Here is a 115,343-nt window from a genome sequence, read left to right as displayed (position 1 = left end):
TAGGTACCAGTTCTAAATGGAATAAATATTAAACGGTATAGTACCAAATTTGAATTAGGTTTCAAAAACAATTAGTCAACTTAAAAAAACAAAAAGATGAAAAAATTAGTATATACATTTTTATTATTAGCTACTGTTGGAACTATTTTTACAAGCTGTAGAGAGAAAAAAACAGCTGGAGAAAAAATTGAAGATGGTATTGAAGAAGTAGGGGATGGTATTGAAGATGCTGCTGATGAAATTGAAGATGCTGTAAACTAATATTTAAATCTTTAAAATAAAAAAGACTGCTTTAAGCAGTCTTTTTTATTACATATATTTAAAACGTTTTTAGCTTACAGCAGCTTTAATACGTTTAATAGCTTCAATAATTTGCTCTTGTGAAGCAGCATAAGAAATTCTTATACAATCTGGATTTCCAAACGATTCACCATCAACAGTAGCTACTAAAGCTTCTTCTAATAAATACAAAGAAAAATCGGAAGCATTGTTTATTGTTTTTCCGCGAAGCGTTTTTCCAAAGAAATAAGAGATGTTTGGAAACACATAAAAAGCACCTTCAGGAACGTTTGTGACAAAACCTTCAATCTCGTTCAATAATCCTAAAATTAAATCACGACGTACTTTAAACTCGTCAATCATGTACTGAACACGACTTGGCGATTCGTTAAGCGCTGTAATAGTCGCACGTTGCGCAATACAGTTAGCACCACTTGTAATTTGCCCTTGCATTTTGTTGCATGCACGCGCAATTTTTTCAGGAGCACCAATGTATCCAATACGCCATCCAGTCATCGCAAATGCTTTCGATACACCATTTACAGTAATGGTACGATCGTACATATCTTCAAATTGAGCCATACTCGCATGACCACCAACGTAGTTGATGTGTTCGTAAATTTCATCAGAAACCACATAAATATTTGGGTATTTCACCAATACATCTGCCAATCCCCTAAGTTCCTCTTTACTATAAATAGAACCACTTGGGTTACAAGGCGAACTAAACCAAATCATTTTAGTTTTTGGTGTAATGGCAGCTTCTAGCTGTGCGGGTGTCATTTTAAAATCGGTAGCAATCGTTGTTTTAACTTCAACAGGAATACCATCGTTTAATTTTACTAAATCGGCATAACTAACCCAGTAAGGACAAGGTATAATGACTTCGTCACCTTTGTTGGTCATAACCGCAGCAATGTTAGCCAACGATTGTTTTGCACCTGTAGAAACTACTATTTGGTTTGGAGTATATGTTAAGTTATTATCACGTTTAAATTTAGTGATGATGGCTTGTTTTAAATCGCCGTACCCATCAACAGGTGAGTACGAATTGTAATTGTCATTAATTGCTTGAATAGCGGCATCTTTAATAAAATCGGGTGTGTTAAAATCTGGCTCACCCAAACTTAACCCAATAATGTCTTTGCCTTCTTCTTTTAACTCTCGTGCTTTTGCAGCCATAGCTAACGTAGCAGACTGAGCCATGTTTAAAATTCTATCGGATAGTAATTGCATTTAAAAATAAATAATAGTTGTTAGACGTGTAAAGCTGGTTTCGTGCCCATCTCCTTTAAGTGCTTAAAATGTGCGATAATGGCTTTACGGGTAGTTTTATATTCGTTGTATGGTAAGTTGAATTCCTTAGCAGTTTCCTTAACTATTTTTGAAATTTTAGTGTAGTGAACATGGCTAATATGAGGAAAAATATGGTGTTCTACTTGATGGTTTAAACCACCAGTAAACCAGTTTATAATTTTGTTTTTTGCACCAAAGTTAACAGTTGTTTTTAGTTGATGGACTGCCCAAGTGTTTTTCATGGAGCCATCTTTTTCAGGGAGAGGCATTTCGGCATCTTCCATAACGTGAGCCAATTGAAATACGACGCTTAAAATTAAACCAGCTGTATAATGCATTAGAAAAAATCCTATTAAAATTTTCCACCAAGCAATATCTAAAATTAGCATGGGAAGCACAATCCAAACAGCAACATAAATAATTTTGGAAATCACCAATTTACTCCAATTCCAAACTGGATTTGGGAATTTACCGTATGATAATTTACGTTTCATGTAGCGGCTCATTTGCTGAAAATCGGTAGTAATTGCCCAATTGATAGTTAGCAATCCGTAAAGCAAAACAGAATAATATTGTTGGAATTTATGATACCATTTCCATTCAGAGTGTTCTGTGAAACGCAAAATGCGGCCTGCTTCTAAATCTTCATCATGACCATGAATATTTGTGTAGGTATGGTGCAATACATTGTGCTGTACTTTCCAATTGTAAACATTTCCGGCAAGAATATAGATACTGCTCCCCATTAAGCGGTTAATCCATTCTTTGTTAGAAAATGAGCCATGGTTGCCATCGTGCATCACATTCATACCAACACCAGCCATACCTATGCCCATAACTATGGTTAGCAGTAATTGTGCCCATCCAGGGATGCTTAATGTTAAAAGTAAAAAATAAGGCGTTAAAAAAAGAGAGAACATCACAATGGTTTTTGCCCATAATTTCCAGTTGCCTGTTCTTTTTATGTTATTATCTTTAAAGTAATCGTTGACACGTTTGTTAAGTGTTCTGAAAAACTTTGCAGAGTCTGTTCTTGAGAATGAAAGGGTTTGTTTTGACATGCTATTAATTTTAATATGATTCATAATAAAAAATTGTTGATCATACCTGTGGCAAAGATAGGTATAAACCAACTTAAGTTATAACGTTTTTTTGTAAAAATATGTACTTAAAAAGTATATTTTTGTTGAAAATTTAACAAGAATGGACCTGATATTAAAATACTTTACGAATCTTACGGACGATCAAATAAGTAAATTCAAACAATTGGAAGCTCTTTATCAAGATTGGAATTTGAAAATAAACGTCGTATCCCGTAAAGATATTGATGAGCTTTATTTAAGACATGTTTTACATTCGCTAGGTATAGCTAAGGTTGTTAAATTTAAAGATGGTAGCAAGATTTTGGATGTTGGTACAGGTGGCGGATTTCCAGGTATTCCGTTAGCTATTTTGTTTCCAAATTGTTCGTTTCATTTGGTTGATAGTATCGCTAAGAAGTTAAAAGTGGTTGATGAAGTGGTAGAAGGCTTAGGGTTAACCAATGTGAAAACAACCCACAGTCGTGTTGAAGAAATTGACGATACTTACGATTTTATTGTAAGTCGCGCCGTAGCGGTTATGCCAACATTTGTGCATTGGGTAAAAGGTAAAATAGCCAAACAGCAAAATCACGAACTCAAAAACGGAATACTGTATTTAAAAGGAGGTGATTTGGCAGAAGAGCTTCAAGATTATAAAACAGTTACTATATACAATTTAAGCGATTTTTACACTGAAGATTTCTACGAAACCAAAAAGTTAGTCCATTTGCCTTTAAAGTATAGAGGCTGATTTTTTTATAAAGAACTCGTTTAAATTATAACTCAGATACTTCTTTGAAATTTTCATTAAAAAAGAAATATTGGTTTTGATACCAATACGTGTTTTTAAATTGGTCAATTGTTTTTGCATCACCTTCGGGTGATACAATAGCCTTTGCTTTTTGAAAATATAGCTTAGCCTTATTTGCATCTTTCATTTTGTAATAGGTTAATGCCAGTCCAATAAGAGCATCAAAATCTAAAGAATCATAGCGTAAAGCGGTATCGAAATCGGTAACAGCATCCATGTATTTTCCTAAAAACAGATTTGAAGTGCCTCTGTAAAAATAAGCGTAACTATTGTTTTCGTTTAGCTTTAAAGCAATTGAAAGATCTAAATTTGCTTTTTCATAGTAATTGATGCCTAAATAAAACACACCTCTATTGTAGTATGAATTTGAACTCGGATCTGCCAAAATAGCGAGACCATAATCATTCAAAGCCAGCGGGTATTTTTCTAAGGCACTATATGCAGATGCTCTTAAAAAATAGGTTTTAGCTTGTGAAGGCGCAACCTTTATTACCGAAGTAAAATCTTTTATGGCACCTTCATAATCACCTAAATCATACTTTACGCACCCTAGGCTATAAAGAGCATCAATAAAGTTTGGGTCAAGTTTAAAAGCGTTTTGGTAATCTTCCTGCGCCCCAACAAAATCTTTTAAACTATATCTAGAATTTCCTCTGTTATAATAAGTATCGGCATCTGGTTGCAAAACGATTATTTTGGAATAATCTACTATAGCCCCAGAATAATCACCTAAATCATTTTTAGCAATACCTCTATAAAAGTAGGCGTCAAGGTTTTTAGGTTCAAGTTCTATTACTTTGGTGTATAACTCTATTTTTTCATTCAAATCAGTGGCTTTGTTAGCTTGCCTAAAAAATTTGTTTGCTTGTCCATAGGAGAACCCATGGCACATTATTAATAGTATAACAATAAATGTTCTTTTCATTTTATAATAATGAAATTTAAGATTTGAGTTTTGAAAAATTAAAGTTACAATATTTTTATGCATTTTGGATAAGGTCATTATTTTTTCTAAGTCTATTTTATTGAAGGATACTCATATTGAGATGTAGTATGTAACTTATATATAAAATTTAATTAACATAAAAGATTGTTAAAACATTAAAATAAATACATTTTATCGGATTAATATGCTTTTAATCGATATTTTTGTTTATGTTTGCTTTTTTTAAATAAAAAATTAACATATAAGTCTCTCACATGAAAATCAAGTCTCTCAAAGAATTGTTTGTTTTAAGGATAATTCTATTTTTTTTTCTAATTAGTTTTATTGGTAATGCACAAGATATCCAAGTTGAAATCTTAGGAGGATCAACAGTTTCAGAAGGCGCTTCTGTCGCTATTTTTGTGGGCAATACAATTTCATTCAGAATTACAAATATAAGAACGGATTGCGATAAAGTTAAAATTGAAGATATAAGTTTGTCAAATACAACTGACTTTTCAATTTCCACCGACAAAACCCCAATAAATATAGATACCCAAGACTGTAATGGTAAAGTCAAGTATTTTGATTTTACCATTACAAATACAAGTGGTAATTGTGACGCTTTTACAGATGTCATTATAGAAGTTAAGCAAGACCCAGACTTTTCCTTTACGTTTTCTATAACTGGAGACCCTGAAATTAATGTGCTAGGAGGGAGTCCTTCTGCCGATATAGTTAATGGTTCAACAATTACAACTTCAATTAATGGAACTTATTTTGGAGTCGTAGACGAAGGTGCAAGTGTCACACGTTATTATATTTTATCAAATACGGGGAGTTGTCCTATGGATATTTCTGCAATCTCTAGTTCGGTAGCTGACTTTTCGGTACCGGGATATGTTTTATTGCCAAATTATACACTAACTGGTATTCCTGTAACTGTTATTCAAGGGGCTTATGTTATCTTGCCTGTTACTTTTACGGGACCGGTAGCTGGTACAGGAACACAAACAGCAACCATAAGTATTACTAATACTGCCAATACGACGTTTACTTTCGATGTAAGTGCAGAAATGTTTAATTATAGTATTCCTGGTCCAGGTGGTGTTACTGCCGATTTTAGGTTATGGCTAAAATCTACCAGAGGAATCACTACATCAGGTGCTAGTCTCACTAACTGGACCGATGTAGGGACTAATGGGAAAAATGCCAATACAGTTTCTGGTAAGGAACCAACATATTTAGATATACCAACCGATAATATAAATTTTAATCCGGTAGTGAAGTTCGTAAATGATGGTGGAACTACAGAACAATATATGTATAACAGCGATTCGCCTTTAAGTGGATTTTATAGTGCTGATATATTTATTGTAATGATTCCAGATACAAACATAACCAATGCTTCTGCAAGAAATACTATTTTTGCTGGAGTAGATTCCGAAACCGCTGGCGATGTTACCGGATTAGGCTTTGGTGACTATTCATCGGGTTTTACTAATGAAACCTTATCTTATAATCAAGACGTTGCCGGAACTGGAAGTTTTAATGGTGTTGCAGAAATCGGTTCAACTTATTCTAATGTTGGTATTATAAATATTAGAAATAATACAACAACATCTCCAACGGGTCAAGAAATTTTATATAATTCTAACCTTTTAACAGCATCTACGGTTACTAATTCTTTTGCTAATATAAATGGAAGCAAATACTGGATTGGTAGAAATTATGATCTTGTTGGCAGTCTGAATGGGAGAATTGCTGAAATTTTCACCTTTGCTACCAGGGTAGATGCCGCTGCAAGACAAAAAATAGAATCATACTTGGCTATTAAATATGGTATTACTCTAGGGGATTCGACTGAAGCTCAAAAAGATTACGTTAATTCTTTTAATACGACTATTTGGGATATAACAGCAAATGCAGGCTTTAATTACCATATTGCAGGAATTGGTAGAGATGACGATTCAGATTTAAATCAAAAACAATCAAAAACAATCAATACGACTAATGAAGTAACCATTGGGCTAAATGGTATTTTTAATACAAATAGTGCAAATACCAATGAATTTAATGAAAATGGTGACTTTTTGGTTTGGGGATGTAATAATGCAAGTTATACAGGGTCAAATACCAATACAATTACTGTAGCATCAGGAATTACCACTTCATTGACGCGGATTGACCGCAAGTGGAAAATTGTAGAATCTATTGAATCTGGCTCAGGAGGAGATGTTGAAAATGTATATGTCTCCATACCAAGTGATGCTTTTAGTGGTTTTACATTGGGTACAGATGAAGAATATGTGCTAATTGTTGCTGATAATTCTAATTTTTCTAATACAGACATTATAGATGTTATTCCTTTAAAGTCTGATGGTGCTGGAAATCTGAAGACTTGGTATGATTTTGATGGTGCTAAATATTTCACATTTGGTAAGGCAGCTCGATTTTCTGAAAATCATTCAGTTAGCATTGATTCTGGAGATTATTTGGTGGGCGAATATGCCCTTAATTTAAATATTAACGACTTTACTATTTCTGCTTGGGTTAAAAACAATACTGCAAGTGCAAACCCAAGAACAATAATGTCTAAGGGAAGTAAGCTACAACTAAGGTTAAATTCAAGTGACCAAATTGAAGTGATGGTAGATAATGATATAACGCCAAGATTTACATCTACAATGCAGTTGAATGATGGTAAATGGCATCAAATAACATTTGTTTACATCAGTGGAACAATATATTTATATGTAGATGGTGTTTTAGACAAGTCGGAACAAAACGTTACCGCACCTTCTCCAAATTTCAATCGCTTTGCTGTTGGCGCATTGTATGTTGACAAAAATAACATTTTAAACCCGTTTTTTGGTGAAATAGATGAGGTGTATGTATGGGATCAAGGACTCAATGAAGATCAAGTACGTTATCTTATGAATCAAGAAATAGAAAAGGTTACAGGAGATTTTGTAAGTGGTAAAATAATCCCTTCGGCGAGTTCCAGTAACGAAGTGTCAACAATTGCTTGGAGTAAGTTAAAGGCCTATTATGATTTTAATTCTTTTTATGGTTCAACTGTAGAAGGCTTAACAGACGATAGAAACTTTTTGCGATTAAAATATTTAGTAAAAGACAAAGCACTTGTTGATGCACAAACAGCTCCTTTACCTTACATTTCTGCAGCAGATGGTGACTGGGATACAAGTGCTGTCTGGAGTAATAATGCCGATCAAGTCATACCAAACTCAATAAGTTTAGATGGTACTACTAAAGTAGATTGGAACATTGTTCAAATGGCGCATAATATAAGCTCAGGCGATAGGGATATTTCACTTTTAGGTTTAATACAAACCGATGGAACTTTAACAATTGCAGATCCAGTAGCTACAACGCCCGAAGAAAACAATGCAGGTCAAGAATTAACAATTACCCATTATTTAGAGTTAGATGGTGTCATAGATTTAGTAGGTGAATCGCAATTAATCCAAACCGAAGGCAGTATTGTTGATGCCGATAGTGGCGGTTATATTGAAAGAGACCAACAAGGTACAGCTAATGGGTTTAATTATAATTATTGGTCGTCTTCAGTAGGTCCCACCTCTGGAAATAGTGCCACAAGAGGTACAGGTGTTTCAAGTACAAATGCTAACTATACCATAAAAGATGTTTTAAAAGATGGAACCATGTCGTCATCATATCAAGATCTTTTATTTAGCACATCCTATAATGGGAGCGGTTCTATTCCATCAGCGGGCTCCCCAAGAACGATTAGTACGGCGTGGTTATATAAATTTTATGGTACGGCAAATAATTATAACGCTTGGGGAAAAATAAATGAAACATCTTCTTTGCTTGCCGGCGAAGGTTTTACAATGAAAGGAACAGGGGGTTCGGCAGCAATACCAATAGCAACACTTCAAAATTATGTGTTTAAAGGCCTGCCAAATAATGGTGATATTACTTTGTCTTTAGATAAATCGTCTGGCGATGTTGAAAGGTTAATTGGGAATCCATATCCTTCTGCCATAGATGCAACAGAGTTTATATTGGATAATATAAGTGTAGCGGAAGGTGGTAACAATACAAACACCGTTATTAATGGCGCTCTGTATTTTTGGGATCATTTTGGTCAAGCAAACTCACATATGTTAAAAGACTATATTGGCGGTTATGCCACGTATAATTTAATTGGAGGAGCAGCCGCCATTTCAAATGATGCAAGAATTAACAATACATCCAATGCAGGTAGTGCTGCTGTAGGAACCAAAGTGCCAGGGCAATATATTCCAGCAAACCAAGGCTTTTTTGTGTCTACAGTATTAGAAGGAAACCCTAATGATAATAGCGGAACAATTTCTAGTGTAGATGGAGGAACCATTATATTTAAAAACAGTCAACGCGTGTATGCAACCGAAGATGGTTCAACGTCGCTGTTTATGAAATCTTCAAAAGATAAAACATCAAGTAAGATTGCAAATAATAAAACAAAAAAGAACACACCAACCATTCGTTTGGTTTACGATTCTCCTTTAGGATACCATAGACAAATTGTTGTTGGAGCTAATAGTAAAGCCTCAAGTGGTTTCGATTTAGGCTACGATGCCTTTATGGTTGATGTGAATGTGGAAGATATGTATTGGACTATTGATAACAACAAGTTAGTAATTCAAGGTGTCGATGCATTTGATGCGTTTAAAGAGCTTTCCTTAGGAATAATTGTTAAGAAGAGTGGTGTCGTAAAAATAAAGCTCGATGCTATAGAATATTTAGAATCGAAAATGCCTATTTATATCAAAGATGAATTAACAGGTGAAACAAATGAAATTACTAAGAATCCTTTTGAAGTGTATTTGGAAAAAGGTATTTATAATAATAGGTTCAAATTAGTGTTTCAATCCAACCAAGCGAAATTTTTAACAGCCAATGAGGTTGAAATGACCGATCTATTTATTCATTTTGATGCAAGTACTTCTTCTGTGAAAATACTTAACAAGAATAAGATAGATCTATTAGAGGTGTCGCTGTACAACCTTTTAGGACAAGAAGTTAAATCGTTAAGATTAAACACAACTTCAGATGCTTTAATGCCTGTATCTGTTGATACAGGCACCTATATTGTAAATCTAAGAACGGCTAAAGGATTGGTTCGTAGAAAGATAGTTATGGATAGGTAATAATAGAGTAGTTATTGTCAAATTTTAAATTAAAAACCCACCAGATTTTGGTGGGTTTTTGCTATGATATATATTAATATTATTCTCCTAAAAACGGGTAACGATAATCGGTTGGCGTCACAAAGGTTTCTTTTATTAATCTTGGAGAGACCCAACGCAATAAGTTTTGAGCACTTCCGGCTTTATCGTTCGTTCCCGATGCACGTGCACCACCAAAAGGCTGTTGACCAACAACAGCACCCGTTGGTTTGTCGTTGATATAAAAGTTTCCTGCGCTGTTTTGTAAAGCTGTAGTAGCCTCGGTAATGGCATATCTATCAGTTGCCAAAATAGCACCTGTTAATGCGTAGTCGCTGGTTCCGTCAACCAATTTTAAGGTGTCTGCGTAAGCGTCATCTTCATATACATAAATAGTAATTACAGGTCCAAATAACTCGGTACACATGGTGGTGTATTTAGGATTTGTAGTTACAATTACCGTAGGTTCTATAAAATAACCTTTGCTTTTATCGTGGTTACCACCGGCAATAATTTCAGCATCCTTGTCTGTTTTAGCTTGATCAATATACTTTGCTAATTTATCAAAAGAGCCTTCATGAATAACAGCAGTAATAAAGTTATTCATATCGACAGGAGAGCCCATTTTAAAAGATTTTATATCCTCAATAACCAGTTTTTTAACCTCAGGCCATAAACTTTTTGGTATGTAAGCTCTGGAAGCGGCACTACATTTTTGACCTTGAAACTCAAAAGCACCACGAATAATGGCAGTTGCTACTTGTTTTGGAACGGCACTTTTGTGCGCTATGATGAAATCTTTTCCACCAGTTTCCCCAACAATTCTTGGGTAAGACTTATAGTTGTGAATATTGTTCCCTATCTGTTTCCAAAGTTCTTTAAATATAAATGTAGAACCCGTAAAGTGGAGTCCGGAAAAATCTGGACTTGCTAAAATAGTATTGGTAATCATAACAGGGTCGCCAAAAACCACATTAATAACGCCCGCGGGCACACCTGCTTCTTTGAAAACATCCATAATGACTTTAGCCGAATATATTTGGCTATCGCTTGGTTTCCATATAACGACATTCCCCATTAAAGCCATGCATGATGGCAAATTACCAGCAATAGCAGTAAAATTAAAAGGTGTAACCGCATAAGTAAACCCTTCGAGTGGACGGTATTCAATACGGTTCCAAACATCACTGGTGCTTTCAGGTTGTTCTGCGTAAATATCTGTCATGTACTGCACATTGTATCGCAAAAAATCGACAAGCTCACAAGCTGCATCAATTTCAGCTTGGTGTATGGTTTTAGATTGCGCTATCATAGTAGCAGCATTTATTTTTGCTCTATAAGGGCCTGCAACCAATTCGGCAGCTTTTAAAAAGATGGCAGCCCGTTGTTCCCAAGGTATTTGAGACCAGGTTTTTCTGGCTTCTAAAGCAGTTACAATGGCTTTGTCTATATGTCTTTTTTCTGCTAAATGATAGGTTCCAACAACATGTTTATGGTCATGTGGAGGCGACATGGTTCTGGTGTTTCCTGTTATTACATCTTCTCCATTTATATACAAAGGCACATCTATAGTACTAGTATACATCTCTTTGTAAGCCTTTAAAACAGCGTCGCGTTCAGGGGTTCCTGGAGCATAACTTTTTACAGGCTCGTTAACTGCAATTGGTACATTAAAAAAACCTTTTCCCATAATTTGTTTATTTTTGTTGTTGAATTATCAGTAAATAGGTTACAAATTTAAGAATTTTTAAACGATTTTTAGGTTTGACACCTTCTTAAATGCACGTTAAAGTTTATTTAATTTTTGTAAGTTGCCAATCTGTTTTTAGACTATATTTTCATGTGTACAGTAACTATTATTCCAAAAGGAGACAACGATTTTGTGTTAACCTCAAATAGAGACGAGGCTCCAAACAGAGTTTCGCTTCCGCCAGATTTTTATATAAATAAGGACACCAGGCTTTTATATCCTATGGATAAACTCTCAGGTGGTACTTGGATTGGTTTAAGCGAAAAGAACAGAGTGGTTTGTGTGTTGAATGGTGCATTTAATACTCATGAACGTCAAGAGGATTACCTAAAAAGTAGAGGCGTCATTGCTTTGGATTTTTTGACTTCTGAAAGCATTTTAACTACCGCTGAAGCCTACGATTTAATTAACATCGAACCCTTTACGATGGTATTAGTAGATTGGAATACTACTTTGAAGTTCTATGAATTGGTTTGGGATGGCACAGAAAAACACTTTAAGGAATTGCCATTGGAACCTAAAATTTGGTCATCCTCTACACTCTATACTGCAGCAATGAAACAAGAGCGCCTACAATGGTTTGAAGATTTTAAAGCTGAAAATGATTTGAATGCACAAACCTTATTGAGGTTTCATAAAACAGCAGGAGCCGATAATAAAGAGTTTGGTGTTGTCATGAATAGAGGTTTTGTAAAAACGACCAGTATTACACAAATTGAAAAATTTAGAGAATCGCTTGAAATGTATCATGAGAACTTACAAAACAAAACCATTTCAAGTAAAACCTTTAAACTTTCTGAAACAGTAAATGACTAACACAGGTATTATTTTAACATTAGCCTATCCAGAAACTATTGTGATGGTGTCAAAAGAATGGTTTTCGCCATTTTTAAGGTTTTTGGGTGTTGGGAAAAAGAACTATTTGCGTGCAGGTCATGCTGCTTTGGTACTTATAAATAAAGAAAACGGTGTTTTAGAATACCATGATTTTGGTCGTTACATTACGCCCGAACCAACAGGGCGCGTTCGAGGAAGTGATACCGATAACGAACTGCATTTTCCGTTAGTGGCACAAATTGAAAATGATAAAATCACCAATTTAAACGCTATTTTAGAGTTTTTAGCAACCCATCCTAAACTAACACATGGCGACGGTAAAATGTTGGCATCGGTTTGTAACGCCATTGATTATAAAAAGGCACGGGCACATATTACCAACATGCAGGAAAAACATTTTATTTGTTACGCCGCTTTTATAAAAGATGCCTGTAATTGTGCGCGTTTTGTAACCGATACCTTGATTGCTTCGGTAACCGATAATAGTATTAAAAAGAATTTGGAAAACTCCAAATGGTTTACACCCAGTACAGTCGGCAATGTGGTGTTGGCAAATACCGAAACACATGCTTTTGAAGTGAGTGAAACGGGTGTGATTTCAAAATTTGAAGGCTCTCAAAAAAGTGAAAATGTGCGTTGTTTTTTAGATAAACTTAAAAACCACAGGCCAAATTTTGTGGGTACTTTAGAGCCTAAACTTGTTGATGGTTTACATGAAAAAGCACAATGGTTGCCAGGTATTGCAGCAGGCGCATGGTTTGAATTACATAAAACGGAATCCGACTTGGAATATCTTTTTAGAAGAATCTCACCTGTTGGGCATGTTGATGTTGAAGCTGTCTTTATGGCTGACAGTGACACTTTTAATTACCACGAAGCTTTTGAATTTGTACATTATTCAAACTGTAAATTCTTTCACGTGAGGCAAAATGGGACTGTTTTTAGGTTTGTGAAACGGAATTGATATCCATGAAGTGATTTAAACTTCTATATTTCAGTTTTTTGTTAATAGAAATAAGGGTGGAATAATTTTTGATTAACTTTATAAATAAAATTAGTGTTATGAAATTCCTTAAAGCTACCATTTTACTTCTTTTAATAGCATCTTGCGCGCCCATTCATGTTAATTATGATTTCGAAAAAGGAACTGATTTTTCAAAATACAAAACATATAGTTATTATGCCGATATGAAAACTGGTATGGGTGAATTGGATACCAAACGGTTTTTAGATGCTTTTGATGCGCAAATGGCAGCCAAAGGGTTTATGTTTTCCGAAACCCCCGATTTTTTTGTAGACATTAAAAGTAGCGAGTACCAAGAAGCACAACGTAACAACGTAGGTGTTGGTTTAGGAGGTGGCGGAGGTCATGTTGGCGGAGGTATTTCCATAGGATTGCCTATTGGTCAAGCGCATGTTAACCGCCAAATTACTATCGATTTTGTTGATGAAAATAAAAAACACCTCTTTTGGCAAGCCGTAACCGAATCGAGTTTTAACCCAAACGCCACACCAGAAAAACGTGAACAACTTTTTAATGCTCTTGCTGAAAAAGTATTGGCAGCATATCCCCCAAAGCAATAAGTTTAGATGAGGCTGTATAAAAAGTCTAGTCCTATGTCATATTGAGCACTTCGACAAGCTCAGCACAGGCTTTGTTGAAATATTTTAACTTGCTAGTAATCAATATCGGTTTCGACAAGCAACCTGACAAATTAAATTTAAAGGTCTTTTTAGACAGTCTCTAATTTTTAACTAGTTTTTTGCTGGCAATACGTATGTTTTTTGAGTAGAAGTTAGTTAAATAAATGCCCGTACTGAAATCACTTATATCAACTTGGTTTGTTTGATAGTTGCTTACTGTAATTGTTTTAATTCTTTTTCCGTCTAAACCAATGATATCAACCTTTAAAGTGTCATCTGTATCACTTTCAAATTTAAAATTTACAAAAGTGTTTGTAGGGTTTGGATACATGGTAATATTATAATTAGCAATGTTGCTGGTGATGTCTTCAATCCCTAAAGCCGAATTGTCAATGTCCCAAGTTATGGTGTAAACATGAAACGCATCGTGATTATCAACTTTTAATAATGTGGCAGCATCGGTAACGGCAACGGTCAGTGTGTTTGTTCCAGTATTCAAATCACTTTCTGTAAGGCTTACATTATCAACATCATTTGCAAAATTGGAAGCATTAAGAGTCCAAGTGCTTTTTAAAGTATTCGGAATGGGTTTTATTAAATCTAATTGAAAATCAACGGGAAATGCTGGACTCATTATAGAGGTTGAAATTGGTGTGTAAGAACCAATTGGTGAAACCAAACTGTGTATTTTTTCAACCATACCTTCTTTACAAACCGAACAAAAGAATTTATCAATGCTTTCCATGATACAGTTTTGGTGCGGTTTATACCAGTCAGCACAATTACCTGTCGAACAGGTGTATTGATAAATGCCAACGCCATTAGTGCCTAGCCAATTTTTCCATTTAATGGAAATGGGATCAGTTTCTTGAGTCATATTTATGGCTTCGGCAGCTAGAATATCTCCAGGATAATATTCATCTTTTAAATTAAATAAGGAATGTCCCAATTCGTGCATAATAACTTTGCTGCCCCAAAAACCTCTATAAGCCATAGGGAACATACCGCCACTACCACCATATTCAGAGGAATTAACTAAAATTAAAGTTTGGTCGTATGTTGGAAAATTAGTGGCCAAGACATTCATTATTTTTGCTTGCGTGTTATTGGAACTAAAACCATCAATTTCATAGTAAAGTAATCTGTGATTACCATAGGAATCGTAAGTAGCATTGAAATAAGTGTCCACATTCAGTATCGGGGAAGCTGGTTCTGTAACATCTGTAGCAGTTCCAGGATGATCTGCACCACTTTCATTGGAAGGCACTTTTATAATATGCACATTAAAATAATTGGCATATTCTTTAAAAGGAGATTGGTTGAACATAGCATTGGTGAAGTTAATAGCATCGGTTTTAAACTGAGCCAATTCACTAGCTTGATAACCTTCACTTAAAATAACCAGATTGATACGTTTATCATTATCTCCAGAATTTTTAATGGTTTCCACATCAAAAACCTGGGCAGAAAGCCATTGGAAACTAAAAAATAAAACGATGGGTAGAATATGCTTCATTTTTAATCCAGTTTTGTGGTAATTAAAGGGAGACTATTTTGTAATGAATCTATAATGTTACTAATGGTTATGTACTTTGTTTTGTCATGTAATGGTAACCTTAATGACAATGGCGCACTTTTTAACTCTACTTTTTTGCTTTCAAAGATAAGAGAATCATTGACGTATTCAATTATTTTCGATAACGGGTTTTTTATAATAACCGTTTTAATTTCCAGGGAATCTTTATCTAATTGACTGCATTTTAAATCGCCTACAGCACCCGTTTTGAGATATGCTTCGGTATTATTTTTTAGTTTCCCATCTGTAATAATCTTGTTTATAAACTGAACATGTTTGTTACCATGGTCATCTTTAGAGATGGTGTAATTTAAAAAAATAAGTTTAGGAGGGAGTTCCTCAATGACAGTTTCATTTACAGTTACGTTTCTTTTAGAAGCGCAAGAAATTTGTAACGCTAATAGTGCTATTAACAAAAAGATATGGATGTGGTTTTTGTGCAATGTTTTCTTTAATTAAGGTAAGGAGATGTTTTTGTATTAGCAATTAATACTATACGGTTTGTTGTGTAGGCTTTTTATTCAGTTTGTTTTTTAATTCAGATTTAATATTTTCATTCCACTCATTTTTAAGAATGCTTAATAAAATCCCGTCAGTTCTTCCAATTCCGTTAGTTGCTGGAAAAATTCCACGTAAGATTCCTTCTTTTTGACATCCGACACTTTGCATTGCAGCAATACTTATTTCGTTTTCGATATAGGCTCCAAGTCCAATTCTTTCAGCTCCCATTTTTTCAAATGCGAATTCGAATAGCAAGTATTTACAATGTTTATTTAGTCCAGTGCCCCTAAATTCTTTTCCGTACCAAGTATATCCTAACCGGATTGCTTTTAGACTAGGAACGATTTCACAATATCGAGTACTTCCAGCATATTGATTTTTAATTTTGTCATAAACCACAAAAGGATACTCCTTTTCTTCTTTTCTGTTGTCAATAGTTGATTGAATATATTTAGTCAGATTTTCAACGCCGTCTCCTTTTACGAAAGAGTATTTCCAAATATCAATTTCGTTTGCTATTTCGAGTAAATTTTCAACATGCTCAATTTTTAGAGGACTTAGTTTTACAAAATCGTCTTCTAAAATATAATTTTTCTTAAAGTTAAAATTTAGCATTTAGTTGGTCTTTTCAGTTTACACATATCTCAGTTTCTTCTTGTTTTCTCAAAGTAAAGCTAATCATAAAAAAAGAGGCTTTTAAGCCTCTTTAAGAAAAATTTATCCAGCGAGTAAATCTTTATATTTGTCTTTATAACCGTATAGTACGACGATATTTAAAATTAAAACAGCCAATGCAGGACCTATGCTTTCAGGATCTAAATTGATGTGGAAAAGAACAGCGTTTACAGAAACGCTCATTAAAATAAGAGCCATTAAAGCACCGTATTTATTCAAAATTAAAGCTAAACCGGCTAAAACTTCAACAATCCCAACCAAATGAGGGATTACTTTAGCTGACATTAAAGCGCCAAAATAAGCACCGGCCGCTTCAGACATTCCTTCTGGTGCGGGTAAAAAATTTAAAAACTTGTTAAGCCCAAAAACAAGGAGCAAAAGACCTAGAATAATTCTAATTACCATAAAAACTTTTGAATTCATAATGACACATTTTTAGTTAGTAAGTTGAAATATAATAAATTAAAATTAATTTTTTATTCATTTCATCGAAATTTACTTAATCAACTAATAAGCGAACACCTTCACTATGGCTACTAAATTCTGGCGCATACATGCTTTGAATCGTGGTGATACCATTACTCATATTACCGGCATTATTGACCCTTAAATCGTATTCAAATACAAAAATACCTTTGGGTAAATAATCGAAAAAGAAGTTTGTCGATGCATCTTTGGTACTTTCATAATACCCCAAGCCGTCTTGCCATTTGTATTGGGAAAGCACATTTACAGGTTCTAATCCAGCGGCGCGCATGTCTTTCATATGGACAAATTCCATAGGTCTATCACTTTGTAATTCAATACGAACTCTTACTAAATCACCAACTTTTAAATTTGTTTTTTCTGAGATTTCCGAAATTTGCTCGCCAGTATCCGTATTCTTTTTAAGGAATAATTTTTTCTTTAATTTAAGTGGTGTTTCAGCCGAAGTTATTTTATCTAAATCTTCAAAATATTGCCAGTATAAACTGCCCCAAGCGATACCTTCTCCTTTTTTGGTGAGGGTCACTTCAGCCATTTCCGGTTTAATTTCTGAAGCGTTCCAAGCCGTTTTATAATACCCGGTTCCAGCTTCAACTTTTACATTTTCAAGTTTAGAAGGCTCTATTTTTTGACCGCCTAAAACCACGTCGACTGCATCGGTCACCGATAACCAATCACTTCCTTGTAGCAACAAAGCATAAACAGCTTCGGTAGTTGCTTTGGTGGTTTTCCACTGATTGGTTTGTTTGTTTTTAAGTAACCAGATTTTTAAATTATCGATGGTTTTGGTGTCATTTTCAATTTCAGAAAATGCTTCAATTAATAAGGACTGTGTTTCAACGGGTGCTTGGTACCAATACCAAGAAGGGGTGTTTTCTTTCCAATACATGCCTAATTCTTCATTGGTAATGCTGGTTTCCTTTAATGATTTTAAAATTTTGGCAGACGTTGATTTGTCATTCAATCGTTCTGAAACCAATGCCATGAGTCCTTTTGAATACAGCGAACGACTTAACCAGTATTTTTGAATTTGTGTTTGGTAATATTTAATGATGTCTTCTACTTCTTTTGATTTTTTAATATCTGGAAAGAAGCTACGCATGTATAAATAATGCAATTGGGTGTAACTTAAATGGTCTTTGCTTAAATCGACTTTAGCATCATATTTTCTAATGTCTTTATATTCTTTTACAAATTCAGCATCTAAATAGTTGATGGCTTTTTCGATCATTTGATTATGCGATTTCTCATCACTCGTACCTCGTTCTGTCGAAATGACACCAAGTTTGTCCAAATGTCCAAAACCAATGATGATGTGTTGGGTGATGTAACGGTTTTCACGCCCGCCATTGAACCATGCCCAAGCGCCATTTGATAGTTGGTTGTTTTTAAGTTTACGAATGGCCGATTGCAATTCGTTATTCATTTTGTTTAAGTCGAATAACAAGGCAATACGTTTTTTCTGTTCCGTTTCGCTTTGAGCATCGCGTAGCCAAGGTGTTTCTTGAATAAGAATGGATTTTAATTCTTCATTCTTTTCAAGATTGCTTATAAGTGCGTCTTGAGATGCCCATTGATTAAAAACTTCCTGAATTCTTGGATTACTATTCGCAATATGACTTGCCAATGCATTAGCATAATAACGCGAGAATGTTTGTTCGTTGCATTCATACGGATATTCCATTAAATAAGGCAAGGCTTGAACGGCATACCAGGCAGGGTTGGAAGTGATTTCCAAGGTTAACTTATGGTTTTTAAGGGTTGTTGAGGTATTAGTTTTAAGCTTATCTAACGTGAATGTTCTGGTTTCGTTACTGCGAATCCACATAGGTAATGTTTCGGTAACTAACATGCGGTTACTTAAAACGGGAAGCGTATTTTGTTCGCCATCGCTAAAGGTTTCAGATTTCGCTATGATTTTGTATTGAACGGCATCAACATCATCAGGAATGGTTAAACTCCAAGAAACTTGTGTGTTGCCTTTGGCATTAACAGCAAATGATTTATTGTTTTCTGAATTACCAAGTTTGGAATCAATTTCTTTTCCTGTGATAGCATCTGTTAACATAAAAATAGCTTGACCGGAAAGTTGCTTATCCGTTAGATTGGCAATTTTTGTACTGATGCTTATTTGATCGCCTTGACGTAAAAAACGAGGGGTGTTTGGAATGACCATCAATTCCTTTTGTGTAACGGTTGTTAAGGTTTTGGTAGCATTTTCCAAGGTTTTCGTATGTGCCAATAATTGCAATTTCCATTGGGTTAATGCTTCTGGCGTGGTGAAACTAAAACTCACATGACCTTCTGCATCGGTTTGTAACTGCGGAAAGAAGAACGCTGTTTCTTGAAGGTTTTTACGAATTTGAACGGTGTCGAAGTTTTGGTTTTTATTTTCTTCAGGAACATCATAAAGCATTAAATTAGCCATTCCATTAACTACTTTTTTACCTGACTTAATCGTGACTTTTCCTTGAAGTGCCTGGTCGAATGAAACGGGTTGTGTTTCAAGAAGTTCATCACCCGATATAGATGATATAGCCCCCGTAAGGTCCTTCCTTTTTGTGCTACCATAACCCATAACAACGACTTCACTTAACTGGGCGCTGTCCTCAGCCAAAGAAATGCTTAAACTATTATTGCTGCCAATATTAATTTCTCGAGTTATAAAACCAATATAACTAAATTGTAATTTATCATTTTTATCAGCTTTAATTGAGAAGTTTCCATCAAAATCTGTAGTTGTTCCTGTTGAAGTTCCTTTTACCATAACATTTACTCCCGGTAAAGGCGTTCCACTTTCATCATAAACAGTTCCAGACACAAAACCTTTTTTTATGGAATCATCATGTTTTGATTCACTTTTTAACCTTAAAGATTTAATGTAATTATCATATTGCCACTTATTAAAATTAAAACTAAACCCGAACCAATTTAGTTCATCATAATATTGCTGAGGATAGCTTAAATTTGGACTCGGTTTATTATAAACCCTAAAGTTTTTAGTTCCAAAATTTTGGTATGCATTCCTACGGTTATAAGAGTTGTAAATAGGTTTGTCAATAGGATTAAATCTCCAAGCATGTGGTTTAAACTGGTCTAAAGACGCATCATACATACTTGCTAATAATTCCGCAGATACTTTATCGCCTTGAGGCCCTTTGATTTTAAAACTCCAAGTCTCATCGGTTCCCGGTTGTAATTTGTCTCTAAAAGTGGTGGTTTCAATATCTAAATCGGTTTTAGGATAAGGTACCAATATATCTAAACCGCCTGATTGAAAATTATTAAAAGCGGCGTAACTATAATTAACAACAAACCCACCAACATCTTCTTTTGTAACAGGAATTGAAATGGTTTGTTTGTTATTATTTAGTTGAATGATTTGGGTTTGAACAATTTTATGGTCTTTTTCAATATATACGGTGATTTTTAAATCTTCAGCAGCTGAAGCAAATGTTACCATAGCAGTTTCTCCGACTTTATAGGTTGGTATATTGCTTGTGATGCTAAATAGTTGATTGTCGGCTACGGTTTTATCATGATCACTATACAGCATGGTTTTTATTTCATCTTTAACCAATTGACCAAACTTGTCTTTGCTTTCCAAAGTAATGATGTATTGCCCTGAGTCCCATTTCTTAATGTTTCCTAAAGGAAGTTCTTTGGATGTTTTAGTATCAAAGGATTTTTTAAAAACCAAATCGCCTTTTTTCCAATTGCTGCTATTAGCTTCATTGGTATAGGCATCATGTGGGAATAGATTTTTAAAGGCTTCTTCTGAAAACTCTTGGTAGTCGGGTGCTGCCCAAGGCCTGGTTCTTAAAACAGACTTCGGTGCTTGTAATTTATATATTTTAATAGTACCCGTTGCTGGCACGAATTCGCCATTAAGGTTTTTGGTGTCTATATCTATTTTTTGGTCTTTTTGGTTTTTATCCAGTTTGTCAGCAATAGTCATAGTTGCCAACAATGCGTGATATCCCACATTGACAATCGTCGTAGCACTTCGGGTTTCACCATTTAAATCGGTCACATCTGCCGTAATTTCATAATTGAAAATGGGTAAACTGCTTTTGTCAACACTTTGGTCGGGGATGGCTTTAAAAATGATCTCAAATTCGCCTTTCTCATTGGTGGTGCTTTTGCCATGGGTGATTTCTTGTGGTTCGCTGTTAAACCAAGGACGACTCCAAAAATACCAACGCGGATATTCCACTTTTCGATGTACCCGATATACGACTTTAGCATCGGTAATATTGCTTCCTGCATACGCCAAAGCCGTGCCTTTAACGGTTATGGAATCGTTGACTTTAAAGGTTTCGGTAACGGGAGTGAATTTGGTTTCGAACTTCGGACGTTTGTATTCTTCAACAGAGAAATAATGTTCTAAATAAAAATCTTCTTCATCACCATCAAATTCAATATGGTATTCACCTGTTAATCCAGAGCTTGGTAAAATGAATTCCCCTGAAACAGAACCGAATTCATTGGTTTTAAACTCAAGTTCTTTTATTTCATCATCATTGACATCATATAGGGTAGCATAAACAGGTTCGTTTGCGACGACTTCAGACTTCCGATTTTTGGTTTTCATAGCAATGGCTTTAAAATAAACGGTTTGTCCTGGGCGGTAAATGCTTCTGTCGGTAAATAAAAAGGCTTTGTATTCGGTTTCTTCTTTTTCGGTTTTATATTTAGGGGTAACATAATAATCGCCAAAATAAGCGATGTCATTGCCGTATTTAACTTTTACTGAGAGGTTTCTGTAGCGGTCTTTGGTTTTCTCAATGTTGATTTCGCCCAAATTATTTGTAGACAGGTTTTCATATTGAATGTTTCGGTTATTGTTTTCTGTATAACTTAATTCAACGGATGCATTATTTATAGGCTTTCCATTGTTTCTATCAATAACTTGAAAGGTTTTATGAGCTTGGGTTTCTGTTTCAACCAAAGCTAAATTGGTGACTTGAATGGTGCTAAACGCCAAGGTTTCATCATCATTTTTTGTTGAAGCAAAAATTAAATACGTACCATTATTAAGTTTGGGTACAGCAACTTCGGTGGTATGATTTTGATAGTCATTCTCGTTTCGAAGTTTAGTTTCCCATTGGTTGTTAACATCCAGTTTTTTTATAAAAGCCAGTTGCTCTTCCTTTTGGTAGGTTTTATTGAATTTTTCTAATTGGTTTCGTGTTAGTTTGAATATTTTAAATCCAAGCGTGTCTAAATTTTTATAGCTTACTAATAATCGACTGTGATGTTGAATAGGCAAGTAGCTTTCGGTAGTAATTTGCAGTGTTTGCTGAAGTATTTGTTGTTTTAAAATAGCGCATTTTTCCGCGGCTTTACTTTTTGGGAATTTTAGAATGACTGCATTACAAATATCTAAAGCTTCTTTGGCTTTCCATCGGTTTTCTTCTTTAGTTGCTGGTTGATATTGGTTGCTTTGTTCATAGAAAATAGTGGCGATTTCAAAATCATATAACCCAGAAACTTCATGCTCTTTGAGTTTATCAGTTTCAGATTTTAAAGCTTTTAACAATAAGGATTCCTTATCGCTAAAAGTGCCATATTGATTAACAAATTTTAAACGTTCAATATTCACATCCGCCAAAGCAAAAGGTTCTTTGTCCTTTAAATGAAATTGAATGACGTCTTGATAAATTTTTAAAGCATGCAATTGTAAAGACGTGGAATCTTTAGATTTTAATTCTATGTTAGCAAACGTGAAAGCATCCCCTAGGAATTTTGGATCATCAATTTCAAATTTATAAGCAGGTTTGGTAATATGGGTTTCGTTGGTTTTATAAAAATCCAAGGCTTCATGATTTAAAAAATCGAACAGCGTAGGTCTGTAAATTTTTGAGTCCTTTTGAATATTTAAAATAGCATCGTACTTTCCTAAAGGCTCCAATTGAAGCATTAATCCGTTTTGTAATGCGTTTTGGTAATGCAAATGGATTTCGTCGAACAAGGTTTGTAAATCCCAAGTTCTAAAGTCAACAGGGTCGACCTTGCTTTCTGTATTTGTTCTATTATAAAATTGCCATCTGTTTTGGTTAAAATATTGCCAATACAAATTTGCCAAAATACTTTCAAGGATGTTTTTTGTTGGGAACGCGCTAAGCTCGATTTGTTTCTTAAAATCGTTTATAATTTTTAACTGGGCATCTTCTTCCAAAACCAAGGCAAATTTGCTTTTAAAAAGCATGGTTTTTATAAGTTGCGGCTGGTTTTTATCTTTAGTTGCCAATGTGGAAATTTGGTTTACAACGTTTAAAGCCGATTTTGGCAAGCCTTCAATTTCATGCTGTTCAACGGTTTTCCAAAGGGTGTCGTAATCTGGATTTTGACTGTAGCCCAAGCTTGAAAGCAAAAGAATTGTTAAAAAAATTATAGGGTGTTTCATTTGTATATGTTTATTGTTTTAATTTGGTCAAATGGAACACCCTAAATAATCGCCCTCGTGTGTGCGAATGCCATTTTCATGGATGTTTCATTTCATTAAATTTGTTACTAAATTACTTTCAAAAGTCATTCCGAAAAAACAACAAATGAGTAAATAGTTAATTTGACTGAGTGAAGTTAGCTATTTTTAGTTAAAAGACGTTTTGATATTTGATAACAAATCATGTTATGAAACATTCATAATTAAATTTTTGTTACACAGTGATAATAGTTATATGAATGTTGCATCTGACCGATGAAAAATTATATGCTTGAACCGATGAAAAAATTTATTTACCTACTACTTTTTCCGATAGTATCATTTAGTCAAACCCCGTTAGACAGTATCGATTATTTTTTTAGGCAAAAGCAATTTGAAAAAGCTGAAATACAATTAACAGCATATCTAAAAAAACAACCGAACAGTCTAAAAGCTATTGAGTTATTAGGCGACACTTATGGGCATCAAGAAAAATGGGATGAATCCATAGCAAGCTACAAACAACTCGTAGATGCCAATCAGAAAAGTGCCGAGTATCATTATAAATATGGTGGTGCTTTGGGTATGAAAGCATTAGCGGTTAGCAAACTAACAGCGTTGGGTATGGTAGGCGATATTGAAGCAGCGTTTCTTAAAGCCGCAGAATTGGATCCCAAACACATTAACGTACGCTGGGCATTGGTTGAATATTACACGAAATTACCGGGTATTTTAGGAGGAAGCATAAATAAGTCGTTAAAATATGCTTATCAGCTAGAGCAACTCTCAAAAGTAGATGGCTATTTAGCAAAAGGCTATATTTATGAATATGATAATGAACCGGAACTTGCCGAAAAGTATTATAAACTGGCCATAAACCAAGGTGGTTCTTTATGGTGTTACGATAAGTTGACGACCTTTTATGAAAAACAAAAGCAACCTGAAAAAGCCTTAGCGAATTTAGAAGTAGCTAAAGAAAAGCACAAACGTAATGCGCTGGATTACCAAATGGGCAAAATAGCTGCAGAATATAACATTGAGTTGCAAAAAGGCGTACAGTGTTTACAAACCTATCTTAAAAATTATTCGCCAGAAGATGGTGTTCCGAAAGCTTGGGCGCACTATAGGCTGTCCCAAATTTACGCCCATAAAAAGAATAAAGAAGCCGCTTTAAAGTATATTGATTTAGCACTAGCCGAATCGCCAAAAACCAAGTCGTTTAAAGACGAGAGGCAAAAGATATTGAGGCTGTAGTTGGTCTCAGTCGCAGTTTGCAGTCGCAGTTTGCAGTTTCAGTTTTCAGTCTCGGTTTTCAGTTGGAGTCCCAGTTAGCTTGTACCTCTGAAACTTTGCATCTTTGCATCTTTGCAACTTTGAGCCTTTGAAACTTTGCATCTCAGAACCTTTGAAACTACCTAACAAAAAAGTATATTTGGTGCATTCAAAACAACTCCATGAACGTACATTTTATAGCAATTGGTGGCTCTGCAATGCATAATTTAGCCCTAGCACTTCACAATAAAGGATATCAAGTAACAGGTAGCGATGACGAAATTTTCGAGCCTTCAAAATCCCGATTACAAGCAAAAGGGTTATTGCCAGAAACTTACGGTTGGTTTCCGGAAAAAATTAATACAGCCATCGATGCGGTTGTTTTAGGCATGCATGCTAAAGCAGATAATCCTGAACTGCTAAAAGCCCAAGAATTGGGTTTGAAAATATACAGTTACCCAGAGTTTTTGTACGAACAATCAAAACACAAAACCCGAGTGGTTATTGGAGGAAGTCATGGAAAAACCACTATAACCTCTATGATTTTACATGTGATGCATTACCACAATCGTGATGTCGATTATATGGTGGGCGCACAATTAGAAGGTTTTGATGTGATGGTAAAACTCACCGAAACAAACGATTTTATAGTGCTTGAAGGTGATGAATATTTAAGTTCACCTATTGATAGACGCCCAAAGTTCCATTTATACAAACCTAATATTGCCCTGTTAAGCGGTATTGCTTGGGACCATATAAATGTATTTCCCACCTATGATAATTATGTAGAGCAGTTTCGCGTTTTTGTGGATTCTATTGTTAGCGGGGGAAGCATAACCTATAATGAAGAAGACCCAGAAGTGAAACAGGTTGTGGAAGCGTCTAATAATACCATTCGTAAATTACCATACCAAACACCGGAATACAGCGTAGAAAACGGACAAACATTATTAGAAACTCCAGAAGGGTCTTTACCCATTGAAGTTTTTGGGAAACACAACCTAAACAATTTGGCAGGAGCTAAATGGATTTGCCAACACATGGGCATTGATGAAGACGATTTTTATGAAGCCATCGCCACCTTTAAAGGTGCAAGCAAACGTCTTGAAAAAATTGCAGAAAGTAAAACCAGTGTGACCTATAAAGATTTTGCGCATTCACCAAGTAAAGTGGAAGCCACTACCAAAGCCGTAAAAGAACAATATGCCAACAGAACTTTAGTGGCCTGTTTAGAATTACATACCTATAGCAGTTTAAATGCCGAATTTTTAAAAGAATACAAAGGCGCGTTAGATGCTGCCGATGTTGCCGTGGTGTTTTACTCGCCACATGCGGTAGAAATTAAAAAGCTTAAAGAAGTCACCCACGAGCAAATAGCTACAGCCTTTGAACGCGACGATTTAATTATTTACACCAACCCAGACGATTTTAAAAATTTCCTGTTCTCGCAAAATTTTGATAATAAAGCATTGCTTTTAATGAGTTCTGGAAATTATGGCGGATTGGATTTTAATGCCGTAAAAGAGTTGATTGGGTAAGCCATTCCTGCGAAGGCAGGAATCCCATTTCAGATAGTAAATTATATAGTTACTATTTTCTTAGTTGTAGCTGGGCTAGATCTTTTTTGTTTTATAATTAGCTTGTAACTTTTAACAAATAATTTATACTCATATTTTATATGTGATAATAATGAAATTAAAAAGACGTTTTTATGATTCTTCAGTAAACTTTAGAAATATATCTTCTGAACGTCTTGTTTTAAGTCTTGCCATTGGTTTAGCTTCTGCATATGCAATTTATTCTTTTTTTTATGTTTTAAGAGAGTCTTTTAGAATATTATCTTTTGACTCTAGCATTTTTCCGAATATTTTAAGTGAATTAGATAGGAATTTTTACAATCTATTCTTTGCAGGTTTATCACTGATTTTTGCAAACTCAATCGTTCTTAATTTAATTATGAGTAAACCTCAAAATATAGTATCGAGGTTTAATCCTAAAAGGAGAAGGATATTAAATGAACAGATTTTTTTAAGTTTCAATTTTTCGTATTGGTTTACAAAAATAGGATTGGTTTTTGGAGCTTTTTCAATGTGTTGTATGGATTTTGACTTTTTGCCATACTTTACGCCATTATCTTTTTTATTGCTATTTACACTGTATTTGGAGTCATGGAAAACTTTGAGTATGATTTTTAAAAAGAATCGATTTAAATTTCAACTACTCCATTTCATTGTATTATTACTACTCACTTTTGGTTTAAGTAGATTGGATATTATTGATTACAAATCCATAGATGAGTTAGCATTAAAGTATAATCCTATTATTGATTTGCCGCATTCAAATTTTTCCAATGATAAATGGAAAGGGTATGATTATGAAATAAGTCTTAAACTTAAAATGGGCGAGAATGAAGATTTAGAGATTTTTACCGAGAACAAAGAGAGAATTAATTTAAAAGATATTGCTTCTTTTATTAATAAAAAAAGAACATCTGTTAGGGAAGAATTGATGCCATTTTTAACAGTACGTATTTCTGCTAACAAGGATATGTATCTCAAGTATATAAAAATGGTAGAAGCAGAATTATATATGTTAAATATACAAAGGGTTATTTATAATGTTCATAATGATGATTTATTATCCGCTAGATATGAATATAAAGGAATTAATAAATCTGTTTTAGAATATAAGGAAGGAAAAGAAGGGCCGTTATTCCCTGAACCGCTAACTGAACCAGACAATATTTCATTTGTCGATACTTTGAAAGTTTCTGTCAATAATCAAATAAAAGTTAATGGATTTGTTATTCCAAATGATATGTTAGTTCGATATTTTAAAAACCACATTAGCAAAGAAACTCTTTTTTTATACATTTTTGAAATGGATACTAATTATCAAGATTATATAACAGTTTTAGCTTCTCATTTTACTGCAGCTAGTGAATTAAGAAAACATGAACAAACTATTTTTAGAGACTACGAATGGCAATATGATAAGCCGTATAAAGAAGAACAATATAAATTAAAAGAGAAGTACCCAGTAATTATTTTGGAAAAACTCAATTGAAAATAATGCCGTTAAGGGAGTGATTGAGTAAGCCATTCCTGCGAAGGCAGGAATCCAGTTTCAGACAGTAAAGTTTTAATTTTGTTATAGTTACTGTTTTCTTAGTTGTGTTTTGTGTTAAATTAGAGTTTGAGTTTTTTAAATCTTATCAGCAAAAGTGTTTAGTTGCAATTTTCTGCTTGATTATATTCTTCTTCAGTAAAATGATATTTGAATTCGTAATATCTTTCAGATAATTTCCTATATTCATAATTTTGAATTCCTAATGGACCTTCTCCCTGTCCAGCTTTTATGCCAGAGTTTAAAAAATCACATTTTGACTCACCATATTTTATAATGCTCACTTCATTAAATGGATATGGTGGCACATAACCAGTTTCGTTTATGTTTTTAGAACCATCACTTTCAAAGAATATTTTTAAGGAGTCATTTGGATTAATCGTTTCAGAAGATTCTAGATGGATAACATAATTGGTGTCATTATAGTAAACAAAATCCGCTTTCACAACATAATCTATATCACTGGCACAAGCACTTGCTAAAAAAAATAAAATTGAGCTAATCCCAATAATTGAATAATGCATCCAAGTTGTTTTCTGTATCATTTTCATAACTATTTTTAAGGTTGTTTTTCTTGTAGTTTGTTTTCTGTTAATGCCTAGTTTTACATTTTTTATAACTATCATGATATAAAATCGTTTTAATGTTTTATAGCAGACGCCAAACGAAGATAGTTAAAAATCTTACATAATATTTTTTTCTTTCACAAAAACATTAAATAACCTACAAACACTTGCCAAAACCCAAGTGGCTTCAAAAACTAAAATATGTAATAGATATAAACCATCAAATATAAAGCAGTTATAAAAGTTTGGTAAAACAGCACAATTATTAACTTAAAAACAACCTGTTTTTTTATTGCTTAACGCCAAGGTGTTCAGTATATTTGTGCCTTTAAAAAAGAAAATAAAAATATGAGTGAGAAAACCCCATTAACTTTTGACGTGTTAATCGAAATACCAAAAGGAAGTAGAAATAAATACGAATATGATTTCACATTACATAAAATCCGTTTCGACCGTACCTTGTTTTCATCTATGATGTATCCTGGCGATTATGGTTTTATTCCTGAAACTTTAGCTTTAGATAAAGATCCGCTGGATGTACTTGTATTAGGTATCGAGCCAACTTTCCCAATGGTAGTAATGGAAGTAAAACCTATAGGTGTTTTTTATATGACAGATGAAAAAGGCCCAGACGAGAAAATAATTTGTGTACCAGTTTCAGACCCTGTATGGAGCAATAGAGAAGATATTTCTGAATTAAACCCACACCGTCTTAAAGAAATTGAACACTTTTTTCAAGTTTATAAAGATTTGGAAGAAAAGAAAGTTGATGTTGGTGGCTGGGGAAATGCAGAGGAAGCTGTTAAGATTTACCATGAGTGTGTAAAGAGATATGATGAAAGCGACCATAAGAAAAAACGAACGTTTACTATATAATTGAGGTATTCTTAAAATATTAAAAAATAAATGAACCATCTTTAGCTAAAGGTGGTTTTTTTTATCACTTATATTTTACTATTTTTAGCTCCGTTAAAAAATATTTAATTATAACTAACTAAACTTATATGGAATTAATAGTGAAATTTTTGCCACTTTTCGGGGTTTTGGCATTGGCATTTGTATTTATTAAAAGTGCTTGGGTAACGAAGCAAGATCAGGGTAATGAACGCATGATAAGGATTGCTAAAAGCATTGCCGATGGTGCCATGTCTTTTCTTAAAGCAGAATATAAAATTTTAGCAATTTTTGTGGTTGCAGTTGCCATTTTATTGTTTTTCAAAGGGAGTAATGAAATAGGCTCTAATGGCATGGTTGCCGTCTCTTTTGTTGTGGGCGCTATTTGTTCCGCTTTGGCAGGTTTTATTGGTATGAAAGTAGCAACTAAAGCCAATGTAAGAACCACTCAAGCAGCAAGAACGTCATTAGGTAAAGCCTTGGAAGTAGCGTTTGCTGGAGGTGCTGTTATGGGCTTAGGAGTTGTTGGCTTGGGGGTTTTAGGATTAAGCGGTCTGTTTGCTATTTATCAAGAAGTATGGCCAGGTGCTGAAAACTTATCTATGGTACTTAATGTGCTTTCAGGATTCTCATTAGGAGCATCATCCATTGCATTATTTGCTCGTGTAGGTGGTGGTATATATACAAAAGCTGCCGATGTGGGAGCCGATTTAGTTGGTAAGGTTGAAGCAGGTATTCCTGAAGATCATCCGTTAAATCCAGCAACCATTGCAGATAACGTTGGTGATAATGTTGGAGACGTTGCCGGAATGGGAGCCGATTTATTCGAATCGTATGTGGGTTCTATTATAGGAACCATGGTTTTAGGTGCGTTTGTTACATCAGCGATACCTAGCTTTAATTTAGGTGCTGTTTATTTGCCATTGGTATTAGCTGCGGTTGGTATTATTATGTCTATTATAGGAACATTTTTCGTAAAGGTTAAAGACGGAGGAAATCCGCAAACGGCCTTAAATATAGGTGAATTTGGTTCGGCCGGATTAATGGTTATAGCATCCTATTTTATTATTGATGCCTTAATTCCTGAAACATGGGTTTATAGCGGCGTTGAGTACACATCATTAGGTGTTTTTTTAGCGACCCTAGCAGGTCTACTTGCTGGTCTAGCTGTTGGTAAGATAACCGAATATTATACAGGTACAGGAACAAAACCAGTAAGTTCTATTGTTAAACAATCTGAAACGGGGGCTGCTACAAACATTATCGCTGGTTTAGGTGTTGGTATGATGTCAACGATGTTCCCTATATTATTCATTGCTGCTGCTATTTTGATTTCTCATCATTTTGCAGGATTATACGGAATTGCCATTGCAGCGGTTGGTATGTTGGCAAATACAGGAATACAATTGGCTGTAGATGCTTACGGACCCATTTCTGATAATGCTGGTGGTATAGCTGAAATGGCTGAATTACCAAAAGAAGTTAGGGAGCGTACCGATAAATTAGATGCCGTTGGTAATACAACTGCTGCTATTGGTAAAGGATTTGCTATTGCTTCGGCTGCTTTAACAGCGTTGGCTTTGTTTTCTGCGTTTATGAAAGTGGCAAACGTTAGTTCCATCGATGTATCTAAACCAGATATTATGGCAGGATTATTAATAGGAGGGATGTTACCATTTGTGTTCTCTGCATTATCTATGAATGCAGTGGGTAGGGCAGCCATGGCTATGATTGAAGAAGTGCGTCGACAGTTTAGGGACATTCCACAATTGAAAGCGGCATTAGGAGTGATGCGTAAATATGATTCAGATATGAGTAAAGCAACTGCTGAGGATCGTGCTATTTTTGACGCTGCCGATGGTTATGCTGAATATGAGAAATGTGTTGCTATTTCAACAAAAGCATCTATTAAAGAAATGGTATTGCCTGGATTGTTAGCCATTGCAGTACCTGTAGTTGTAGGGTTTGGTGGTAAATTATTTGGAATTGGTGGTGCTGAAATGTTAGGAGGTTTATTAGCAGGAGTTACCACATGTGGGGTATTAATGGCTATTTTTCAATCGAATGCAGGTGGCGCTTGGGATAATGCCAAGAAAATGATAGAAGCCGACGGACGTAAAGGTACCGATGCACATAAAGCAGCCGTAGTTGGAGATACTGTTGGAGATCCGTTTAAAGATACTTCTGGACCTTCATTAAATATCCTATTAAAATTAATGTCGGTTGTAGCCTTGGTAATTGCTCCAAGTATTGCATTGTCATCGGACGTTGTAACAGCTTATGTTTCTGAAAACGCACCAGAGAAAGTTGAAATCACCAAAGAAGTGAAAGTAGCTATGCATAATAATGATGATGGTACTGTTAAAGCAGTAGTGACCACTGTAACTACCAATAACGGTGAAAAGTCTACAAGTTATGAAACCTTTCAAGGTGGAGAGACTGAAGTAAAAGCAAGTATTGCAGCTTTAAATGACAAAGAAATTGAAGAAGACGTTGTAAATTAAGTTTATAGCTTTTAATTATAAAAAAGAAACCACGCAATTAGCGTGGTTTCTTTTTTATTTAGAATGTACCGACAAAGCCTAAAGTACCATAGCCAGCTTTCAGTTGCCAGCTTATATGTTTTGGTTTTGAATAGTTGTAGGCGTTTTTCTTCTTCATAAAATTATCCACACCATCAACTACCACAATACTTACAGCTATGCCAAGCCCTACATCACTCAGCCAATGGGCGTCTGCCCATAATCTAGAAATAGGAGCAATGGATCCAACGGTGTAAATACTAGCCTTTGCCCAAAAATTATCAAACTGCTTAGCAATAGCATGTGCCATTGAAAATGACAAAATAGCGTGACCTGATGGGAATGAATGATACCCTGCCGTGCCTTCAAAAGGTTTAAATTCGTCTCGGTTACCAGACTTTGGTCGGGCGCGTCCAACAGCGGTTTTAGAAATGGATTGAATAATACCCGATGTCGCTGCCGATGCAATTATTAATACACCTGTATGGCGTACTTTTTCGTTATCGGTTATAAGTCCGAAGCCATAAACCCCAGCCGAAATCATAAAGAAGTTTTGTGGACTTCCAAAGTACCAACCGAACTCTTTTAAAACCTGTGGCACTTCGCTTTGATGGTTTTGGAAAAAAGTCTGTGCATCATTATCTGCGAAATAAAGAATTCCAGTGCCAGCAACTACGCCGCCTGCAGTGATAAAATCATCTTTTTGCCATCGTAAAGGTTGTGTAAATCCATTACCGATGCTTTGTAAGGTGAATTTCCCATCATTGACAAGTTGCTTCCAAATTCTATTTTTTGTTGCCGTTGTGTCTTCTTGGGAAAAACTATTAATTGAAAATAAAATATAAGCAGATAGAGCTATTAAGGTTTTAAAATTCAGCATGTAATATAAATATCAAGTTTATTCTAAAACCTTTTAAAACAATCATTAATTTTGGTGTCTATAGCATTAATTTCTAATTTATATTTAATGTTTCCAAACATAAGATGTGTTGATTTTCGAAATTTCAAATGTTAAATTAAACTATTTTTTAATATTTAAGATTAAAAGTGTTTATATTTATTAAATTGTAAGTAATTTGGCGCAACCTTTTACAGTATTTAACATCTATAAGAAAATTGTGAATTTAAAGTTTATGAAAAAATTAAATCCCCTCCTTTTTGTATCATTATTAATTTTCATTGTTCAATTGATTAACAAAGTTTACTGAAAAATTCTCGTATGCAAAACCATTCTCTTCAAGTACAAATCATTGTATTTTCTTACTTATGAAGTTTTCCTCCTTCTTGTTATTGCTTTATTGTATGTTTCCCAATTCAGGATTTTCTCAGGCTGAATTATCAAATGACACATACTATACACTATATGATTCATTTAATTTATATGAAAATAATGATATTTTCAATGGATTGGAATATGTTGATGAGTATAAAAGTTTGAAAGTAGACAACCATAAATTTTATAAATCATATGATTTTATAGAGGGATTTGTTATTTATAATGAACAGCCTTATTACAATATAAAGATGAAGTATGATTTGTTGAGTGATTTAATTGTACTTGAATTTGTAAGTAAAAAGGTTAACAATTTAAGCTTGAATTCAAGTGCTGTTAGTGAATTTATATTAGGTGGCGATAAGTTTGTTAGACTTGATAAAAATGAGGTGTTAAATGCTTTTTATGGAAATGGATTTTTTAAGGAAACTTATAAAAGTGATGAGTATACTTTATATGTTAAATATTTAAAAAATAAAGTAGAAAAGATATATGACAAAAAAATTTATTATGTTTTTACAGATGATGAAGTATATGTATTGTTTTATAAAGGGAAATATTACATGATAGATTCAAAAAAGGATATTCTAAATGCAGTTCCAAAGAGAGAAAAGGAAATCTTAGCTTATTATAAAGTTGGCAAACGGTTTAGCAAGAATGATAAAGGGCAATTTTTATTAAATCTTTTTAAAAACCTTAATAGTCTAGCAAACTAAAACTGTAAGCTGAAGTGTATGAGAAAATTAAGATTAGCAAGTTTACTGTTTTTATATAGTCAACTAATTGTTTGTCAAACAAGTATAAGAGTATCTATTGATTTTGATAACGTAAACAGAGTCGATGCACTGCTTAAATTAGAAAATCTAATTGATTATGATTTTTATTTTGAAAGGGATTGGTTTAACGATTCCACAATCTCAAAATCATTTAATAATGCTGAAATAGAGACTATAGTAGAAGCGGTATTGGAAGATACTTCTATAAATTATTTAATTTTTGATGGTAGAATAATTTTAACAAAAAACAATGCCATTACAACCAAGCTCCCTGACAATTTTTTTGACACAGAAAGTGAAACAATAAAAGACGGAGTTAAAGTACCAATTCTTCAAAAACAGTTTATAAATAATAGGGCCAGCAATTCAAAAGAAGTATTTGCCATAGGAAAAGAGAATAGAAAAAATTCTAACGGAAAGTTTTTGGTTTCTGGTTATATAAAAGATTTAAAGACAGGCAAGCCAATTGAAAATATAACGGTTTTCTTAAAAGACAAAAGTGCTAATTCAACCACCAATAGTCTCGGTTTTTATTCTTTAGAAGTACCATCGGGTTTTAATATTTTAGAAGCATCATCTTTATCTTATGGCAAAAGCGAAAAACAAATAGTTGTGTATGGAGCAGGTACGTTTAGTTTCTTTTTAGAAGAGCAAGTAGAACAGTTAGGAGAGGTTTTAATAGAATCTAATAGAGATGACAACATAAAGAAAGCCGAAGTTGGTGTTACAAGAATTGATGTACAGGGAATAAAAAACATTCCTTTGGTATTAGGCGAAAGGGATGTTTTAAAAGTAGCTACTACAATGCCAGGAATAAAAACTGCAGGAGAAGGGGCTTTGGGTTATAATGTAAGAGGTGGAAAAGCAGATCAAAATTTAATTCTATTTGATAATGCGGTTATGTACAACCCTTCACACTTTTTTGGAGTGTTTTCTGCTATAAATCCTTTTGCAACAGGTAGTGTAAATATTTATAAAGGAAGTATTCCTGCTGAGTTTGGTGGGCGACTATCTTCTGTAATTGATATTTCTACAAAAGAGGCCAATATGGAGAAGTTTTCAGGAGAAGGTAATATTGGACCAATTACAGGAAACCTTATGATTGAAACTCCAATAGTAAAAGATAAAATATCAATTTTAGCAGGCGTGCGAGCTACTTATTCGGATTGGGTACTAAAAGCTATTTCAGAAGAATCTATAAAAAACAGTAAAGCTTCGTTTTATGATGCTGTGGTGAAATATAATCATAAAATTAACGACAAAAATGACTTGCAGGCCACAGCTTATTATAGTAATGATAAGTTTAGTATAACTTCAGACTCTGTTTATAATTATAGTAATAGATTGGCTTCCATAAAATGGAGTCATATTTTTGATGATAAAAACAGAGCATCAATTCAATTAGCTACAAGTCAATATAAATTCAATATTATTTATGATGGCATCTTCAATAGAAATTTTGATTTTGGGTACAATATCAATGAAACACAATTTAAAATAATTGCTAAATATTTATACAGTAAAGAGCATAAATTTAGCTATGGTTTAAGCAGTAAATTATATGCTATACAACCAGGAGATATAAAACCTTTAGGAGGTGAATCTGTTGTGGAAAGTAAAAGTGTAGATAGAGAAAGGGGTTTAGAATCGGCAATATTTATTTCAGATTTGTTTGAAGTAAATAAAAAACTATTAATAGATATTGGCTTTAGATATTCATTTTATGCTGCTTTAGGAGAAGGCACTCAAAATGTTTACGACCCAACACAACCAAAAAGTTTAGAGTCTATTGTTGAAACGAAAACTTATGGAAAAAACGAAGTTATAAAAACCTATGGCGGACCTGAAATACGTTTTTCGGCAAGATATTTTTTATCACCCAATGTTTCAATCAAAGGAGGCTATAATAATACAATTCAATATTCCCATTTACTATCAACAAATACAACGGCGTCTCCTGTTGATTCATGGAAGTTATCAGATTTGAATATAGAACCACAAAGAGCAGAGCAATATTCATTGGGCATATATAAGAATTTTGAAGATGATTCGCATGAATTGAGTATAGAAGGTTATTATAAAAAAATGAACAATCTTTTAGATTTTAAAGTTGGGGCTGAATTATTGTTAAATCAAAATATTGAAACGGAACTTTTACAAGGGCAAGGAAAAGCTTATGGTGTAGAAATGTTACTTAAAAAGAAAAAAGGGAGGTTAAATGGTTGGCTTGGATATTCTTATTCCAGAACTTTAGTAAAACTGGATAGTGAATTTTTGACAAATCAAGTTAATAGTGGCGATTATTTTTCGGCAAATCAAGATAGACCACACGATGTAAGTGTAATATCAAACTACAAACTAACAAAGCGTTATAGCCTTTCCTTAAATTTCAATTATCAATCCGGAAGACCAATTACTTATCCTGTAGGTAAATATGTGTATAATGGCAATGAGCAGGTTTTGTATAGTGATAGAAATAAATTTAGAATTCCGGATTATTACCGAGTTGATTTAGGTGTTAATATTGAAGGCAATCATAAAAATGTAAAGTTGGCGCATAGTTTCTGGAATATTTCTGTATATAATGTTTTAGGAAGAAATAATCCGCATTCTGTTTTTTTCGTAAATGAAAATGGCAAAATAAAAGGTTATAAATCATCTATTTTTTCAGTGCCAATACCCACAATAACATATAATTTTAAATTTTAAACATGAGATTAGTTAAATTATATATTGGAATTTGTTACGTAGTTAGCCTATTTCTATTTACTTGTACAGAGCCATTTGCATTGGTAACAGAATCATTTGAAGATCTTTTGGTGGTTGAGGCTACAATTACAGATGAGTTTAAATATCAAGAAATTAAAGTTTCAAGGACCTATTTGTTGGAAGACAGCGTTCCAGTTTTGGAAACAAATGCTGATGTAAGAATAGAAGATAGCAACAAAAATACGTATAGATTTATACATACAGGAGATGGTTTGTACAGATCTGTTCAACAATTTCAAGCTTTAGTAGGTGTTTCTTATAAATTGATAATAGACACAGATGGAAAGGAATATGTCTCAACTGAAGAGCTTTTAGCGGGGAAAGCGGAAATTGAAAATCTTTATGCGGAATTAGTCAATTTAAATGGAACAATAGGCGTACAAGTTTTAGTTGATACGAATGAAAATTTAGGAACAGCAAATTTTTTTAGATATGAATATGAAGAAACTTATAAAATTGTAGCTCCAAGTTTTGTTGCCTTTGATGTTGTTATTAGTAATGTGGAACCAGGTATAAAATCCTATGATGTTGACTACGTAAGAAGACCCGAAGAGCTAAAAGTTTGTTATTCATCAAATTATTCAACTGAAATAATTTTGACTAATACAAATGGGTTGGCGGAAAATAGAGTATCAAAGTTTCCAGTTAGATTTATACCTTCAAATAATAGTATGCTTAGGGATAGGTATAGTATTTTAGTTAAACAATATGTTCAATCTGCCGATGCAAATAATTTTTACAAAATATTAAAGGATTTAGGAACAGAAGATGGAGTGTTTATAGGTAGTCAACCAGGGTATATTCAAGGAAACATTTCTTCTAAGCAAGATTCTAAAGAAAAAGTTATTGGTTTTTTTGATGTGTCTTCTGTAACATCAAAAAGGATATATTTTAATTATTCTGATTTTAATATAGAACTGCCACCTTATTTTTATGATTGTGATTTGGTTTACTTAGATTATAAGAAAGATGGCCCGCCTCCTGATACCGAACCTAATGAACGTTATTTTTTGTATCAATTTTTAGTCTATAATAATTATAAATATTTTGCCGGAGATAAAGATTCTGTCTTCATTATTGTAAGGCCTGAATGTGGAGATTGCACAACATTTTCATCAAATATAAAACCATCGTTTTGGGAAGATTAGTTAATAAAATAGTATTTGGAAGTACGGTTTTAATGTGTTTATTAAACACTCAGGTTTATAGTCAAGTAAATCAAGGTGATTTTAATATTTTCATTACAAATATCCCAAAAGAAAAGATTGCTATAAATATAAATACAGACATTATTCTGGCTGGGGAAACATTGTATTATAAATTGTATAGTTTAAGCAATGATAATAATAAACCAAGCCATATAAGTAAAATAGCCTATGTAGAATTAATAGGAGAAAATCAAAACCTACTTTTTAGCTACAAATTAAAATTGGTTGACGGATTGGCAAATGGTGATTTTTTTATTCCTGCAAACACAAAAACAGGAAATTACAAAATGATAGCCTATACAAAATGGATGAATAATAATGAAAATAATCCTTTTTGTCAAACAGACATATTTATAATTAACCCATTTTTATTAAATGAAAACACTTTAGATGAACAGTTAATTATTAAAAATAAATCGGCTAATGTTTTAGAGATAAAAAAGGGTGAAAATAGTGCGGAACAACATCTAGATAATAATACAATAAACCTTAAAACAAATTCAAATACATATAAAACTAGAAGTAAGGTTGTTTTGGAATTAGTTAATAACTTAGAACAAACTAATTTTGGTAACTATTCGCTATCTGTAAGGAAGATAGATTCTTTAAATATAATTAAAGAAGATACAGGTATTAATGATTATTTTGAAAATTCTCAAATAAATAGTAATTCTATTCCAGAAGTAAGAGGTGAAATTATTTCAGGCAAAGTAATTTCAAAAAGTGGAGACAAGTTAGTTTCTGATAAGATTGTGTCATTATCTATTTCAGGAAGTAATTTCATATATAAAAATGTAAAAACCGATAAATCCGGTAATTTTTATTTTAACATTTACGAGAATTATACAGATACAGACGCTATTGTCCAACTTTTAGATGAAAATAAGGGTGATTATAAAATAGTTATAGATGATTTATCTTTTAAGTACTATAACAAATTTGAATTCCAAAGAATCAATTTAAACCCTAACATTCAAGACTGGCTATTAAAGCAAAGTATTTATAATCAAATTGAAAACGCTTTTCACCGTTCAAAAGAAGATAGTATTATAAGCAATAAGCCATCGGCTGTTTTTTATGGACAACCAACGGTTGAATATGTGTTAGATGATTATAAAAGGTTTCCAACAGTAAAAGAAACTTTTGTAGAAGTTATCCAGGAAGCAGCCATTAGAAAAATAGGAAACACATATAGATTTAAAGTATATAATTATGAGGAGCTTAGGAATAATGTATTTAGTGACTATGATCCGCTGGTGCTTGTTGATGGTATTTTGATTCAAAACAGTGATGATGTTTTGGCGTATGATAGTAATAAAATAGAAAAAGTAAATATCGTTAGAGGGATTTATTTTTATGGACCTAGTATCTTTAATGGGATTATAGATATTAAGACTAAAAAAGGGGATTTCATTTTACAAAGAGATAGAGAATACTTGAATTATTTTCATCTTAGTTCACCTAAAGAAAACAAACTTTATTATCAGCCGAAATACAATGATGGACATGAAAGTTTAAAAAGAATTCCCGATTATAGAAATCAGCTATTGTGGGAACCAAATGTCTATTTAAATTCTAATTTAAAAGCATTTGAGTTTTATACTTCTGATATTGAAGGAATGTTTGAGATATTGTTAACAGGTTTTACATTAAATGGTAAGTCAGTAACTTTAAAAAAATATATTGAAGTTAAGAATGAATGACAGATTTAAAACAACCCATTGATTTCCGCATCTATGGTATTGATTACATGGCCTAAATCTTCTGGTTTGTCTACAAAATTAAGCTTGTCAACATCAATAATTAAAAGTTTGCCTTTATTGTAACCATGAATCCAAGCTTCGTAGCGTTCATTCAATCTGCTTAAATAATCAATGCTTATAGAGTTTTCGTAATCGCGTCCACGTTTATGGATTTGCGACACCAAATTAGGAATGGTGCTTCTTAGATAAATTAACACATCAGGGCCTTTTACCAACGATTCCATTAAATCGAAAAGCGATTTGTAGTTTTCATAATCGCGATTGGTCATTAAACCCATAGCATGTAAGTTAGGAGCGAAAATATGGGCATCCTCATAAATGGTTCGGTCTTGAATAATGTCTTTGCCACTCTCTCGAATTTGCAAAACCTGACGAAACCTACTGTTTAAAAAATACACTTGTAAATTAAAACTCCAACGTTCCATTTGATTGTAAAAATCGTCTAAATATGGATTGTCTACAACATCCTCAAGTTGTGCCTCCCACTTATAATGTTTTGCTAGTAATTTTGTAAGGGTTGTTTTTCCTGCGCCAATATTTCCGGCAATAGCAATATGCATGTTAGTTGATTTTTAATTGGTACTTATGTAGGGTTTCTTTGTTGTAAATATACAAGGTTTCGTTGGTTACATGAAACTGATTTATTAACAAATTTGGTAAACTAATGGGAATGATTGTTTCTGAATCTTTTTTCAGATAAAACAAAGCATTATCTTTTTTAAAAATGATATTTTCATTATCAATTTCTATGGATGTATATCCTTGATTCTTCATTTTCTTTAAAAGATTGCCAAAATAATCATATACATAAAGTGCTTTTTCAGTAAGAATCCAGCAATTATTATAATTACTTTTTAAATCTAAAACAGTACTCTTAATAGGTAATGTTTTTGCACGTGTACTATTGCTTTTATAGTCGAAAAGCTCTAGTTGCTGGGTATTTTCATTAAAAATCCAAAGCGTATTATCGGAGCCTGTAGCCACATGCGATACGTTTTTATAATCGGAAAGGGTATTAAAATCAATTTTAAATATTTCGGCTAATCGGTTGTCTAAAACGATAACCGTATTAAAGTCTTTGTAAAAAACATTGATTTTTAAAGGGTTGAAGGTGTTTATAGATGTTATGTTGCCTAATTGGAAGTTATTGTAGCCAATATCAATCCCCTTGGTTTCTGAGCTATGTTTAAACAGCACATTTTCTAAAACATAAAACGTGTTGTTAAAGTTATTGGTGCTAACAAAAACATCGGCATCTAGTTCTGTTTTTTCAATCAATGAAGCTTCAGCAAATTCTTGGGCATCCATGGACATTGAAAGAAAAAAGAATAAATATAAAGTGTATTTCATAGTGGGACGAAAAATACAAAAATTAATAAAATAATTCGGTTATTCGTTATTTAATAGCTTTTAAATTAAATGAGTTTATTCAAAAAGTCTTTTGTAGTAGCTTTTTAAACTAATTGGAGTTTTTTAAGTCTAACCAATTTAAAAACAATAAATATAAACTGATGAAACGCCATTTTATTAAAACACGTATTATTTATTTAGCCTTTTTCACGTCTGTTTTGGCATTTGCCCAAAAAGATTTTCAAGGAAAAGCTTACTATGAATCTAAAACCGCAGTCGATATGAGCAGTTTTGGTGGTAGCGATATGAGCGAAGAACGAAGAAACCAAATAGCCGATCGCATGAGGAGCAGACTTGAAAAGACATTTGTGCTAACTTTTAATCAATCGGAATCTTTTTATAAAGAGGAAGAAAAACTAGAGACTTCAGGAGGAGGCAATCGTTGGGGCGCCATGATGAGCAGTTTTACAGGCGGTCCGCAGTATAAAAACGTTAAAAGCAACTTGTTATTACAAGAACAGGAGTTTTTTGGAAAGCAATTTTTAATTAAGGATTCGCTGCCCAAGTTCAACTGGAAAATGGAAGCTGAAACCAAACAAATAGGGCAGTACACGTGTTTTAAAGCCACAGCAACAAAAACAGTTGATGCGGTAGATTTTACAAGTTTTAGAAGACCGCCGAATGATGATGAAACCGAAACTCCTACAACCAAAGAAATACAAATAGTAGCGTGGTACACCATGCAGATCCCTGTTAGTCTAGGACCCGATGATTATTGGGGACTTCCCGGTTTGATTTTAGAAGTGAATGCCGATAGAACGACTATGTATTGCTCTAAAATTATATTAAATCCAGAAGAGAAGGATGTTATTGTAATGCCTTCAAAAGGAAAAGAAATAACAAGAGAAGCATACACATCTATTGTTAAAAAGAAAACCGAAGAAATGCGTCAAAGTTTTAGAAATGGCGGCGGCGGTGGCAGAAGATAAACCAATAATTTAGTTTCATTTAAATATGAATTTCATTAGTGTCTGATTCAAGATTCAAGGCTTTGTTAAAAGAAAATAGAGAATAGACTATAGACTATATGGCAACAAATTATTACAGAAGCAAGCCTGCGAATTCATAATCTCTTAAAAAGCCTATTATCATTGCGTTTTCAGAGAATTGTAAAGGTTTTGTCGTACAACAATGATATGAATTATAAAAAGCGCATTTTTATTTTGCATAGTTGCTAAACTATAATATATTTGCGCTCGGTTTTGGGGAGATACTCAAGCGGCCAACGAGGGCAGACTGTAAATCTGCTGACTAAGTCTTCGCAGGTTCGAATCCTGCTCTCCCCACAGAAAAGCAAGCTAATTTTAGCTTGCTTTTTTTCATAATAACAGTTAATATTTAAAATTAGTAAATTTGAATTATTAACTGTCCTATTTTTAGGGAAGGCTACAGCCTAATATGAATAAACTTAGGTAAGTTTATTATAGTGTTTTTTTAAAATTATGGAAATTAAAACCTTATGCTTTCTTGTAAACCCCAAACAATCCCCAAAAGCTAACCAAAACCCAAGTAGCTTCTAAAATAACAAAAGGGGTGTAGTTAATTAAAACAGAAGCATAACATGCCAAACTGGCACCAATAATGTTTAGTATAAAATAGAGAATGCCGTTTTTGGGTATTAAGGCTCTTATGTTTAAAAAATAGGCAATAAGGATAAGCCCAACGCCTATAGTACCAATAACATCATTGTATTGCATCGTTTAAGAGGTGGTTTATAAAGGGTTATTTAAGCTTTTCCTTAAAAAAGGCAATGGTTCTGTCCCAAGCCAAGGTTGCTGCTTTTTCATCATAACGGGGTGTGGTGTTATTATGAAAGCCATGATTGACATCGGGGTAAAAATGAGCGGTATATTCAACGTTGTTTTCTTTTAAAACCACTTGATATGCAGGCCAACCTTCGTTAATTCTCGTGTCTAAACCGGCAAAATGCAGTAGCAATGGTGTTTTTATTTGGGCAGCTTCTTCGGCAGTTGGTTGTCCACCATAAAAAGGCACTGCTGCCAGTAAGTTAGGTAGTTTAACCGCCATCATATTAGCGATCCACCCACCAAAGCAAAATCCAACCACACCAATTTTTCCGTTGCAGTTTTCGTGGGTGCTTAAATAGTGAAAGGCAGCGATAAAGTCTTCAAGCATCTCGTTACGGTCCCGTTTGCGTTGCATCTCGCGACCGTCGTCATCATTACCGGGATAACCACCCAAAGGTGATAAGGCATCGGGAGCTAAACTTATAAAACCATCAAGCGCGGTACGTCTGCCCACATCTTCAATATAAGGGTTTAAGCCCCGGTTTTCATGAACTACAATAATTCCGGGTAATTTGCCAGAGGTATTGTCAGGTTTTGATAACAGCCCCTTTATAGCACCGCCACCTTTAGGCGATTGGTAGGTGATGTATTCCGATTGTAAGCGTTCATCGTTTGGTTTTACCAAAATATTGTCCAAATAATTGGGTGTCACATAGCTTAGTAATGCCGATACGGTTAAGCCTCCAATGGCATAAAGCGACAATTTTTCAACAAATTGGAGTCTGTCAATTTTGTTGTGGGCATAATCATCATACAAATCAAATACCTCTTGATTGATAGCTGCTTTTGTTAGTTTTTTCATGACATTAAGTTTAAACAAGTTCGAAAATTATATTCCTAATTTATTCAAAAATTTCCAAATGCTTTTACTTAGTAGTATGTTTTGTTTTTTTGTAAACTTACCGTGTTTGCCTTTTCTAAGAGTTAATAGTTCCGTTTTAACCCGATTCGCTTTTAGTTTTTTATAAAGTATTACCGATTGCATATAGGGTACAATAGGGTCTGCTGTACCATGTGCTATAAAAACAGGCGGACTTTTATAAGACACATAGTTTATAGGCGAAACCGATTTAACAAAAGCAGCGTCGGTATTATTAAGAGATAGCCAATTGTTTGCCGATTTCCAATATGCCAAAGGTGTTAAATCGGTGACGCCATATTTGTCTATAATGGCAGCTACCTTTATGTTTTCTGTGTTTGGACAATTGGTGTCAAATTGTTTATTGTTTCCCAATAAACCAGCCATTAAAGCTAAATGGCCGCCAGCCGAACCTCCCATTAGTACAATTTTGGACGTGTCGATATTTAGTGATTTGGCATGTTTGTGAATATATATTAAAGCACAACGTACATCTTCAATGGCTGCCGGGGCAGGAGCCACATCTACCAATCGGTAAGCGACATTGGCTACGGCATAGCCATTTTTAAAAAAGGTGCTTAAGCTTGTTTGGGATTCTTTATTGCCGCTTCGCCATCCGCCACCGTGTATATTAATAACTATTGGAGTAGGTGTTGTGTCATTAGGTTTTGTGTATAAATCCATATATCCAACCCAATCGTTAACTTCTGTGTAAGCAACATCAATCTGTACGGTGTAATCTTCCGGATAGATAACCGAAGTGTATTCTTTTTCTTGAGAAACTGCCAAGAGCGAATAGCTTAAAAATGTAAATAAAAAAACGATAAAACGTTTCATAGTTTATGGGTGTGGGGTTAAAACACTTTGTTTAAAAAGTGTTCAATACTTTCTTGGTTGGCGCGTATCAATTCTGCTCGGGCATTCTGTATGTCTTGAGGCTTTTTGTCTTGTGAGAGTTTAAATTTTCCTTCCCAAGAATCTATGGTTATTTCAAACATGTCAATGTAATCCAAAGCTCCGAGCATGCGCGGGTTATCTGGTTTTAAAACGTATTTGTGTTCTGGAGCTTCTAAAAACTTGGTCATTTTAATAATAGACTCTTTTAAGGCCTCTTTACTCTCTATAGCATTAACCGTGCCTTTTAAATGTACTTTAATGTAATTCCAAGTAGGTAATTGGGTTGTTGTATAAATACTGGGCGATATGTAGCATTGTGGGCCAGAAAACAGAACCGTTACTGGCTGGCTGTCTTTTAATAAGGGGACCTGTGGGTTTTGTTTGTCAATATGTCCAATTAATTTGCCAAATTCGTTGTAAACCAAAGGTAAATGGGTAATGAAAGGCATGTTATCTCTTACTGAAATTACAGTAGCAAGTGGATAGGATTTTATTACATCAATTATGTGATTTATCTCGTTGTTTTGATGTATTTTTGGTGGATAGTTCAATGGAATGTACGATTTTAAGTTTAAAATTGTTTAATTATAAAATTACAATATATATCTTTACTTTATGCAAGAAAAGCCAGCCTCATTTTCAATAAAAAATTGGAGTCAAGACGACCAACCACGCGAAAAATTACTCAATAAAGATAAGTCAACTTTAAGCGATGCCGAATTGGTAGCCATTTTAATTGGATCGGGTAACCGAAGCGAAAGCGCTGTCGATTTATGCAAGCGCATTTTGGCAAGTGTAGATAATAACCTAAGCGAATTGGGGAAACTATCTATTATACAACTTATGGAATTTAATGGCATTGGTGAAGCGAAAGCCGTTACCATTGCCGCAGCTTTAGAGTTAGGTCGCAGACGAAGAGGTGAGGAGGCTTTGGAAAAGAATAAGATAACGAGCAGTGAATCGGTTTTCGAGTTGATGCAACCTATTATTGGCGAACTGGAGCATGAAGAATTCTGGATTATTTATTTAAACAATTCCAATAAAGTTATTCTAAAAAACCAGTCGAGTAAAGGTGGTATTACGGGTACCTTCGTTGATGTGCGTTTGGTACTTAAAAATGCTTTGAAAGTTGGCGCAACGGGACTTATTTTGGTGCACAACCATCCATCGGGCACCTTAAGACCCAGTAAAGCTGATAAGCAAATTACCAGTAAACTAAAAGCAGCAGCAGAAAGTTTGGATATAAAAGTGTTGGACCATTTAATTGTAACCGAAAATGCATACTTTAGTTTTGCCGATGAAGCTATTTTATAACTATGCTTATTGCTGCTAAAAAAGGACAACTTATTTTATGCTTTTAGTTTATACACATCATATTGCACCACGCTTAAAGTATGTTTTTAAACATATCTGTACACGGATTTTGGGTGTTGAGGTCTCTTTTACTACTAAAATTGAAGAATTTATTGCGCATGGTGGTTTAAAAATTTCATATACAAAACAGCAACTTGGTAATGAGTTTTTTATTAAAAGCCACGATATTTTATTTGAACAAGGTTTGAATGATATTGAAATTCATGTTCAAAATTGGGGACATACCAAATGCTTCTTTTTTAATGGAGATAAAAGTGCCATCCCTTTCGATATTTTTGCAGCATCCTTTTACCTACTTTCAAGATATGAAGAATATTTACCTCATGTAAAAGACGATTTTGGACGTTTTTTAGCAACAGAAAGCATTGCTTTTAAGTATGATTTTTTACATCAACCCGTTGTAGATATTTGGGCTTATAAGTTTAAGGAAGCATTACAGATACAATTTCCGGAATTTGAATTTCCCCAAAGGAAATATCGTATTAAACCTTTAATAGATGTGCCCAGTCCTTACCGTTTTAAATTGAAAGGGCTTATGAGGAGTTTTGGTGGCTCTGTAAAAGACCTGGTTAAGTTCGAATTTAAAAGTTTGTACAACAGGTCTTTGGTAATTTTTAATTTAAAACATGACCCTTACGACACTTTTAAGTATATTATCAATAAACAAAAGCAAAGCAAGTTTAAATTTTTGTTTTTCTTTTTAATTGGCGATTTTTCAACCTACGATAAAGGCATCAACCCCAATAAAAAGGAGTTTATGTCGCTTATTAAACATGTTGCCGATTATTGCGAAGTCGGTTTGAAAGTATCGTTTTTTGCTATTGACGATTTTTCTATTTTGAAAAAGGAAAAACTTAAAATGGAAGATATTTTAAATACAGCACTAAAAGCATCCCGACAATCGTTTTCAAAATTAAACCTACCAGAATCTTATAGAAATCTTATAGAGCTTGAAATATTGGAAGATTATACCATGGGTTATGTTAGCCAAATTGGTTTTAGGGCAGGCTCTTGCACGCCTTTTTTCTTTTACGATTTAGATTATGAAGTTCAAACGCCTTTAAAGGTTCATTCTTATCATGTTATGGATTATGTGTTGTTGAAAAACCAGTCGTTATTAGATAAAAAGAAAATGTTGAATAACGTTATTGATGAAGTGAAGCAGGTAAATGGCGAGTTTATTCCAGTGTTTCATAATTATACATTTAGCGACATAGAGAGGTGGAGAGGTTTTAAAGAATTGTTTAATATTATTTTAGAATCAGGAAATGAAACGAGCATGTAAAAAAGCTGACGATTTAATGGCGTTATTATTAGCGAATGGTATATAACCATTAAAAAAAACAAATAGTTACATATGAAAATTAGTGGTATTACCGATGTGTTTTTCGATTTAGACCATACACTTTGGGATTTTGATAAGAATTCAGAACTAACATTTGATAAAATTTTTAAAATGAATGCTATAGCTATTGATTTGAATGAATTTCTATTGCACTACCGCGAAATAAATTTTCAGTATTGGAAACTTTACAGAGATGCTAAAATTGATAAAGAAGTGTTGCGTTTCGGCCGATTGAGAGATACTTTTGTGGCTGCCAATTTACATGTTGAAGATGCTATGATAAGTAAACTATCAACCGATTATATCACCTATCTTACCGATAATAATTACTTATTTAAAGATGCCATTGAAATTCTGGATTACCTAAGTTTAAAATACAATCTACATATACTATCTAACGGGTTTGAAGAAGTTCAATACAGAAAATTAACAAAATCGAACATTCATCATTACTTTAAAACCATTACCAATGGTGAAGATATAGGCATTAAAAAACCACATCCTGAAATTTTTCATTATGCCATTAAAAGAGCCGAAACAGAAATAAGCAGAAGCATTATGATTGGTGATGGTTATGAAGCCGATATAGAAGGTGCTGTAAATGTAGGAATGGATGTTATTTATTTTGATACAAATAATATGAATATAAAAACAAGCGTTAAACAAATTAGAGGATTAATAGAATTAAAAAAATATTTATAAAAGTGTATCTTTACAAATATTGTTAACTAAACATTTATTAACTTTAAACGAGTCCTATATAAATAATTAAATAAAAATGAAGCTTAAATATTTTGCCATACTAATTACATGTTTACTTTCTACAAGTATATTTTCCCAAGCCAATTTAAACAATTATAAATACGTTATTATACCTAATAAATACGATTTTTTAAAGGAAGCCGACCAATATCAGTTAAATTCATTAACCGAGTTTTTATTTAACAAATATGGTTTTCAAACACTCATGGAAGGTTCCAATTATCCTGAAGATGTTATTAGAAACAGATGTTTAGCGTTGAAATCTAATGTAATAAAAGATTCGGGGCTATTTAAAACCAAATTAACGATAGAGCTAAAAAATTGCAACGACCAGTTGGTTTATACTTCCGAAATGGGAGAGAGTAGAGAAAAAGAATATCAAAAAGCATATAGCGAAGCACTACGAGATGCTTTTAAATCTATTGAAGCGCTTAATTATAAATATGTGCCAAGTACTAATAACAGCATTGCAGTTTCACAAGACGTAGAAACCGAGAGTGCAGTTTCCAAAGAAATACAACAGTTAAGGGAAGAAATCCAAAACTTAAAAAAGGAAAAAGAAGCTGTTGTAACTGAGAATATTGAGCCAAAGGTTGAAGTGGTTGCAGAAGTTCCAGTAAAAGAAGCAGTAGTTGAAGAAGTTGTTACAACGGTTACGCCACCTGTTGTAAAAGAAGCACCATCGGGTGTTTTATATGCTCAAGCCATTGAAAACGGTTTTCAGTTGGTAGATAGTACGCCTAAAGTAGTTTATAAAATTAAAAAAACCGGTATTGATGGGGTGTTTTTAGTAGAAAACAAAAATGCCACTTTATATAAAAAAGATGCTAATTGGATTTTAGAGTATTATGAAAATAATATTTTAAAGCAGGATGTTTTAAATATTAAGTTTTAAAATGTTTGGTTGTTTGTCGTTTAGTTGTTAAGTCGTGAAAAAATAAATCAACTTACCCAACCCATCAACCAACAACTAATACCCATACTTATCCTTCCAGCGTTGTTTTAAGAACTCCCGATGTGCATTTTCGCGTGCGTTATTTCCGGGATCGTAAAGTTTGGTGTTTTTTATGGTGTCAGGCATAAATTCCTGATTTGCAAAATTATTTTCATAGTTGTGTGCGTATTGGTAATTTTCGCCATAACCCAGTTCTTTCATGAGTTTTGTAGGGGCGTTTCTAATGTCTAATGGCACAGACAAATCGCCCGTTTCCTTTACCAATTGCTGGGCTTTACCAATAGCCATGTAAGCGGTGTTGCTTTTAGGCGAACAGGCTAGATAGGTAGCACACTGGCTAAGCAAAATTCTGGATTCTGGGTAGCCAATTGCCGTAACCGCTTGAAACGTGTTATTGGCAATAACCAATGCCGTAGGGTTGGCGTTTCCAATATCCTCACTTGCCGAAATGAGTAACCTGCGGGCTATAAATTTTACATCTTCGCCACCTTCAATCATACGTGCTAACCAATACACAGCGGCATTGGGGTCACTACCACGAATGGATTTTATAAACGCCGAAATAATATCGTAATGTTGCTCGCCTGTTTTGTCGTAGCGAACCGTGTTATTTTGAACTTTTTGTAATACGCTTTCGTCAGTAATTTCAATAACATCGGTGTTTTCAGAATTTACAATCAGTTCGAAAATATTCAGTAATTTTCTGGCATCGCCACCCGAAAGCCTTAAAAGCGCATTGGTTTCCTTTAGGTTTATGTTTTTTTTGGATAAGGAGTCATCGTTTTCTATAGCACGCCTTAAAAGCGTCTCTAAATCGCTTTTGTCAAAAGCATTTAAAATATATACATGACATCTGGATAAAAGTGCAGGAATCACCTCAAAACTTGGGTTTTCAGTAGTCGCGCCAATAAGGGTAATCCATCCTTTTTCAACGGCTTGTAATAAAGAGTCTTGTTGCGATTTGCTAAACCTATGTATTTCGTCAATAAACAAAATAGGATTTTTAGTAGTAAACAAACCGCCACTTTGTTTTGCTTTATCAATAACATCCCTAACATCTTTAACACCAGAATTTATGGCACTTAAGGTGTAAAATGGTCTGCCAGATTCGGTAGCAATAATATTGGCCAAGGTTGTTTTTCCCGTTCCAGGAGGTCCCCATAATAGCATCGACGGAATTAAACCCTGTTTTATATGTTGGGTTAGCACACCATTTTTACCCACCAAATGTGTTTGGCTTACATAGTCATCCAAGGTCTTTGGGCGTAATCGTTCTGCTAAAGGTTCATTCATAATGTAAAGTTAAAATAATTCCTCCGAAAATGGGAGTCTTCTTAATTGAAGTTTTTTTTTTAACCCAAAACCCAAAACCCAAAACCCAGAACCTTGAACCTAAAAGATTTTAATGCCATTTTAGCATAAACTCAAAACTTGGTCAATTATTTGCTATATTTAGTTCTATGAATGATCAGCACCATTTTAAATTTTCAACAGGCGTTTTAGCATACCCTCTTTTTTTTGTGCTTGTTATTTGGTTTGTGTTTTGGCTTGAAGTACGTTTTGGGTTCAACTTTAGTAAGTATGGGATTTACCCACAAACATTAAAAGGGTTGAGAGGTGTTGTTTTTAGTCCGTTTATTCATGGCAGTATCCAGCATTTGTATCATAATACCATTCCGTTGTTTGTCTTGTCCATGGCTTTATTTTATTTCTATAGGCCTATTGCATGGAAAGTTTTATTCTTCGGTATCATCGTTTCCGGTTTTTTAACTTGGTACATTGGTAGACCTTCTTACCACATTGGTGCTAGCGGAATAATTTATCTTTTGGTAAGCTTTATCTTTTTCAAAGGTGTTTTTGCAAAGTATTATCGGCTTATTGCCTTGTCGTTATTAGTTGTTTTTCTCTATGGGAGTATGATTTGGTATGCGTTACCATTAGAAGAAGGCGTTTCGTGGGAAGGGCATTTATCAGGATTGATCATAGGACTTTTGTTTGCATTAATTTTTAGAAGATCTATAGCCAAACCTAAAAAATATGTTTGGGAACAAACCGATTATAATGAAGCTGATGACCCATTTTTAAAACACTTTGATGAAAATGGGAACTTTATTGAAAAGGCAAATCCAGAAGTAGAGCAGGAGCAACCTAATATAAATTACACGTTTAAAGAAAAGAAAGATTGATTTATTTATTGGTTGTCTGTAGATGGTTTATGGTTGTTAGTTGAAGGTTTGAGTCATCTGTCTTCCTTGGTTAACTCATAACTCATTGGTCAATTGTCAATCTTTGTCTCACAGCTTCATATAAAAAAGCACCACAGGCTACCGATACATTTAAAGATTCAATCTCGCCAAGTAACGGTAATTTAGCTTTAGCATCCACTACTTTTAAAATAGAAGGGTTTATACCCCTATCTTCCGACCCCATAATGATGGCACAAGGCTCTGTAAAAGAAATATCATATAGTGTATCATCTGTTTTTTCAGTTGCAGCAATCACTTTGATGCCCGACGATTGCATATAAAAAACGGCATCTTTAATATGGTCTACTTTACAAATAGGTATTTTAAAAACAGCACCAGCACTAGTTTTAATGGTATCACCGTTTACTGGAGCACCGCCTTTTTTCTGAACAATAATACCATCAACTCCAGTACATTCTGCAGTACGTATAATAGCACCAAAGTTTCGAACATCACTCAATTGGTCCAATAATAAAAATAAAGGTGTTTTTCCTGATTCCATAACGTTCAACACAAGTGTTTCTAAATCATGAAATTCAATGGGTGAAATTTGAGCGACAACCCCTTGATGGTTTTTATTGGTAAGCCTATTTAACTTCTCAACAGGCACATACGATTTGTTAATCGAGTTTCTGTTGAGTACAGATTCTAATTCACTAAACAGCTCACCTTTCAAGCCTTTCTGTAAAAAAACTTTATCAATAGTTTCACCTGCATTCACGGCTTCAATAACGGCGCGTATTCCAAAAATTTGTGTTTGGTTTTCCATGGGGGTAAAGGTATAAAAAAACCGAAGAAATTAATTTCTTCGGTTTAATTTAATTGAGCTAGATTTATTCTTAATGTTCGTCTTCTAAGAAACCGGTTCTTTTATAACCAGCTACTTGATAAATTGTTCCAGGATCATCTGAAAATTCAACATTAAATGAAATGCTATCAACTACAGTGCCACTAGGTGCAACAGTACCTTTTTTAATTATTACACCATTAGTTATGTCTAATGTTGGATATACTTTAACCCCTCCTGAGGTATAAAAATATTCATTTTCTAATTGACTGCCAGAAAAAGTCATTGCACTTAAATCGATATTTGCTTTAACTTTTGAAGGCCATAATTCATGATCATCAAACCACATTTGAGTTCCGTCATTTGAAGCGGTATTATAAGTGGAAAATTGGTAGTAACCTAAACTATATATGTCACTACCATCTACTAATAATTTAACATACCAATCTCCAGCCATTTCTACAGTAGCAGTTGCTCCTGGATCTGGTTCACCACCCTCATCACATGCTACAAATAAACTTACAGTAAATAGTAATATAACTATTTTAAATATATTTATGTTTTTCATAATTCTTTATTTATTTATTAATCGTATTGAAATGTGTATGAAAATCCTGCTGGAGAAATATCTGTCGTAAAAATCCCATCAACAGGATCATAAGTTAGGGCAACAGACGATTGACCAAAAGCATATGTTTGTGGAATCTCTAAAATAGTGTCTCCATCCATCATAAAATAAACAGGAAAAGTTCCACCAAATCCAAAATCACTTGCCAAAAATATGTTTGTTGTTCCTTCTACTAATGTTATACAGCCAACCCTTTCAGGACGTCCAGTATCGTGGTAGCATCCAGTAACATCAGAAGCTATTATAGAAGGATCATACACTACAACAGTTTGATTAACATTAGCTGTAAAACCATCTGAGTTTACCGCAGAATAAGTTACATCATAAACTCCAGGATTATCTACATCCAAATTACTAGTTACTGTAACTGGTAAATCAGCACCGCCTTCTGTTGCAGTAGCACCACCTGAAAAAGTAGATCCCTTCTCAATTACGGCAAAATCATTATATTCAAATACAGGGTAATTTGTCACGGATGAAACATTGCCTGTAGTTTCCGTATCACAAGAACTTAGAAAAAGTACCATAATACATGTTAAACTCTTTAATATATTTTTCATAATATTCATTTTTTTTTTAATTATTGATTCCACCAGATTGGAGTTGTAATAGGCACAACGTCAGGAGCATTTGAGTTTCTGGATGTTTCTGTATTTGGATATAACAAACGTTGAGGAAAACCAGTACCTAATACACCATTTACAGAAACTGTAAAGAAATCTGGATAGCCTGTTCTCTGCCATTCAAAAAAGGCATCTGCACCATTACCAGGGTAGCTTGCCACCCACTTTTGAACAATAATTGCTTCTAATTGGTCATCAAAACCACTAGCAGGATACTCATATGCGCCACCAGAAGCAATATATGGAGCTGCATTAAAATATACTGCTTTAGTCCAAGTTTGGGCTTCTTCAGTTGCCAACTCATCATCAAAAAAGTCTGGTTGTTGAGCAAAGGCAGCAGTAACACCCGCATCATATAATGCTTTAGCTCCAGTGCCACTATTATAACGTAGCATAGCCTCCGCTTGCATAAAATAACTTTCAGCAAGACTAATAAAGTAAACGGGTGCTAATGGACTAATATCAGCAATAGAGAAAGTTGCTGGGCCAAGAGGATTATTATAATCACCTTGAACAACAGGGTTTCCTACACCATAAAAAGCGGCAAGTCGTTCATCATCATTGTCAGCTAAAAACGAATGCATTGTAGCACTTGCTCTTAAATTATTTTTAGTATTTAACTGTCTTCTATCAGATTCGTATAAAGGGTTGCTGATATTTGGTGCATCAGTAAATCCAGTTACAGCAGCACTTACATTTAAGAATGCTGTATTAGCATTTAACATGGCAGTTATTCCTGCTTGAGCAACAGAAGGTCTTGCTTCAGTTTGGCGTAAATATATTTTTAATTTTAAAGTGTTTGCGAACTTGACCCAATTAGTCATATCACCACCAAAGAGCAAATCATCATTTGTTGGAGCACTTCCTTGAGATGCATTTAAATCTTTACTCAAAGCATCATCTATGGCTATTATTAGGCCATCATATACATCTTGAGCAGAATCAAACACAGGATTAAAAATTAAAGGATCAGTAGCTTCTGTGTAAGGAATGTCACCATACCAATCTGTAAGCATTTGATAAGTATACGATTCTAAAACTGTTGCAATTAAATAATAATTCCAATTTTCAGCAGCTAAAGCTTTCTTCTTGATGTTTTTGATGTCTAATAAAGCATCATATGCATTTATCCAGCCAGTTGTTGAAATTCCATCTGTTGTTCCTAATGTGTAATTGTCTACCACTCGATACTGGCTAGACCCAGGGCTTTGCGCCCAAAATTGTGACCAAATACCACCTACTAATGCCCAAGGAGCACCTTGTACACCAGCAATTCCTGTTATACCACCAGGTAGCTCAACTGCAAAGTCTAAATCGTCTGGAGTTAAATCATCTGGGTCTCTGTTAATATCCAATTGCGAACTGCAAGATAATAACATTCCAAATCCTATAATTGTTATTAATATTTTTTTCATTTTGATTTTTTTTATTTGTTAAAAGGACATTTTAAGAGCCACTCCGTAAGTTCTTTGAGCTGGATTACCTCCAAACTCTCCAAATTCTGTAACTAAATCATTACCCCCAAAAGATGTAACCTCTGGGTCAACATATGGGTTATCATCTGGTGTCCATAACATTAAATTTCTACCATATAAGCTAATAGATAAACTATTAAATCCTGTATTACCAATAATGCTTTGTGGAACATTATAAGATAAAGATAAATCACGTAATCTAATGAACGTTTTGTCTACAACATGTTCAACAGATTCTGTACTAGGATTATTACTAGCACTATAATAGCCAGTTACGCTAGGGAAATCAATTGGAGTTGTGTTCTCTTTATATCCCCCATTACCGTCATCTATAACAGAATTTGGAACTATAAATGGGTTTCTATCGTTATAAGTTGTAGCAATTGAACCACCAGTAAAACCTAATAATCTAGAAGTATAAGAATACATTAAGCCACCTTCTTTCCAATCGAATGCAAAAGACAATCTAAAATTTTTGTATTTGAATGTATTTTGAAGACCCATAACGAAATCTCTTTGAGAATTTCCAAGCTCAACTTCTTTGGTAGTTTGTAATGGAATACCTGTATTAGGATCGACAACTGTTTGTCCTGCCTCGTTTACAAGAGGTTTACGGCCATAGAAAACACCTAAAGGCTGTCCTTTAATGGCATAGAAGTTTATATTGTAAGCACTATTAATTAAAAGTTCGTCTAAACCTTCAGGTAACGAGGTTACTTCGTTTTTGTTTTTTGTAAATGTCCAGTCAATATTCCAACTAAAATCATTAGTTTTAAGAGGAACTAATCCAAGTGCTACTTCGATACCTTTGTTTTCAAGATCAACATAATTACCTACAATTGAACCATAACCTGTTGAGGCAGGTAAAAGACGAGAAATTATTGATCCATCAGTAGTTTTATGATAATAAGCAACGTCAGCTTTAATTCTATTATTAAAGAAGTTACCTTCAAGTCCTACTTCATATTCATCTGTGAACTCAGGCTTAATATTTATATTACCTAAAGCCCTTGCTATTTCAAAAGAGTTTAATCCTGCAAACGGATAAGTAATGGCTCCAAAATAGGCTGTTCCAGAAGCTTGCAATGCAGAACTTTCAGTACTATAAATGGGTGCTGAATTAGCAAGAGATGCGTAGCCTCCACGTATTTTTAAGAAATGTGTGCCATTATCAATGGCTATGGCACTTATGTTTGCAGAGGGATAGAAAAATGAATTATTACCAATTGCTAAAGTTGATACCCATTCGTTTCTTCCCGTAAGGTTTAAATATACTCTTTCTTTATATGATAAAGTTACAGCTCCAAAAGCTGAATAACGTTTGCTTTGACTATCTTGTTGGGATGTTGTTGGCAATACAGCAGAATTTGATATTTCGTAATAATTAGGAATATCTAAATCTGTAACACTAACAAAAAGACTACTTGCTATAGAATTACTCATAGTACCACCTAATTGTGCATCAATTCCAAAATCATCAGATAATGTAGAGTTGTAATCAAATGTTAAGAATGATTCGTAACGTCTGTTTTGATTTGTTCTTTCCGATACACCACCTACATTTGTTGCAGCACCTAATAAAGAGTTTGCAGATCCAGGTGTGTAATTAACTACAGCCCCATGGCTATGACGGCTACCGTTTAATATATCTGCTCCTACTTGAACGGTTCCCACAAGATTGGATAAAATATCATAAGAAAAGTTAATGTTTCCATAAAAACGCTCACGGCTTAAATTGGTAGCATTTTCATTAATTACCCAATAAGGATTGCGAGCATAAGGTGTATAAAAATAATCGTTGCCATTAAACGGGTTGTTCTTATAATCGGCTAAATCAATTACACTGACCCCTGTTGGCACTTGCAATAACTCTTGCATAAGAGTTTCACCTTCACCAGCATTATCCCCTTGTCCAGTATTAACAGCATTTTGTCTTGTTTGGGCATAATTTCCATTGACTCTTAATCTAAACTTTTTCCCTGAGATACCAGTATTTATACTTAAGGTATTTCTAGTTAAGGCATCGGCATCAGTTGGAATAATACCATCTGTATCTACTCTGGTAAAAACCAATGAGAAATCAGAATTACTGCCACCACCACTTAATCGTACTGAATTTGTATACGTGTTACCTATGTCGTAAAAATCTTTAATATTGTCTTTTAAAGCCACATAAGGTTTTATTTGTTGCGAATTATCTACAATTTGACCCCATGGTCTAATTTGACCATTAAATTTTGGACCCCAAGAACCATTTTCGTTGGTTGCGCCCGTACCGCCTCCTGGTAAACCAGAATAATCAACACCGTTCCAGCCTTGACCAAAAGTTTGCTGTAAATGAGGTATTCTAGCTACTTCTAGAAAGTCTAAGGAGCTATTAACTTCTACTTTAACTTTTTCTCCAGCTTTTCCTTTTTTAGTTGTTATAATAATAGCACCACTTGAGGCTCTAGAACCATATAATGCCGTTGCAGCACCACCTTTAAGTATGTTGATGCTTTCAATATTATTAGCATCTAAATCGTTAATGTTAGTACCACCGTCAAAAGATCTATTAACGTCAGTTGTTAATCCACTAAGACTACTACTATTTGATGAAGAAGATATAGGTGTCCCATCAACTACATATAATGGGCCACTACCATTTAATCCGCTATAACCTCTTAATATAACTTTGGTTGAAGCACCTGGCTGGCTTGGTGCTGTGATGTCAACACCAGCAATTTTACCAGATAAACTTTCAAATGGGTTGAGAGTGGCCACTTCAGTTAATTGTTCGTTAGAAACTGCTGTTGCAGCATAACCAAGCGATCTTTTTTGTTTGGTTTTACCAAAGGCCGTTACCACAACTTCTTCTAAGACAGCGGCATCTTCACTAAGCGTCACATTAATTGAATTTGAAGCACCTACATTAACTTCTTTGGTAGTATACCCAACAAAACTAAATACAAGTGTAGCACCTTGATTAGCTTTAATTGAATAATTACCATCGAAATCTGACGATGTGCCAGTTGTAGTACCTTTTACTAAGACAGTCGCTCCAGGCAAAGGTAAACCAGATGCATCTGATATTGTACCTGAAACAGTCTTTTCCTGTGCGAACGTTAGTTGCACGACAAACGCTAGTAATAGCGTTAGAATTCCACTAAACTTTGTTTTCATTTTATAATTATTTGAATTAGTCAATGTCAAAAATCATAATAAAAAGTTAATAAAACAATAAATAATGGTTAAAATTTATGATTTAGGACAAAAAATTAAGAAAATAGCAATTACAGGTTAGAAATTAGCTGTCAAACTGAGGTGTATTTTAGAATTTGAAAGTTTAAATGGCGTATTCTCAGTTTTACCATTGGCGTAATTGAACTTTAGAAGACCTGTTTTTGTTAAAATGCCAAAGCCAAAACCTACTCCTAATAGTTTTTCTTCTATACTTGAAATTTTATTTTCAAAATAAGCAACATCGGTAATGGTGTGGATGTAAATAGAGTTGTTAAGCTGAAATCGGTATTCGGTGTTTGTTACTCCCAATAATGTTGCGTAAATACTGTTTTCTTCAAAGCCTCTTATGGAATTGATGCCGCCAAAGCGGATAAGTTCATTTTCAAAATAAGTTTTAGAGTCAAGTGTTGTGCCATTTACTCTTAAATAAATGCTGTTTTTAATATCCAAATTAAAAATTTTAAAAGCATCAATGTTTAATAAGGATTGCTTTTCTTGTTGGTTTGATTGATTTCTTTTTCCAAAGTTGCTTTCAAAGTATAGCTGTGAGTTAATAGGGAAAAGAAGATTGAAACTTTGGTTCTTTAAATACTGATAAGCAAAGGTATAATAAGTTGTTTTGTAATCAAATATAGTCGAGGAGGACACTTGGTTTAATAAATTACTGGATTGTGTAGATGAAATTCCCGAATAAATTTTATGCTTAGCGTTTATTTGATAATGTATTTTGGTGTTCTGATTTACCGTAGAAAATGACGAATCTCTTTTGAAAATACGTAATGCAAAATCTAACCCAATAGGCGATTTTAATAGGTAAGGAAGCGATAAATTAGTTTCGAAAGTCTTTTGGTCGTTCTCATCACTTTTGTAAAGAAGCCTAAACGATTCGCCGTAATTTAAATTGTTGGTTAAGTTCAGATTTAAATAACCATCAAATTGCAATTTATTGGTGTCTTCATTCGTGCCAAAACCTAAAAAGCCGTCAAACGAATTGCTCTTTGTTTTTTGAAGATATAAATATAAAGTTGTAGAATCTTTCGAAAATAAAACTTCAGGTGGCTTTATTTCGCTTGCAAATTTTAAATTATTTAACTGTTCGGTTTTGGCTTTTATAGCATTGATATTAAAGATTTGATTGGGTTTGATCTTTAGGTAGTGTTTTAAATACGACCGAGGGAATTTATCATATCCTTTTATTATAATGTCACTTATTACTCGTTTTTGATGTGTCGATTCTATAATTAAGTTGGCTTTTAAGCTAGATTTACTGGCTACTTCAATGTTTGATAAATACAATTTTGAAAACGGAAACCCTTTTTCAGATATTTTCGAGTTTATAAAATTTAAGGTGTTTTCAAGTTCACTAACAGGTATGGTGAAATAATGATCAAATACTTTTTTTGATATGGTATTTAATAATTTTTGGGAAATAAGCAATTTATCATAATATATAGATATGCTGCTATATTTCTTTTTTAGATGAATTTCGGCGGAAAAAATGGAATCATTAAACCTATTAATATGTTTCAATTCATTTTCAATGTAACCAATTCTATATAAGGTTTTTTGAAGCGAATCTACTTCTCTTTTAATAGATAAATAATTTTCATGGTTTTTAGTATAATTCAAAGAGTCGATAGTAGCAGTTTCAACGACAGTACTTCCCTCAATCTTAAGTTGCAGATTTTGGCAAAACAGTCCTGAAGAAAATAGTATATATATAATAAGGTATAAAAGGAGTGTTTTACTCACGGTTTAATGGCTGTTTTATTATGTAAATCTAACGGAAAATTGGCACTAATAATATAACTAATAAAAAAATATCATAAATGATATGAAAATTAATGAATTAGGATTTGAATTTTACATTTTAATTTCTACCTTTGCAGCCCTCTTAAAAGAGGATTTTTAAATTTATATATAATATATATGCCAACAATTTCACAATTAGTACGAATAGGAAGAGCCAAAATAACCAAGAAGAGTAAATCGGCTGCTTTAGATTCGTGTCCACAAAGACGTGGGGTTTGTACGCGTGTTTACACAACAACACCTAAAAAGCCAAACTCAGCAATGCGTAAAGTTGCAAGGGTAAGGTTAACAAATGGTAATGAGGTAAATGCATACATCCCAGGTGAAGGTCACAATCTACAAGAGCACTCGATAGTATTGGTTAGAGGAGGGAGAGTAAAAGATTTACCAGGAGTTAGATATCACATCGTTCGTGGTGCCCTAGACACAGCAGGTGTTGCAGGTAGAACACAACGTAGATCTAAGTATGGAGCTAAACGTCCAAAACCAGGACAAGCAGCTGCAGCTCCAGCAAAAGGTAAGAAAAAGTAATTAAAACTTTTAAGAAGAAGACATGAGAAAAAGAGCAGCAAAAAAGAGACCGCTTTTACCAGATCCACGTTTTAACGACCAGTTAGTAACTCGTTTCGTTAATATGATGATGTGGGACGGAAAGAAGTCTGTGGCTTTTAAAGTATTTTACGATGCGATTGATATTGTAGAGTCGAAAAAAACAAACGAAGAAAAAACAGCTTTAGAAACTTGGAAAGATGCTTTGTCTAACGTTATGCCTCACGTAGAAGTACGTAGTCGTCGCGTTGGTGGTGCAACATTCCAAATTCCAATGCAAATTCGTCCAGATCGTAAAGTTTCAACAGCAATGAAATGGCTAATTAGCTATTCTCGTAAAAGAAACGAAAAATCTATGGCACAACGTTTAGCTTCAGAAATTTTAGCAGCAGCTAAAGAAGAAGGAGCAGCGGTTAAGAAAAGAGTTGATACTCACAAAATGGCAGAAGCTAATAAAGCATTCTCTCACTTTAGATTTTAATACGACATGGCAAGAGATTTAAAATATACAAGAAATATAGGTATTGCTGCTCATATTGATGCTGGTAAAACAACAACAACAGAGCGTATACTTTATTATACAGGAGTTTCCCATAAAATTGGTGAAGTACATGATGGAGCTGCAACTATGGACTGGATGGAGCAAGAGCAAGAGCGTGGTATTACTATCACATCTGCTGCAACAACTTGTGAATGGAAATTTCCATTAGAAAATGCAGAGCCAACTCCGGATACTATGGACTATCATTTCAATATCATTGATACTCCTGGTCACGTTGATTTTACCGTAGAAGTTAACCGTTCATTACGTGTATTGGATGGATTAGTATTTTTATTTAGTGCAGTTGATGGTGTAGAACCACAATCTGAAACTAACTGGAGATTAGCTGATAATTACAAAGTGCCACGTATTGGTTTCGTAAATAAAATGGACCGTCAGGGTGCTAACTTTATGGAAGTGTGCCAGCAGGTAAAAGACATGTTAAAATCTAACGCAGTGCCAATCGTTTTAAATATTGGTGATGAGATCGATTTTAAAGGTATTGTTGATTTAGTAAAGAACAGAGCTATTGTATGGCATGACGAAACTCAAGGGGCAACTTTTGATGTTATTGAAATACCGGAAGAGCTTAAAGCAGATGCAAAATTACTTCGTGGAAAACTTATAGAAGAAGTTGCCGCTTATGATGAAAATTTGCTTGAAAAATATATGGAAGATGAAGATTCTATTACAGAAGAAGAAGTGCACGCTGCACTTAGAGCTGCTGTAATGGATATGTCAATCATTCCTATGATTTGTGGTTCTTCATTTAAAAATAAAGGGGTGCAGTTCCTATTAGATGCTGTATGTCGTTATTTGCCTTCTCCAATGGATAAGGAGGGTATCATAGGTATTAATCCTGATACTGAAAAAGAAGAACTTCGTAAGCCAGATGTAAAGGAGCCTTTTGCTGCTTTAGCATTTAAAATTGCTACCGATCCTTATGTTGGTCGTTTAGCATTCTTCCGTGCATATTCTGGTCGTTTAGATGCAGGTTCTTATGTGTTGAATAACCGTTCAGGAAATAAAGAACGTATTTCACGTATTTATCAAATGCATGCTAATAAGCAAAATGCTATTGATTATATTGAAGCAGGAGATATAGGAGCAGCAGTAGGATTTAAAGATATTAAAACTGGTGATACACTTTCAGCTGAAAAAAGCCCTATTGTTTTGGAAAGTATGAACTTCCCTGACCCAGTAATTGGTATTGCTGTAGAGCCTAAAACCAAAGCAGATGTTGATAAATTAGGTATGTCTTTAGCTAAATTAGCTGAAGAAGATCCAACGTTTACAGTTAGAACTGATGAAGCATCAGGACAAACGATTATCTCTGGTATGGGTGAGCTTCACTTAGATATTATTGTTGACCGTTTACGTCGCGAATTTAAGGTTGAAGTAAACCAAGGTGCACCACAAGTAGAATACAAAGAAGCTATTACACGTAAAGCTGAACATAGAGAAGTTTACAAAAAACAATCTGGTGGTCGTGGTAAATTTGCTGATATCGTATTTACACTTGAGCCAGCTGAAGAAGGTAAAACAGGGCTAGAGTTTATATCTGCAATTAAAGGTGGTAACGTTCCTAAAGAGTTTATCCCTTCCATTGAAAAAGGATTTAAAATGGCTATGCAAAACGGGCCTTTAGCAGGATACGAAGTTGATGCTATGAAAGTAACATTAACTGATGGTTCTTACCATGATGTGGATTCTGATCAATTATCATTCGAATTAGCTGCAAAATTAGGATTTAAAGCTGCTGCAAAAGCTGCAAAAGCTGTAATTATGGAGCCTATTATGAAACTAGAGGTCATTACTCCAGAAGAAAACATGGGTGATATTGTTGGTGATTTAAACAGACGTCGCGGACAAGTAAATGATATGGGTGACAGAGCAGGAGCAAAAACTGTAAAAGCACATGTGCCATTATCAGAAATGTTTGGTTATGTAACTACATTAAGAACATTGTCATCAGGTCGTGCAACATCAACTATGGAATTTTCACATTATGCTGAAACCCCTTCAAATATATCTGAAGCCGTTATTAAAGCAGCAAAAGGCGTTGAAGCTTAAAATCTAAGAAAATGAGTCAAAAAATCAGAATAAAATTAAAGTCTTACGATCACAATTTGGTAGACAAGTCTGCTGATAAGATTGTAAAAACAGTAAAAAGTACAGGTGCGGTGGTTACAGGTCCAATTCCATTACCAACAAACAAGAAAATTTTCACTGTATTACGTTCTCCACACGTAAATAAAAAGGCTAGGGAACAATTTCAATTAAGCTCTTACAAGAGATTATTGGATATCTATTCTTCGTCTTCAAAAACGATTGACGCTTTAATGAAACTTGAATTACCAAGTGGTGTTGAAGTAGAAATAAAAGTTTAGTTAATTCAGAATTCAAAATTTTGAATTCAGAATTAAAAAAAAATGTCCTTAACGATGGTTAAGGAAAAACGGTAAAATACAATTCAAGGCTGAAATGTATTTTCAGCCTTGAGTTTTAAGAAAGGACAAGTCGCGACTTGTCCATATCAACAATAAAGGGTAAGTCGCGAATTACTCATAAATAAATAATAAATATGTCTGGGTTAATTGGAAAAAAAATCGGTATGACCAGCATTTTCGATGAAAATGGAAAAAACATTCCATGTACAGTAATCGAAGCTGGACCATGTATCGTTACCCAAGTCAGAACTGAAGAAGTTGATGGTTATAAAGCCGTTCAACTTGGTTTCGATGACGCGACAGAAAAAAGTGCTACTAAAGCTGACTTAGGTCACGCTAAAAAAGCAGGGACTTCTGTAAAACGCAAAATCGTTGAATTCAAAGGTTTTGATAAGGAGTACAAATTAGGTGATGCAATCACTGTAGAGCACTTTGTAGAAGGTGAGTTTGTTGATGTTTCTGGAATATCAAAAGGAAAAGGTTTCCAAGGTGTTGTAAAGCGTCATGGATTTGGTGGAGTTGGTCAAGCAACACATGGTCAGCATAACCGTTTAAGAGCCCCTGGTTCTATCGGTGCTGCTTCGTATCCTGCAAGAGTTTTTAAAGGAATTCGTATGGCGGGAAGAATGGGTACAGACTCAGTAAAAGTTGAAAATTTAAGAGTTTTAAAAGTAGTAGCGGATAAAAATCTACTCGTTGTTAAAGGTTGTGTACCTGGGCATAAAAACTCTTATGTAATTATTAGAAAATAATGAAAGTAGCAGTTTTAGATATAAACGGAAAAGATACAGGAAGAAAGGCAGACCTTTCTCAAGATGTATTTGCTATTGAGCCTAATAATCACGCAGTATATTTGGATGTTAAACAGTATTTAGCAAACCAAAGACAAGGAACTCACAAGGCGAAAGAACGTGCTGAGATTTCTGGAAGTACTCGTAAGATTAAAAAGCAAAAAGGAACTGGTACCGCGAGAGCTGGTAGTATTAAGTCTGGAGTTTTCAAAGGTGGTGGTCGTATGTTCGGTCCAAGACCAAGAAGTTACAGCTTCAAACTTAACAAAAACGTTAAACGTTTAGCACGTAAATCGGCCTTAAGTATAAAAGCAGGAGAGCAATCCATTGTAGTATTGGAAGACTTTAATTTTGATACAGCAAATACTAAGAATTTTACAGCTATTTTAAAGGCTTTAAACTTAGAAAACAAAAAATCTCTGTTTGTGTTGGGTGGGTCAAATAATAATGTATATTTGTCGTCACGCAATTTAAAAGGCTCAGAAGTTATAACTTCTTCAGAATTAAATACTTACAAGATTTTAAATGCTAGTCAAGTAGTGCTTTTAGAAGGAGCTTTAGAAGGAATTGAAACAAATTTAAGTAAATAGAAACCATGAGTATCTTAATTAAACCTATAATCACAGAAAAAGCGACAGCAAATAGCGAGTTGAGAAACTGCTATACTTTTGCGGTGAATACAAAGGCGAACAAGGTAGAAATCAAAAAAGCGGTGGAAGCTGTTTATGGTGTTTCTGTTGAAAAAGTTCGTACTATAAATGTCCGTCCAGAAAGAAGAACTCGTTATACAAAAACGGGTATTCAACATGGTAAAACAAATGCTGTTAAAAAAGCAATTGTACAACTGGCGGAAGGTGAAATGATTGATTTATACAGTAACATGTAATTAAAGACTAATGTCAGTAAGAAAATTAAAACCAATCACACCAGGACAGCGATTTAGAGTAGTAAATGGATTTGACGCCATTACTACTGATAAGCCGGAAAAGAGTTTACTCGTTCCGAACAAAAGGTCTGGTGGTAGAAACAGTCAAGGAAAAATGACCATGCGCTATATAGGTGGAGGTCATAAAAGAAAGTATCGTATTATCGATTTCAAACGTAACAAAGCTGGTATCCCTGCTGAAGTTAAGTCTATTGAATACGATCCAAACAGAACCGCTTTTATCGCATTATTGAATTATCAAGATGGCGAAAAAAGATATATCATTGCACAAAACGGTTTACAAGTAGGTCAAACTGTAGTTTCAGGAGAGAATGTTGCTCCAGAAATTGGAAATGCAATGCCACTTAGTCAAATTCCATTAGGAACTATTATTTCTTGTGTAGAGTTACGTCCAGGTCAAGGAGCTATTATGGCTCGTAGTGCTGGTGCTTTTGCTCAGTTAATGGCAAGAGATGGTAAGTTTGCAACTATTAAATTGCCTTCTGGTGAAACAAGATTAATTCTTGTTAACTGCTTAGCAACTATAGGTGTTGTATCTAACTCGGACCACCAATTGTTAGTGTCTGGTAAAGCAGGTAGAACAAGATGGTTAGGAAGACGTCCACGTACAAGACCAGTAGTAATGAACCCTGTTGATCACCCTATGGGAGGTGGTGAAGGTAAATCTTCTGGAGGACACCCACGTTCTAGAAACGGTATTCCAGCTAAAGGTTATAGAACACGTTCTAAAAAGAATGCAAGTAATAAATATATTGTAGAACGTAGAAAGAAATAAGACATGGCAAGATCATTAAAAAAAGGACCGTTCGTTCATTATAAATTAGAGAAAAAAGTGGCTGATAATGTTGAGGCTAACAAAAAAACCGTAATCAAAACGTGGTCTAGAGCCTCTATGATTACTCCGGATTTTGTTGGACAAACTATCGCAGTTCACAATGGCCGTCAATTTGTACCAGTGTATGTAACTGAAAACATGGTAGGTCATAAATTAGGAGAATTTTCACCAACACGTTCATTCCGTGGACATGCAGGTGCTAAAAACAAAGGTAAAAAGTAGTAAGCTATGGGAAGTCGTAAAAAACAAATGGCAGACGCTATTAAGGAAGGAAATAAGCTAGTTGCTTTTGCTAAACTTAATAATTGTCCTACGTCACCGAGAAAAATGCGTTTAGTAGCCGATTTAGTAAGAGGTGAAAAAGTAGAAAAAGCACTTAATATCTTGAAGTTCAATCAAAAAGAAGCTTCGTCTAAATTAGAGAAATTGCTTTTATCGGCAATTGCCAACTGGCAATCTAAAAACGAAGAAGCTAGCATTGAAGATGCAGAGTTGATTGTAAAAGAAATTAGAGTTGATGGAGGAGCAATGTTAAAAAGATTGCGTCCAGCACCACAAGGTCGTGCACACAGAATTAGAAAACGTTCAAACCACGTAACAATCGTAGTTGGAGCTAACAATAACACACAAAGCTAAGATAGAAGTATGGGACAAAAAACAAATCCAATCGGAAATCGCTTAGGTATTATCAGAGGATGGGAATCTAACTGGTACGGAGGTAATGATTATGGAGACAAGCTTGCCGAAGACGATAAGATTAGAAAATACGTACACGTACGTTTAGCTAAAGCTAGTGTAAGTAGAGTAATTATTGAAAGAACTCTTAAACTTGTAACCGTTACTATCACAACGGCTCGCCCAGGTATCATTATTGGTAAAGGCGGTCAAGAGGTAGACAAGTTAAAAGAAGAACTTAAGAAAATTACTGGAAAAGAAGTTCAGATTAATATTTTTGAAATCAAAAGACCTGAACTTGATGCATTTTTAGTAGGATCTAGCATTGCACGTCAAATTGAAAATAGAATTTCATATAGACGCGCTATAAAAATGGCTATTGCTGCTACAATGCGTATGAACGCTGAAGGAATTAAAGTTCAAATTAGTGGTCGTTTAAATGGTGCTGAAATGGCACGTTCAGAGCACTACAAAGAAGGACGTATTCCTTTATCAACCTTTAGAGCCGATATTGATTACTCACTTGTTGAGGCACACACTACTTATGGTAGATTAGGTGTGAAAGTGTGGATTATGAAAGGTGAAGTATATGGTAAAAGAGAACTTTCTCCGCTAGTTGGATTATCCAAAAAGCAAGGAAAGGCAGGTGCAGGAGCACCACGTGGAGGAAATAATTCTAAACCACGTCGTAGAAAGTAATTTTTTATAAAGTAAAGAGAAATGTTACAGCCTAAAAGAACAAAATTTCGTAAGCAACAAAAAGGACGTATGAAAGGTCTTTCTCAAAGAGGACACCAACTTTCAAACGGTACTTTTGGTATAAAATCACTCGAATCTGAGTTTTTAACATCGCGACAAATAGAAGCTGCACGTATTGCTGCTACACGTTACATGAAAAGAGAAGGTCAACTTTGGATTAAAATATTTCCAGACAAGCCAATAACAAAGAAACCTCTTGAAGTACGTATGGGTAAAGGTAAAGGTGCTGTTGAGTATTGGGTAGCGGTTGTTAAACCTGGAAGAATGCTTTTTGAAGTAGGAGGAGTATCGTTAGACATCGCTAAAGAAGCGTTACGTTTAGCAGCTCAAAAACTACCAGTTAAAACTAAGTTTATAATTGCTCGCGATTACGAAGCATAATTTATTTGATATTATGAAACAATCAGAAATTAAAGAATTATCAGTAGCCGAGTTACAAGAGAAACTTGGTGAAATAAAAAAGAGTTATTCAGACCTAAAATTAGCTCATGCAATATCTCCTTTAGAAAATCCAATCCAGTTACGTAACGTAAGACGTTCAGTAGCTAGAATTGCGACAGAATTAACTAAAAGAGAATTACAATAATTCTGCTACAAGATGGAAACAAGAAATTTAAGAAAAGAACGTATAGGAGTTGTTACTAGTAACAAAATGCAAAAATCAATAGTTGTTGCAGAGGTTAAAAAAGTAAAACACCCTATGTATGGTAAGTTCGTGTTAAAAACAAAAAAATACGTTGCACACGACGAAACAAACGATTGTAACATTGGTGATACTGTAAGAATCATGGAGACAAGACCTTTAAGTAAATCTAAATGTTGGAGATTAGTTGAAATCATAGAAAGAGCTAAATAATTATGGTACAGCAAGAATCAAGATTAAAAGTAGCAGATAACACTGGAGCAAAGGAAGTTTTAACTATCCGTGTTTTAGGTGGTACTAAAAGAAGATACGCATCTGTAGGAGACAAAATTGTTGTTTCTATAAAAGACGCAACACCTAATGGAAACATTAAAAAAGGTGCTGTATCTACAGCAGTTGTAGTACGTACTGTAAAAGAAGTAAGAAGACCAGATGGATCTTATATTAGATTCGACGACAACGCATGTGTGCTTTTAAATGCTCAAGGAGAGATGAGAGGAACACGCGTATTTGGTCCTGTTGCTAGAGAACTTCGTGATAAACAATTCATGAAAATTGTATCATTAGCACCTGAAGTGCTTTAATACATTAATTTAAGATGACAAAGCTTAAAATAAAAACTGGAGATACTGTAAAAGTAATTGCTGGAGACCACAAAGGTGCTGAAGGTAAAGTACAAAAAGTATTAATAGACAAGAACAAAGCGATTGTTGAGGGTATTAACTTGGTTAAGAAACATACTAAACCAAGTGCTAAAAACCCTCAAGGAGGAATCGTTGAAAAAGAAGCTCCTATTCATATTTCAAACTTATCGTTGTTAACTTCTAAAGGAGAAACAACTAGAATTGGATTCAGAATAGAAGGCGATAAAAAAGTAAGATTTTCAACAAAATCTAATGAAGTAATATAGTTATGGCATATTCACCGAGACTTAAAGAAGAGTATAAAAGCAGAGTAATTGCAGCTCTTACAGACGAATTTGGATATAAAAATGTAATGCAAGTTCCTAAACTAAAAAAGATAGTAATATCTAAAGGTGTTGGAGCTGCAGTTGCAGACAAAAAGTTAATTGACTACGCAGTAGAAGAATTAACTACAATATCTGGACAAAAAGCTATAGCAACAATTTCTAAAAAAGACGTTGCATCTTTCAAATTACGTAAAGGTATGCCAATTGGGGCAAAAGTGACTTTACGTGGAGAGAGAATGTATGAGTTTTTAGATCGTTTAGTTACTTCTGCACTTCCACGTGTAAGAGATTTTAACGGAATAAAAGCTACAGGATTTGACGGACGTGGTAACTACAATTTAGGAGTTACTGAACAAATTATATTCCCAGAGATTAATATTGATAAAGTTAATAAAATCTCAGGTATGGATATTACATTTGTAACTTCTGCTGAAACTGATAAAGAAGCAAAATCATTATTAACCGAATTAGGATTACCTTTTCAAAAGAACTAAGTTATGGCTAAAGAATCAATGAAAGCCCGCGAGGTAAAAAGAGCTAAAACAGTAGCTAAATATGCTGAGAAACGTAAAGCTTTAAAAGAAGCTGGAGATTATGAAGCATTGCAAAAGTTACCAAAAAATGCTTCTCCTATTCGTATGCATAATAGATGTAAATTAACAGGAAGACCTAGAGGATATATGAGAACATTTGGAATTTCTCGTGTAACTTTTAGAGAAATGGCCAATAACGGTCTTATTCCTGGAGTTAGAAAAGCAAGTTGGTAATATTATTTAAATAATCAGATTTAAGGTTCAACATAGGTTGAAAACCAAAATCACAAAATCAATTCATTATGTACACAGATCCAATTGCGGATTATTTGACAAGAATTAGAAATGCAGTGCGTGCTAACCACAGAGTGGTTGAGATACCAGCATCTAATCTTAAAAAAGACATTACTAAAATATTATTCGAACAAGGATATATTTTAAGTTACAAGTTTGATGATTCTTCAGTACAAGGTACTATTAAAATAGCACTTAAGTACAATAAGGAAACTAAAGAGCCTGTAATAAAACAGATTCAAAGAATAAGTAAACCAGGTTTACGTAAATACGCAAGTTCAAAAGAACTTCCTAGAATTCTTAATGGTTTAGGCATTGCCATCGTTTCTACTTCTCATGGAGTAATGACAGGTAAACAAGCTAAAAGGGATAATGTAGGTGGAGAAGTATTGTGTTACGTTTACTAAAAAGATAAGATATGTCAAGAATAGGTAATAACCCAGTAGTAATTCCAGAAGGCGTTACAGTTGATATAAAGGACGGAGTAGTTACAGTAAAAGGTAAATTAGGAGAATTAACTCAAAATTACGATTCTGTAAATATTAAAGTTGAAGATGGAAATGTTTTAGTAACACGTTCTTCTGATTCTAAAGATCAAAAAGCTAAGCATGGTTTATATAGATCATTAATGCTTAACATGATTGAAGGCGTTTCTAAAGGATGGACTAAAGAATTAGAATTAGTAGGGGTAGGATACAGAGCTAGCAACCAAGGTCAGAAATTGGAATTAGCTTTAGGTTTCTCTCATGCTATAGTTATGAGTTTGGCTCCAGAAGTTAAAGTTGAAACAGTTTCAGAAAAAGGTAAAAACCCAATCATTAAACTAACATCTCACGATAAACAACTTGTTGGACAAGTTGCTGCAAAAATTCGTGGATTTAGAAGACCAGAACCTTACAAAGGTAAAGGTATCAAGTTTGTTGGTGAGGTATTAAGAAGAAAAGCAGGTAAATCAGCTTAATAAGTAAGTTATGGCATTGACAAAATACGAAAGAAGAATAAGAATTAAAAGCAGAATACGCAAGATAGTTTCTGGTACAGAAGCTAGACCTAGATTAACTGTTTTTAGAAGCAATAAAGAAATTTATGCTCAAGTTGTAGATGACGTAACTGGTGTAACAATCAGTGCAGCATCTTCAAGAGATAAAGATATTAGTTCTGCAAAAGCAACTAAAATTGAAGTAGCTAAATTAGTAGGTAAGGCGCTTGCTGAAAAAGCTTTAAAAGCAGGTGTAGAGACTATCGCTTTTGATAGAGGTGGTTATTTATATCATGGTAGAGTAAAATCATTAGCTGAAGGAGCTAGAGAAGCAGGACTTAAATTCTAAGAAATTATGTATCGTAAATATAAAAGCGCAGAATTAGTAAAACCAGGTGGATTAGATCTTAAAGATCGTTTGGTTGGTGTACAAAGAGTTACAAAAGTAACTAAAGGTGGTAGAGCATTTGGTTTCTCAGCAATTGTTGTAGTTGGTGATGAAGCCGGAGTTGTAGGACAAGGTTTAGGAAAATCTAAAGACGTTGCTAGTGCAATTGCAAAAGCGGTTGAAGATGCTAAGAAAAACCTAGTTCGTATTCCTTTAAAAGGAAAAACTTTACCGCATGAGCAAAAAGGTAAATTTGGTGGAGCAAGAGTAAATATTATTCCTGCTGCTCAAGGAACAGGTGTTATTGCTGGTGGTGCTGTAAGAACAGTGCTTGAGGCAGTTGGTGTACATGATGTATTATCTAAATCTCAAGGATCATCAAATCCTCATAACGTTGTAAAGGCAACTTTTGATGCTTTATTACAATTAAGAGATGCCAATACCATTGCTCGAGATAGAGGTATTTCACTTGAACAAGTATTTAAAGCTTAATACAGACAGAGATGGCAAAAATTAAAGTAACAAAAGTTAAAAGCGCAATCAATTGTCCGCTAAGACAAAAACGAGTATTAATATCTCTAGGTCTTAAAAAGATCGGTCAGGTAAAAGAGCACGAAGCTACATCAAGTATTCTTGGTATGGTAAGTAAAGTAAATCACTTAGTTTCTGTTGAAGAAATTAAATAATAATATACTGAAAAATGGATTTAAGTAATTTAAAACCTGCAGAAGGTTCAGTTAAAAATCAAGGAAAAAGAATAGGACGCGGACAAGGTTCTGGTAAAGGTGGTACGGCAACCCGTGGTCACAAAGGTGCCAAATCCCGTTCTGGTTATTCTAAGAAAATAGGATTTGAAGGAGGTCAAATGCCACTTCAAAGACGTGTTCCTAAATTTGGTTTTACTAACGTTAACCGTGTAGAATATCAAGGTATTAATCTAGATACTTTACAACAATTAGCTGACGATAAAAAAGTTAGTGATACCGTAGATTTTGAAGTGTTATTCACTAACCGTTTAATTGGGAAAAACGACCTAGTTAAAATATTGGGTAGAGGTGAGTTGAAATCAAAATTAAAAGTATCAGCACATAAATTTACTGCTTCAGCAAAAGCTGCTATTGAAGCTGCTGGAGGAGAAGCTGTAACGTTATAAGACCTTATTGTAAGTATGAAATTTATAGAATCGTTAAAGAATGTTTGGAAAATAGAAGAACTAAGAAACAGAATCATAGTTACGCTTGGTCTGTTATTGGTTTACCGTTTTGGTGCTCAAGTAGTACTGCCAGGTATTGATGCTGCCCAATTAGAGGGTTTAGCCGATAGTACAGATGGTGGTTTATTAGGGTTACTTAATGCCTTTACAGGTGGTGCTTTTGCAAATGCTTCGGTTTTTGCATTGGGTATCATGCCATACATTTCAGCTTCTATTGTTGTTCAGTTAATGGGAATCGCAATTCCTTATTTACAAAAACTGCAAAAGGAAGGTGCTAGTGGTCAAAAGAAAATTAATCAAATTACACGTTGGTTGACTATTGCAATCTGTTTGTTACAAGCACCGGGTTATTTAGCTAGTTTACCTGCATTGGGAATACCTACAAGTGCATTTTTATTAGGCACAGGACCATTATTCTATTTCTCTTCAGTTACTATTTTAGTAACAGGTTGTATCTTTGCGATGTGGTTAGGAGAGAAAATTACCGATAAAGGTATTGGTAATGGTATTTCCTTATTAATTATGGTGGGTATTATAGCAAGATTACCTGCATCTTTTATTCAAAATGCTGCTACAAGATTGGAAGGCAACAACGTTATGCTTATTCTTTTTGAATTGGTATTATGGTTCGCTATCATTCTTGGCTGTATCATGTTAGTAATGGCTGTTAGAAAAATTGCAGTACAATATGCAAGAAGAACTGCTTCAGGTGATTACGAAAAAAGCGCCATGGCAGGTTCTAGACAGTATATTCCATTAAAGCTTAATGCGTCTGGAGTCATGCCTATTATATTTGCACAGGCAATTATGTTTGTGCCGAGTTGGATTGGTGGCTCTTCACTTTTAAAAGAAACTACTTTTGGATCTTGGATGCAAACAAACTACGCAGATATTTTCGGATTGGCCTATAACATCACATTTGCTATATTAATTATAATATTCACATATTTTTATACAGCAATTACGGTGCCTACCAATAAAATGGCAGACGATTTAAAACGTAGTGGTGGTTTTATTCCTGGTATTCGTCCAGGTTCTGAAACTTCTGAATATTTAGATAAGATAATGTCTCAAATTACCTTACCGGGTTCTATATTTTTAGCATTCATTGCTGTGTTCCCAGCGTTAATAGTTAAAATTATGGGTGTTCAACAAGGATGGGCATTATTTTTTGGAGGCACTTCATTAATCATTTTAGTGGGTGTAGCTATAGATACTATGCAACAAGTAAACTCTTATTTGTTAAATAGACACTATGATGGCTTGATGAAAACAGGTAAAAATAGAAAAGCAGTAGCTTAATATTATACTATGGCAAAACAGGCAGCAATAGAACAAGATGGAACCATTATAGAAGCATTATCAAATGCGATGTTCCGTGTTGAATTAGAGAACGGTCACATTGTGACAGCACATATTTCCGGTAAAATGCGTATGCATTACATTAAATTATTGCCAGGAGATAAAGTGAAATTAGAAATGAGTCCTTATGATTTATCTAAGGCGAGAATAACTTATAGATACTAACAGATGAAAGTAAGAGCATCAGTAAAAAAAAGAAGTGCAGATTGTATAATCGTACGTAGAAAAGGTAGACTTTACGTGATAAACAAAAAGAATCCTAGATTTAAACAAAGACAAGGGTAATTATGGCAAGAATTGCAGGTGTAGACATACCAAAAAACAAAAGAGGAGTTATCGCTTTAACTTATATCTATGGAGTAGGTAGAAGTAGAGCTAAAGAAATATTAGCAGCAGCTAATGTTGATGAAAGTATTAAAGTTCAAGATTGGAACGACGACCAAATTAGTGGTATTCGTGAAGCTGTTGGTACTTTTACAATCGAAGGTGAATTACGTTCTGAAATCCAATTGAACATTAAACGTTTAATGGATATTGGATGTTACAGAGGAATTCGTCACAGATCGGGGCTTCCGTTAAGAGGGCAACGTACAAAAAACAACTCTAGAACTAGAAAAGGTAGAAGAAAAACTGTTGCTAACAAGAAAAAAGCAACTAAATAACAATTAGTCTTTAGTATTTAGACGTTGGAAGGAATCTGTTTGAAATTATAAAAGGTTTAGGATTCTAGCGACTATCAACTAATAACTGAAAACTATAAACAATGGCAAAAACAAATACAAAGAGTACTAAAAAACGTAAAGTTATAGTAGATTCTGTAGGAGAAGCTCATGTTAATGCTTCTTTCAATAACATTATTATTGCACTTACCAATAAAAAAGGAGATGTTATCTCATGGTCGTCTGCTGGTAAGATGGGATTTAGAGGTTCTAAGAAAAACACGCCTTATGCTGCACAATTAGCTGCTGAAGATGCTTCTGCTGTAGCTCTAGAAGCTGGTTTAAAGAAAGTAAAAGTATATGTTAAAGGACCAGGTAATGGTAGAGAATCTGCTATCCGTTCTATTCATAATGCAGGTATTGAAGTAACAGAAATTATTGATGTTACACCACTTCCACATAATGGGTGTCGTCCTCCAAAACGTAGAAGAGTATAAATTTTATACTTTAAAATAAAAATTAATATCAACTGTTTTTAAATGGTTGATATTAATTTTTTATGTGTAAATTTGCAAACTGAAAAAAATAATAACAAGTATTAAAAAGAGATCAACGATTATCGAAGGATAAGATTAAGACCTTAATTCATAATCACTCTTAAAAAAACAATTTTAAAATGGCAAGATATACTGGTCCTAAAACTAAAATAGCTCGTAAATTTGGCGAAGCTATATTTGGAGAAGATAAATCTTTTGAAAAAAGAAATTATCCTCCAGGTCAACACGGTAACGCAAGAAAACGTGGAAAAAGATCTGAATACGCAATCCAATTAATGGAAAAGCAAAAAGCAAAATATACTTATGGTATTTTAGAGCGTCAATTCAGAAACATATTTAAAAGTGCTAGAGCTGCTCAAGGTATTACAGGTGAGGTTTTATTACAACTTTGCGAATCTAGATTAGATAACGTAGTATATAGAATGGGAATTGCTCCTTCTAGAAGTGGCGCTAGACAATTAGTATCACACAGACACATTACTGTAAATGGAGAATTAGTAAATATTCCTTCATACCAATTGCAAGCAGGTGATGTTGTAGCTGTAAGAGAAAAATCTAAATCTCTTGAGTCTATCGAAAGATCTCTTTCAAACTCAAGTCATGTTTATGAATGGATTACTTGGAATGACGATACAAAACAAGGAACTTATGTTTCTGTTCCTGCAAGAATTCAAATTCCAGAAAGCATAAACGAACAATTCATCGTCGAATTATATTCTAAATAATAAATTAATCATATTGGTATTTGGCCAAAGGGTTTTTTAGTCTTCTTCAAACTTTTAAACCGCGCAACTAAATAACAATTAAAACGAAGAAAATATGGCAGTATTTAATTTTCAAAAGCCCGACAAAGTAATCATGATTGATTCAACAGATTTTGAAGGGAAATTTGAATTTCGCCCTTTAGAACCTGGTTATGGTTTAACAGTAGGTAACGCATTAAGAAGAGTTTTATTATCTTCTCTAGAAGGATTCGCAATTACATCAGTTAGAATAGAAGGTGTAGATCATGAATTTTCAGCAATTGCTGGAGTGGTTGAAGATGTTACTGAAATCATTTTAAATTTAAAACAAGCTCGTTTTAAAAGACAAATTGAAGATATTGATAATGAATCTATTTCTATTTCAATATCTGGTCAAGAACAAATTACAGCTGGTGATTTCCAAAAATTCATTTCTGGATTCCAAGTTTTAAATACAGAATTAGTAATCTGTAACTTAGATCCTAAAGTTAATTTCAACATGGAAATTACTATAGAAAAAGGTAGAGGCTATGTTCCTGCAGAAGAAAACAAAAAAGCTGCTGCACCAGTTGGAACTATCTTTACAGATTCTATATACACTCCAATAAAGAATGTTAAATATAGCATTGAAAACTATCGTGTTGAGCAAAAAACAGATTACGAAAAACTGGTTTTTGAAATCATTACCGATGGTTCAATCACACCTCAAGATGCATTAACCGAGGCTGCTAAAACATTAATTCACCACTTCATGTTATTCTCTGATGAGCGTATAACTTTAGAAGCCGATGAAATTGCACAAACCGAAACTTATGATGAAGAATCGCTTCACATGCGTCAGTTGCTTAAAACTAAGTTAATCGATATGGATTTATCTGTACGTGCACTTAACTGTTTAAAAGCTGCGGAAGTTGATACTTTAGGAGATTTGGTGTCTTTCAACAAAAATGACTTAATGAAATTCAGAAACTTTGGTAAAAAGTCTTTAACAGAGCTTGAAGAGCTTGTAAACGTTAAAGGTTTAAACTTCGGAATGGATTTGAGCAAATATAAATTAGATAAAGACTAGAAGATTTTAGATTTACGAATTACGATTTTAGAATTTTAAATATCGTAATTCATAAATCGTAATTCGTAAATAAAATTAACCCATCATAGTTTGCTCCCTTAAAAACAGGTATAGAAGCAAGATGATGATAACAACAATGTCATGAGACACGGAAAAAAAATAAATCATTTAAGTAGAAAAACTGCGCATAGAAAATCTATGTTGGCTAATATGGCTTGTTCTTTAATAGAACACAAGCGTATCAACACTACAGTTGCTAAAGCAAAAGCTTTAAAACAATTTGTAGAGCCCATGATTACTAAGTCTAAAGAAGATACAACACATAACAGACGTATTGTTATGGCGAAGTTAAGACAAAAGGATGCCGTAGCAGAATTATTTAGAGATGTTGCAGCTAAAGTTGCTAATCGTCCAGGAGGTTACACAAGAATTATTAAGCTTGGAAATCGTTTAGGTGATAATGCAGATATGGCAATGATTGAGCTTGTAGATTACAATGAGCTTTACAATGCTGGTAAGCCAGAGAAGAAAACAACACGTAGAAGCAGAAGAGGCGGATCAAAACCTGCAGATGCTCCGGTTGTTGAACCTAAGGCAACAAAAGAAGAGGAAGAATAAATGTTAATAAGCATTTAAAATATAAAGGATAAACTATTTTAGTTTATCCTTTTTTTTTAGCAATTTTGCAAAACTTTGTTCCCACACTGTCGGGAATCTCATATAAATCAGAATGAAATATCAAAAACGACAAAAGGCCATCATTCTTTTAGCAGATGGCACCATTTTTTACGGAAAAGCAGTAGGAAACAAACAAGGAACAGCATTCGGCGAAGTATGTTTCAATACTGGAATGACTGGTTACCAGGAAATTTTTACAGACCCATCTTACTTTGGTCAGTTAATGGTAACAACCAATGCACATATTGGAAATTATGGGGTTAATGATGAAGAAATAGAATCCGATTCTATTAAAATAGCTGGATTAATATGTAAAAATTTTAGTTACGATTATTCTCGTGAAGCAGCTGACGGTTCATTAGAGGATTTTTTAAATAAAAACAATCTTTTAGCTATATCGGATGTAGATACTCGAGCTTTGGTAAGCTATATAAGAGACAATGGTGCTATGAATGCTGTTATTTCTACAGATGTAGATAATATAGAAGGCCTTAAAAAGCAACTTGCCGACGTACCTAACATGGAAGGCTTGGAATTGGCATCAAAAGTGTCTACTAAAGAACCTTACTATTTTGGAGACGCTAATGCCACTTACAAAATAGCAGCCTTAGACATAGGTATAAAAAAGAACATCCTTCGCAACATAGCAAAAAGAGATGCTTATATAAAAGTGTTTCCTTATAACGCTAAGTTTGAAGATTTAGAGGCTTTTAAACCAGATGGCTACTTCTTATCTAACGGACCTGGAGATCCCCAACCTTTGGTAGAAGCGCAAACCTTAGCAAAAGAAATTATTAAAAGAGACTTACCATTATTTGGTATTTGTTTAGGACATCAAGTGATAGCCCTGGCAAATGGTGTTTCAACTTATAAAATGCACAATGGACACCGCGGAATTAACCACCCGGTAAAAAATATAAACACAGGAAAAGGTGAAATAACGTCTCAAAATCATGGTTTTGCCGTGAATAGAGAAGAAGCGGAAGCACATGCAGATTTACAAGTGACACATGTGCATTTGAATGACCACACGGTTGCAGGATTAGCTATGAAAAGCAAAAATTGTTTTTCTGTACAATACCATCCAGAAGCTAGCCCAGGCCCACATGATTCGTCATACCTTTTTGACCAGTTTATAGAGAATATAAAAAATAAGTAGTACGAAATCCTCAAAAATATATAATTTTTTTTTGAGGATTTTGTTTACTAAAACGTTATAGACGCTTTTTTGAATATTTCTGAAAGAACATCTCAAAATAAACAAGATTTAAGCGTAAATTTGAAATATTAAAAGTTTAAAAATAACCAATTATGAGTGTAATAATTAATATCCATGCTAGACAAATTTTAGATTCTAGAGGGAATCCTACTGTTGAAGTAGATGTTGTAACCGAAAATGATATTTTAGGAAGAGCTGCAGTACCATCTGGAGCATCAACAGGAGAACATGAAGCTGTAGAACTACGCGATGGTGGTAAAGCATATATGGGTAAAGGTGTTTTAAAAGCTGTAGATAATGTAAATTCTATTATCGCTCCAGAATTATTGGGCGTTTCAGTTTTTGAACAAAATTTAATCGATCAAATTATGATTGATTTAGATGGTACCAAAAATAAATCAAAATTAGGAGCTAATGCTATTTTAGGTGTTTCTTTAGCGGTTGCAAAAGCAGCAGCAAACGAACTTAACATGCCTTTATATCGTTATGTTGGTGGGGTTTCTGCCAACACACTTCCCGTACCAATGATGAACATCATCAACGGTGGTTCGCATAGTGATGCGCCTATTGCATTTCAAGAGTTTATGATTATGCCTGTTAAAGCTAAAAGCTTTACACACGCTATGCAAATGGGAACTGAGATTTTCCATAATCTAAAAAAAGTATTACACGACAGAGGTTTAAGTACTGCAGTAGGTGATGAAGGTGGTTTTGCACCAACTTTAGCCGGAGGTACCGAAGATGCTTTAGATTCTATTAAAGTTGCTGTTGAGAAAGCGGGATATACTTTTGGAGGTGACATCATGATTGCTTTAGATTGTGCTGCGGCAGAGTTTTATGTAAACGGAAAATATGATTACACCAAGTTTGAAGGCGAAACAGGTAAAGTAAGAACATCGGCTGAACAAGCTGAGTATTTAGCGGAATTAGCTGCTAAATACCCAATCATCTCTATTGAAGATGGTATGGATGAAAACGACTGGGAAGGATGGAAATTACTAACCGATAAAATTGGTGATAAAGTACAATTGGTAGGAGACGATTTATTTGTAACCAATGTAGAGCGTTTGTCAAGAGGTATCGAGCAAGGTATTGCAAACTCCATATTAATTAAAGTAAACCAAATTGGTTCGTTAACCGAAACTATTGCAGCTGTAAATATGGCTAAAAATGCAGGTTACACATCTGTAATGTCACACCGTTCTGGTGAAACTGAAGATAATACGATAGCCGATTTAGCAGTAGCTTTAAACTGTGGTCAAATAAAAACTGGTTCTGCGTCTCGTAGTGACCGTATGGCTAAGTACAACCAATTACTTCGTATTGAAGAACAATTGGGTGAAGTAGCTTATTTTCCGCAGGAAAAAGCATTCAAAGTAAAATAAGAAAATTAATTTTTTTTAAAAAGCGGTTATTATTTTAATAATCGCTTTTTTTTTTACATTAATTTCAAACAATTTGTTAAATGATTAAATCTTTGCTTTCAACACTTCCATTAATAAAGGGATATTTCGTAAATTAGCAATCCAATTTAAGAATTAAAAAATCATTCACATTTATGGCAAATACTGCGACCATTGAAGTCAACGGAAAAAAAATAGAGCTTCCCGTAATAGAAGGAACAGAAAAGGAATTAGCTATTGATATTTCAAATTTTAGAAGCGCATCAGAAGGTGTAATTACCATCGATCCGGGTTATAAAAATACAGGTTCTTGCGAGAGTGCTATTACGTTTTTGGATGGTGAAAAAGGTATTTTAAGATATAGAGGATATTCTATTGAAGAGTTGGCTGAAAAAGCTGATTTTTTAGAAGTTGCCTATCTTTTGATTTTTGGAGAACTTCCAACTAAAGAGCAAAACGAAAAGTTTCATGACGATATAAAAGCGCAATCGGTAGTAGATGAAGATGTAAAAAAAATTGTAGAAGCATTTCCAAAGTCTGCTCACCCAATGGGGGTTATTTCTTCATTAACAAGTGCATTAACAGCATTTAACCCTTCTTCAGTAAATGTGAATTCTGAGGCAGATATGTATAAATCGGTGGTGAAAATAATGGGTAAATTTCCAGTGTTGGTAGCTTGGACTTACCGTAAAAAATTAGGATTGCCATTAGATTATGGAGACGATTCTTTAGGTTATGTAGAAAATATTTTAAAAATGATGTTTAAAAAACCAAATGGTGATTATAAACAAAACAAAATATTAGTTGATGCTTTAGATAAATTATTGATTTTACATGCCGACCACGAACAAAACTGTTCTACATCTACTGTTAGAATTGTAGGTTCATCACACGCAGGTTTATTTGCTTCACTATCTGCTGGTATTTCGGCACTTTGGGGACCACTTCATGGTGGTGCTAACCAAGCTGTGTTAGAAATGCTTGAAGCCATAAAAGAAGATGGAGGTGATACTAAAAAGTATATGGCTAAAGCGAAAGACAAGGAAGATCCATTCCGCTTAATGGGCTTTGGTCACCGTGTTTATAAAAACTTCGACCCACGTGCAAAAATCATTAAAAAAGCTGCCGATGAAGTATTAAGCGATTTAGGTGTTGAAGACCCTATTTTAGATATAGCTAAAGGTCTTGAAAAAGAAGCTTTAGAAGACAAATACTTTGTAGATAGAAAATTATATCCTAATGTCGATTTCTACTCAGGAATCATATATAGAGGTATGGGTATACCAACCGATATGTTTACCGTTATGTTTGCATTAGGACGTTTGCCAGGTTGGATTGCACAATGGCGTGAAATGCGTTTACGCAAAGAGCCAATTGGAAGACCAAGACAAATTTATACAGGAGCTACCGAAAGGTCTTTTGTGCCCATTGAAAAAAGATGATTTTTAGTGTAAAAAAATATGAAGCTCCATGACTAAACATTATGGGGCTTTTTTATATTTACACCATGCTACAACTCAACATAAAAAACGAAACATCAAGGCTAAGAGCTGTTATTTTAGGAACTGCTGAAAGTAACGGTCCCATACCAAGAGTAGAAGATTGTTACGACCCTAAAAGTATTGAACATGTATTGGCTGGTACATACCCTCAAGAAGCTGATATGATTCTAGAAATGGATGCTGTGGCAGCCGTTTTTAAAAAGTATGACGTTCAGGTTTTTAGACCCCAAGTTATTAAAGATTGTAATCAGATATTTTCGCGTGATATTGCATTTGTTATAGAAGACAAAATTATTAGAGCCAATATTTTGCCAAACAGAGAGCCCGAAATTGAAGCCATTCGCTATGTTTGGAATCAAGTTGATAGAAAAAAACGTATTGTATTACCACCAGAATGTCATGTAGAAGGAGGTGACGTGATGCCTTGGAATGATTATATTTTTATCGGGACCTATTCAGGGGAAGATTATCCTGAATTAATAACAGCCCGTACCAATATGGATGCGGTTATTGCTATACAAGAACTGTTTCCAGAGAAAACGGTCAAGTCATTCGAACTTAGAAAATCCAACACCAATGCCAAAGAAAATGCCCTGCATTTAGATTGCTGTTTTCAACCCTTAGGGAAAGGAAAAGCCATCATACATAAAAATGGGTTTTTAAAAGAGAACGAGTATAATTGGCTGGTTAATTTCTTCGGAAAAGAGAATGTTTTTGAAATTACCAAACAGGAAATGTATGATATGAACAGTAATATTTTTTCAATTTCTGAAGATATTATCATCTCCGAAAAAAACTTTACACGACTAAACACTTGGTTGCGTCAAGAAGGGTTTACGGTTGAAGAAGTGCCTTATGCGGAAATTTCCAAACAGGAAGGGTTGTTGCGTTGTACCACCATGCCTTTAATTAGAGATTGATTTTAAGTTTATTTGTAACAACAATTTTTTGAACAGAGCTTTTGTCCATAATAATTAATCACTACAAGATAAACTCATGTATTTAAATTGCTACAATTAATTTCTAATTTATGTGTGCCTGTATTTTTAAAACCTTCAAAAATAGTCGCTATTTCGACTCCATAGATGTTAATCAATTTAATAGAAACTTTTGAAGATTCTGCTAATTGGTATTTCAATAGACCAAATGATGAAATAGGGTTGGGGAAAATTTGACTCATCGATTGATTGTCTTCGGCATTTTTTACATTTAAATTTGGTTTAATCTCCATAAAAACTTCAGGATTAAACGTATCATGAGTTACTTTTATGTTAAACCATGAAACCTGATTCATCCTAGCCCCTAATGAGGTTTGTCCAGAGATAATTTAAGATACCTTCCAGTTCTTTTTCTCTATTAACATAATGCATCACCATCTTTAAACACCAAAGTTGCATAAACCCATTCATTTAAGCTGTGAACATAGGCGTAGTCTAATAATGCTTGACTTGAACTCCCCGATTTTATTGAACTCATCTTGGCTTTTTCTATTTCCTAAAAAATGGTAAAAATAAAAAGTCAAGATGAGTTCATTATATAAAAGATGAGTTCATTATATAAATAGTTATACTTTTGTAATATAAATTATGTTATGCAACAGACTACAAACACCATTTTAATGATTCGCCCTATAAATTTTAGGATGAACGAGCAAACGGCTGTAAACAACTATTACCAAAAAGTAATAGATACTATATTGCCACAAACGGTTAATGCCAAAGCCCAACAAGAATTTGACGCCTTTGTTGAAAAGCTTCGTGGTATTGGTGTGAATGTCATTGTGGTGAATGATACTAATGAGTTTGATACGCCCGATGCTGTTTTTCCAAACAATTGGGTGTCGTTTCACGAAAACGGTGATGTTGGTTTGTATCCTATGTTTGCAGAAAACAGGCGTTTGGAACGTAATGAAGATGTGCTTGAAGCTGTCGAAAGTGCAGGCTTTGTTATTAAAAATATTTTTGATTACACAGATGCAGAGGAAGAAGGTGTGTTTCTTGAAGGTACAGGAAGTGTGTTGCTGGACAGGGTAAACAGAAAAGCCTATTGTGCCTTGTCTCCCAGAGCCGACGAAGAGTTGTTCATTGAATTTTGTGAAGATTTTGAATATATGCCTGTTATTTTTACTGCAAACCAAACCATAAATGGGCAACGAAAAGCCATTTACCACACCAACGTTATGATGTGCTTGGGAGAAACTTTTGCCGTTATTTGCTTAAGCAGTATTGATGATAAAAAAGAGCGTAAAAATGTTATTGATCATTTAAATCAAGATGGTAAAGAAATCATTGATATAACCGAAGCACAGGTCAATAATTTTGCTGGTAATATGTTACAAGTTAAGGGAAGTAATGATGAGCGGTATTTAGTGATGAGTCAGGCAGCTTATGATTCTTTAACTGCAAGTCAAATAGAACGGCTTGAAAAACACACCAATATACTTTCCAGTTCTTTAGATGTTATTGAAGCTTGTGGTGGTGGTAGTGCACGTTGTATGATGGCTGAAGTGTTTTTGCCTAAAGCTTAATTTGAATTGAAACTGTAACTTGCGTTAGGGATGGCAGTGAAAATCCTTTTTGAGAGGCACGAACAAAAAGATTGTAACGAACAGCCCGACCCTTGGGTAACGCCCAAATAACAACTGGTATAAAATACTATGATGGTCTAGATTTAGGTAACTGTACGTAAAAAGTGCTACCAACATTAACGGTGCTTTCCACCCAAATTTTGCCATTGTTAAGTTCTACCAATTCTTTACAGATTGATAACCCTAAACCTGTACCTTTTTCGTTATTAGTACCTACGGTAGTAAACGAGCTGCTTTTAAATAATTTGTCAATATTTTGTTTAGAAATGCCAACTCCTGTGTCGGCAATGCTAATAATACAGCTACCGTTACTTATGTGGTTTGAAATGGTAATGGTGTCTCCGCTTTTACAGAATTTTAAAGCATTGGCAAGCAAATTTTGTATAACTATCTCAAACATACTCCTATCGGCATAGGCAAAATCGCGTAGCGAGTGGTCTATTAATTCGATGCCTTTGCTTTCCATGCGTTGTTCTATAAGTCTTACTTTTTCTTCAAAAACTTCTTGAACATCGAATAATGTTGGTTTTGGTTCTAAAGATTGCATTTGCGATTTAGACCAGTTTAATAAGTTAAACAGCAATAATGAGGCATTGTTAGCGTTTTCGCTTAGTTCTGGAATTAAATTGTCGAATTCTTCTCTAGATAATGAGCCGTCTTTTAATAAATCTATAAAACCATTTATTGAAGAAAGGGAGTCTTTTAAATCGTGCGATACGATTGAAAACAATTTATCTTTTACATTATTAACGTTTTCTAAATGCTTGGTTTGCTCTTGAAATGCTTCGTTTTGTAACTCAATTTTAAGATTTTTTTCTTCTAATTCTTGGGTGTATTTTATATTGTTATTTCGCTTTAAATAAATTAATACCAAAAAGGTAGAAACAATGGCAAGTGCTGCTAAAAGTCCGTAAAAAATTAATTTGAACTTATCTGAATTTTCATTTAAACCAATATAGGAACTACTGGTAGCAGTTTCGGTAAGGTTGTTTGTTAACTCTTTTTCAAAATCTGGATTAAAGTCTAATTGAACTGAATCTGAATTCTTTAAATTATTGGACTTATTTAAGCTGCTTTTTAAATTGTAATACTCGCGTTGCCACATAAAAGCTCTATCAAATTTGTTTTTTGTAGAGTCTAAGGCAATCATTAATTTATAATATTTAAGTAACTCCGGTTTGTTGTTAATGCTTTCGGCAATAGCACCCGCCTCATAAAGTTGCTGTTCGGCTAAAACTAATCGGTTGGTTTGTAAATTTAATTCTCCAAGACCGTTTAAAGCCAATAATATGCCATCTTGATTATTGGACTTTCTATTAATATTTAAACCCTCAATTAAGTATTGAGATGCTTTCTCGTAATCGTTGAATTTTAAGTATTCAGCACCTATTTTTGGATAAATAATACCTTGAAGAGAGTCTACATTGGTCGTTTTACCATTCAGAACCTTTTGGTAATATTCAATGGCTTTTCTGTTTTCATTTTTAGATGAATATAGTTCAGCTAATTGGTGGTACGATTGTGTAAGTGCAGTATTATCGTTTAATTGTGTTTGAACTTCTACAGCTTTTAAGTTATAAGTTATAGCTCTATCAATGGCATTTATATTTTGGTATGCTTTTGCTAAATTGCTATAAGCCAAACTAAGATCATTTTTAAGATTTTGTTTTTCTAATTCTTTAATGGCTGACAATGAATATTGTAATCCCTTGGAATAATTACCGCGTTTAATTTCTATAAAGCCGATACTGTTGTTAACTTTTGCAATCCCAAGAGTATCATTTAAATGTTTAAATAGTTCTTTAGCTTTTTCATACCCACTTATGGCATTAATGTAGTCTCCTTTTTGTGCGTAAATAAGTGATTTAAAATAGGTTGTTTCGGCAATACCTTTTGTGTAATCTAGATTGGTTGAAAGTTTTTCACTTTCAATAGTATATTTTAAAGCCTTATCATAATCGTTAATTTCATAAAGTGATTTAATAAGATTTAAAGAGGTTTTTATTTTTAAAGAATCTTGAGTTTCAAAGGCAAGTTGTATGTAAAGACTATCCAACTCTTTGGTTTGAGAGAAACCTAAGAATACGGATAAAAGAATAATTAAAGTAATTATTTTCCTCATACTAGCATTATATTACAACAAGTAATAAAACCATAATTAAGTATGTCTTATTTGAGGGAAATAAGTATTACCTATTAAGCTGTAATCTTTTTGTTGGTTAAAAAAAATCCATTAAATGGATATATTAATAGCTTTACTTAACAAAAGTTGGAAAAAGCATCATTAAAATCTAATTTCTGCGTTTTTCTACCAATAAATTAGATAAAAGGATATACCAAAAAATGGCAAAAATCCGACGAATAGATTAACGGCAAAAATCATGGAAAAAGAGCACTTTTATCGATGAAATGCACATATATTTTAATGGCTTTCAAAAAAAGCTTGAATAAGTAATATTGACTATTTTTCTTTGTTTTTAATAAACCAAATTTTGCAGTAATCCTTTAATAAAAGTTTTATCTTTGCTCACCTAAAAATTACATTATTAATGAGCCTTCAAGAGACTTTATCAAACCAAGTAAAACAAGCTGTTTTAGCATCTTTTAATATTCAATTGGAATCGGTAGAATTTCAAGCTACGAGAAAAGAATTTGCGGGAGATATTACCGTAGTGATATTCCCCATGTTGCGTTTTATTAAAGGAAACCCAGTTCAAATTGGCGAAACGATTGGTAATTACTTAGTGGAAAAAGTTGTAGAGGTTAAAACATTTAATGTTGTAAAAGGCTTTTTAAACATTGAAGTTAGCGATGCTTATTATTTAAACTTTTTTAATAACATTAAAGATGAAGAAACCTATGGTTTTGTATCTCCAAAAGCAGACGATAAAGCTATTATGGTTGAATATTCGTCGCCCAACACTAACAAACCCTTGCATTTAGGGCATGTTCGAAACAACCTTTTAGGGTATAGTGTCGCTGAAATTTTAAAGGCATCAGGAAAAAAAGTTTATAAAACGCAAATTATAAACGACCGAGGGATCCACATTTGTAAAAGCATGTTGGCTTGGAAGCTTTTTGGTAACGGCGAAACTCCAGAAAGTACTGGTTTAAAAGGTGACAAATTGGTAGGCAATTATTATGTGAAGTTTGATCAAGAATATAAGAAAGAGATTGAAATATTAATAGCCTCTGGTAAAACTGAAGATGAAGCCAAAAAAAGCACACCACTTTTATTGGAAGCTCAAAATATGCTTCAAAAATGGGAAGCAGGCGATGAAGAAGTTGTTGAACTTTGGAAAAAAATGAACGGTTGGGTATATGAAGGTTTTAATGAAACTTATAAAAATTTAGGCGTTGATTTTGATACTTTATATTATGAAAGTGATACCTATTTATTAGGAAAAGAATTTGTTGCCGAAGGCTTAAAGTCAGGAGTATTTATACAAGAAGAAGATGGTTCGGTTTGGTGTGATTTAACCGAAGATGGCTTGGATAAAAAAATAGTACAACGTTCAGATGGTACAGCCGTTTATATGACCCAAGATATAGGCACTGCTATACAGCGTATTAAAGATTTTCCAGATGTAGGCGGTATGGTTTATACCGTTGGTAACGAGCAAGATTACCACTTCCAAGTACTGTTTTTAATTTTGAAAAAGCTAGGCTTTGAATGGGCTAAAAACCTATATCATTTAAGTTACGGTATGGTTGATTTACCTAGCGGAAAAATGAAAAGTAGGGAAGGAACTGTGGTTGATGCCGATGATTTAATTGATGAAATGGCTTCAACAGCAGGTGAAATATCGGAAGAATTAGGGAAATTGGATGGTTATAGTGAAAAAGAGAAGCAAGCGTTATACAAAATCATTGGCTTAGGTGCTTTAAAATATTATATTCTTAAAGTCGATCCTAAAAAACGTATTTTGTTCGACCCTAAGGAATCTATCGATTTTCAAGGGAATACAGGACCATTCATTCAATATACTTATGCAAGAATTCAGGCCATTTTAAGAAAAGCAGATTTTGATTTATCCGTTAATATAGATATACCGCTTCATGCAAAAGAAAAAGAACTACTAAAGCAATTGGAATTGTTTCCAGAGGTTATTCAAAATGCCGCTTCACAGCATAGTCCGGCATTAGTTGCTAATTATACATACGATTTGGTAAAAGAATTTAATTCGTTTTATCAAAATGTCTCTATTTTAGGTGCAGATAATGAAAATGAAAAAGTATTTAGAGTACAGTTGTCAAATAAAGTAGCACAGACTATTAAAAATGCGTTTAGTGTTTTAGGAATACAGGTACCTGAACGTATGTAAAAAACAGTATTTGGTAAAATGAATTTCTTATCTTCCGTACAAAAAGTACTTATTTACTAAATCGATATACAAACGTTTGGCTTCGTTTTGGGAAATATCTTTTGCTTGAAACAAGGCATTGGTTTTAAAAGCATTTATAATGGCTTTTTTACTGCTTGGGCGGCTGTAGTTGTTTGTTGCCTTTTTGTAGTAGGCATACAGGTTTAGAAGCACATCGGCAGGGAAAGGTTCGGTGTATGCATTTACGCGTTCAACCGCATCCAGAAATTCTATTTCTAATTCTTCATCAGTCATTTGCTTCTGCAATAATACTTTCACCTCCACGAACTTTTTGGTTAAGTTGTACTTTTATTTTTGTGTCTAGTGGTAAAAATAAATCAACTCTCGAACCAAATTTTATAAATCCAGACTCACCACCTTGGATTGCTTTATCGTTTATTTTAGCATAGTTTACAATACGTTTAGCCAAAGCTCCGGCTATTTGTCTGTATAATACTTTACCATAAATTTCATTTTCAACAACAACGGTAGTACGTTCATTTTCTTCACTTGCTTTAGGATGCCATGCTACTAAATATTTACCAGGATGGTATTTACTAAATATCACGTTGCCACTAATAGGATAACGTGTAACGTGAACATTTATTGGAGACATAAAAATACTCACCTGCAAACGTTTATCGTTAAAATATTCTTTTTCAAAAACTTCTTCAATTACAACTACTTTACCGTCAACGGGGGCCACAACATTTTTGTTATTTAAAACAGTACGACGTTTTGGGTTTCTGAAAAATTGAAGAATAAGTATTAAAAATATTAATAATACAATTAAAACAATGGTGCGCAACCAAGTTATGGGTATAAAACTATCGGCCAATAAAGAACAGCCAACAACGAATACAAATGTTAGAAATATTATTTTATGCCCTTCTTTATGAAACATAGTGCAAAATTCTTAAAAATAAATAAATAAAAGGCGCTGCAAAAATAATGCTGTCCAATCGATCCAACAAGCCACCGTGACCAGGCATAATAGTGCCACTGTCCTTTACGTTTGCTTGTCTTTTGAACTTAGATTCTATTAAGTCACCCAAGGTGCCAAATACGGTTATTATAATACCTAAAATAAGCCAACTTGTAAAATCTAAAGTTTGTGTAAAGGTAGCAATAAAATAGCTTGCTATGCACGAAAAAAGCAAACCTCCTAGAAAACCTTCTACTGTTTTTTTTGGTGAAATTTTTTCAAAAAGCTTTTGCTTACCAAAATTTTTACCAACTAAATAGGCAAAAGAATCGTTAACCCATACTAAAATAAATGCCCCTAAAAGAATATTCGGATTGTAGTTTTCATGATAATCGGCTATTAAAACTAAAAAAACAAAGGCACTTGAAATGTAAAAAGTGGTTAATATAAACCGTTTAGAACTAAATAGTGGTGTTGTTTTTTCTGAAAACAAATCTTTAATTAAAAACAATTCAATAAATATCGTCAGTACCATTAGTATTTGAATAGCTTCATCGATACCAGCATTTGTGTTTAAAATGAGCTGCCAATACACAAAAAAAGCATACAAGACACCAAATATAAAATATGGGATGATGTTTTTAAGTTGAATGAGCTTTTTAAATTCGGCTAAACAAATAATACCAAACACAAAAAACAAAGCAATCAGTGATTGTAGATGGCTTAAACACAGAATTAAAAGCAAGACATAGAGTAAACCAGAAAGTGATCGAATAAGAATTTCTTTCATCTTATAAGTCTTCTAAAAGAAGTAGGTATAGGTTTTTAGCACTACTACCATAGCTTAAAAAATCTTTTTCGTCGTTAGATTTAAAATGCTTTATGGTTGTAATGTTTGTTGGTATTTTTTGTTTGTTTTTGGATTTGATACCTCTTAAACCTTCTCCAATATTTTCTACAATTTGACTTGTTGTTGCATAAACAATAAAGTTTGCTGGTAACTCAGGTAATTTTTTTTCAAAAATTTGTTTTGAAGAAATAAGCAGGGATCCATCGTTTGCAATTAAATTTTCGCAAGTAGTTAAGAAAAGAGTGGAATCGCTAATGTTAGTAGTAGGCTTTAAATTGGAGTCTTTAAATTTATTTTTTATATTTTCGTCCAATATCAGTGTTTCCTTATCCTCCCAATTGTTTTCCTCAATGATGTGTTGTAAATTCTGAAATATTTCATTTAAATTTTCACAATACAAAAACTTTCCACCATTTCCTTTAAAGTTTATTGTAAACTTTTCGTCAATTGGAAGTTTTATTTCAGGCATATATTTGCCTCTTTCAGAAGACTTTATTCCTTCATCTGATTGATCTGGTTTCAGTCCGAAAATTTTTCTAAAAAGGCTCATTTAGTAAGCTGCTATTAATATAATTCTTTTTGAGGTTACCAAATATAAAAAATCTTAAACTAAACACGTGCTTAATTTAAGATTTTTACTATTTATCTAAACAATATAGTTGTCAACTTGTTTTTATTGATTGTCAGCGTCTTCTTTTTCAAAAGCGCGTTCGCCAAATATTTTCTCTAAGTTGTCTTTAAAAATAACCTCTTTTTCAAGAAGAACTTCTGCAAGCTCTGTAAGTTTATCTCTATTATCTTCTAGCAATTTAATAGCACGTTTATATTGTGTTTCAATAATATCTGAAATCTCTTTGTCTATTAATTCCGCTGTTTGTTCGCTATATGGTTTTGTAAAACCATATTCGTTTTGTCCAGAAGAATCGTAATAGGTTAAGTTGCCAATTTTGTCACTTAGTCCATAAATTGTAACCATGGCTCTTGCTTGTTTGGTTACTTTTTCTAAATCGCTTAATGCACCTGTAGATATTTTGTTGAAAATAACTTTTTCTGCGGCACGACCACCTAAAGCAGCACACATTTCGTCCAGCATTTGTTCTGGGTGAACAATTAAGCGTTCCTCTGGTAAATACCATGCGGCACCTAAAGAACGTCCACGAGGTACAATGGTAACTTTGACCAATGGAGCAGCGTGTTCTAACATCCAACTAACTACGGCATGACCCGCTTCGTGGAATGCCACAGCTCTTTTTTCACTAGGGGTAATAATTTTATTTTTCTTTTCTAAACCACCAATAATTCTATCTACAGCATCTAGAAAATCTTGTTTGTCAACAGACTTTTTGCCTTTCCTTGCAGCTATTAAAGCGGCTTCGTTACAAACATTTGCAATATCGGCACCTGAGAATCCTGGCGTTTGTTTTGATAAGAAATCAAGGTCTAAATCTTTTGCTTTTTTAAGAGGTCTTAAATGCACTTCAAAAATTTCCTTGCGCTCACGAACGTCTGGCAAATCAACATAAATTTGTCTGTCAAAACGACCTGCACGCATTAAAGCGGTATCTAAAATATCGGCTCTGTTGGTTGCGGCAAGTACAATAACATTGGTATTTGTACCAAAACCATCCATTTCTGTTAGCAATTGATTTAAGGTGTTTTCACGTTCATCATTACTTCCAGACATGGCGTTTTTTCCTCTGGCACGACCAATGGCATCAATTTCATCAATAAATATAATTGAAGGTGATTTTTCTTTAGCTTGTTTGAATAAATCTCGAACACGAGAAGCACCCACACCCACAAACATTTCAACAAAATCTGAACCGGATAATGAAAAGAAAGGTACTTTAGCTTCACCAGCAACCGCTCTTGCTAATAAGGTTTTTCCTGTTCCTGGAGGACCTACAAGAAGTGCGCCTTTTGGTATTTTTCCTCCCAAAGAGGTATATTTTTCAGGGAACTTAAGGAAGTCTACAATTTCCTGAACTTCTTCTTTGGCACCTTCTAACCCAGCAACATCTTTAAAAGTCGTTTTTACTTCGGTATTTTGGTCAAAAAGTTTTGCTTTTGACTTACCTATGTTGAAAATTTGACCTCCAGCACCACCTCCAGCACCACCAGACATACGGCGCATGATAAAAATCCACACAGCAATAAGTAAGATAAAAGGCAAAAGGCTCATTAACAGGCTGCCCCAATTATCGGTTTCAGTATCAAATTTTATAACAGGTTTGCTAGGTAAATCCTTAGCAACTTCATTTAACTGGTTTTCAAAATTTTGAAGATCACCAAACTCAAATTTATAGTTAGGTAGTTTTGTAGTAGATGGTAGAAATGATGTAGGCTTCGATTTTTTATGAATCTCCTTACTCTCAGCTTCCGAAGTTAAATATACTTTAGCAACCCGCGTGTTTTTTATAATGTCAACTTGAGCAACATCGCCAGCTTCCAAAAATTTAAAAAATTCGGAGGGTGTTGTAGCACTGCCGTCTTGATACGAGTTGTTGTTTAACAATTGAAACCCTAAAAATAGGGCTATTAATATGCCATAAATCCAGTACGGGCTGAATTTTGGCTTATTTTCATTTATTTTTTTTTTATCGTTTGCCATCCTTAATTTTTAATAACTAGTTTGTATAACTGTTGTTTTTGCATCACCCCAAAGACTTTCAATGTCATAATATTGTCTTATTTGTTTTTGAAACACATGTACGACAACATTAACATAATCCATAAGTACCCATTCGGCATTATCCATACCTTCTGTGTGCCAAGGATGATCCTTAAGTTCTTTGCTTACTTTTTTCTGAACAGAATTAACTATAGCGTTAACTTGCGTGTTTGAAGTTCCTTCGCAAATTATAAAATAATCGCAAACCGTATTTTCAATCTCTCTTAAATCAAGAATATTTATTTCTTTTCCTTTAACGTCTTCAATGCCACTAATTATAACCGATATTAATTGGTCTGCACTTATATTTTCTTTCGCCATTAAAATTTTTTAAATTTTTGCAAAGTTATTATTTTTTTAGTTCTTTATGGCTTAAAATTATCATAAGATTTTATTGACTAATAATAACTATTTAATGCATATAATCAAACTTAATGCCACCGATTCTACAAATAGTTATTTAAAAACGCTTTGTGCCAATGCGTATGTCGCCGATTATACAGCAGTAGTGGCTAAGGAACAAACTAATGGAAGAGGGCAAATGGGGACGGTTTGGAGTTCGGAGTCGTCCAAAAACCTTACATTCAGTGTATATAAGGATATTTCGGAATATAATTTAGAACACCCTTTTTATATAAGTATTGTAACTTCACTGGCGATATTAAAGACCTTGAGATTTTTTTCTATTACTAAATTAAGCGTGAAATGGCCTAACGACATTTTGTCAGAAAACAAGAAGATTTGTGGTATTTTAATAGAAAATATGGTTAAGCAAAATAATTTCAGTAGTTCTATTATTGGAATTGGACTCAATGTAAATCAAGTTGAATTTGAGAATTTGCCTAAAGCGTCTTCTTTGAGATTAATCTCCGGACGTATTTTTGATTTAGATGAAGTGACACAGGTTGTCGTCAATAATTTAAAACATTATTTTAATATATTGAAGAAAGGACAAGTAGATGTTTTAAAAGCAAAATATGAAGCCTCTCTTTTTAGAAAAAATAAACCTTCAACATTTCAAGATGTTGAAGGTTTGGTGTTTTCTGGTTTTATAAAAGGCGTTTCAAATTCTGGAAACCTTCAAGTTTTGCTTGAAGACGCTGTTATAAAAGAATTTGATTTAAAAACAATTACTCTTTTATATTAAGAGGACAGTCTAAATAACTTTAGGAATGCTTGTGGCAAGTGTTTCTATAAATTTGCTGATGGGACCTTTAATCATCATGGCCATCATAGGGTTAAAGTCGCCCGAAAATTCTAATTGCACTTCGCTGGAACTCTCGTCTGTTTTTGTGATATTACCAATAAGTGAAAAGTCTATTTTTCCGCCAGCGGCACCTAAAACTATTTTATTAGGTGGCACAACTTCTTTCTTTTTTAAAATTATTTCTGGCATGCCTTTTAGAGCAAATACAAAGGTGTCCTCGCTTAAAACTTCAAATTTGCTAATGTTCTCGGGCATTAGAAATTCAAAATTTTTAACATCTGCTAAAAAATCAAAAACACTTTCTGGAGATTTGCTAACGCTTATTTTTGGAGATTCTAAATTCATTTTGTTATTTGTTAGTCGTTAAGTTGTTTAGATGTTAGCCAACTAAACGACTTAACAGCTAAACAGCATACTTTTTACATATCAATTAGCATTCCATTCGCTTGGGTTGGTGTTCCATTCCGATAAGGTTTTTAATTCTTTTTCAGATATGTAATTGGTTTTCAAAGCCTGTTCAAGTAAGCTGTTATAATCACTTAAGGTTTGTAGTTTGATGTTTTCTTTTTCGAAATTTTTAACTGACACATCAAATCCATAAGTAAATATGGCAATCATGCCTTTTACATTAACATGAGCTTCTTTTAAAGCTTTTACGGCATTTAGGCTGCTTCCGCCAGTACTTATTAAATCTTCAACAACAACTACATTTTGACCGTGTTCAATAAACCCTTCTATTTGGTTTTTGCGTCCATGATCTTTAGCGTCGGGTCTTACATAAATAAATGGCAGTCCCATGTATTCGGCAACCAACATGCCAATGCCAATGGCTCCAGTAGCAACACCAGCAATTACATCGGGCTTACCATACTGTTTTTCAATTTGTTTCGCCATGGTTTCACGAATGTAATTTCGAATTGGAGGAAAAGACAATACAATACGGTTGTCACAATAAATGGGCGATTTCCATCCAGAAGCCCAAGTAAAAGGCTTCTGTGGGCTAAGCTTTATAGCATTGACTTGCAATAAAACTTCGGCAGTTTTTCTAGCGGTATCTTTGTTAAAAATCATAAAGGCAAAAATAAACATAAATTTAATTTTATATTGCAGTGATTCATTTAATAAAAATATTTTTTTCAACAATGTCCAGTTTGTAACTAAAAATGATATTTTTACCAAAGTGTAATTATTAAAGTAAAGCATGTACAAAATTTTTGTTGGCGATAAACCTATAATTTTAACAACAGTTGTTGAGCAAGAAACCAATTTTAAAAACTATTTACTAAATACCGTAAATATAGGTAAGGTTATAAAAGAGCTCAATACGACCAAACTAGAGGAAGTACGCCTTATTCATAAAAATGGCGAAAAGCTTTTAAAAAAGTTTTTAAAAAAATTACCCAATGTGGTTGCTGGCGGTGGCAAGGTGTATAACAGTAACAACGATATTTTATTTATATATAGAAATGATAAATGGGACTTGCCAAAAGGTAAAATTGAAGGCAATGAATCTATTGAAAAAACAGCGATTCGTGAAGTAACGGAAGAAACAGGTGTTGCTGGATTAAAAATCACCAAACCCCTAGAAACCACTTACCATATTTTTAAGCGTAATGGAAATCATAAAATAAAGGTAACCTATTGGTTTGAAATGAAAACCAGTTTTGAAGGCAATTTATATGCCCAAGAAGAAGAAGGCATTACCAAAGTAGAATGGTTAAATCAAGAACAGGTTTTTGATGCGCTTACAAACTCCTATGCCAATATAAAGGGCTTAATTTAGAAAGGAATCTTGTATGCTACTCAAATGTTTTCAAACGTTTGAGTGCTATTTATGGCTTAAAAAAGGATTTCTACTGGATATATTTATTTATTGGTAATAAATTTGCTCCTTAAAAAATAAACCATGACAGAATTTGTAAGGAAGATAATGCCAAATGCTAAAGATGATGTTTTGGCAGGTATCACAACATCTTTAGCCATGATTCCCGAAGTAGTTGCCTTTGCCTTTGTGGCTCAAATAGATCCCTTAGTGGCACTTTCAGGCGCTTTTATTATAGGCTTAATTACAGCTATTTTTGGAGGTAGACCTGGTTTAATTTCAGGTGCAGCAGGTGCGGTTGCGGTTATTTTTGTGCATTTAATTTCAGAAGGGCATGCCAAAGGCTTGTTGTTCGACACGCCTGTGGAAAACATGGGATACTTCTATTTACTGGCTGCTGTTGTATTGATGGGTGTGTTCCAAATAGGTGCTGGTTTATTTAAACTAGGGAAATTTGTAAGACTCATTCCTCATTCAGTAATGATGGGGTTTGTTAATGGATTGGCTATTGTTATTTTTCTAGCTCAAGTGCGTATGTTTTCCCATAAAGAATTAGAAATATCTACAGAAGGCGTAAAATCATATAATAGTATCCCTATGCACGGTACAGAACTATACGTTATGCTAGGTCTGGTATTGCTTACCATGGGTGTTATTTGGTTGTTGCCAAAGATAACCACTAAAATTCCTGCAGCTTTAACGGCCATTCTTGTTACTACGGCTATTGTGGTATTTGGGGGAGTTGAAGTAAGTACTGTTGGTTCTTACATTATTGAAGGCGGAGGAAGCGGTTTAAAAGGCGAATTTCCGACACCTAATTTACAGCTTTGGGAATATTTACCCTTTAACATGGATACTCTTACATTTATACTGCCTTATGCTTTTTTAGCGGCTTCGGTAGGGTTAATTGAATCGTTAATGACCATGAATTTGGTTGATGAATTAACCGAAACAAGAGGAAACGGAAATCGAGAATGTTTGGCACAAGGAGCTGGTAACATTGTAAGTGGTTTATTTGGTGGTACAGGTGGTTGTGGCATGATTGGCCAAACAGTTATAAATATTAATGCAGGTGGTCGTGGAAGGCTATCGGGAATTATGATGGCAGTAACGTTACTGACATTTATCTTATTTGCTGATAAATATATTGAACAAGTGCCCATTGCAGCATTAGTAGGGGTTATGTTTATGATGGTTATAGAAACCTTTGCGTGGTCTAGTTTTCGAATTATTCGAAAAATACCAAAATCGGATGCTTTTGTGTTGGTAATAGTATCGACGGTAACCGTTATTTACGATTTGGCAATTGCCGTTTTTGTTGGGGTTATTATTTCGGCTTTAGCTTTTGCTTGGGAAAATGCCAAAAAAATTAGGGCAAGAAAGCGTTTTTCTGAAGATGGAAAAACCAAAACCTATGAAATTTGGGGGCCTTTATTTTTTGGTTCCATTCAGGCTTTTAATGAAAAGTTTGATGTGAAAAACGATCCCGAAAATGTTGAAATAGACTTTGTAGAATCGCGTGTTAGTGACCATTCTGCGTTAGAGGCTATTTTTAATTTGGTGAATAAATATGAAGTCGAAGGAAAAACAATAAAGTTGAAGCATTTAAGTGAAGATTGTAAAGTGTTGCTCTATAAAGCGAGTCCTAAATTTAGGGAAGTTATTGTTGAAGCTATAGACGACCCTCGTTATTATTTAGCCGAAAATCCAGAAAAATTTCCAAAATCTTTATCGGAATATAAGTTTTAAAGTTTCAGAGTTTCAGAGTTTCAAAGTTGCAAAGCACCAAAGTTACAAAGTTTCAAAGATTCAAAGTTATGGGGTTATAAAGCTACAGAGTTTCAAAGCAGTAGAGTTGCAAAGTTTCTGAGCTACATAGCTTCAGAGATATGAAGTTTATGAGTTCGATGTAATATTCCTGTAAACCCAGAACCCAGAACCTAAAACCCAGAACCTAGAATCTAGAACCTATTTCACCCTCACGCTATCTGGTACAAACTTGGTGTAATCGCCATTGTTTTTAATAACATCACGCACTATTGAAGATGATATAAAAGATGTTCTTGCTGAGGTTAGCAAAAATACCGTTTCAATGGTTGCTAGTCGCCTGTTGGCATGGGCAATGGCTTTTTCAAACTCAAAATCGGCAGGATTTCGTAAACCACGTAAAATAAATCCAGCTTCAATTTCTTTACAAAAATCAACGGTTAATCCTTTGTAAGTTACTACTTTTACTTTAGGTTCGTCTGAAAAAGCATTTTCAATAAACATTTGTCGTTCTTCAAGAGAGAACATGTATTTTTTATCGGAATTCACACCAATAGCCACAATGACTTCATCGAAAAGGGTAACGCCACGTTTTATAATATCGTAATGTCCCAATGTTAAGGGGTCAAAAGACCCAGGAAATATGGCTCGTTTCATTCCAGATTTTTGTTTTGTCATTTCCGCGAAGGCGGGAATCTTATTGTTTGAATGACTAATATCAAATATAGTCAATAATTATTATTAATTTTTCAAAGCTTCTTTAATAGCATTATCAAATAATTCTACTAGAGTAATACCTGCCGCCGCGGCTTGTTGAGGTAAAATACTAGCCAAAGTTAGTCCGGGGACGGTGTTTACTTCTAGTAAATGGGGCTCACCATTTTTAAAAATATATTCGCTTCGGCTAAAACCTTTCATTTTTAAAACCTCGTACACTTTTTTTGCAATGGTTATAACTTTTGTTTCTTCATCTTTGGTTAATCGGGCAGGGGTTATTTCTTGTGATTTTCCTAAATACTTAGCTTCATAATCGAAAAAGTCATTTTCACTAACAATCTCTGTAATTGGTAATACTTTGGTTTCGTCTTTAAAGTTTATAACACCTACCGATACTTCGGTGCCATCTAAAAACGATTCAATGATAATTTCATCATCTTCTTTAAAAGCCACTTCAATGGCGTTTTTAATAGCTTCTTTTTTATGCACTTTAGTTACACCAAAACTACTTCCGGCTTTATTGGCTTTAACAAAACAGGGTAGCCCCACTTTGGCAACAATGGCATCTTCGTTAATGGCATCGCCTAGATTTATATAAAACGATTCGGCAGTTTTTATACCATAGGGTTTTAAAACACTTAAACAATCGCGTTTATTAAAGGTTAGTGCCGTCTGATACATATCGCAACTTGTATGTGGAATGTCTAGTAATTTAAAATATGCTTGCATAAACCCATCTTCTCCCGGTGAGCCATGAATGGCATTAAACACACAATCGAATGTGACTTTAGAGTTGTTTATAGTCACTGAAAAATCGTTTTTATCAATAGGGAATTCTTTATTATCGCTATCAACATACACCCACTTTTCTTTAAAAATATGGACTCTGTAAGCATTATATTTTGAAGCATCGAGGGTTTCGTAAACCACTTGCCCGCTTTTTAATGAGATTTGGTATTCGCTTGAATAACCTCCCATAATGATGGCAATATTTTTTTTCATAAATTATATTTTGTCATTCCCTCGAAGGTGGGAAATCTTTTATCAGTCTAAAAAATACAATAAAACGTATCTATTATTAGTTAAGCTAAAATATCACTTAAATTGCAAAAGAAAAAACAGTTCTGTTTTTATATATTTGCCTAATCGAAAATTTTATACATGAGCATTATTAAATTCCTAACCAGTAAAGTGTTTTTCAAACAATTATTATTAGCAATGGGTGCCATAGTGGTGTTAAGTTTTATCATTTTACGATGGTTAAACTTTACAACAAACCATGGTAAATTTGAAACCGTACCCGATTTAAAAGGTAAATCTTTAAGTGTTGCAGCGATAGAATTAGATGAGAATAATTTAGAAATGCAAGTTCAAGATTCGGCTAATTACAACCCCGATTACCCTAAATATTCTGTTATAGATCAAGCTCCTATTGCAGGTGCCAAAGTAAAAGAAGATCGCAAAATATATATTACCGTAAACCCTTCTGGATACCGCAAAATTACAGTTCCAAATTTAAACGAGCGTACCTTTAGACAAGCAAAACCAACCTTAGAAGCAGTAGGTTTTAAAGTGGGAAAGCTTACTTATGTTGATAATATTGCTAAAGACTTGGTTTTGGAAATGACCTATAAAGGTGAAAGGATAAAACCAGGAGACAAGTTACCAAAAACAACTGCGATAGATTTGGTGATTGGAAATGGCAATAGACCATCTTCGGGAATGTCTGTTGATGAGGGAGAATCTTCAAATGAATCTGGTGATAGTATCCCTTCGGAAGATTTAAACTAAACTATTTAAAAAAATTGCTGTGGTGTATCGCAGTTAACATAATACATGGAAGATTATACTCCAGAATTTTTAGAAGATGAAAGTGATCTTTACGAGCATCATGCTTTTGATGTAGAAAAAGGGCAGAAGCCACTGCGAATTGATAAATACTTAATGAATTTTGTTGAAAACGCCACTCGTAACAAAATTCAAGCTGCTGCAAAAAACGGAAGTATTTTTGTGAACGGAGTGCCCGTAAAATCAAATTACAAAGTAAAACCTTTCGATAAAATTAGAGTGTTATTTACACATCCACCTCACGAAAATTTGTTGGTTGGTGAAGATATCCCTCTTGACATCGTTTATGAAGATGATGAACTATTGGTTGTAAACAAACCTGCTGGCATGGTAGTACATCCTGGGCATGGAAATTATTCGGGTACACTTATAAATGCATTGATTTATAGATTTGAAAACTTGCCAAACAATTCAAGTGAACGCCCAGGATTGGTACATAGAATAGATAAAGATACCAGTGGGCTTTTGGTTATAGCAAAAACCGAACAAGCGATGGCACACTTGTCGTTGCAATTTGCTGAAAAGACTAGTGAACGTGAATATGTTGCTATTGTTTGGGGAAATATTGAAGAAGATGAAGGGACGGTTGAAGGCAATATTGGGCGTCATCCTAAAAACCGATTACAAAATACAGTCTATCTTGGTGATGATGCCGATAAAGGAAAGCCTGCCGTGACGCATTATAAAGTTATAGAGCGTTTGGGTTATGTTACTTTGGTGTCGTGTAAACTCGAAACAGGGCGTACCCACCAAATCCGTGTTCATATGAAACACATAGGGCATACCTTATTTAACGACGAGCGTTATGGTGGTGAAAAAGTTTTAAAAGGCACTACGTTTACCAAATACAAACAGTTTGTGGATAATTGTTTTAAAGTGTTGCCAAGACAAGCACTACATGCAAAAACGTTGGGGTTTGTACATCCAAAAACAGGCAAATTCATGAGTTTTGATACGCCTATTCCAGATGATATGGTACAATGTATTGAAAAATGGCGTACTTATTCAAAACACCAAGGAGCGGAAGAATAAACGTTTTCAATAGTAATAACTAGCAAATTCAATTGTTTTCAGAAACAACAATTGTACAGCACCAGGAGTATATTCTTCAGCTATATAAGTATCATGACAATATTATAAATATAAAAGCTACTTTTTTAGAGTAGCTTTTATATAATTGTTTTTAGCTTATTTTATTCAATAATGCCACCGCAGCTTACACGTCCACCAGCATCACCAGTTGGTTGGGTTGTAAAATCGTCAACGCCGGCATGTACAATAATGCCTTTGCCAATAATGTCTTTGGTTTCATCACCACAACCTATGCACCATTCATCCGTTGAAATAGAAATACTGGCATTACCGTTTTCATCGGCAGTAAAATTTCCAATGTCACCTTTATGGTAGCCTGTTTCAGCACCCCATTTTCCATGTGGTTGGTTTGTTGGGTTCCAATGGCCTCCTGCAGATTTTCCGTCCGGTGACGAACAGTCAGACGATTCGTGTATATGTATAGCATGTGAGCCGGGTTCTAATCCGCTTGCGGTAGCCAACATACTTACAGTGCCATTTTTATCAGTAAAAACAACAGTTCCGCTAACGTTACTTTCGCTTTTAGCCGATAATTCTACAGTAATACTTTTAGGTTCTGCTACTTGGCTTTCAATAGTTTCGGTTTCAGTGGTTTCGGTATTTTTTTTCTCGTTTTTACAAGAAATGATACTTAGGGATAAAGAGATTAACAGAATACTTAAATTTTTCATTTTTTGATGATTTTTATTTTTAGGAAAGTTAAGACACTAATATACGAATTGTAAATGTTATACATGATATATATCATATTTTTAACAAACGCATCTGTATATTTTTGATACATAAATGTTAGGTATGTTAAGTTCGTTAGTAAATAAATATAATATTGCGGGACCTCGCTATACAAGTTACCCAACGGTTCCTTATTGGAATGAAGACACGTTTTCGTTAAGTAACTGGAAATCGTCTTTAATAAAATCCTTTAGGGAAAGTAATGCCAAAGAAGGTATAAGTTTGTATATTCATTTGCCTTATTGTGAAAGCTTATGCACATTTTGTGGATGCAATAAGCGTATTACCAAGCAACATGGTGTAGAAAGTCCTTATATAGAAGCGGTTTTAAAAGAATGGCAATTATATTTAGAATTGTTTGATGAAAAACCAATAATTAAAGAATTGCACCTTGGTGGTGGAACCCCCACTTTTTTTAGTCCAGAAAATTTAACCCGACTTATAAAAGGCATTTTAAAATCCGCTCTAGTTGCTGATAGATATGAGTTCAGTTTTGAAGGACACCCAAACAATACGACAAAAGCACATTTAGAAGCACTTTATAATGTAGGTTTCAGACGGGTGAGCTATGGTGTGCAAGATTATAATGAAACGGTGCAAAAAGCCATTCATAGATTGCAACCTTTTGAAAACGTAAAGCGTGCTACAGAAATGGCAAGAGACGTAGGATACACATCTGTTGGCCATGATATTATTTTCGGTTTGCCGTTTCAAACGTTAGAGCATGTAAAGGAAACTATTTTAAAAACCAAGGCTTTGTTGCCCGATAGGTTGGCTTTTTATAGTTATGCCCATGTGCCTTGGATAAAAGGAAACGGACAACGTGGGTTTAATGATTCCGATTTACCATCGGCAGATTTGAAAAGACAGCAATATGAGTTAGGTAAGCAATTGCTTGCCGAAGTTGGCTATCACGAAATTGGTATGGACCATTTTGCATTGCAAACCGATTCGCTTTATAAATCGATGCAAAATGGTGATTTACATAGAAATTTTATGGGTTATACTGCATCAAAAACTCAGGCTATGATTGGTTTGGGCGTATCTGCCATAAGCGACAGTTGGTATGGGTTTTCCCAAAATGAAAAAGGCATTGAAGCCTATTACCATTTATTAAACGAAAATATTTTACCTGTTTACAGAGGACACATTTTAAATGAAGAAGATTTGGTAATTCGAAAACACATACTTAACTTGATGTGTCAGTTTAAAACAACATGGTCTGGTCATTCACTTTATTTTAAGGAACTTCCCGAAGTTCTTATTAAATTAAAGGAAATGAAAAATGACGGATTACTCAATATCGGTTCAAATACTATTGAGGTTACTAAAGAAGGCCAACCATTTGTTAGAAACATTTGTATGGCTTTCGATTTGCTTTTACAACGAAAACAACCCGATACGCAGTTGTTTTCTATGACTGTATAATTTAAAATAAGCATTATGAAATACCCATAAGAATGGCATTCACGCACACAGGATGATTATTAAGGGTATTCCATCTGCCAAATTAAAACAATAAATATGAAACAGATGAAAAAAATTATTGTACCAGTAGATTTTTCTGAACATTCAGAATATGCATTACATGTTGCAGCACAATTTGCAAAAAAATACAACGCCGAGGTATTGGTGCTACATATGTTGGAAATGTCCGATATTATGCTAACCGCATCCGATGGTCTTCAATATGAAAAGGCGGCTTATTTTTTCAAGTTATCTGAACAAAAGTTTGAAGCATTTTTAGAGAAAGATTATTTAAAAGGTTTGAAAGTAACACCAATAATTAAACATTTCAAGGTTTTTAGTGAGGTTAATGATGTGGCTAGAAAAAATGATGCCGATCTTATTGTTATGGGGTCTCATGGCTCTAGTGGTGTTAAGGAATTTTTTATTGGTTCTAATACAGAACGTGTAGTTAGAAATGCCGATATTCCTGTATTGGTTGTAAAAAACAGGATAGTGGATATTAATTTTGAAACGGTGGTTTTTGCTTGCGATTTTTCAGAAGAATCCATAAAGCCGTATATTAATGCTATTAAAATGTTCGAGAAAATGAACTCTAAAGTATATATGGTTTATGTGAATTTACCCAACGAGCGTTTTAAAACTTCTTTGGAAATTGAAAAAAGTGTGGTTAATTTTTTTACCAAAGCCGATAAAAATTTAGATAGAATGAGTGAAGTGCATTATGTGTCAGATTATACAGTTGAAGAAGGCGTTATAAACTTTGCATTAAAAGTAGGGGCCGATATTATAGCTATACCTACACATGGTAAAAAAGGATTGGCACACTTTTTAGAAGGAAGTATAGGTGAAGATGTTGCAAATCATGCTAAATTCCCCGTAATAACCTTTAAGATTTAGTATATTTTAATTATTTAGTGTTTTTTTCTATTAAAGAGTAGTTGGTTTCCAGCTACTTTTTTTGTTTAAACCAGATTGTACAATAGAACTTTGTGATGAGGACTGAAAGACCAATAAAATAAGTGATTTTACTGAGGAGTTATAGCACTGTTATGGTGAAGGACGGAAATCAATCGCAGCACCTTATTTTTCAGGTATTTAGCTTATGGTTTTTTGTCGTTTTTTTTGTATTCGTGAATCTTACTTCGTTCCATTTCAGGCTTTAATAAATTTTCTATTGGATAAGCTGATTTAATGACAATTTATTTGGTTTGAGATCATATCACCAATAGGAGCAGGAGAGATGTAAGGGATGCCCAAACCCAAACCCCGAAGTATAAATAGAATACCAATAAGCACTACAAAAACAGGAATGGCTTTTTGAATTTTTTGTCGCATATTTCCCTTTAAAAAATGACTAAAATAAATAGCTGTTGTCATTAACGGGATAGTTCCCATTCCAAAAATGGCCATGTACAAGCTTCCATTTAAAGCATTTCCACTGGCAATGGCTGCAAATACCGCCATATAAACCAACCCACAAGGTAAAAAGCCATTAAGAAAACCAATGGTTAAAAAGGTGTCCGCTGTTTTTTTCTTTAAGGCACTGCCTAAAGCTGATTTAACTTTACTTATAAGTTTGTAAATGGGTTTGGAAACATTGTATTTGCTTAATGTATGTTGCGGTATTATAACAAAAGCAATCATTAAAATGCCAATAGCAATCGATAATTGTTGCTGAAAACCAAACAGGTAAAAGCTTTTGCCAACAAGCCCAAAAACCAAACCTATAATACTGTAAGCTAACAGTCTGCCAGAGTGGTAAATAGTTATTTGAGATAGTTTTTTATAAGCACTTGTTCTGTTCACAGGAAGCATAAAAGCAATAGGTCCGCACATGCCAACACAATGAAAACTTCCTAGTAAACCTAAAACAAAAGCCGAAATAAGCATATTTAATAATTTATGGTCTCTTTATACAAATACAATTCATTGTTGTATTTCCAATCTACTTTTATGTTCCAGCGACCATCTACCAAACGTTTGTCAGGTATGAGCAAATAAGGTTTAGACAATGATATAATAGTATCAAAGTCTAATTGTTTGTTAGATGGTCTATATAGGAACACATTTCCTGTAATTTTACTAAAATCTATATTTTTAGGAAACACAATAAGTAAGCCTTTATCGGTACGTTCGTAACTTATATTTTTATCCAAATTTTTGGCATTGTTTAATTTATCAATATCGTTTTGGTAGCTTAGTTCCTCGGCATAATAATCTTCGGTTACCAAGTCGTAGTCGTACTTGTCATTTACATTCAACGTGATAATAAAATACATGATAAAGCTTATAAAGCCTATAAAAGCCAATACAATCCCTGTTCCCCAATTTATTTTCATAATCTTATTTTTTTTTCATCCTGAACTTGTTTCAGGATCTCATTATTATTTTTTTAACATGCCTTTTTTCCAAGCCCCAAGACCCAGTACCCAACACCCAAACTATCTATAACTCCTAGGTCCTAAAAAGTTAGCAGTCGTGGTTTCAATTAATTTGTCACCTTGGTAAACGCCTATTTTTATTCTGTTCCTATCGCCAGTTAAAGCCGCATTATTAATTTCAACAAACAAGGTTCCTTTGGCAATGCCAGACTTAGGAACCGTAAAACTATTGCTGGTTGCCACCAACTTTAAGGTGCCTTTATGGGACAATAATTTAAAACTCACGTCCTCAATATCATTTGTCGTTTTATTTATCAGCTTATAAGTAAACACATTACTGATAATGTTATTTTCTTTATGTTCAAACAACTGTCCTGGTAATCTTAAAACAGTGGCTTCTACATCATTCCTTAAAAAGAGCATCCCTATTAACAAGCCAACTAAAATAGTAAGGACAGCCATATAGCCCTTCATTCTTGCTGTGAGTTTAAAGGGTGTTTTTTTCTCGATATTATCTTCACTGGCGTATCTTATCAAACCTTTGGGTAAGTTAACACTGTCCATGATGCTATCACATTCGTCAATACAAGCAGTACAATTCACACATTCTAGTTGCGTGCCGTTTCTAATATCGATACCTGTTGGACATACATGCACACATTGAAAACAGTCTATACAATCTCCATATCCTAAAGCATGTCTGTCTTCATTTTTCCTGATTTTCTTTCTGCCATTTTCACCTTCTCCACGTTTGTGATCGTAAGCGACCACAATCGATTTGTTATCTAACAATACGCCCTGTAACCTACCATAGGGACAGGCAATAACGCAAACTTGTTCTCTAAACCATGCAAAGACAAAATAGAATACAGCCGTAAAAATGAGTAAGGATATGAGAGTGCTTATATGTTTAAGCGGATTGTCGGTTATATAACTTATTAGTTTATCACTACCTATTAAATAAGCTAAAAACACATTTGCAATTAGAAAGGAAATGAAAAGGAAAATAATCAGTTTCAACCCTTTTTTTCTTATTTTTTCGGCATTCCAAGATTGTTTGGCTAAACGTATTTGTTTGCCTCTGTCACCTTCAATCCAATATTCTATACGTCTGAACACCATTTCCATAAAAATGGTTTGCGGACAAATCCAACCGCAAAAAATGCGTCCAAAGGCAACCGTAAATAGCGTAATAAATACCACGCCAATAATCATGGAAATTACAAACAGGTGGAAATCTTGTGGCCAAAAAGGAAATCCGAAAATATTAAAACGGCGTTCTAAAACATTGAACATTAAAAATTGGTTGCCATTTATTTTTAAAAATGGGGCAAAAAGTAAAAATGCCAATAAAAAATAACTAACAAGTTTTCTGTATTTATAGAATTTACCACTAGGTTTTTTGGGAAATACCCAAGCACGCTTGCCTTCGGTAGTTACGGTAGCAATAGAATCTCTAAATATGTCTTCTTTAGGCGTTTCCACTTTTTGTTTTCTAAATCGAGTTATAAAATTGTTATGCTTTTATAATATGCAACAAACTATATTAGTTCATGTTTTCGATATGTCCCGATACTAACATCGGGACAATCGAACATGCTTGCTATTAATTAGTCACCATTTGAATTGAATCTGTTGCGGTTTCTTTAGGTGTTTCGGTGGTGGTATCTTCTGCCCAAAGATCACCTTCCGGTTCTTTTGGATTTGCTGGTGTCGTACCTTGTAAGCTTAACACATAACTTGCTACTTGAGCTATTTGTGATGGTTTTAACTGGGTTTTCCAAGCAATCATCCCTTTGCCAGAACGACCACCTTCAGAAATGGTATGAAATACACTTTTAATGTCACCACCTAAAATCCAATGTTGGTCGGTTAGGTTTGGGCCAATACCACCACCACCATCTGCCATGTGACAGGCAATACAATTGGTTTCGAAAATGGTTTTACCAGCACTTAAATCAGTAGCATCGGTAAGCAAGGTTACGGTGTTGACATCTACCAAATCTTTAGCTGTTTTTTTGTAGGCTTCAATGGCAGTTCGTGCATCAGCTAATTCGGTTTCTAGTTCATCATACTGGTTAGCCCCATTAAATACATGGTATCTTAACAGATATACAGCTCCAAATATAATAGATATGTAAAAGCCATACAGCCACCATGGAGGTAAAGCGTTGTCTAATTCTTTTATGCCATCGTAATTATGGTCTAAAATAATCTCGCCTTCTTCTTCAATGGGTTTAGAACCTAAAAGCTTTTTATAAGTGTTTTTTAGCCAAGTAAATTGATAAGTTTTATTTTTTTCAGCGAAAAAGCGTGCTTTTGCTTCTTCATCTAGCTTATAGAGCATCACATTTTCTAAAGCACGAACTATGGCTTCAATAGCAATAAGGATAAGCAGTACTAGAAAAAGAAATAGCAATATGACAGGGTATTCTATGAATGCAGGTTTTTCGCCTGAATCGATAACATATTCAGTTAATCCGAAGATGATGAAGAATACAACAGGAATGCGTATCCAAGATGGTATTAAATGTTTCATTTGATTGGTTTTTTATTGTTCTTTAATGGACAAATGCAACCGCCAAGAATGTTCAAAAATAAATGTATGTTTAGAGAGGTCGGTTTCATAATAAATCGTCGTTTTGGTTGTCTAATGGCAAGTTGCTAACTGTTTTTATGTACTCATTTTTTGCTGTAATTACCCACCAAAAAAGCAATACAAAAAATGTGAAAAATATAAGTAATGATATGATGGGGTATATTTCTATTCCTGAAATACTGTCCATATAATTTTTTACGAATTTTAACATGGTATTTAATGGTTTTTGGTTAATGGTTTTTAGTTGTTGGTTTATGACCATAAACCAACAACTAACTACCAACTACTTTATAGCTGTTTCTACTTTGATATCTGTTCCTAAGCGTTGCAAATAGGCTATAACGGCTACGATTTCTCTGTTTTTCATTTCAACAAAAGGCTCGTCATTATCTTTAGCATATGCTTTGTCTGCTTCATAAGAATTCACAAAATCAGGATCGCTATAGAGGTTTTTCTCAATTTTAGTTCCTTGTTTCAGCATATTGTCTTGGGCATTGGCTATATCTTCCTCGGAATAAGGAACACCTAATGAGATCATCGCTTTCATTTTGGCTTCAGTTTGTGATGTATCCAATTCATTTTTAATTAACCAAGGGTAACGAGGCATGATGGAACCCGATGAAGTACTTTGTGGGTCATACATATGATTAAAGTGCCAGTTGTCGGAATATTTTCCACCAATTCTATGTAAATCGGGACCAGTACGTTTACTTCCCCATAAAAAAGGATGGTCGTAAACATATTCACCAGCTTTTGAATAGTCACCATAGCGTTCTACCTCACTTCTAAATGGACGAATCATTTGGGAATGGCAACCCACACAGCCTTCGCGTATGTAAATATCGCGTCCTTCCAGCTCTAAAGGGCTATATGGTTTGACACTGGCAATGGTTGGTATGTTGGATTTTACCATAATGGTCGGTACAATTTGTATAATACCACCAATTAATATGGCTACAGTCGCTAAAATGGTTAATTGCACAGGTCTGCGTTCTAACCAAGAGTGCCAACCTTCACCAGAAGTACGTTTTTTGGTAACACGTTCTAGAGCAGCGGCTTCGGCTAATTCGTCTTCGACCTTGCTGCCTTGTTTTATGGTTACAATCACATTATAAATCATAATGAGCATCCCTATAATGAATAGGGTACCGCCAATAGCACGCATCCAGTACATAGGTATAATTTCGGTAACGGTTTCTAAAAAGTTTCCGTAAGTTAAAGTGCCATCCGGGTTAAATTGTTTCCACATACTGGCTTGGGTAAATCCAGCTACGTACATGGGTAGCGCGTACATAATAATACCCAAGGTACCAATCCAGAAATGTAGATTTGCTAATCCAATAGAGTATAATTTGGTTTTAAAAAGTCTTGGTACCAAATAATAAATCATACCAAATGTTAAGAATCCATTCCACGCTAGGGCGCCAACGTGTACGTGGGCAATAATCCAATCGGTAAAATGCGCAATAGCATTCACGTTTTTAAGTGATAATGTAGGACCTTCAAACGTTGCCATACCATAACCTGTGATAGCAACGACCATGAATTTTAAAACAGGGTCAACACGTACTTTATCCCAAGCACCACGTAGTGTTAACAGCCCGTTTATCATACCACCCCAAGACGGCATTAATAACATCACAGAAAACGCCACACCTAAATTTTGTGCCCATTCCGGTAAAGCAGTATATAATAAATGGTGAGGCCCTGCCCAAATATAGATGAAGATTAACGACCAAAAGTGAACAATGGAAAGCCTGTAAGAATACACAGGTCTGTTAGCTGCTTTTGGCACAAAATAATACATCAATCCTAAAAACGGTGTGGTTAAAAAGAATGCTACGGCATTATGCCCATACCACCATTGCACCAAAGCGTCTTGTACTCCGGCGTAAACTGAGTAGCTTTTTAAAGCACTTACAGGAAGTTCCAAACTATTAAAAATATGTAATACGGCAACGGTTACAAACGTGGCTATGTAAAACCAAAGAGCAACATATAAATGACGCTGTCTTCTTTTTAAAATGGTACCTATTAAATTCCATCCAAAAACGACCCATACAAGAGCGATAGCAATATCAAAAGGCCATTCCAATTCGGCATATTCTTTAGATGATGTGTAGCCTAATGGTAATGTTATGGCAGCTCCTACAATAATAAGTTGCCACCCCCAGAAGTTGATTTTGCTTAATACATCGCTAAACATTCTGGCTTTAAGTAAACGTTGTGAAGAATAGTAAACTCCAGCAAAAATAGCGTTACCCACAAAGGCGAAAATAACGGCATTGGTATGTAATGGTCGTAAACGGCCAAAACTTAGCCACGAAATACCATCGGTTAAGTTTGGGAATAAAAACAGAAATGCAAGAAGTAAGCCTACCAACATACCTACAACCCCCCAAAGCATGGTGGCGTAGATAAAGTTTTTAACGATTTTATTATCGTAGTGAAATTGCTGGATGTCCATAGTTGTGATTGTTAATCTTTTTTGGTTAGTATTGATTTTTCAGGTTTCTCTTTAATAAGTTCGTCTTCAAATAGCATGCGAACGGATGGGGTGTAACTATCGTCGAACTGTCCATTTCTTATCGCTACTATAAAAGCGATAAAAAAGCTAACAGCCACAATAATGCTAATCGTTAATAAGACGTAAATAACACTCATACCTATTTGAAGTTATGGTTCAAAAGTATCTCTATCTGTTTTTGTAAAAAATGACTTTTGTCATATTTGATTGTTTTTCCTCTCCCTAACCCTCTCCAAAGGAGAGGGAACTGTTATGTGCTTACTCATCCTCAACATTTTTGGACAATGGTTTCCTCCCCTTTGGGGAGGCTAGGAGGGGACTTTGAGGAGATTAGGTAAGAAATATTGTTTGTGCAAATGGTTGTAAAAGCAACAATACTTATAGAGCTTAAAGGCATTAGAATAGCGGCAACAACAGGTTCTAGTTGACCTGTAACCGCAAAGTAAAGTCCGATGCAGTTGTATAGGAACGACAATAAAAAACTCCATTTAATGATGTTGATAGCCGATTTTGATACTTTTATATAGTTATATAATTCATTGAATTTTGAGGCATCCAAAATAGCATCACAAGCAGGTGAAAATACATTCACATTTTCTGAAATGGCAATACCAACATCACTTTGTGCTAAGGCACCGGCATCATTCAAGCCATCACCAATCATCAATACTTTGGCACCTTCACTTTGATGGTATTTAATATATTCCAGTTTGTCTTCTGGTTTTTGGTTGAACAACAACTTGGTTTTTGTTGGAAGCAACTTGGTAAGATTGTCTTTTTCGCCTTCGTTATCTCCTGAGAGAATCACTAGATCATAATCTTGTTTTAGTTTGTTGAATAGTTGGGACAATCCTTTTCGATACGCATTGTAAAAGGTGAATTTTCCTTTATATGTGTTGTTACTGCTTATATGAACGGCTGTGTTTAATGTGACCGTTTCAGAAGTATGTCCTACAAAAGGCGCCGAACCAATTTTTATGGAATCTTGTTTGTATTGCGCTTCAATGCCTTTGCCTAAATATTCTTCATAGCTATCCAAAGTGAGGATGTTGTTTTCATTTAAAAGATGGTATAACGACCTGCTTAAAGGATGATTGGAACCTCTCAACGTGCTTTTTAGCAACATTTCTTCATCTTTAGAAAGCGAGATGCCTTCATAGGCAATAGATGTTTCTTTGTTGGTGGTAATGGTCCCCGTTTTATCAAAAATGATGGTGTTTATTTTAGCCATTTGTTCAATAACGCTGGCATTTTTTAGATAGCATTTTTTCTTGCCCAGAATACGAAGAACATTGCCAAAAGTAAAGGGAGCAGCTAAAGCTAGAGCACATGGACAGGCAATGATTAGTACCGATGTAAAAACGTTTATGGCCTTGCTGGAATCCACTATCAACCAAAATGAAGTGGCTAATACCGCGATTATTAAAATGCTTATGGTAAACCGTTTACTTATTTGGTTGGTAATATTTGTAAATGCCAACGATTTGTCTTTTTTAAACACATCGTTACTCCAAAGCTGCGTTAAATAGCTTTGTTCAACAGATTTTAAAACATCAACTTCAATAGTACCGTTGAGTTGTTTACCGCCTGCAAAAAGTTTGTCACCCGATTGTTTGCTGACCGTTTTAGATTCACCTGTTACAAAACTATAATCTATTCGTGCGTTTCCTTTTATTAAAATACAGTCAACAGGAATGAGTTCTTCATTTCTAATTAAAAGACGGTCGCCCTTTTCAATATCATACACTTGCACGGATTCTTCTTTTCCTTCCGAAGTAATTTTTGTGATGCCAATAGGGAAATAGGATTTATAATCGCGTTCAAACGATAAAAAGGCATAGGTTTTTTGCTGAAAGAATTTTCCAAGCAATAAAAAGAAAATAAGTCCGGTTAAACTATCAAAAAATCCAGATCCTAAATCGAAAATAATTTCAATAGTACTTCTAATGAATAAAACGGAAACACCTAAGGCTATGGGAACATCAATATTTAAAATTTTAGAGCGAAGTCCTTTGTAAGCCGAAATAAAATAATCTTGTGACGAGTAAAATACAACTGGAAGGGAAAAAGCAAACATAAGCCATCTAAATAGGGGTTTAAATTGCTCGAGCCAAAATTCGCCTACTTCAAAATACTCTGGAAACGATAAAAACATCACGTTTCCAAAGGCAAAACCAGCAACTCCAAGTTTGTAAATTAGAGACTTATCAATATGTTTTTTGCCAACACTGTAATCATCTAAACTAATAAAAGGTTCATAACCAATACTGTTTAACAACGTCACCAGGTTTTTTAGTGACAGGGTTTCTGCATTAAAAGTCACCCGAACGGTTTTTTTGCCAAAGTTTACAACAGAAGCACTTATGGAAGGGTTTAATTTGTTGAGGTTTTCAAGAATCCAAATACAAGAACTGCAATGGATGTGAGGTATGTAAAGTAATATGATTTGGGTAGTACCATCATTAAATTCCAGTAATTGTTCTATTATTTTGGTGTTCTCTAAAAAGTTGTATTTGCCCTCGATATCTTTGGGCGTTGCACCAGGAGTCGATTGCAAATCGTAATAGCAGGTTAAATCGTTTTCAGAAAAAATCTGATAGACAGTTTTACAACCTTCACAACAAAATGATTTTTCGTCATAAACAATGTCTTGTGTCGAGGCGTCTAAACCACAGTGAAAGCATGCGTGTTTGTCCATTTATAATTTGCTCTATTTATACCTGGGGCAAATTTCAAAATTGATGTATCTTTAAAATATGATATTCGTCATGTTTTGTTTAATTTTACACCACTTCAAAAAGTAGATATGAGTAAGCGTATGCAATGTATTGTTTTAATTAAATTTGAATTGTTCATGGTTTTATTGCCAAATATGAATTTAAAAAATCATTTGCCATTATGTTAGAAGACGATAAGCATATTTTTAATGTACTTTTTGAAGCCGTATCCGAAGGTGTTATTGTAGTAAACAATCGGCAACAAATTGTATCCACAAATGCATCTGCTGAACGTATGTTTGGTTATGATAAAAATGAACTTATCGGGCAACATCTTAATGTGTTGATTCCACAAAAATACCATGCTGGCCATGGTACCCATGTAGAAGGATTTATGGAGCATAAGGAAAGTAGGCAAATGGGACGCGGGCGCGATTTGTTTGGGGCTCATAAAAATGGTCATTCATTTCCTGTAGAAGCAGGTTTAAATCCTTTGCAAATTAATGGGAAATCGTTTGTAATGGCATTGGTTATAGATATTTCTATACGAAAACAACAAGAACTTGAATTGCTGGAACTAAACAATCAATTGGAAAAGAAGGTTAGTGAGCGTACAAAGGCCTTAAGTGATACGGTAGAAGAGTTAAAAATTGTAAACTCACAGCGTGATGCCGAAATTAAAAAACGCATTGAGGCCCAGAATAAAATAAAAAATGCCCTTAAAAGGGAAAAGGAACTCAACGAACTTAAAACAAAATTTCTATCGTTGGTATCGCACGAGTTTAAAACGCCCTTAAGCGGTATTTTAACATCTGCTATGTTGTTGGGTAAATATAAGTTAACCGAGCAGCAGGAAAGGCGGGATAAACATATAAAAACCATTTCGGACAAAGTGCATTACCTTAATAATATTTTAAATGACTTTTTATCCATTGAGAAATTAGATACCGGTAAAATTAATTACAAGTTCAGCACGTTTAAAATAAGCAAAGTTGTTAATGAAGTGGTATATAACGCCAACATGCTTTTGAAAGAAGGTCAAGAAATAAAATACCCTGAAAATATTGATGATTACTCCATGTTTCAAGATGAAAAAATTGTAGAGCTGGCATTGTCTAATTTGGTACATAATGCCATTAAGTATTCATCAGAAAACACCTTGGTAGATATTCAAATAAAACAGGATGATAAAAACACTACTTTTAAAATAAAGGATAACGGTATTGGAATTCCTGTTAGTGATCAAAAAAATATATTTAATCGCTATTTTAGGGCAGAAAATGCGTTGCTTACACAAGGCACGGGCATTGGGTTGAATATTGTAAAAAGCCATTTAGAAAATTTAGGAGGCACGATAAATTTTACTAGTGAAGAAAATATAGGAAGCGACTTTATCTTTATATTACCAAATAAAGTTAAACAATGAAATCGCTATTAACGAAAAGTTTGCCTA

At 34.1% G+C, this 115,343-nt stretch carries 113 protein-coding genes and 1 tRNA gene (1 of these 114 only partly in view); 69 read left to right on the top strand and 45 right to left on the bottom strand.

Annotated features, from left to right (window positions below; all coding sequences use genetic code 11):
• Nucleotides 1-16, top strand: the final stretch of a protein-coding gene (locus tag ACGLWY_RS01940; protein WP_396617988.1) for a hypothetical protein. The gene continues 485 nt to the left of window position 1, outside the view; the window shows 16 of its 501 coding nt (coding positions 486-501); its start codon lies beyond the left edge, outside the window; the stop codon is at nucleotides 14-16.
• A gap of 80 nt (nucleotides 17-96) precedes the next feature.
• Nucleotides 97-261 (top strand): hypothetical protein, encoded by a 165-nt coding sequence (locus ACGLWY_RS01935; RefSeq protein WP_396617987.1) that lies wholly within the window; start codon nucleotides 97-99, stop codon nucleotides 259-261.
• A gap of 69 nt (nucleotides 262-330) precedes the next feature.
• Here ACGLWY_RS01935 and ACGLWY_RS01930 read toward each other — a convergent pair whose 3' ends face one another.
• Together ACGLWY_RS01930 and ACGLWY_RS01925 are read right to left on the bottom strand one after the other, a co-directional pair.
• Nucleotides 331-1,515 carry a pyridoxal phosphate-dependent aminotransferase gene (locus ACGLWY_RS01930; protein ID WP_396617986.1) on the bottom strand — a complete coding sequence of 395 codons (1,185 nt, stop codon included), beginning with the start codon at nucleotides 1,513-1,515 and terminating at the stop codon, nucleotides 331-333.
• 20 nt (nucleotides 1,516-1,535) lie between these two features.
• Entirely contained in the window at nucleotides 1,536-2,636 is a 1,101-nt protein-coding gene (locus tag ACGLWY_RS01925) for a fatty acid desaturase family protein (RefSeq protein WP_396617985.1), read from the bottom strand.
• 142 nt (nucleotides 2,637-2,778) lie between these two features.
• On the opposite strand from ACGLWY_RS01925, the gene rsmG reads away from it, so the two are divergent.
• Nucleotides 2,779-3,408 (top strand): 16S rRNA (guanine(527)-N(7))-methyltransferase RsmG, encoded by a 630-nt coding sequence (rsmG, locus tag ACGLWY_RS01920; protein ID WP_396617984.1) that lies wholly within the window; start codon nucleotides 2,779-2,781, stop codon nucleotides 3,406-3,408.
• Nucleotides 3,409-3,433: 25 nt separating this feature from the next.
• Here rsmG and ACGLWY_RS01915 read toward each other — a convergent pair whose 3' ends face one another.
• Nucleotides 3,434-4,393 (bottom strand): tetratricopeptide repeat protein, encoded by a 960-nt coding sequence (locus tag ACGLWY_RS01915; protein ID WP_396617983.1) that lies wholly within the window; start codon nucleotides 4,391-4,393, stop codon nucleotides 3,434-3,436.
• Between the two features lie 275 nt (nucleotides 4,394-4,668).
• Here ACGLWY_RS01915 and ACGLWY_RS01910 point away from each other — a divergent pair, with 275 nt between their 5' ends.
• On the top strand, nucleotides 4,669-9,570 hold the full coding sequence (locus ACGLWY_RS01910; protein WP_396617982.1) for a LamG-like jellyroll fold domain-containing protein: 4,902 nt from the start codon (nucleotides 4,669-4,671) through the stop codon (nucleotides 9,568-9,570).
• Nucleotides 9,571-9,649: 79 nt separating this feature from the next.
• On the opposite strand, the gene pruA is transcribed toward ACGLWY_RS01910, so the two are convergent.
• Entirely contained in the window at nucleotides 9,650-11,278 is a 1,629-nt protein-coding gene (pruA, locus tag ACGLWY_RS01905; protein ID WP_396617981.1) for an L-glutamate gamma-semialdehyde dehydrogenase, read from the bottom strand.
• A gap of 150 nt (nucleotides 11,279-11,428) precedes the next feature.
• Between pruA and ACGLWY_RS01900 the strand changes: the two genes are divergently transcribed.
• The 3 genes from ACGLWY_RS01900 (at nucleotide 11,429) to ACGLWY_RS01890 (ending at nucleotide 13,759) form a co-directional block, all read left to right on the top strand.
• Nucleotides 11,429-12,154, top strand: coding sequence for an NRDE family protein (locus tag ACGLWY_RS01900; RefSeq protein WP_396617980.1), 726 nt, complete (start codon nucleotides 11,429-11,431; stop codon nucleotides 12,152-12,154).
• Entirely contained in the window at nucleotides 12,147-13,139 is a 993-nt protein-coding gene (locus tag ACGLWY_RS01895; RefSeq protein WP_396617979.1) for a DUF6695 family protein, read from the top strand. Before ACGLWY_RS01900 ends, ACGLWY_RS01895 begins: the two co-directional genes overlap by 8 nt.
• Nucleotides 13,140-13,237: 98 nt before the next feature.
• Entirely contained in the window at nucleotides 13,238-13,759 is a 522-nt protein-coding gene (locus ACGLWY_RS01890; protein WP_396617978.1) for a DUF4136 domain-containing protein, read from the top strand.
• Between the two features lie 160 nt (nucleotides 13,760-13,919).
• Here ACGLWY_RS01890 and ACGLWY_RS01885 read toward each other — a convergent pair whose 3' ends face one another.
• The 5 genes from ACGLWY_RS01885 to ACGLWY_RS01865 all read right to left on the bottom strand — a co-directional run bounded on the left by ACGLWY_RS01885 (nucleotide 13,920) and on the right by ACGLWY_RS01865 (nucleotide 23,466).
• Nucleotides 13,920-15,335 (bottom strand): M64 family metallopeptidase, encoded by a 1,416-nt coding sequence (locus ACGLWY_RS01885; protein WP_396617977.1) that lies wholly within the window; start codon nucleotides 15,333-15,335, stop codon nucleotides 13,920-13,922.
• Nucleotides 15,336-15,337: 2 nt separating this feature from the next.
• On the bottom strand, nucleotides 15,338-15,838 hold the full coding sequence (locus tag ACGLWY_RS01880) for a hypothetical protein (protein WP_396617976.1): 501 nt from the start codon (nucleotides 15,836-15,838) through the stop codon (nucleotides 15,338-15,340).
• 49 nt (nucleotides 15,839-15,887) lie between these two features.
• Nucleotides 15,888-16,511: a GNAT family N-acetyltransferase gene (locus ACGLWY_RS01875; protein WP_396617975.1), complete on the bottom strand. Its 624-nt coding sequence runs from the start codon at nucleotides 16,509-16,511 to the stop codon at nucleotides 15,888-15,890.
• 102 nt (nucleotides 16,512-16,613) lie between these two features.
• Nucleotides 16,614-16,994, bottom strand: coding sequence for a DoxX family membrane protein (locus tag ACGLWY_RS01870; protein WP_396617974.1), 381 nt, complete (start codon nucleotides 16,992-16,994; stop codon nucleotides 16,614-16,616).
• A 76-nt stretch (nucleotides 16,995-17,070) separates the two neighbouring features.
• Complete coding sequence (locus ACGLWY_RS01865) at nucleotides 17,071-23,466, bottom strand: carboxypeptidase-like regulatory domain-containing protein (protein ID WP_396617973.1); 6,396 nt, start codon at nucleotides 23,464-23,466, stop codon at nucleotides 17,071-17,073.
• Between the two features lie 318 nt (nucleotides 23,467-23,784).
• On the opposite strand from ACGLWY_RS01865, the gene ACGLWY_RS01860 reads away from it, so the two are divergent.
• The 3 genes from ACGLWY_RS01860 to ACGLWY_RS01850 all read left to right on the top strand — a co-directional run bounded on the left by ACGLWY_RS01860 (nucleotide 23,785) and on the right by ACGLWY_RS01850 (nucleotide 27,822).
• Nucleotides 23,785-24,738, top strand: coding sequence for a tetratricopeptide repeat protein (locus ACGLWY_RS01860; RefSeq protein ID WP_396617972.1), 954 nt, complete (start codon nucleotides 23,785-23,787; stop codon nucleotides 24,736-24,738).
• A gap of 200 nt (nucleotides 24,739-24,938) precedes the next feature.
• The gene (gene murC, locus ACGLWY_RS01855) at nucleotides 24,939-26,294 is read left to right on the top strand and encodes a UDP-N-acetylmuramate--L-alanine ligase (RefSeq protein ID WP_396617971.1); all 1,356 of its coding nucleotides are present in this window, start codon (nucleotides 24,939-24,941) and stop codon (nucleotides 26,292-26,294) included.
• A 151-nt stretch (nucleotides 26,295-26,445) separates the two neighbouring features.
• On the top strand, nucleotides 26,446-27,822 hold the full coding sequence (locus ACGLWY_RS01850; RefSeq protein ID WP_396617970.1) for a hypothetical protein: 1,377 nt from the start codon (nucleotides 26,446-26,448) through the stop codon (nucleotides 27,820-27,822).
• 161 nt (nucleotides 27,823-27,983) lie between these two features.
• Here the strand turns inward: ACGLWY_RS01850 and ACGLWY_RS01845 are convergent, their stop codons facing one another.
• On the bottom strand, nucleotides 27,984-28,508 hold the full coding sequence (locus tag ACGLWY_RS01845; RefSeq protein ID WP_396617969.1) for a hypothetical protein: 525 nt from the start codon (nucleotides 28,506-28,508) through the stop codon (nucleotides 27,984-27,986).
• A gap of 288 nt (nucleotides 28,509-28,796) precedes the next feature.
• Between ACGLWY_RS01845 and ACGLWY_RS01840 the strand changes: the two genes are divergently transcribed.
• Both ACGLWY_RS01840 and ACGLWY_RS01835 read left to right on the top strand, forming a co-directional pair.
• Nucleotides 28,797-29,324, top strand: coding sequence for an inorganic diphosphatase (locus ACGLWY_RS01840; RefSeq protein WP_396617968.1), 528 nt, complete (start codon nucleotides 28,797-28,799; stop codon nucleotides 29,322-29,324).
• 128 nt (nucleotides 29,325-29,452) lie between these two features.
• Nucleotides 29,453-31,846 carry a sodium-translocating pyrophosphatase gene (locus ACGLWY_RS01835; protein ID WP_396617967.1) on the top strand — a complete coding sequence of 798 codons (2,394 nt, stop codon included), beginning with the start codon at nucleotides 29,453-29,455 and terminating at the stop codon, nucleotides 31,844-31,846.
• 58 nt (nucleotides 31,847-31,904) lie between these two features.
• Here ACGLWY_RS01835 and ACGLWY_RS01830 read toward each other — a convergent pair whose 3' ends face one another.
• Complete coding sequence (locus ACGLWY_RS01830) at nucleotides 31,905-32,744, bottom strand: phosphatase PAP2 family protein (RefSeq protein WP_396617966.1); 840 nt, start codon at nucleotides 32,742-32,744, stop codon at nucleotides 31,905-31,907.
• Between the two features lie 422 nt (nucleotides 32,745-33,166).
• On the opposite strand from ACGLWY_RS01830, the gene ACGLWY_RS01825 reads away from it, so the two are divergent.
• The 4 genes from ACGLWY_RS01825 to ACGLWY_RS01810 are packed head-to-tail and all read left to right on the top strand — an operon-like array spanning nucleotide 33,167 to nucleotide 39,593.
• On the top strand, nucleotides 33,167-33,853 hold the full coding sequence (locus ACGLWY_RS01825) for a hypothetical protein (protein WP_396617965.1): 687 nt from the start codon (nucleotides 33,167-33,169) through the stop codon (nucleotides 33,851-33,853).
• A gap of 18 nt (nucleotides 33,854-33,871) precedes the next feature.
• Nucleotides 33,872-36,622 (top strand): carboxypeptidase-like regulatory domain-containing protein, encoded by a 2,751-nt coding sequence (locus ACGLWY_RS01820; protein WP_396617964.1) that lies wholly within the window; start codon nucleotides 33,872-33,874, stop codon nucleotides 36,620-36,622.
• Nucleotides 36,623-36,624: 2 nt separating this feature from the next.
• The gene (locus ACGLWY_RS01815; protein ID WP_396617963.1) at nucleotides 36,625-37,830 is read left to right on the top strand and encodes a DUF4249 domain-containing protein; all 1,206 of its coding nucleotides are present in this window, start codon (nucleotides 36,625-36,627) and stop codon (nucleotides 37,828-37,830) included.
• Entirely contained in the window at nucleotides 37,818-39,593 is a 1,776-nt protein-coding gene (locus ACGLWY_RS01810; RefSeq protein ID WP_396617962.1) for a hypothetical protein, read from the top strand. Before ACGLWY_RS01815 ends, ACGLWY_RS01810 begins: the two co-directional genes overlap by 13 nt.
• A 5-nt stretch (nucleotides 39,594-39,598) precedes the next feature.
• On the opposite strand, the gene ACGLWY_RS01805 is transcribed toward ACGLWY_RS01810, so the two are convergent.
• Nucleotides 39,599-40,213, bottom strand: a complete 615-nt coding sequence (locus tag ACGLWY_RS01805) for a deoxynucleoside kinase (protein WP_396617961.1) — start codon at nucleotides 40,211-40,213, stop codon at nucleotides 39,599-39,601.
• Between the two features lies 1 nt (nucleotide 40,214).
• Nucleotides 40,215-41,003 carry a hypothetical protein gene (locus ACGLWY_RS01800; RefSeq protein ID WP_396617960.1) on the bottom strand — a complete coding sequence of 263 codons (789 nt, stop codon included), beginning with the start codon at nucleotides 41,001-41,003 and terminating at the stop codon, nucleotides 40,215-40,217.
• A gap of 161 nt (nucleotides 41,004-41,164) precedes the next feature.
• On the opposite strand from ACGLWY_RS01800, the gene ACGLWY_RS01795 reads away from it, so the two are divergent.
• The gene (locus ACGLWY_RS01795) at nucleotides 41,165-41,992 is read left to right on the top strand and encodes a GLPGLI family protein (protein ID WP_396617959.1); all 828 of its coding nucleotides are present in this window, start codon (nucleotides 41,165-41,167) and stop codon (nucleotides 41,990-41,992) included.
• 275 nt (nucleotides 41,993-42,267) lie between these two features.
• Nucleotides 42,268-42,349: transfer RNA gene (locus ACGLWY_RS01790), tRNA-Tyr, on the top strand.
• A 171-nt stretch (nucleotides 42,350-42,520) separates the two neighbouring features.
• On the opposite strand, the gene ACGLWY_RS01785 is transcribed toward ACGLWY_RS01790, so the two are convergent.
• From ACGLWY_RS01785 to ACGLWY_RS01770, 4 genes are read right to left on the bottom strand one after another with little or no spacing between them, the layout of a single operon-like run.
• Nucleotides 42,521-42,760, bottom strand: a complete 240-nt coding sequence (locus tag ACGLWY_RS01785; protein ID WP_396617958.1) for a hypothetical protein — start codon at nucleotides 42,758-42,760, stop codon at nucleotides 42,521-42,523.
• Nucleotides 42,761-42,785: 25 nt separating this feature from the next.
• Nucleotides 42,786-43,673: a dienelactone hydrolase family protein gene (locus ACGLWY_RS01780; RefSeq protein ID WP_396617957.1), complete on the bottom strand. Its 888-nt coding sequence runs from the start codon at nucleotides 43,671-43,673 to the stop codon at nucleotides 42,786-42,788.
• Nucleotides 43,674-43,700: 27 nt separating this feature from the next.
• Nucleotides 43,701-44,567, bottom strand: a complete 867-nt coding sequence (locus ACGLWY_RS01775; protein WP_396617956.1) for an alpha/beta hydrolase fold domain-containing protein — start codon at nucleotides 44,565-44,567, stop codon at nucleotides 43,701-43,703.
• Between the two features lie 17 nt (nucleotides 44,568-44,584).
• Nucleotides 44,585-45,178 (bottom strand): FMN-binding negative transcriptional regulator, encoded by a 594-nt coding sequence (locus ACGLWY_RS01770; protein WP_396617955.1) that lies wholly within the window; start codon nucleotides 45,176-45,178, stop codon nucleotides 44,585-44,587.
• Nucleotides 45,179-45,242: 64 nt separating this feature from the next.
• Here ACGLWY_RS01770 and radC point away from each other — a divergent pair, with 64 nt between their 5' ends.
• From radC to ACGLWY_RS01750, 4 genes are all read left to right on the top strand, one after another.
• The gene (gene radC / locus ACGLWY_RS01765; protein WP_396617954.1) at nucleotides 45,243-45,941 is read left to right on the top strand and encodes a DNA repair protein RadC; all 699 of its coding nucleotides are present in this window, start codon (nucleotides 45,243-45,245) and stop codon (nucleotides 45,939-45,941) included.
• A 37-nt stretch (nucleotides 45,942-45,978) separates the two neighbouring features.
• Nucleotides 45,979-47,286 carry a polysaccharide deacetylase family protein gene (locus tag ACGLWY_RS01760; protein ID WP_396617953.1) on the top strand — a complete coding sequence of 436 codons (1,308 nt, stop codon included), beginning with the start codon at nucleotides 45,979-45,981 and terminating at the stop codon, nucleotides 47,284-47,286.
• Between the two features lie 72 nt (nucleotides 47,287-47,358).
• Nucleotides 47,359-48,048: a YjjG family noncanonical pyrimidine nucleotidase gene (locus ACGLWY_RS01755; RefSeq protein ID WP_396617952.1), complete on the top strand. Its 690-nt coding sequence runs from the start codon at nucleotides 47,359-47,361 to the stop codon at nucleotides 48,046-48,048.
• 76 nt (nucleotides 48,049-48,124) lie between these two features.
• The gene (locus ACGLWY_RS01750; RefSeq protein ID WP_396617951.1) at nucleotides 48,125-49,003 is read left to right on the top strand and encodes a hypothetical protein; all 879 of its coding nucleotides are present in this window, start codon (nucleotides 48,125-48,127) and stop codon (nucleotides 49,001-49,003) included.
• Between the two features lie 75 nt (nucleotides 49,004-49,078).
• Here the strand turns inward: ACGLWY_RS01750 and ACGLWY_RS01745 are convergent, their stop codons facing one another.
• Entirely contained in the window at nucleotides 49,079-50,356 is a 1,278-nt protein-coding gene (locus ACGLWY_RS01745; protein WP_396617950.1) for a replication-associated recombination protein A, read from the bottom strand.
• A 167-nt stretch (nucleotides 50,357-50,523) separates the two neighbouring features.
• Between ACGLWY_RS01745 and ACGLWY_RS01740 the strand changes: the two genes are divergently transcribed.
• On the top strand, nucleotides 50,524-51,249 hold the full coding sequence (locus ACGLWY_RS01740; protein WP_396617949.1) for a rhomboid family intramembrane serine protease: 726 nt from the start codon (nucleotides 50,524-50,526) through the stop codon (nucleotides 51,247-51,249).
• 82 nt (nucleotides 51,250-51,331) lie between these two features.
• On the opposite strand, the gene rlmB is transcribed toward ACGLWY_RS01740, so the two are convergent.
• The 6 genes from rlmB to ACGLWY_RS01710 all read right to left on the bottom strand — a co-directional run bounded on the left by rlmB (nucleotide 51,332) and on the right by ACGLWY_RS01710 (nucleotide 59,796).
• Nucleotides 51,332-52,078 (bottom strand): 23S rRNA (guanosine(2251)-2'-O)-methyltransferase RlmB, encoded by a 747-nt coding sequence (gene rlmB, locus ACGLWY_RS01735; RefSeq protein ID WP_396617948.1) that lies wholly within the window; start codon nucleotides 52,076-52,078, stop codon nucleotides 51,332-51,334.
• Nucleotides 52,079-52,148: 70 nt separating this feature from the next.
• Nucleotides 52,149-52,664, bottom strand: coding sequence for a lipid-binding protein (locus ACGLWY_RS01730; RefSeq protein WP_396617947.1), 516 nt, complete (start codon nucleotides 52,662-52,664; stop codon nucleotides 52,149-52,151).
• A 17-nt stretch (nucleotides 52,665-52,681) separates the two neighbouring features.
• Complete coding sequence (locus ACGLWY_RS01725) at nucleotides 52,682-53,284, bottom strand: immunoglobulin-like domain-containing protein (protein WP_396617946.1); 603 nt, start codon at nucleotides 53,282-53,284, stop codon at nucleotides 52,682-52,684.
• Nucleotides 53,285-53,304: 20 nt separating this feature from the next.
• Nucleotides 53,305-54,762 (bottom strand): SusD/RagB family nutrient-binding outer membrane lipoprotein, encoded by a 1,458-nt coding sequence (locus ACGLWY_RS01720; RefSeq protein WP_396617945.1) that lies wholly within the window; start codon nucleotides 54,760-54,762, stop codon nucleotides 53,305-53,307.
• 18 nt (nucleotides 54,763-54,780) lie between these two features.
• Nucleotides 54,781-57,984, bottom strand: coding sequence for a SusC/RagA family TonB-linked outer membrane protein (locus tag ACGLWY_RS01715; RefSeq protein ID WP_396617944.1), 3,204 nt, complete (start codon nucleotides 57,982-57,984; stop codon nucleotides 54,781-54,783).
• Between the two features lie 117 nt (nucleotides 57,985-58,101).
• The gene (locus ACGLWY_RS01710) at nucleotides 58,102-59,796 is read right to left on the bottom strand and encodes a POTRA domain-containing protein (protein WP_396617943.1); all 1,695 of its coding nucleotides are present in this window, start codon (nucleotides 59,794-59,796) and stop codon (nucleotides 58,102-58,104) included.
• 177 nt (nucleotides 59,797-59,973) lie between these two features.
• Here ACGLWY_RS01710 and rpsL point away from each other — a divergent pair, with 177 nt between their 5' ends.
• From rpsL to ACGLWY_RS01530, 36 genes are all read left to right on the top strand, one after another.
• A complete protein-coding gene (gene rpsL, locus ACGLWY_RS01705) occupies nucleotides 59,974-60,387 on the top strand; it encodes a 30S ribosomal protein S12 (RefSeq protein WP_106659416.1) in 414 nt (137 codons plus the stop codon).
• 22 nt (nucleotides 60,388-60,409) lie between these two features.
• Entirely contained in the window at nucleotides 60,410-60,886 is a 477-nt protein-coding gene (gene rpsG, locus ACGLWY_RS01700; protein ID WP_117172458.1) for a 30S ribosomal protein S7, read from the top strand.
• A gap of 6 nt (nucleotides 60,887-60,892) precedes the next feature.
• Nucleotides 60,893-63,019 carry an elongation factor G gene (gene fusA, locus ACGLWY_RS01695; RefSeq protein ID WP_396617942.1) on the top strand — a complete coding sequence of 709 codons (2,127 nt, stop codon included), beginning with the start codon at nucleotides 60,893-60,895 and terminating at the stop codon, nucleotides 63,017-63,019.
• Between the two features lie 11 nt (nucleotides 63,020-63,030).
• A complete protein-coding gene (gene rpsJ, locus ACGLWY_RS01690) occupies nucleotides 63,031-63,336 on the top strand; it encodes a 30S ribosomal protein S10 (RefSeq protein ID WP_111309258.1) in 306 nt (101 codons plus the stop codon).
• A gap of 194 nt (nucleotides 63,337-63,530) precedes the next feature.
• Nucleotides 63,531-64,148 carry a 50S ribosomal protein L3 gene (rplC, locus tag ACGLWY_RS01685; protein WP_396617941.1) on the top strand — a complete coding sequence of 206 codons (618 nt, stop codon included), beginning with the start codon at nucleotides 63,531-63,533 and terminating at the stop codon, nucleotides 64,146-64,148.
• On the top strand, nucleotides 64,148-64,777 hold the full coding sequence (rplD, locus tag ACGLWY_RS01680; RefSeq protein ID WP_396617940.1) for a 50S ribosomal protein L4: 630 nt from the start codon (nucleotides 64,148-64,150) through the stop codon (nucleotides 64,775-64,777). The genes rplC and rplD overlap by 1 nt, the downstream gene beginning before the upstream one ends.
• A gap of 5 nt (nucleotides 64,778-64,782) precedes the next feature.
• Nucleotides 64,783-65,073 carry a 50S ribosomal protein L23 gene (gene rplW / locus ACGLWY_RS01675; RefSeq protein ID WP_396617939.1) on the top strand — a complete coding sequence of 97 codons (291 nt, stop codon included), beginning with the start codon at nucleotides 64,783-64,785 and terminating at the stop codon, nucleotides 65,071-65,073.
• 10 nt (nucleotides 65,074-65,083) lie between these two features.
• Complete coding sequence (gene rplB / locus ACGLWY_RS01670) at nucleotides 65,084-65,908, top strand: 50S ribosomal protein L2 (protein ID WP_117172453.1); 825 nt, start codon at nucleotides 65,084-65,086, stop codon at nucleotides 65,906-65,908.
• Nucleotides 65,909-65,911: 3 nt separating this feature from the next.
• Nucleotides 65,912-66,190, top strand: a complete 279-nt coding sequence (rpsS, locus tag ACGLWY_RS01665; RefSeq protein ID WP_117172452.1) for a 30S ribosomal protein S19 — start codon at nucleotides 65,912-65,914, stop codon at nucleotides 66,188-66,190.
• A gap of 6 nt (nucleotides 66,191-66,196) precedes the next feature.
• On the top strand, nucleotides 66,197-66,604 hold the full coding sequence (gene rplV / locus ACGLWY_RS01660) for a 50S ribosomal protein L22 (protein ID WP_117172451.1): 408 nt from the start codon (nucleotides 66,197-66,199) through the stop codon (nucleotides 66,602-66,604).
• 9 nt (nucleotides 66,605-66,613) lie between these two features.
• Nucleotides 66,614-67,342, top strand: coding sequence for a 30S ribosomal protein S3 (rpsC, locus tag ACGLWY_RS01655; RefSeq protein WP_396617938.1), 729 nt, complete (start codon nucleotides 66,614-66,616; stop codon nucleotides 67,340-67,342).
• A 21-nt stretch (nucleotides 67,343-67,363) separates the two neighbouring features.
• A complete protein-coding gene (gene rplP / locus ACGLWY_RS01650) occupies nucleotides 67,364-67,783 on the top strand; it encodes a 50S ribosomal protein L16 (RefSeq protein WP_117172449.1) in 420 nt (139 codons plus the stop codon).
• 13 nt (nucleotides 67,784-67,796) lie between these two features.
• A complete protein-coding gene (gene rpmC, locus ACGLWY_RS01645; protein WP_117172448.1) occupies nucleotides 67,797-67,988 on the top strand; it encodes a 50S ribosomal protein L29 in 192 nt (63 codons plus the stop codon).
• A 12-nt stretch (nucleotides 67,989-68,000) separates the two neighbouring features.
• Nucleotides 68,001-68,258, top strand: a complete 258-nt coding sequence (gene rpsQ, locus ACGLWY_RS01640; RefSeq protein WP_117172447.1) for a 30S ribosomal protein S17 — start codon at nucleotides 68,001-68,003, stop codon at nucleotides 68,256-68,258.
• 2 nt (nucleotides 68,259-68,260) lie between these two features.
• Nucleotides 68,261-68,629 (top strand): 50S ribosomal protein L14, encoded by a 369-nt coding sequence (rplN, locus tag ACGLWY_RS01635; RefSeq protein WP_100610627.1) that lies wholly within the window; start codon nucleotides 68,261-68,263, stop codon nucleotides 68,627-68,629.
• Between the two features lie 14 nt (nucleotides 68,630-68,643).
• Nucleotides 68,644-68,955 carry a 50S ribosomal protein L24 gene (rplX, locus tag ACGLWY_RS01630; protein ID WP_396617937.1) on the top strand — a complete coding sequence of 104 codons (312 nt, stop codon included), beginning with the start codon at nucleotides 68,644-68,646 and terminating at the stop codon, nucleotides 68,953-68,955.
• Between the two features lie 2 nt (nucleotides 68,956-68,957).
• Nucleotides 68,958-69,509, top strand: coding sequence for a 50S ribosomal protein L5 (gene rplE, locus ACGLWY_RS01625; protein WP_117172445.1), 552 nt, complete (start codon nucleotides 68,958-68,960; stop codon nucleotides 69,507-69,509).
• Nucleotides 69,510-69,512: 3 nt separating this feature from the next.
• Complete coding sequence (gene rpsN, locus ACGLWY_RS01620; RefSeq protein ID WP_117172444.1) at nucleotides 69,513-69,782, top strand: 30S ribosomal protein S14; 270 nt, start codon at nucleotides 69,513-69,515, stop codon at nucleotides 69,780-69,782.
• A gap of 68 nt (nucleotides 69,783-69,850) precedes the next feature.
• Nucleotides 69,851-70,249: a 30S ribosomal protein S8 gene (gene rpsH, locus ACGLWY_RS01615; RefSeq protein WP_117172443.1), complete on the top strand. Its 399-nt coding sequence runs from the start codon at nucleotides 69,851-69,853 to the stop codon at nucleotides 70,247-70,249.
• An 11-nt stretch (nucleotides 70,250-70,260) separates the two neighbouring features.
• Nucleotides 70,261-70,803, top strand: a complete 543-nt coding sequence (rplF, locus tag ACGLWY_RS01610; protein ID WP_117172442.1) for a 50S ribosomal protein L6 — start codon at nucleotides 70,261-70,263, stop codon at nucleotides 70,801-70,803.
• 10 nt (nucleotides 70,804-70,813) lie between these two features.
• Nucleotides 70,814-71,170 (top strand): 50S ribosomal protein L18, encoded by a 357-nt coding sequence (gene rplR / locus ACGLWY_RS01605; protein ID WP_117172441.1) that lies wholly within the window; start codon nucleotides 70,814-70,816, stop codon nucleotides 71,168-71,170.
• Nucleotides 71,171-71,176: 6 nt separating this feature from the next.
• Nucleotides 71,177-71,701 carry a 30S ribosomal protein S5 gene (gene rpsE / locus ACGLWY_RS01600; RefSeq protein WP_117172440.1) on the top strand — a complete coding sequence of 175 codons (525 nt, stop codon included), beginning with the start codon at nucleotides 71,177-71,179 and terminating at the stop codon, nucleotides 71,699-71,701.
• An 11-nt stretch (nucleotides 71,702-71,712) separates the two neighbouring features.
• On the top strand, nucleotides 71,713-71,895 hold the full coding sequence (gene rpmD / locus ACGLWY_RS01595) for a 50S ribosomal protein L30 (protein ID WP_117172439.1): 183 nt from the start codon (nucleotides 71,713-71,715) through the stop codon (nucleotides 71,893-71,895).
• 14 nt (nucleotides 71,896-71,909) lie between these two features.
• Entirely contained in the window at nucleotides 71,910-72,362 is a 453-nt protein-coding gene (rplO, locus tag ACGLWY_RS01590) for a 50S ribosomal protein L15 (RefSeq protein WP_396617936.1), read from the top strand.
• A gap of 15 nt (nucleotides 72,363-72,377) precedes the next feature.
• Nucleotides 72,378-73,724 (top strand): preprotein translocase subunit SecY, encoded by a 1,347-nt coding sequence (gene secY, locus ACGLWY_RS01585; RefSeq protein ID WP_396617935.1) that lies wholly within the window; start codon nucleotides 72,378-72,380, stop codon nucleotides 73,722-73,724.
• Nucleotides 73,725-73,733: 9 nt separating this feature from the next.
• Nucleotides 73,734-73,949, top strand: coding sequence for a translation initiation factor IF-1 (infA, locus tag ACGLWY_RS01580; RefSeq protein ID WP_028289261.1), 216 nt, complete (start codon nucleotides 73,734-73,736; stop codon nucleotides 73,947-73,949).
• Between the two features lie 3 nt (nucleotides 73,950-73,952).
• Nucleotides 73,953-74,069, top strand: a complete 117-nt coding sequence (ykgO, locus tag ACGLWY_RS01575) for a type B 50S ribosomal protein L36 (protein ID WP_074961360.1) — start codon at nucleotides 73,953-73,955, stop codon at nucleotides 74,067-74,069.
• A gap of 2 nt (nucleotides 74,070-74,071) precedes the next feature.
• The gene (gene rpsM / locus ACGLWY_RS01570; protein ID WP_117172436.1) at nucleotides 74,072-74,446 is read left to right on the top strand and encodes a 30S ribosomal protein S13; all 375 of its coding nucleotides are present in this window, start codon (nucleotides 74,072-74,074) and stop codon (nucleotides 74,444-74,446) included.
• Nucleotides 74,447-74,547: 101 nt separating this feature from the next.
• Nucleotides 74,548-74,940 (top strand): 30S ribosomal protein S11, encoded by a 393-nt coding sequence (gene rpsK / locus ACGLWY_RS01565; RefSeq protein WP_157207443.1) that lies wholly within the window; start codon nucleotides 74,548-74,550, stop codon nucleotides 74,938-74,940.
• A 179-nt stretch (nucleotides 74,941-75,119) separates the two neighbouring features.
• On the top strand, nucleotides 75,120-75,725 hold the full coding sequence (gene rpsD / locus ACGLWY_RS01560) for a 30S ribosomal protein S4 (RefSeq protein WP_396617934.1): 606 nt from the start codon (nucleotides 75,120-75,122) through the stop codon (nucleotides 75,723-75,725).
• A 94-nt stretch (nucleotides 75,726-75,819) separates the two neighbouring features.
• Nucleotides 75,820-76,812 (top strand): DNA-directed RNA polymerase subunit alpha, encoded by a 993-nt coding sequence (locus tag ACGLWY_RS01555; protein WP_117172433.1) that lies wholly within the window; start codon nucleotides 75,820-75,822, stop codon nucleotides 76,810-76,812.
• A 141-nt stretch (nucleotides 76,813-76,953) separates the two neighbouring features.
• Nucleotides 76,954-77,430: a 50S ribosomal protein L17 gene (gene rplQ, locus ACGLWY_RS01550; RefSeq protein WP_396617933.1), complete on the top strand. Its 477-nt coding sequence runs from the start codon at nucleotides 76,954-76,956 to the stop codon at nucleotides 77,428-77,430.
• Between the two features lie 112 nt (nucleotides 77,431-77,542).
• A complete protein-coding gene (carA, locus tag ACGLWY_RS01545; protein WP_396617932.1) occupies nucleotides 77,543-78,649 on the top strand; it encodes a glutamine-hydrolyzing carbamoyl-phosphate synthase small subunit in 1,107 nt (368 codons plus the stop codon).
• Nucleotides 78,650-78,801: 152 nt separating this feature from the next.
• Complete coding sequence (gene eno, locus ACGLWY_RS01540) at nucleotides 78,802-80,094, top strand: phosphopyruvate hydratase (protein WP_396617931.1); 1,293 nt, start codon at nucleotides 78,802-78,804, stop codon at nucleotides 80,092-80,094.
• A 173-nt stretch (nucleotides 80,095-80,267) separates the two neighbouring features.
• Nucleotides 80,268-81,554, top strand: a complete 1,287-nt coding sequence (locus ACGLWY_RS01535; protein ID WP_396617930.1) for a citrate synthase — start codon at nucleotides 80,268-80,270, stop codon at nucleotides 81,552-81,554.
• A gap of 65 nt (nucleotides 81,555-81,619) precedes the next feature.
• Nucleotides 81,620-82,534 carry a dimethylarginine dimethylaminohydrolase family protein gene (locus ACGLWY_RS01530; RefSeq protein ID WP_396617929.1) on the top strand — a complete coding sequence of 305 codons (915 nt, stop codon included), beginning with the start codon at nucleotides 81,620-81,622 and terminating at the stop codon, nucleotides 82,532-82,534.
• Nucleotides 82,535-82,608: 74 nt separating this feature from the next.
• Here the strand turns inward: ACGLWY_RS01530 and ACGLWY_RS01525 are convergent, their stop codons facing one another.
• Nucleotides 82,609-82,908, bottom strand: a complete 300-nt coding sequence (locus ACGLWY_RS01525; RefSeq protein WP_396617928.1) for a hypothetical protein — start codon at nucleotides 82,906-82,908, stop codon at nucleotides 82,609-82,611.
• A gap of 297 nt (nucleotides 82,909-83,205) precedes the next feature.
• Here ACGLWY_RS01525 and ctlX point away from each other — a divergent pair, with 297 nt between their 5' ends.
• Nucleotides 83,206-84,141, top strand: a complete 936-nt coding sequence (gene ctlX / locus ACGLWY_RS01520; protein WP_396617927.1) for a citrulline utilization hydrolase CtlX — start codon at nucleotides 83,206-83,208, stop codon at nucleotides 84,139-84,141.
• Between the two features lie 127 nt (nucleotides 84,142-84,268).
• On the opposite strand, the gene ACGLWY_RS01515 is transcribed toward ctlX, so the two are convergent.
• On the bottom strand, nucleotides 84,269-86,323 hold the full coding sequence (locus ACGLWY_RS01515; RefSeq protein ID WP_396617926.1) for an ATP-binding protein: 2,055 nt from the start codon (nucleotides 86,321-86,323) through the stop codon (nucleotides 84,269-84,271).
• Between the two features lie 427 nt (nucleotides 86,324-86,750).
• Here ACGLWY_RS01515 and argS point away from each other — a divergent pair, with 427 nt between their 5' ends.
• Nucleotides 86,751-88,526 carry an arginine--tRNA ligase gene (gene argS, locus ACGLWY_RS01510; RefSeq protein ID WP_396617925.1) on the top strand — a complete coding sequence of 592 codons (1,776 nt, stop codon included), beginning with the start codon at nucleotides 86,751-86,753 and terminating at the stop codon, nucleotides 88,524-88,526.
• 27 nt (nucleotides 88,527-88,553) lie between these two features.
• Here argS and ACGLWY_RS01505 read toward each other — a convergent pair whose 3' ends face one another.
• From ACGLWY_RS01505 to rsfS, 6 genes are all read right to left on the bottom strand, one after another.
• Nucleotides 88,554-88,820, bottom strand: coding sequence for an acyl-CoA-binding protein (locus ACGLWY_RS01505; RefSeq protein WP_396617924.1), 267 nt, complete (start codon nucleotides 88,818-88,820; stop codon nucleotides 88,554-88,556).
• Nucleotides 88,813-89,469: a phosphatidylserine decarboxylase family protein gene (locus tag ACGLWY_RS01500; RefSeq protein WP_396617923.1), complete on the bottom strand. Its 657-nt coding sequence runs from the start codon at nucleotides 89,467-89,469 to the stop codon at nucleotides 88,813-88,815. Before ACGLWY_RS01500 ends, ACGLWY_RS01505 begins: the two co-directional genes overlap by 8 nt.
• Entirely contained in the window at nucleotides 89,459-90,280 is an 822-nt protein-coding gene (locus ACGLWY_RS01495) for a phosphatidate cytidylyltransferase (RefSeq protein WP_396617922.1), read from the bottom strand. The genes ACGLWY_RS01500 and ACGLWY_RS01495 overlap by 11 nt, the downstream gene beginning before the upstream one ends.
• Before the next feature lies 1 nt (nucleotide 90,281).
• Nucleotides 90,282-90,890: an LUD domain-containing protein gene (locus ACGLWY_RS01490; protein WP_396617921.1), complete on the bottom strand. Its 609-nt coding sequence runs from the start codon at nucleotides 90,888-90,890 to the stop codon at nucleotides 90,282-90,284.
• 123 nt (nucleotides 90,891-91,013) lie between these two features.
• Nucleotides 91,014-92,951, bottom strand: a complete 1,938-nt coding sequence (ftsH, locus tag ACGLWY_RS01485; protein ID WP_396617920.1) for an ATP-dependent zinc metalloprotease FtsH — start codon at nucleotides 92,949-92,951, stop codon at nucleotides 91,014-91,016.
• Nucleotides 92,952-92,960: 9 nt separating this feature from the next.
• On the bottom strand, nucleotides 92,961-93,332 hold the full coding sequence (gene rsfS, locus ACGLWY_RS01480; RefSeq protein WP_379925433.1) for a ribosome silencing factor: 372 nt from the start codon (nucleotides 93,330-93,332) through the stop codon (nucleotides 92,961-92,963).
• 94 nt (nucleotides 93,333-93,426) lie between these two features.
• On the opposite strand from rsfS, the gene ACGLWY_RS01475 reads away from it, so the two are divergent.
• Nucleotides 93,427-94,158 carry a biotin--[acetyl-CoA-carboxylase] ligase gene (locus tag ACGLWY_RS01475; RefSeq protein WP_396617919.1) on the top strand — a complete coding sequence of 244 codons (732 nt, stop codon included), beginning with the start codon at nucleotides 93,427-93,429 and terminating at the stop codon, nucleotides 94,156-94,158.
• A 9-nt stretch (nucleotides 94,159-94,167) separates the two neighbouring features.
• Here ACGLWY_RS01475 and ACGLWY_RS01470 read toward each other — a convergent pair whose 3' ends face one another.
• The gene (locus ACGLWY_RS01470) at nucleotides 94,168-94,563 is read right to left on the bottom strand and encodes an SRPBCC family protein (protein WP_396617918.1); all 396 of its coding nucleotides are present in this window, start codon (nucleotides 94,561-94,563) and stop codon (nucleotides 94,168-94,170) included.
• Between the two features lie 81 nt (nucleotides 94,564-94,644).
• The gene (pyrE, locus tag ACGLWY_RS01465) at nucleotides 94,645-95,289 is read right to left on the bottom strand and encodes an orotate phosphoribosyltransferase (RefSeq protein ID WP_396617917.1); all 645 of its coding nucleotides are present in this window, start codon (nucleotides 95,287-95,289) and stop codon (nucleotides 94,645-94,647) included.
• A 130-nt stretch (nucleotides 95,290-95,419) separates the two neighbouring features.
• On the opposite strand from pyrE, the gene ACGLWY_RS01460 reads away from it, so the two are divergent.
• Nucleotides 95,420-96,001, top strand: coding sequence for an NUDIX hydrolase (locus ACGLWY_RS01460; RefSeq protein ID WP_396617916.1), 582 nt, complete (start codon nucleotides 95,420-95,422; stop codon nucleotides 95,999-96,001).
• Between the two features lie 123 nt (nucleotides 96,002-96,124).
• Nucleotides 96,125-97,789, top strand: coding sequence for a SulP family inorganic anion transporter (locus ACGLWY_RS01455; protein WP_396617915.1), 1,665 nt, complete (start codon nucleotides 96,125-96,127; stop codon nucleotides 97,787-97,789).
• 219 nt (nucleotides 97,790-98,008) lie between these two features.
• Here the strand turns inward: ACGLWY_RS01455 and coaD are convergent, their stop codons facing one another.
• Together coaD and ACGLWY_RS01445 are read right to left on the bottom strand one after the other, a co-directional pair.
• On the bottom strand, nucleotides 98,009-98,464 hold the full coding sequence (gene coaD, locus ACGLWY_RS01450; RefSeq protein ID WP_396617914.1) for a pantetheine-phosphate adenylyltransferase: 456 nt from the start codon (nucleotides 98,462-98,464) through the stop codon (nucleotides 98,009-98,011).
• A gap of 84 nt (nucleotides 98,465-98,548) precedes the next feature.
• The gene (locus ACGLWY_RS01445; RefSeq protein ID WP_396617913.1) at nucleotides 98,549-99,526 is read right to left on the bottom strand and encodes a D-alanine--D-alanine ligase; all 978 of its coding nucleotides are present in this window, start codon (nucleotides 99,524-99,526) and stop codon (nucleotides 98,549-98,551) included.
• A 159-nt stretch (nucleotides 99,527-99,685) separates the two neighbouring features.
• Here ACGLWY_RS01445 and ACGLWY_RS01440 point away from each other — a divergent pair, with 159 nt between their 5' ends.
• Nucleotides 99,686-100,315 carry a PASTA domain-containing protein gene (locus tag ACGLWY_RS01440; protein ID WP_396617912.1) on the top strand — a complete coding sequence of 210 codons (630 nt, stop codon included), beginning with the start codon at nucleotides 99,686-99,688 and terminating at the stop codon, nucleotides 100,313-100,315.
• Nucleotides 100,316-100,360: 45 nt separating this feature from the next.
• Nucleotides 100,361-101,404 (top strand): RluA family pseudouridine synthase, encoded by a 1,044-nt coding sequence (locus tag ACGLWY_RS01435; RefSeq protein ID WP_396617911.1) that lies wholly within the window; start codon nucleotides 100,361-100,363, stop codon nucleotides 101,402-101,404.
• Between the two features lie 161 nt (nucleotides 101,405-101,565).
• On the opposite strand, the gene ACGLWY_RS01430 is transcribed toward ACGLWY_RS01435, so the two are convergent.
• Nucleotides 101,566-102,135, bottom strand: coding sequence for a superoxide dismutase family protein (locus tag ACGLWY_RS01430; protein WP_396617910.1), 570 nt, complete (start codon nucleotides 102,133-102,135; stop codon nucleotides 101,566-101,568).
• A gap of 124 nt (nucleotides 102,136-102,259) precedes the next feature.
• Here ACGLWY_RS01430 and hemN point away from each other — a divergent pair, with 124 nt between their 5' ends.
• The gene (gene hemN / locus ACGLWY_RS01425) at nucleotides 102,260-103,624 is read left to right on the top strand and encodes an oxygen-independent coproporphyrinogen III oxidase (RefSeq protein ID WP_396617909.1); all 1,365 of its coding nucleotides are present in this window, start codon (nucleotides 102,260-102,262) and stop codon (nucleotides 103,622-103,624) included.
• Between the two features lie 105 nt (nucleotides 103,625-103,729).
• On the top strand, nucleotides 103,730-104,563 hold the full coding sequence (locus ACGLWY_RS01420) for a universal stress protein (RefSeq protein WP_396617908.1): 834 nt from the start codon (nucleotides 103,730-103,732) through the stop codon (nucleotides 104,561-104,563).
• 291 nt (nucleotides 104,564-104,854) lie between these two features.
• On the opposite strand, the gene ACGLWY_RS01415 is transcribed toward ACGLWY_RS01420, so the two are convergent.
• The 8 genes from ACGLWY_RS01415 to ACGLWY_RS01380 all read right to left on the bottom strand — a co-directional run bounded on the left by ACGLWY_RS01415 (nucleotide 104,855) and on the right by ACGLWY_RS01380 (nucleotide 113,871).
• Nucleotides 104,855-105,556 (bottom strand): sulfite exporter TauE/SafE family protein, encoded by a 702-nt coding sequence (locus tag ACGLWY_RS01415; RefSeq protein WP_396617907.1) that lies wholly within the window; start codon nucleotides 105,554-105,556, stop codon nucleotides 104,855-104,857.
• A 2-nt stretch (nucleotides 105,557-105,558) separates the two neighbouring features.
• Nucleotides 105,559-106,005 (bottom strand): FixH family protein, encoded by a 447-nt coding sequence (locus ACGLWY_RS01410; RefSeq protein ID WP_396617906.1) that lies wholly within the window; start codon nucleotides 106,003-106,005, stop codon nucleotides 105,559-105,561.
• A 102-nt stretch (nucleotides 106,006-106,107) separates the two neighbouring features.
• The gene (gene ccoG, locus ACGLWY_RS01405; protein ID WP_396617905.1) at nucleotides 106,108-107,532 is read right to left on the bottom strand and encodes a cytochrome c oxidase accessory protein CcoG; all 1,425 of its coding nucleotides are present in this window, start codon (nucleotides 107,530-107,532) and stop codon (nucleotides 106,108-106,110) included.
• A 121-nt stretch (nucleotides 107,533-107,653) separates the two neighbouring features.
• A complete protein-coding gene (locus ACGLWY_RS01400) occupies nucleotides 107,654-108,586 on the bottom strand; it encodes a cbb3-type cytochrome c oxidase N-terminal domain-containing protein (RefSeq protein WP_396617904.1) in 933 nt (310 codons plus the stop codon).
• 85 nt (nucleotides 108,587-108,671) lie between these two features.
• Nucleotides 108,672-108,857 carry a CcoQ/FixQ family Cbb3-type cytochrome c oxidase assembly chaperone gene (locus ACGLWY_RS01395; protein WP_396617903.1) on the bottom strand — a complete coding sequence of 62 codons (186 nt, stop codon included), beginning with the start codon at nucleotides 108,855-108,857 and terminating at the stop codon, nucleotides 108,672-108,674.
• 72 nt (nucleotides 108,858-108,929) lie between these two features.
• Nucleotides 108,930-111,113: a cytochrome-c oxidase, cbb3-type subunit I gene (gene ccoN, locus ACGLWY_RS01390; RefSeq protein WP_396617902.1), complete on the bottom strand. Its 2,184-nt coding sequence runs from the start codon at nucleotides 111,111-111,113 to the stop codon at nucleotides 108,930-108,932.
• An 11-nt stretch (nucleotides 111,114-111,124) separates the two neighbouring features.
• Nucleotides 111,125-111,310, bottom strand: coding sequence for a cbb3-type cytochrome oxidase assembly protein CcoS (ccoS, locus tag ACGLWY_RS01385; protein ID WP_396617901.1), 186 nt, complete (start codon nucleotides 111,308-111,310; stop codon nucleotides 111,125-111,127).
• A gap of 131 nt (nucleotides 111,311-111,441) precedes the next feature.
• Nucleotides 111,442-113,871, bottom strand: a complete 2,430-nt coding sequence (locus ACGLWY_RS01380; protein WP_396617900.1) for a heavy metal translocating P-type ATPase — start codon at nucleotides 113,869-113,871, stop codon at nucleotides 111,442-111,444.
• A gap of 200 nt (nucleotides 113,872-114,071) precedes the next feature.
• Here ACGLWY_RS01380 and ACGLWY_RS01375 point away from each other — a divergent pair, with 200 nt between their 5' ends.
• On the top strand, nucleotides 114,072-115,316 hold the full coding sequence (locus ACGLWY_RS01375; protein WP_396617899.1) for an ATP-binding protein: 1,245 nt from the start codon (nucleotides 114,072-114,074) through the stop codon (nucleotides 115,314-115,316).
• The last annotated feature ends 27 nt before the right edge of the window (nucleotides 115,317-115,343 follow it).

Source organism: Mariniflexile sp. HMF6888 (assembly GCF_044335535.1).
In the GTDB taxonomy this organism is placed as follows: domain Bacteria; phylum Bacteroidota; class Bacteroidia; order Flavobacteriales; family Flavobacteriaceae; genus Mariniflexile.
The sequence above is the reverse complement of the archived record's forward strand: the minus strand, read 5'-3'. Positions and strand labels throughout refer to the sequence as shown.

What these genes read in the sequence shown, in the direction of transcription:
- ACGLWY_RS01935 (WP_396617987.1), top strand. Translation starts at nt 97, where the DNA reads ATGAAAAAATTAGTATATACATTTTTATTATTAGCTACTGTTGGAACT.
- ACGLWY_RS01930 (WP_396617986.1), bottom strand. Translation starts at nt 1,515, where the DNA reads ATGCAATTACTATCCGATAGAATTTTAAACATGGCTCAGTCTGCTACG.
- ACGLWY_RS01925 (WP_396617985.1), bottom strand. Translation starts at nt 2,636, where the DNA reads ATGTCAAAACAAACCCTTTCATTCTCAAGAACAGACTCTGCAAAGTTT.
- rsmG (WP_396617984.1), top strand. Translation starts at nt 2,779, where the DNA reads ATGGACCTGATATTAAAATACTTTACGAATCTTACGGACGATCAAATA.
- ACGLWY_RS01915 (WP_396617983.1), bottom strand. Translation starts at nt 4,393, where the DNA reads ATGAAAAGAACATTTATTGTTATACTATTAATAATGTGCCATGGGTTC.
- ACGLWY_RS01910 (WP_396617982.1), top strand. Translation starts at nt 4,669, where the DNA reads ATGAAAATCAAGTCTCTCAAAGAATTGTTTGTTTTAAGGATAATTCTA.
- pruA (WP_396617981.1), bottom strand. Translation starts at nt 11,278, where the DNA reads ATGGGAAAAGGTTTTTTTAATGTACCAATTGCAGTTAACGAGCCTGTA.
- ACGLWY_RS01900 (WP_396617980.1), top strand. Translation starts at nt 11,429, where the DNA reads ATGTGTACAGTAACTATTATTCCAAAAGGAGACAACGATTTTGTGTTA.
- ACGLWY_RS01895 (WP_396617979.1), top strand. Translation starts at nt 12,147, where the DNA reads ATGACTAACACAGGTATTATTTTAACATTAGCCTATCCAGAAACTATT.
- ACGLWY_RS01890 (WP_396617978.1), top strand. Translation starts at nt 13,238, where the DNA reads ATGAAATTCCTTAAAGCTACCATTTTACTTCTTTTAATAGCATCTTGC.
- ACGLWY_RS01885 (WP_396617977.1), bottom strand. Translation starts at nt 15,335, where the DNA reads ATGAAGCATATTCTACCCATCGTTTTATTTTTTAGTTTCCAATGGCTT.
- ACGLWY_RS01875 (WP_396617975.1), bottom strand. Translation starts at nt 16,511, where the DNA reads ATGCTAAATTTTAACTTTAAGAAAAATTATATTTTAGAAGACGATTTT.
- ACGLWY_RS01870 (WP_396617974.1), bottom strand. Translation starts at nt 16,994, where the DNA reads ATGAATTCAAAAGTTTTTATGGTAATTAGAATTATTCTAGGTCTTTTG.
- ACGLWY_RS01865 (WP_396617973.1), bottom strand. Translation starts at nt 23,466, where the DNA reads ATGAAACACCCTATAATTTTTTTAACAATTCTTTTGCTTTCAAGCTTG.
- ACGLWY_RS01860 (WP_396617972.1), top strand. Translation starts at nt 23,785, where the DNA reads ATGAAAAAATTTATTTACCTACTACTTTTTCCGATAGTATCATTTAGT.
- murC (WP_396617971.1), top strand. Translation starts at nt 24,939, where the DNA reads ATGAACGTACATTTTATAGCAATTGGTGGCTCTGCAATGCATAATTTA.
- ACGLWY_RS01850 (WP_396617970.1), top strand. Translation starts at nt 26,446, where the DNA reads ATGAAATTAAAAAGACGTTTTTATGATTCTTCAGTAAACTTTAGAAAT.
- ACGLWY_RS01845 (WP_396617969.1), bottom strand. Translation starts at nt 28,508, where the DNA reads ATGATAGTTATAAAAAATGTAAAACTAGGCATTAACAGAAAACAAACT.
- ACGLWY_RS01840 (WP_396617968.1), top strand. Translation starts at nt 28,797, where the DNA reads ATGAGTGAGAAAACCCCATTAACTTTTGACGTGTTAATCGAAATACCA.
- ACGLWY_RS01835 (WP_396617967.1), top strand. Translation starts at nt 29,453, where the DNA reads ATGGAATTAATAGTGAAATTTTTGCCACTTTTCGGGGTTTTGGCATTG.
- ACGLWY_RS01830 (WP_396617966.1), bottom strand. Translation starts at nt 32,744, where the DNA reads ATGCTGAATTTTAAAACCTTAATAGCTCTATCTGCTTATATTTTATTT.
- ACGLWY_RS01825 (WP_396617965.1), top strand. Translation starts at nt 33,167, where the DNA reads ATGTTTCCCAATTCAGGATTTTCTCAGGCTGAATTATCAAATGACACA.
- ACGLWY_RS01820 (WP_396617964.1), top strand. Translation starts at nt 33,872, where the DNA reads ATGAGAAAATTAAGATTAGCAAGTTTACTGTTTTTATATAGTCAACTA.
- ACGLWY_RS01815 (WP_396617963.1), top strand. Translation starts at nt 36,625, where the DNA reads ATGAGATTAGTTAAATTATATATTGGAATTTGTTACGTAGTTAGCCTA.
- ACGLWY_RS01805 (WP_396617961.1), bottom strand. Translation starts at nt 40,213, where the DNA reads ATGCATATTGCTATTGCCGGAAATATTGGCGCAGGAAAAACAACCCTT.
- ACGLWY_RS01800 (WP_396617960.1), bottom strand. Translation starts at nt 41,003, where the DNA reads ATGAAATACACTTTATATTTATTCTTTTTTCTTTCAATGTCCATGGAT.
- ACGLWY_RS01795 (WP_396617959.1), top strand. Translation starts at nt 41,165, where the DNA reads ATGAAACGCCATTTTATTAAAACACGTATTATTTATTTAGCCTTTTTC.
- ACGLWY_RS01785 (WP_396617958.1), bottom strand. Translation starts at nt 42,760, where the DNA reads ATGCAATACAATGATGTTATTGGTACTATAGGCGTTGGGCTTATCCTT.
- ACGLWY_RS01780 (WP_396617957.1), bottom strand. Translation starts at nt 43,673, where the DNA reads ATGAAAAAACTAACAAAAGCAGCTATCAATCAAGAGGTATTTGATTTG.
- ACGLWY_RS01775 (WP_396617956.1), bottom strand. Translation starts at nt 44,567, where the DNA reads ATGAAACGTTTTATCGTTTTTTTATTTACATTTTTAAGCTATTCGCTC.
- radC (WP_396617954.1), top strand. Translation starts at nt 45,243, where the DNA reads ATGCAAGAAAAGCCAGCCTCATTTTCAATAAAAAATTGGAGTCAAGAC.
- ACGLWY_RS01760 (WP_396617953.1), top strand. Translation starts at nt 45,979, where the DNA reads ATGCTTTTAGTTTATACACATCATATTGCACCACGCTTAAAGTATGTT.
- ACGLWY_RS01755 (WP_396617952.1), top strand. Translation starts at nt 47,359, where the DNA reads ATGAAAATTAGTGGTATTACCGATGTGTTTTTCGATTTAGACCATACA.
- ACGLWY_RS01750 (WP_396617951.1), top strand. Translation starts at nt 48,125, where the DNA reads ATGAAGCTTAAATATTTTGCCATACTAATTACATGTTTACTTTCTACA.
- ACGLWY_RS01745 (WP_396617950.1), bottom strand. Translation starts at nt 50,356, where the DNA reads ATGAATGAACCTTTAGCAGAACGATTACGCCCAAAGACCTTGGATGAC.
- ACGLWY_RS01740 (WP_396617949.1), top strand. Translation starts at nt 50,524, where the DNA reads ATGAATGATCAGCACCATTTTAAATTTTCAACAGGCGTTTTAGCATAC.
- rlmB (WP_396617948.1), bottom strand. Translation starts at nt 52,078, where the DNA reads ATGGAAAACCAAACACAAATTTTTGGAATACGCGCCGTTATTGAAGCC.
- ACGLWY_RS01730 (WP_396617947.1), bottom strand. Translation starts at nt 52,664, where the DNA reads ATGAAAAACATAAATATATTTAAAATAGTTATATTACTATTTACTGTA.
- ACGLWY_RS01725 (WP_396617946.1), bottom strand. Translation starts at nt 53,284, where the DNA reads ATGAAAAATATATTAAAGAGTTTAACATGTATTATGGTACTTTTTCTA.
- ACGLWY_RS01720 (WP_396617945.1), bottom strand. Translation starts at nt 54,762, where the DNA reads ATGAAAAAAATATTAATAACAATTATAGGATTTGGAATGTTATTATCT.
- ACGLWY_RS01715 (WP_396617944.1), bottom strand. Translation starts at nt 57,984, where the DNA reads ATGAAAACAAAGTTTAGTGGAATTCTAACGCTATTACTAGCGTTTGTC.
- rpsL (WP_106659416.1), top strand. Translation starts at nt 59,974, where the DNA reads ATGCCAACAATTTCACAATTAGTACGAATAGGAAGAGCCAAAATAACC.
- rpsG (WP_117172458.1), top strand. Translation starts at nt 60,410, where the DNA reads ATGAGAAAAAGAGCAGCAAAAAAGAGACCGCTTTTACCAGATCCACGT.
- fusA (WP_396617942.1), top strand. Translation starts at nt 60,893, where the DNA reads ATGGCAAGAGATTTAAAATATACAAGAAATATAGGTATTGCTGCTCAT.
- rpsJ (WP_111309258.1), top strand. Translation starts at nt 63,031, where the DNA reads ATGAGTCAAAAAATCAGAATAAAATTAAAGTCTTACGATCACAATTTG.
- rplC (WP_396617941.1), top strand. Translation starts at nt 63,531, where the DNA reads ATGTCTGGGTTAATTGGAAAAAAAATCGGTATGACCAGCATTTTCGAT.
- rplD (WP_396617940.1), top strand. Translation starts at nt 64,148, where the DNA reads ATGAAAGTAGCAGTTTTAGATATAAACGGAAAAGATACAGGAAGAAAG.
- rplW (WP_396617939.1), top strand. Translation starts at nt 64,783, where the DNA reads ATGAGTATCTTAATTAAACCTATAATCACAGAAAAAGCGACAGCAAAT.
- rplB (WP_117172453.1), top strand. Translation starts at nt 65,084, where the DNA reads ATGTCAGTAAGAAAATTAAAACCAATCACACCAGGACAGCGATTTAGA.
- rpsS (WP_117172452.1), top strand. Translation starts at nt 65,912, where the DNA reads ATGGCAAGATCATTAAAAAAAGGACCGTTCGTTCATTATAAATTAGAG.
- rplV (WP_117172451.1), top strand. Translation starts at nt 66,197, where the DNA reads ATGGGAAGTCGTAAAAAACAAATGGCAGACGCTATTAAGGAAGGAAAT.
- rpsC (WP_396617938.1), top strand. Translation starts at nt 66,614, where the DNA reads ATGGGACAAAAAACAAATCCAATCGGAAATCGCTTAGGTATTATCAGA.
- rplP (WP_117172449.1), top strand. Translation starts at nt 67,364, where the DNA reads ATGTTACAGCCTAAAAGAACAAAATTTCGTAAGCAACAAAAAGGACGT.
- rpmC (WP_117172448.1), top strand. Translation starts at nt 67,797, where the DNA reads ATGAAACAATCAGAAATTAAAGAATTATCAGTAGCCGAGTTACAAGAG.
- rpsQ (WP_117172447.1), top strand. Translation starts at nt 68,001, where the DNA reads ATGGAAACAAGAAATTTAAGAAAAGAACGTATAGGAGTTGTTACTAGT.
- rplN (WP_100610627.1), top strand. Translation starts at nt 68,261, where the DNA reads ATGGTACAGCAAGAATCAAGATTAAAAGTAGCAGATAACACTGGAGCA.
- rplX (WP_396617937.1), top strand. Translation starts at nt 68,644, where the DNA reads ATGACAAAGCTTAAAATAAAAACTGGAGATACTGTAAAAGTAATTGCT.
- rplE (WP_117172445.1), top strand. Translation starts at nt 68,958, where the DNA reads ATGGCATATTCACCGAGACTTAAAGAAGAGTATAAAAGCAGAGTAATT.
- rpsN (WP_117172444.1), top strand. Translation starts at nt 69,513, where the DNA reads ATGGCTAAAGAATCAATGAAAGCCCGCGAGGTAAAAAGAGCTAAAACA.
- rpsH (WP_117172443.1), top strand. Translation starts at nt 69,851, where the DNA reads ATGTACACAGATCCAATTGCGGATTATTTGACAAGAATTAGAAATGCA.
- rplF (WP_117172442.1), top strand. Translation starts at nt 70,261, where the DNA reads ATGTCAAGAATAGGTAATAACCCAGTAGTAATTCCAGAAGGCGTTACA.
- rplR (WP_117172441.1), top strand. Translation starts at nt 70,814, where the DNA reads ATGGCATTGACAAAATACGAAAGAAGAATAAGAATTAAAAGCAGAATA.
- rpsE (WP_117172440.1), top strand. Translation starts at nt 71,177, where the DNA reads ATGTATCGTAAATATAAAAGCGCAGAATTAGTAAAACCAGGTGGATTA.
- rpmD (WP_117172439.1), top strand. Translation starts at nt 71,713, where the DNA reads ATGGCAAAAATTAAAGTAACAAAAGTTAAAAGCGCAATCAATTGTCCG.
- rplO (WP_396617936.1), top strand. Translation starts at nt 71,910, where the DNA reads ATGGATTTAAGTAATTTAAAACCTGCAGAAGGTTCAGTTAAAAATCAA.
- secY (WP_396617935.1), top strand. Translation starts at nt 72,378, where the DNA reads ATGAAATTTATAGAATCGTTAAAGAATGTTTGGAAAATAGAAGAACTA.
- infA (WP_028289261.1), top strand. Translation starts at nt 73,734, where the DNA reads ATGGCAAAACAGGCAGCAATAGAACAAGATGGAACCATTATAGAAGCA.
- ykgO (WP_074961360.1), top strand. Translation starts at nt 73,953, where the DNA reads ATGAAAGTAAGAGCATCAGTAAAAAAAAGAAGTGCAGATTGTATAATC.
- rpsM (WP_117172436.1), top strand. Translation starts at nt 74,072, where the DNA reads ATGGCAAGAATTGCAGGTGTAGACATACCAAAAAACAAAAGAGGAGTT.
- rpsK (WP_157207443.1), top strand. Translation starts at nt 74,548, where the DNA reads ATGGCAAAAACAAATACAAAGAGTACTAAAAAACGTAAAGTTATAGTA.
- rpsD (WP_396617934.1), top strand. Translation starts at nt 75,120, where the DNA reads ATGGCAAGATATACTGGTCCTAAAACTAAAATAGCTCGTAAATTTGGC.
- ACGLWY_RS01555 (WP_117172433.1), top strand. Translation starts at nt 75,820, where the DNA reads ATGGCAGTATTTAATTTTCAAAAGCCCGACAAAGTAATCATGATTGAT.
- rplQ (WP_396617933.1), top strand. Translation starts at nt 76,954, where the DNA reads ATGAGACACGGAAAAAAAATAAATCATTTAAGTAGAAAAACTGCGCAT.
- carA (WP_396617932.1), top strand. Translation starts at nt 77,543, where the DNA reads ATGAAATATCAAAAACGACAAAAGGCCATCATTCTTTTAGCAGATGGC.
- eno (WP_396617931.1), top strand. Translation starts at nt 78,802, where the DNA reads ATGAGTGTAATAATTAATATCCATGCTAGACAAATTTTAGATTCTAGA.
- ACGLWY_RS01535 (WP_396617930.1), top strand. Translation starts at nt 80,268, where the DNA reads ATGGCAAATACTGCGACCATTGAAGTCAACGGAAAAAAAATAGAGCTT.
- ACGLWY_RS01530 (WP_396617929.1), top strand. Translation starts at nt 81,620, where the DNA reads ATGCTACAACTCAACATAAAAAACGAAACATCAAGGCTAAGAGCTGTT.
- ACGLWY_RS01525 (WP_396617928.1), bottom strand. Translation starts at nt 82,908, where the DNA reads ATGAATCAGGTTTCATGGTTTAACATAAAAGTAACTCATGATACGTTT.
- ctlX (WP_396617927.1), top strand. Translation starts at nt 83,206, where the DNA reads ATGCAACAGACTACAAACACCATTTTAATGATTCGCCCTATAAATTTT.
- ACGLWY_RS01515 (WP_396617926.1), bottom strand. Translation starts at nt 86,323, where the DNA reads ATGAGGAAAATAATTACTTTAATTATTCTTTTATCCGTATTCTTAGGT.
- argS (WP_396617925.1), top strand. Translation starts at nt 86,751, where the DNA reads ATGAGCCTTCAAGAGACTTTATCAAACCAAGTAAAACAAGCTGTTTTA.
- ACGLWY_RS01505 (WP_396617924.1), bottom strand. Translation starts at nt 88,820, where the DNA reads ATGACTGATGAAGAATTAGAAATAGAATTTCTGGATGCGGTTGAACGC.
- ACGLWY_RS01500 (WP_396617923.1), bottom strand. Translation starts at nt 89,469, where the DNA reads ATGTTTCATAAAGAAGGGCATAAAATAATATTTCTAACATTTGTATTC.
- ACGLWY_RS01495 (WP_396617922.1), bottom strand. Translation starts at nt 90,280, where the DNA reads ATGAAAGAAATTCTTATTCGATCACTTTCTGGTTTACTCTATGTCTTG.
- ACGLWY_RS01490 (WP_396617921.1), bottom strand. Translation starts at nt 90,890, where the DNA reads ATGAGCCTTTTTAGAAAAATTTTCGGACTGAAACCAGATCAATCAGAT.
- ftsH (WP_396617920.1), bottom strand. Translation starts at nt 92,951, where the DNA reads ATGGCAAACGATAAAAAAAAAATAAATGAAAATAAGCCAAAATTCAGC.
- rsfS (WP_379925433.1), bottom strand. Translation starts at nt 93,332, where the DNA reads ATGGCGAAAGAAAATATAAGTGCAGACCAATTAATATCGGTTATAATT.
- ACGLWY_RS01475 (WP_396617919.1), top strand. Translation starts at nt 93,427, where the DNA reads ATGCATATAATCAAACTTAATGCCACCGATTCTACAAATAGTTATTTA.
- ACGLWY_RS01470 (WP_396617918.1), bottom strand. Translation starts at nt 94,563, where the DNA reads ATGAATTTAGAATCTCCAAAAATAAGCGTTAGCAAATCTCCAGAAAGT.
- pyrE (WP_396617917.1), bottom strand. Translation starts at nt 95,289, where the DNA reads ATGATTTTTAACAAAGATACCGCTAGAAAAACTGCCGAAGTTTTATTG.
- ACGLWY_RS01460 (WP_396617916.1), top strand. Translation starts at nt 95,420, where the DNA reads ATGTACAAAATTTTTGTTGGCGATAAACCTATAATTTTAACAACAGTT.
- ACGLWY_RS01455 (WP_396617915.1), top strand. Translation starts at nt 96,125, where the DNA reads ATGACAGAATTTGTAAGGAAGATAATGCCAAATGCTAAAGATGATGTT.
- coaD (WP_396617914.1), bottom strand. Translation starts at nt 98,464, where the DNA reads ATGAAACGAGCCATATTTCCTGGGTCTTTTGACCCCTTAACATTGGGA.
- ACGLWY_RS01445 (WP_396617913.1), bottom strand. Translation starts at nt 99,526, where the DNA reads ATGAAAAAAAATATTGCCATCATTATGGGAGGTTATTCAAGCGAATAC.
- ACGLWY_RS01440 (WP_396617912.1), top strand. Translation starts at nt 99,686, where the DNA reads ATGAGCATTATTAAATTCCTAACCAGTAAAGTGTTTTTCAAACAATTA.
- ACGLWY_RS01435 (WP_396617911.1), top strand. Translation starts at nt 100,361, where the DNA reads ATGGAAGATTATACTCCAGAATTTTTAGAAGATGAAAGTGATCTTTAC.
- ACGLWY_RS01430 (WP_396617910.1), bottom strand. Translation starts at nt 102,135, where the DNA reads ATGAAAAATTTAAGTATTCTGTTAATCTCTTTATCCCTAAGTATCATT.
- hemN (WP_396617909.1), top strand. Translation starts at nt 102,260, where the DNA reads ATGTTAAGTTCGTTAGTAAATAAATATAATATTGCGGGACCTCGCTAT.
- ACGLWY_RS01420 (WP_396617908.1), top strand. Translation starts at nt 103,730, where the DNA reads ATGAAAAAAATTATTGTACCAGTAGATTTTTCTGAACATTCAGAATAT.
- ACGLWY_RS01415 (WP_396617907.1), bottom strand. Translation starts at nt 105,556, where the DNA reads ATGCTTATTTCGGCTTTTGTTTTAGGTTTACTAGGAAGTTTTCATTGT.
- ACGLWY_RS01410 (WP_396617906.1), bottom strand. Translation starts at nt 106,005, where the DNA reads ATGAAAATAAATTGGGGAACAGGGATTGTATTGGCTTTTATAGGCTTT.
- ACGLWY_RS01400 (WP_396617904.1), bottom strand. Translation starts at nt 108,586, where the DNA reads ATGAAACATTTAATACCATCTTGGATACGCATTCCTGTTGTATTCTTC.
- ACGLWY_RS01395 (WP_396617903.1), bottom strand. Translation starts at nt 108,857, where the DNA reads ATGTTAAAATTCGTAAAAAATTATATGGACAGTATTTCAGGAATAGAA.
- ccoN (WP_396617902.1), bottom strand. Translation starts at nt 111,113, where the DNA reads ATGGACATCCAGCAATTTCACTACGATAATAAAATCGTTAAAAACTTT.
- ccoS (WP_396617901.1), bottom strand. Translation starts at nt 111,310, where the DNA reads ATGAGTGTTATTTACGTCTTATTAACGATTAGCATTATTGTGGCTGTT.
- ACGLWY_RS01380 (WP_396617900.1), bottom strand. Translation starts at nt 113,871, where the DNA reads ATGGACAAACACGCATGCTTTCACTGTGGTTTAGACGCCTCGACACAA.
- ACGLWY_RS01375 (WP_396617899.1), top strand. Translation starts at nt 114,072, where the DNA reads ATGTTAGAAGACGATAAGCATATTTTTAATGTACTTTTTGAAGCCGTA.